Origin of the sequence: Rhodococcus sp. WY5, from assembly GCF_018588185.1 — a bacterium.
Classification (GTDB): Bacteria; Actinomycetota; Actinomycetes; order Mycobacteriales; family Mycobacteriaceae; genus Rhodococcus_F; species Rhodococcus_F qingshengii.
On record NZ_JAAMPR010000001.1, the window covers coordinates 3,723,035 to 3,838,377 of the forward strand.

110 protein-coding genes and 1 riboswitch (2 of these 111 running past the window's edge) are annotated in these 115,343 nt (G+C 63.6%); of the genes, 68 read left to right on the forward strand and 42 right to left on the reverse strand.

Going from position 1 to position 115,343, the window contains the following annotated elements:
* A protein-coding gene (gene sucB / locus G4D79_RS17425; protein WP_058039509.1) for a 2-oxoglutarate dehydrogenase, E2 component, dihydrolipoamide succinyltransferase crosses the window boundary here: on the reverse strand, window positions 1-1,317 show its 5' portion. Its footprint begins 432 nt before the window's first position; the window shows 1,317 of its 1,749 coding nt (coding positions 1-1,317); the start codon lies at window positions 1,315-1,317; its stop codon lies off the left edge, out of view.
* Between the two features lie 364 nt (window positions 1,318-1,681).
* Here sucB and G4D79_RS17430 point away from each other — a divergent pair, with 364 nt between their 5' ends.
* Entirely contained in the window at window positions 1,682-2,032 is a 351-nt protein-coding gene (locus tag G4D79_RS17430) for an oxidoreductase (RefSeq protein ID WP_065456602.1), read from the forward strand.
* 55 nt (window positions 2,033-2,087) lie between these two features.
* Here G4D79_RS17430 and G4D79_RS17435 read toward each other — a convergent pair whose 3' ends face one another.
* Window positions 2,088-3,605 (reverse strand): leucyl aminopeptidase, encoded by a 1,518-nt coding sequence (locus G4D79_RS17435; RefSeq protein WP_007730044.1) that lies wholly within the window; start codon window positions 3,603-3,605, stop codon window positions 2,088-2,090.
* 158 nt (window positions 3,606-3,763) lie between these two features.
* Here G4D79_RS17435 and gcvT point away from each other — a divergent pair, with 158 nt between their 5' ends.
* Complete coding sequence (gene gcvT, locus G4D79_RS17440) at window positions 3,764-4,864, forward strand: glycine cleavage system aminomethyltransferase GcvT (protein ID WP_042921858.1); 1,101 nt, start codon at window positions 3,764-3,766, stop codon at window positions 4,862-4,864.
* A 32-nt stretch (window positions 4,865-4,896) separates the two neighbouring features.
* Window positions 4,897-6,000 (forward strand): branched-chain amino acid aminotransferase, encoded by a 1,104-nt coding sequence (locus G4D79_RS17445; RefSeq protein ID WP_003941766.1) that lies wholly within the window; start codon window positions 4,897-4,899, stop codon window positions 5,998-6,000.
* Here the strand turns inward: G4D79_RS17445 and G4D79_RS17450 are convergent.
* The 6 genes from G4D79_RS17450 to G4D79_RS17475 all read right to left on the reverse strand — a co-directional run bounded on the left by G4D79_RS17450 (window position 5,994) and on the right by G4D79_RS17475 (window position 11,108).
* Window positions 5,994-6,815: a dienelactone hydrolase family protein gene (locus G4D79_RS17450; protein ID WP_082661511.1), complete on the reverse strand. Its 822-nt coding sequence runs from the start codon at window positions 6,813-6,815 to the stop codon at window positions 5,994-5,996. The genes G4D79_RS17445 and G4D79_RS17450 overlap by 7 nt on opposite strands.
* Before the next feature lie 123 nt (window positions 6,816-6,938).
* The gene (locus G4D79_RS17455) at window positions 6,939-7,913 is read right to left on the reverse strand and encodes a GlxA family transcriptional regulator (RefSeq protein WP_019748916.1); all 975 of its coding nucleotides are present in this window, start codon (window positions 7,911-7,913) and stop codon (window positions 6,939-6,941) included.
* Between the two features lie 9 nt (window positions 7,914-7,922).
* The gene (locus tag G4D79_RS17460; RefSeq protein ID WP_308252592.1) at window positions 7,923-8,690 is read right to left on the reverse strand and encodes an adenosylcobinamide-GDP ribazoletransferase; all 768 of its coding nucleotides are present in this window, start codon (window positions 8,688-8,690) and stop codon (window positions 7,923-7,925) included.
* 2 nt (window positions 8,691-8,692) lie between these two features.
* Window positions 8,693-9,838 (reverse strand): nicotinate-nucleotide--dimethylbenzimidazole phosphoribosyltransferase, encoded by a 1,146-nt coding sequence (cobT, locus tag G4D79_RS17465; RefSeq protein WP_054187294.1) that lies wholly within the window; start codon window positions 9,836-9,838, stop codon window positions 8,693-8,695.
* 23 nt (window positions 9,839-9,861) lie between these two features.
* The gene (gene cobU, locus G4D79_RS17470; protein WP_054828420.1) at window positions 9,862-10,449 is read right to left on the reverse strand and encodes a bifunctional adenosylcobinamide kinase/adenosylcobinamide-phosphate guanylyltransferase; all 588 of its coding nucleotides are present in this window, start codon (window positions 10,447-10,449) and stop codon (window positions 9,862-9,864) included.
* A 2-nt stretch (window positions 10,450-10,451) separates the two neighbouring features.
* Window positions 10,452-11,108 (reverse strand): DUF3043 domain-containing protein, encoded by a 657-nt coding sequence (locus tag G4D79_RS17475; protein WP_007730051.1) that lies wholly within the window; start codon window positions 11,106-11,108, stop codon window positions 10,452-10,454.
* Between the two features lie 134 nt (window positions 11,109-11,242).
* On the opposite strand from G4D79_RS17475, the gene G4D79_RS17480 reads away from it, so the two are divergent.
* The 3 genes from G4D79_RS17480 (at window position 11,243) to G4D79_RS17490 (ending at window position 13,985) form a co-directional block, all read left to right on the forward strand.
* Window positions 11,243-12,310 carry a glycerate kinase gene (locus G4D79_RS17480; RefSeq protein WP_214514279.1) on the forward strand — a complete coding sequence of 356 codons (1,068 nt, stop codon included), beginning with the start codon at window positions 11,243-11,245 and terminating at the stop codon, window positions 12,308-12,310.
* Between the two features lie 150 nt (window positions 12,311-12,460).
* On the forward strand, window positions 12,461-12,811 hold the full coding sequence (locus tag G4D79_RS17485) for an iron-sulfur cluster assembly accessory protein (RefSeq protein ID WP_007730053.1): 351 nt from the start codon (window positions 12,461-12,463) through the stop codon (window positions 12,809-12,811).
* Window positions 12,812-13,007: 196 nt separating this feature from the next.
* On the forward strand, window positions 13,008-13,985 hold the full coding sequence (locus tag G4D79_RS17490; RefSeq protein ID WP_003941700.1) for a carbohydrate kinase family protein: 978 nt from the start codon (window positions 13,008-13,010) through the stop codon (window positions 13,983-13,985).
* Between the two features lie 63 nt (window positions 13,986-14,048).
* Here G4D79_RS17490 and asnB read toward each other — a convergent pair whose 3' ends face one another.
* Window positions 14,049-15,974 carry an asparagine synthase (glutamine-hydrolyzing) gene (asnB, locus tag G4D79_RS17495; protein WP_003941790.1) on the reverse strand — a complete coding sequence of 642 codons (1,926 nt, stop codon included), beginning with the start codon at window positions 15,972-15,974 and terminating at the stop codon, window positions 14,049-14,051.
* A gap of 319 nt (window positions 15,975-16,293) precedes the next feature.
* Between asnB and G4D79_RS17500 the strand changes: the two genes are divergently transcribed.
* Window positions 16,294-17,358: a cytochrome c oxidase subunit II gene (locus G4D79_RS17500; RefSeq protein ID WP_030537048.1), complete on the forward strand. Its 1,065-nt coding sequence runs from the start codon at window positions 16,294-16,296 to the stop codon at window positions 17,356-17,358.
* Window positions 17,359-17,397: 39 nt separating this feature from the next.
* Window positions 17,398-17,814 (forward strand): cytochrome c oxidase subunit 4, encoded by a 417-nt coding sequence (locus tag G4D79_RS17505; protein WP_003941723.1) that lies wholly within the window; start codon window positions 17,398-17,400, stop codon window positions 17,812-17,814.
* Between the two features lie 109 nt (window positions 17,815-17,923).
* On the opposite strand, the gene G4D79_RS17510 is transcribed toward G4D79_RS17505, so the two are convergent.
* A complete protein-coding gene (locus G4D79_RS17510; RefSeq protein WP_030537047.1) occupies window positions 17,924-18,313 on the reverse strand; it encodes a DUF3224 domain-containing protein in 390 nt (129 codons plus the stop codon).
* A gap of 66 nt (window positions 18,314-18,379) precedes the next feature.
* On the opposite strand from G4D79_RS17510, the gene G4D79_RS17515 reads away from it, so the two are divergent.
* A complete protein-coding gene (locus tag G4D79_RS17515) occupies window positions 18,380-18,676 on the forward strand; it encodes an antibiotic biosynthesis monooxygenase (RefSeq protein WP_075833449.1) in 297 nt (98 codons plus the stop codon).
* A gap of 149 nt (window positions 18,677-18,825) precedes the next feature.
* On the opposite strand, the gene G4D79_RS17520 is transcribed toward G4D79_RS17515, so the two are convergent.
* From G4D79_RS17520 to G4D79_RS17535, 4 genes are all read right to left on the reverse strand, one after another.
* Complete coding sequence (locus G4D79_RS17520; protein WP_007730057.1) at window positions 18,826-20,430, reverse strand: cytochrome bc complex cytochrome b subunit; 1,605 nt, start codon at window positions 20,428-20,430, stop codon at window positions 18,826-18,828.
* Between the two features lie 59 nt (window positions 20,431-20,489).
* A complete protein-coding gene (locus G4D79_RS17525; RefSeq protein ID WP_007730058.1) occupies window positions 20,490-21,632 on the reverse strand; it encodes a ubiquinol-cytochrome c reductase iron-sulfur subunit in 1,143 nt (380 codons plus the stop codon).
* A complete protein-coding gene (locus G4D79_RS17530) occupies window positions 21,629-22,480 on the reverse strand; it encodes a cytochrome c (protein ID WP_003941682.1) in 852 nt (283 codons plus the stop codon). Before G4D79_RS17530 ends, G4D79_RS17525 begins: the two co-directional genes overlap by 4 nt.
* Before the next feature lie 64 nt (window positions 22,481-22,544).
* Window positions 22,545-23,156 (reverse strand): heme-copper oxidase subunit III, encoded by a 612-nt coding sequence (locus tag G4D79_RS17535; RefSeq protein ID WP_007730060.1) that lies wholly within the window; start codon window positions 23,154-23,156, stop codon window positions 22,545-22,547.
* 127 nt (window positions 23,157-23,283) lie between these two features.
* Here G4D79_RS17535 and G4D79_RS17540 point away from each other — a divergent pair, with 127 nt between their 5' ends.
* Entirely contained in the window at window positions 23,284-23,772 is a 489-nt protein-coding gene (locus tag G4D79_RS17540) for a hypothetical protein (protein ID WP_054826532.1), read from the forward strand.
* 126 nt (window positions 23,773-23,898) lie between these two features.
* On the forward strand, window positions 23,899-24,990 hold the full coding sequence (gene trpD, locus G4D79_RS17545) for an anthranilate phosphoribosyltransferase (protein ID WP_214514280.1): 1,092 nt from the start codon (window positions 23,899-23,901) through the stop codon (window positions 24,988-24,990).
* 8 nt (window positions 24,991-24,998) lie between these two features.
* Here the strand turns inward: trpD and G4D79_RS17550 are convergent, their stop codons facing one another.
* Entirely contained in the window at window positions 24,999-25,274 is a 276-nt protein-coding gene (locus G4D79_RS17550; protein WP_003941677.1) for an Lrp/AsnC family transcriptional regulator, read from the reverse strand.
* 78 nt (window positions 25,275-25,352) lie between these two features.
* Window positions 25,353-27,035: a DEDD exonuclease domain-containing protein gene (locus G4D79_RS17555; RefSeq protein ID WP_250887874.1), complete on the reverse strand. Its 1,683-nt coding sequence runs from the start codon at window positions 27,033-27,035 to the stop codon at window positions 25,353-25,355.
* 599 nt (window positions 27,036-27,634) lie between these two features.
* A riboswitch (cyclic di-AMP (ydaO/yuaA leader) is annotated at window positions 27,635-27,813 on the forward strand.
* A gap of 14 nt (window positions 27,814-27,827) precedes the next feature.
* On the opposite strand from G4D79_RS17555, the gene G4D79_RS17560 reads away from it, so the two are divergent.
* From G4D79_RS17560 to G4D79_RS17575, 4 genes are all read left to right on the forward strand, one after another.
* Window positions 27,828-28,385, forward strand: a complete 558-nt coding sequence (locus G4D79_RS17560) for a C40 family peptidase (RefSeq protein ID WP_003941754.1) — start codon at window positions 27,828-27,830, stop codon at window positions 28,383-28,385.
* A 324-nt stretch (window positions 28,386-28,709) separates the two neighbouring features.
* Window positions 28,710-29,762, forward strand: coding sequence for a C40 family peptidase (locus G4D79_RS17565; RefSeq protein ID WP_099697645.1), 1,053 nt, complete (start codon window positions 28,710-28,712; stop codon window positions 29,760-29,762).
* 74 nt (window positions 29,763-29,836) lie between these two features.
* Window positions 29,837-31,195 carry a peptidase MA family metallohydrolase gene (locus tag G4D79_RS17570; RefSeq protein ID WP_223304499.1) on the forward strand — a complete coding sequence of 453 codons (1,359 nt, stop codon included), beginning with the start codon at window positions 29,837-29,839 and terminating at the stop codon, window positions 31,193-31,195.
* A gap of 78 nt (window positions 31,196-31,273) precedes the next feature.
* The gene (locus G4D79_RS17575; RefSeq protein ID WP_003941734.1) at window positions 31,274-32,401 is read left to right on the forward strand and encodes a glycosyltransferase family 4 protein; all 1,128 of its coding nucleotides are present in this window, start codon (window positions 31,274-31,276) and stop codon (window positions 32,399-32,401) included.
* Between the two features lie 96 nt (window positions 32,402-32,497).
* Here G4D79_RS17575 and G4D79_RS17580 read toward each other — a convergent pair whose 3' ends face one another.
* Entirely contained in the window at window positions 32,498-34,309 is a 1,812-nt protein-coding gene (locus G4D79_RS17580) for a long-chain fatty acid--CoA ligase (RefSeq protein ID WP_047887999.1), read from the reverse strand.
* A 159-nt stretch (window positions 34,310-34,468) separates the two neighbouring features.
* Here G4D79_RS17580 and G4D79_RS17585 point away from each other — a divergent pair, with 159 nt between their 5' ends.
* The 8 genes from G4D79_RS17585 (at window position 34,469) to G4D79_RS17620 (ending at window position 41,099) form a co-directional block, all read left to right on the forward strand.
* A complete protein-coding gene (locus G4D79_RS17585) occupies window positions 34,469-34,855 on the forward strand; it encodes a hypothetical protein (protein WP_003941776.1) in 387 nt (128 codons plus the stop codon).
* A 63-nt stretch (window positions 34,856-34,918) separates the two neighbouring features.
* Window positions 34,919-35,356 carry an SRPBCC family protein gene (locus tag G4D79_RS17590; protein WP_003941701.1) on the forward strand — a complete coding sequence of 146 codons (438 nt, stop codon included), beginning with the start codon at window positions 34,919-34,921 and terminating at the stop codon, window positions 35,354-35,356.
* On the forward strand, window positions 35,357-36,607 hold the full coding sequence (locus tag G4D79_RS17595) for an ArsA family ATPase (RefSeq protein WP_099697646.1): 1,251 nt from the start codon (window positions 35,357-35,359) through the stop codon (window positions 36,605-36,607). It abuts the gene before it with no gap.
* On the forward strand, window positions 36,604-36,999 hold the full coding sequence (locus G4D79_RS17600; protein WP_042453569.1) for a hypothetical protein: 396 nt from the start codon (window positions 36,604-36,606) through the stop codon (window positions 36,997-36,999). The genes G4D79_RS17595 and G4D79_RS17600 overlap by 4 nt, the downstream gene beginning before the upstream one ends.
* A 124-nt stretch (window positions 37,000-37,123) precedes the next feature.
* Window positions 37,124-38,164, forward strand: a complete 1,041-nt coding sequence (locus tag G4D79_RS17605) for an ROK family protein (RefSeq protein ID WP_020969875.1) — start codon at window positions 37,124-37,126, stop codon at window positions 38,162-38,164.
* A 94-nt stretch (window positions 38,165-38,258) separates the two neighbouring features.
* A complete protein-coding gene (locus G4D79_RS17610; protein ID WP_003941692.1) occupies window positions 38,259-39,065 on the forward strand; it encodes a 1-acyl-sn-glycerol-3-phosphate acyltransferase in 807 nt (268 codons plus the stop codon).
* A 66-nt stretch (window positions 39,066-39,131) separates the two neighbouring features.
* Window positions 39,132-39,623: a polyadenylate-specific 3'-exoribonuclease AS gene (locus G4D79_RS17615; RefSeq protein WP_003941683.1), complete on the forward strand. Its 492-nt coding sequence runs from the start codon at window positions 39,132-39,134 to the stop codon at window positions 39,621-39,623.
* Between the two features lie 90 nt (window positions 39,624-39,713).
* Window positions 39,714-41,099 (forward strand): class II 3-deoxy-7-phosphoheptulonate synthase, encoded by a 1,386-nt coding sequence (locus G4D79_RS17620; protein ID WP_007730070.1) that lies wholly within the window; start codon window positions 39,714-39,716, stop codon window positions 41,097-41,099.
* Between the two features lie 83 nt (window positions 41,100-41,182).
* On the opposite strand, the gene G4D79_RS17625 is transcribed toward G4D79_RS17620, so the two are convergent.
* Together G4D79_RS17625 and pknB are read right to left on the reverse strand one after the other, a co-directional pair.
* Complete coding sequence (locus G4D79_RS17625; protein WP_003941706.1) at window positions 41,183-41,611, reverse strand: protein-tyrosine phosphatase family protein; 429 nt, start codon at window positions 41,609-41,611, stop codon at window positions 41,183-41,185.
* Window positions 41,612-41,638: 27 nt separating this feature from the next.
* Window positions 41,639-43,702 carry a Stk1 family PASTA domain-containing Ser/Thr kinase gene (pknB, locus tag G4D79_RS17630; protein ID WP_003941667.1) on the reverse strand — a complete coding sequence of 688 codons (2,064 nt, stop codon included), beginning with the start codon at window positions 43,700-43,702 and terminating at the stop codon, window positions 41,639-41,641.
* 319 nt (window positions 43,703-44,021) lie between these two features.
* Between pknB and G4D79_RS17635 the strand changes: the two genes are divergently transcribed.
* Complete coding sequence (locus G4D79_RS17635; RefSeq protein ID WP_020969869.1) at window positions 44,022-44,390, forward strand: Rv2175c family DNA-binding protein; 369 nt, start codon at window positions 44,022-44,024, stop codon at window positions 44,388-44,390.
* Window positions 44,391-44,410: 20 nt separating this feature from the next.
* On the opposite strand, the gene G4D79_RS17640 is transcribed toward G4D79_RS17635, so the two are convergent.
* The 4 genes from G4D79_RS17640 to G4D79_RS17655 form a co-directional block, all read right to left on the reverse strand.
* Window positions 44,411-45,355, reverse strand: coding sequence for a phytoene/squalene synthase family protein (locus G4D79_RS17640; protein WP_064075442.1), 945 nt, complete (start codon window positions 45,353-45,355; stop codon window positions 44,411-44,413).
* Between the two features lie 10 nt (window positions 45,356-45,365).
* A complete protein-coding gene (locus G4D79_RS17645) occupies window positions 45,366-46,943 on the reverse strand; it encodes an alpha-(1->6)-mannopyranosyltransferase A (RefSeq protein WP_099697647.1) in 1,578 nt (525 codons plus the stop codon).
* A 98-nt stretch (window positions 46,944-47,041) separates the two neighbouring features.
* Window positions 47,042-48,634 carry a phytoene desaturase family protein gene (gene crtI / locus G4D79_RS17650; protein WP_099697648.1) on the reverse strand — a complete coding sequence of 531 codons (1,593 nt, stop codon included), beginning with the start codon at window positions 48,632-48,634 and terminating at the stop codon, window positions 47,042-47,044.
* 2 nt (window positions 48,635-48,636) lie between these two features.
* Window positions 48,637-49,776, reverse strand: a complete 1,140-nt coding sequence (locus G4D79_RS17655; protein WP_099697649.1) for a polyprenyl synthetase family protein — start codon at window positions 49,774-49,776, stop codon at window positions 48,637-48,639.
* Between the two features lie 170 nt (window positions 49,777-49,946).
* Between G4D79_RS17655 and G4D79_RS17660 the strand changes: the two genes are divergently transcribed.
* Entirely contained in the window at window positions 49,947-50,936 is a 990-nt protein-coding gene (locus G4D79_RS17660) for a methylenetetrahydrofolate reductase (protein ID WP_003941803.1), read from the forward strand.
* Window positions 50,937-50,984: 48 nt separating this feature from the next.
* On the opposite strand, the gene G4D79_RS17665 is transcribed toward G4D79_RS17660, so the two are convergent.
* The 3 genes from G4D79_RS17665 to G4D79_RS17675 form a co-directional block, all read right to left on the reverse strand.
* Window positions 50,985-51,779: a hypothetical protein gene (locus G4D79_RS17665; protein WP_063892119.1), complete on the reverse strand. Its 795-nt coding sequence runs from the start codon at window positions 51,777-51,779 to the stop codon at window positions 50,985-50,987.
* Window positions 51,780-51,849: 70 nt separating this feature from the next.
* Entirely contained in the window at window positions 51,850-53,448 is a 1,599-nt protein-coding gene (locus G4D79_RS17670; RefSeq protein WP_042452826.1) for an NAD(P)/FAD-dependent oxidoreductase, read from the reverse strand.
* A complete protein-coding gene (locus tag G4D79_RS17675) occupies window positions 53,445-54,050 on the reverse strand; it encodes an N-acetyltransferase (RefSeq protein WP_003941672.1) in 606 nt (201 codons plus the stop codon). Before G4D79_RS17675 ends, G4D79_RS17670 begins: the two co-directional genes overlap by 4 nt.
* Window positions 54,051-54,197: 147 nt before the next feature.
* On the opposite strand from G4D79_RS17675, the gene G4D79_RS17680 reads away from it, so the two are divergent.
* Together G4D79_RS17680 and G4D79_RS17685 are read left to right on the forward strand one after the other, a co-directional pair.
* Window positions 54,198-54,749 (forward strand): SAV_6107 family HEPN domain-containing protein, encoded by a 552-nt coding sequence (locus G4D79_RS17680; RefSeq protein ID WP_232329871.1) that lies wholly within the window; start codon window positions 54,198-54,200, stop codon window positions 54,747-54,749.
* Between the two features lie 237 nt (window positions 54,750-54,986).
* Complete coding sequence (locus tag G4D79_RS17685; protein ID WP_003941660.1) at window positions 54,987-55,433, forward strand: DUF3040 domain-containing protein; 447 nt, start codon at window positions 54,987-54,989, stop codon at window positions 55,431-55,433.
* Here the strand turns inward: G4D79_RS17685 and G4D79_RS17690 are convergent.
* On the reverse strand, window positions 55,430-55,624 hold the full coding sequence (locus G4D79_RS17690) for a hypothetical protein (protein WP_003941749.1): 195 nt from the start codon (window positions 55,622-55,624) through the stop codon (window positions 55,430-55,432). The genes G4D79_RS17685 and G4D79_RS17690 overlap by 4 nt on opposite strands.
* 403 nt (window positions 55,625-56,027) lie before the next feature.
* Between G4D79_RS17690 and mraZ the strand changes: the two genes are divergently transcribed.
* The 23 genes from mraZ to G4D79_RS17805 all read left to right on the forward strand — a co-directional run bounded on the left by mraZ (window position 56,028) and on the right by G4D79_RS17805 (window position 82,525).
* Window positions 56,028-56,459, forward strand: a complete 432-nt coding sequence (mraZ, locus tag G4D79_RS17695; protein WP_003941779.1) for a division/cell wall cluster transcriptional repressor MraZ — start codon at window positions 56,028-56,030, stop codon at window positions 56,457-56,459.
* Window positions 56,460-56,649: 190 nt separating this feature from the next.
* The gene (gene rsmH, locus G4D79_RS17700) at window positions 56,650-57,663 is read left to right on the forward strand and encodes a 16S rRNA (cytosine(1402)-N(4))-methyltransferase RsmH (RefSeq protein WP_099697668.1); all 1,014 of its coding nucleotides are present in this window, start codon (window positions 56,650-56,652) and stop codon (window positions 57,661-57,663) included.
* Window positions 57,660-58,304 carry a hypothetical protein gene (locus tag G4D79_RS17705; protein ID WP_003941715.1) on the forward strand — a complete coding sequence of 215 codons (645 nt, stop codon included), beginning with the start codon at window positions 57,660-57,662 and terminating at the stop codon, window positions 58,302-58,304. Before rsmH ends, G4D79_RS17705 begins: the two co-directional genes overlap by 4 nt.
* Window positions 58,301-60,175 carry a penicillin-binding protein 2 gene (locus tag G4D79_RS17710; protein ID WP_003941764.1) on the forward strand — a complete coding sequence of 625 codons (1,875 nt, stop codon included), beginning with the start codon at window positions 58,301-58,303 and terminating at the stop codon, window positions 60,173-60,175. Before G4D79_RS17705 ends, G4D79_RS17710 begins: the two co-directional genes overlap by 4 nt.
* Window positions 60,176-60,358: 183 nt before the next feature.
* Window positions 60,359-61,993 (forward strand): UDP-N-acetylmuramoyl-L-alanyl-D-glutamate--2,6-diaminopimelate ligase, encoded by a 1,635-nt coding sequence (locus tag G4D79_RS17715; protein ID WP_099697669.1) that lies wholly within the window; start codon window positions 60,359-60,361, stop codon window positions 61,991-61,993.
* Window positions 61,990-63,543, forward strand: coding sequence for a UDP-N-acetylmuramoyl-tripeptide--D-alanyl-D-alanine ligase (gene murF / locus G4D79_RS17720; protein ID WP_099697650.1), 1,554 nt, complete (start codon window positions 61,990-61,992; stop codon window positions 63,541-63,543). Before G4D79_RS17715 ends, murF begins: the two co-directional genes overlap by 4 nt.
* On the forward strand, window positions 63,540-64,622 hold the full coding sequence (gene mraY / locus G4D79_RS17725; RefSeq protein WP_003941699.1) for a phospho-N-acetylmuramoyl-pentapeptide-transferase: 1,083 nt from the start codon (window positions 63,540-63,542) through the stop codon (window positions 64,620-64,622). The genes murF and mraY overlap by 4 nt, the downstream gene beginning before the upstream one ends.
* A gap of 5 nt (window positions 64,623-64,627) precedes the next feature.
* Entirely contained in the window at window positions 64,628-66,151 is a 1,524-nt protein-coding gene (gene murD / locus G4D79_RS17730; protein WP_099697651.1) for a UDP-N-acetylmuramoyl-L-alanine--D-glutamate ligase, read from the forward strand.
* Window positions 66,148-67,626: a putative lipid II flippase FtsW gene (ftsW, locus tag G4D79_RS17735; RefSeq protein ID WP_007730088.1), complete on the forward strand. Its 1,479-nt coding sequence runs from the start codon at window positions 66,148-66,150 to the stop codon at window positions 67,624-67,626. Before murD ends, ftsW begins: the two co-directional genes overlap by 4 nt.
* A complete protein-coding gene (gene murG / locus G4D79_RS17740; protein WP_003941767.1) occupies window positions 67,623-68,792 on the forward strand; it encodes an undecaprenyldiphospho-muramoylpentapeptide beta-N-acetylglucosaminyltransferase in 1,170 nt (389 codons plus the stop codon). Before ftsW ends, murG begins: the two co-directional genes overlap by 4 nt.
* The gene (gene murC, locus G4D79_RS17745) at window positions 68,789-70,297 is read left to right on the forward strand and encodes a UDP-N-acetylmuramate--L-alanine ligase (protein WP_030537033.1); all 1,509 of its coding nucleotides are present in this window, start codon (window positions 68,789-68,791) and stop codon (window positions 70,295-70,297) included. Before murG ends, murC begins: the two co-directional genes overlap by 4 nt.
* A gap of 164 nt (window positions 70,298-70,461) precedes the next feature.
* Window positions 70,462-71,100 carry a cell division protein FtsQ/DivIB gene (locus G4D79_RS17750; RefSeq protein ID WP_007733212.1) on the forward strand — a complete coding sequence of 213 codons (639 nt, stop codon included), beginning with the start codon at window positions 70,462-70,464 and terminating at the stop codon, window positions 71,098-71,100.
* Between the two features lie 239 nt (window positions 71,101-71,339).
* Entirely contained in the window at window positions 71,340-72,527 is a 1,188-nt protein-coding gene (gene ftsZ / locus G4D79_RS17755; RefSeq protein ID WP_099697652.1) for a cell division protein FtsZ, read from the forward strand.
* A gap of 108 nt (window positions 72,528-72,635) precedes the next feature.
* Complete coding sequence (pgeF, locus tag G4D79_RS17760) at window positions 72,636-73,403, forward strand: peptidoglycan editing factor PgeF (protein WP_007733207.1); 768 nt, start codon at window positions 72,636-72,638, stop codon at window positions 73,401-73,403.
* Between the two features lie 6 nt (window positions 73,404-73,409).
* Window positions 73,410-74,159, forward strand: a complete 750-nt coding sequence (locus G4D79_RS17765; RefSeq protein ID WP_007733204.1) for a YggS family pyridoxal phosphate-dependent enzyme — start codon at window positions 73,410-73,412, stop codon at window positions 74,157-74,159.
* An 85-nt stretch (window positions 74,160-74,244) separates the two neighbouring features.
* Window positions 74,245-74,895 (forward strand): cell division protein SepF, encoded by a 651-nt coding sequence (locus G4D79_RS17770; RefSeq protein WP_003941752.1) that lies wholly within the window; start codon window positions 74,245-74,247, stop codon window positions 74,893-74,895.
* A 189-nt stretch (window positions 74,896-75,084) separates the two neighbouring features.
* Window positions 75,085-75,363 carry a YggT family protein gene (locus G4D79_RS17775; RefSeq protein ID WP_003941780.1) on the forward strand — a complete coding sequence of 93 codons (279 nt, stop codon included), beginning with the start codon at window positions 75,085-75,087 and terminating at the stop codon, window positions 75,361-75,363.
* 141 nt (window positions 75,364-75,504) lie between these two features.
* Window positions 75,505-76,332: a DivIVA domain-containing protein gene (locus G4D79_RS17780; RefSeq protein ID WP_003941722.1), complete on the forward strand. Its 828-nt coding sequence runs from the start codon at window positions 75,505-75,507 to the stop codon at window positions 76,330-76,332.
* Between the two features lie 49 nt (window positions 76,333-76,381).
* A complete protein-coding gene (locus tag G4D79_RS17785; RefSeq protein WP_007733197.1) occupies window positions 76,382-76,696 on the forward strand; it encodes a hypothetical protein in 315 nt (104 codons plus the stop codon).
* A gap of 281 nt (window positions 76,697-76,977) precedes the next feature.
* On the forward strand, window positions 76,978-80,091 hold the full coding sequence (ileS, locus tag G4D79_RS17790; protein ID WP_099697670.1) for an isoleucine--tRNA ligase: 3,114 nt from the start codon (window positions 76,978-76,980) through the stop codon (window positions 80,089-80,091).
* Window positions 80,092-80,159: 68 nt separating this feature from the next.
* A complete protein-coding gene (locus tag G4D79_RS17795; RefSeq protein ID WP_003941748.1) occupies window positions 80,160-80,498 on the forward strand; it encodes a TfoX/Sxy family protein in 339 nt (112 codons plus the stop codon).
* A gap of 36 nt (window positions 80,499-80,534) precedes the next feature.
* Window positions 80,535-81,899, forward strand: coding sequence for a DNA polymerase IV (locus G4D79_RS17800; RefSeq protein WP_099697653.1), 1,365 nt, complete (start codon window positions 80,535-80,537; stop codon window positions 81,897-81,899).
* A gap of 131 nt (window positions 81,900-82,030) precedes the next feature.
* Window positions 82,031-82,525 (forward strand): hypothetical protein, encoded by a 495-nt coding sequence (locus G4D79_RS17805; protein WP_235867807.1) that lies wholly within the window; start codon window positions 82,031-82,033, stop codon window positions 82,523-82,525.
* An 83-nt stretch (window positions 82,526-82,608) separates the two neighbouring features.
* Here the strand turns inward: G4D79_RS17805 and G4D79_RS17810 are convergent, their stop codons facing one another.
* The 3 genes from G4D79_RS17810 to G4D79_RS17820 form a co-directional block, all read right to left on the reverse strand.
* Window positions 82,609-84,000, reverse strand: coding sequence for a glutamate decarboxylase (locus G4D79_RS17810; protein WP_003941675.1), 1,392 nt, complete (start codon window positions 83,998-84,000; stop codon window positions 82,609-82,611).
* 142 nt (window positions 84,001-84,142) lie between these two features.
* On the reverse strand, window positions 84,143-84,910 hold the full coding sequence (locus G4D79_RS17815) for a sensor domain-containing protein (protein WP_235808431.1): 768 nt from the start codon (window positions 84,908-84,910) through the stop codon (window positions 84,143-84,145).
* Window positions 84,907-85,833 carry a hypothetical protein gene (locus G4D79_RS17820; RefSeq protein ID WP_099697654.1) on the reverse strand — a complete coding sequence of 309 codons (927 nt, stop codon included), beginning with the start codon at window positions 85,831-85,833 and terminating at the stop codon, window positions 84,907-84,909. The genes G4D79_RS17815 and G4D79_RS17820 overlap by 4 nt, the downstream gene beginning before the upstream one ends.
* Window positions 85,834-85,901: 68 nt before the next feature.
* Between G4D79_RS17820 and lspA the strand changes: the two genes are divergently transcribed.
* The 5 genes from lspA to dnaE all read left to right on the forward strand — a co-directional run bounded on the left by lspA (window position 85,902) and on the right by dnaE (window position 92,777).
* Window positions 85,902-86,588, forward strand: a complete 687-nt coding sequence (gene lspA, locus G4D79_RS17825) for a signal peptidase II (RefSeq protein WP_050655314.1) — start codon at window positions 85,902-85,904, stop codon at window positions 86,586-86,588.
* Complete coding sequence (locus tag G4D79_RS17830) at window positions 86,585-87,511, forward strand: RluA family pseudouridine synthase (RefSeq protein WP_099697655.1); 927 nt, start codon at window positions 86,585-86,587, stop codon at window positions 87,509-87,511. The genes lspA and G4D79_RS17830 overlap by 4 nt, the downstream gene beginning before the upstream one ends.
* Complete coding sequence (locus G4D79_RS17835; RefSeq protein WP_007733159.1) at window positions 87,508-88,191, forward strand: hypothetical protein; 684 nt, start codon at window positions 87,508-87,510, stop codon at window positions 88,189-88,191. Before G4D79_RS17830 ends, G4D79_RS17835 begins: the two co-directional genes overlap by 4 nt.
* On the forward strand, window positions 88,188-89,141 hold the full coding sequence (rarD, locus tag G4D79_RS17840; RefSeq protein ID WP_007733157.1) for an EamA family transporter RarD: 954 nt from the start codon (window positions 88,188-88,190) through the stop codon (window positions 89,139-89,141). The genes G4D79_RS17835 and rarD overlap by 4 nt, the downstream gene beginning before the upstream one ends.
* 99 nt (window positions 89,142-89,240) lie before the next feature.
* Window positions 89,241-92,777 (forward strand): DNA polymerase III subunit alpha, encoded by a 3,537-nt coding sequence (gene dnaE, locus G4D79_RS17845; RefSeq protein WP_003941755.1) that lies wholly within the window; start codon window positions 89,241-89,243, stop codon window positions 92,775-92,777.
* A gap of 92 nt (window positions 92,778-92,869) precedes the next feature.
* On the opposite strand, the gene G4D79_RS17850 is transcribed toward dnaE, so the two are convergent.
* Window positions 92,870-93,103 (reverse strand): hypothetical protein, encoded by a 234-nt coding sequence (locus G4D79_RS17850; RefSeq protein ID WP_003941759.1) that lies wholly within the window; start codon window positions 93,101-93,103, stop codon window positions 92,870-92,872.
* Window positions 93,104-93,289: 186 nt separating this feature from the next.
* Between G4D79_RS17850 and G4D79_RS17855 the strand changes: the two genes are divergently transcribed.
* From G4D79_RS17855 to ilvA, 3 genes are all read left to right on the forward strand, one after another.
* Window positions 93,290-93,724 carry a nitroreductase family deazaflavin-dependent oxidoreductase gene (locus tag G4D79_RS17855; RefSeq protein ID WP_003941666.1) on the forward strand — a complete coding sequence of 145 codons (435 nt, stop codon included), beginning with the start codon at window positions 93,290-93,292 and terminating at the stop codon, window positions 93,722-93,724.
* Between the two features lie 97 nt (window positions 93,725-93,821).
* A complete protein-coding gene (locus tag G4D79_RS17860; protein WP_020969844.1) occupies window positions 93,822-95,597 on the forward strand; it encodes a pyruvate dehydrogenase in 1,776 nt (591 codons plus the stop codon).
* Window positions 95,598-95,675: 78 nt separating this feature from the next.
* Window positions 95,676-97,031: a threonine ammonia-lyase IlvA gene (gene ilvA, locus G4D79_RS17865; protein ID WP_007733150.1), complete on the forward strand. Its 1,356-nt coding sequence runs from the start codon at window positions 95,676-95,678 to the stop codon at window positions 97,029-97,031.
* A gap of 14 nt (window positions 97,032-97,045) precedes the next feature.
* Here the strand turns inward: ilvA and G4D79_RS17870 are convergent, their stop codons facing one another.
* A complete protein-coding gene (locus G4D79_RS17870; RefSeq protein WP_003941685.1) occupies window positions 97,046-97,567 on the reverse strand; it encodes a TetR/AcrR family transcriptional regulator in 522 nt (173 codons plus the stop codon).
* Window positions 97,568-97,695: 128 nt separating this feature from the next.
* Here G4D79_RS17870 and G4D79_RS17875 point away from each other — a divergent pair, with 128 nt between their 5' ends.
* A complete protein-coding gene (locus tag G4D79_RS17875) occupies window positions 97,696-99,240 on the forward strand; it encodes an MFS transporter (RefSeq protein ID WP_054781564.1) in 1,545 nt (514 codons plus the stop codon).
* A gap of 21 nt (window positions 99,241-99,261) precedes the next feature.
* Here G4D79_RS17875 and treZ read toward each other — a convergent pair whose 3' ends face one another.
* Window positions 99,262-100,983, reverse strand: coding sequence for a malto-oligosyltrehalose trehalohydrolase (gene treZ, locus G4D79_RS17880; protein WP_003941746.1), 1,722 nt, complete (start codon window positions 100,981-100,983; stop codon window positions 99,262-99,264).
* A gap of 69 nt (window positions 100,984-101,052) precedes the next feature.
* Entirely contained in the window at window positions 101,053-102,414 is a 1,362-nt protein-coding gene (locus G4D79_RS17885) for an NAD(P)-binding domain-containing protein (protein ID WP_099697656.1), read from the reverse strand.
* A 96-nt stretch (window positions 102,415-102,510) separates the two neighbouring features.
* Here G4D79_RS17885 and G4D79_RS17890 point away from each other — a divergent pair, with 96 nt between their 5' ends.
* The 4 genes from G4D79_RS17890 (at window position 102,511) to G4D79_RS17905 (ending at window position 105,356) form a co-directional block, all read left to right on the forward strand.
* A complete protein-coding gene (locus tag G4D79_RS17890; RefSeq protein WP_054187266.1) occupies window positions 102,511-103,395 on the forward strand; it encodes a metalloregulator ArsR/SmtB family transcription factor in 885 nt (294 codons plus the stop codon).
* A 64-nt stretch (window positions 103,396-103,459) separates the two neighbouring features.
* On the forward strand, window positions 103,460-103,846 hold the full coding sequence (locus tag G4D79_RS17895) for a helix-turn-helix transcriptional regulator (protein WP_099697657.1): 387 nt from the start codon (window positions 103,460-103,462) through the stop codon (window positions 103,844-103,846).
* The gene (arsB, locus tag G4D79_RS17900) at window positions 103,843-104,946 is read left to right on the forward strand and encodes an ACR3 family arsenite efflux transporter (RefSeq protein WP_003941673.1); all 1,104 of its coding nucleotides are present in this window, start codon (window positions 103,843-103,845) and stop codon (window positions 104,944-104,946) included. Before G4D79_RS17895 ends, arsB begins: the two co-directional genes overlap by 4 nt.
* On the forward strand, window positions 104,943-105,356 hold the full coding sequence (locus tag G4D79_RS17905; protein WP_003941758.1) for an arsenate reductase ArsC: 414 nt from the start codon (window positions 104,943-104,945) through the stop codon (window positions 105,354-105,356). The genes arsB and G4D79_RS17905 overlap by 4 nt, the downstream gene beginning before the upstream one ends.
* A 21-nt stretch (window positions 105,357-105,377) precedes the next feature.
* Here the strand turns inward: G4D79_RS17905 and G4D79_RS34995 are convergent, their stop codons facing one another.
* Genes G4D79_RS34995 through G4D79_RS17915 form a run of 3 tightly spaced genes read right to left on the reverse strand, consistent with a single transcriptional unit; the run spans window position 105,378 to window position 108,167 of the window.
* Window positions 105,378-105,509 (reverse strand): hypothetical protein, encoded by a 132-nt coding sequence (locus tag G4D79_RS34995; RefSeq protein WP_256082667.1) that lies wholly within the window; start codon window positions 105,507-105,509, stop codon window positions 105,378-105,380.
* Window positions 105,506-106,096: a TetR/AcrR family transcriptional regulator gene (locus G4D79_RS17910; protein WP_003941800.1), complete on the reverse strand. Its 591-nt coding sequence runs from the start codon at window positions 106,094-106,096 to the stop codon at window positions 105,506-105,508. Before G4D79_RS17910 ends, G4D79_RS34995 begins: the two co-directional genes overlap by 4 nt.
* Window positions 106,097-106,154: 58 nt before the next feature.
* Entirely contained in the window at window positions 106,155-108,167 is a 2,013-nt protein-coding gene (locus G4D79_RS17915; RefSeq protein WP_099697658.1) for an MFS transporter, read from the reverse strand.
* 179 nt (window positions 108,168-108,346) lie between these two features.
* Here G4D79_RS17915 and G4D79_RS17920 point away from each other — a divergent pair, with 179 nt between their 5' ends.
* The 3 genes from G4D79_RS17920 to G4D79_RS17930 are packed head-to-tail and all read left to right on the forward strand — an operon-like array spanning window position 108,347 to window position 109,636.
* Entirely contained in the window at window positions 108,347-108,541 is a 195-nt protein-coding gene (locus G4D79_RS17920; protein ID WP_003941743.1) for a DUF1918 domain-containing protein, read from the forward strand.
* Between the two features lie 57 nt (window positions 108,542-108,598).
* Entirely contained in the window at window positions 108,599-109,222 is a 624-nt protein-coding gene (locus G4D79_RS17925; RefSeq protein WP_030537114.1) for a TetR/AcrR family transcriptional regulator, read from the forward strand.
* Window positions 109,223-109,279: 57 nt separating this feature from the next.
* Window positions 109,280-109,636 carry a PLD nuclease N-terminal domain-containing protein gene (locus G4D79_RS17930; RefSeq protein ID WP_003941757.1) on the forward strand — a complete coding sequence of 119 codons (357 nt, stop codon included), beginning with the start codon at window positions 109,280-109,282 and terminating at the stop codon, window positions 109,634-109,636.
* Window position 109,637: 1 nt separating this feature from the next.
* Here the strand turns inward: G4D79_RS17930 and G4D79_RS17935 are convergent, their stop codons facing one another.
* A complete protein-coding gene (locus G4D79_RS17935; protein ID WP_042921818.1) occupies window positions 109,638-110,528 on the reverse strand; it encodes a LysR family transcriptional regulator in 891 nt (296 codons plus the stop codon).
* An 83-nt stretch (window positions 110,529-110,611) separates the two neighbouring features.
* Here G4D79_RS17935 and G4D79_RS17940 point away from each other — a divergent pair, with 83 nt between their 5' ends.
* The gene (locus G4D79_RS17940) at window positions 110,612-111,520 is read left to right on the forward strand and encodes a DMT family transporter (protein WP_099697659.1); all 909 of its coding nucleotides are present in this window, start codon (window positions 110,612-110,614) and stop codon (window positions 111,518-111,520) included.
* 34 nt (window positions 111,521-111,554) lie between these two features.
* Here the strand turns inward: G4D79_RS17940 and G4D79_RS17945 are convergent, their stop codons facing one another.
* Window positions 111,555-112,148: a TetR/AcrR family transcriptional regulator gene (locus G4D79_RS17945; RefSeq protein ID WP_099697660.1), complete on the reverse strand. Its 594-nt coding sequence runs from the start codon at window positions 112,146-112,148 to the stop codon at window positions 111,555-111,557.
* A gap of 55 nt (window positions 112,149-112,203) precedes the next feature.
* Here G4D79_RS17945 and G4D79_RS17950 point away from each other — a divergent pair, with 55 nt between their 5' ends.
* Window positions 112,204-112,623 carry a PaaI family thioesterase gene (locus G4D79_RS17950; RefSeq protein ID WP_230587613.1) on the forward strand — a complete coding sequence of 140 codons (420 nt, stop codon included), beginning with the start codon at window positions 112,204-112,206 and terminating at the stop codon, window positions 112,621-112,623.
* A gap of 18 nt (window positions 112,624-112,641) precedes the next feature.
* On the opposite strand, the gene G4D79_RS17955 is transcribed toward G4D79_RS17950, so the two are convergent.
* The 3 genes from G4D79_RS17955 to treY form a co-directional block, all read right to left on the reverse strand.
* Window positions 112,642-113,571, reverse strand: coding sequence for an NADP-dependent oxidoreductase (locus G4D79_RS17955; protein ID WP_050655323.1), 930 nt, complete (start codon window positions 113,569-113,571; stop codon window positions 112,642-112,644).
* A 66-nt stretch (window positions 113,572-113,637) separates the two neighbouring features.
* The gene (locus tag G4D79_RS17960; protein ID WP_007733124.1) at window positions 113,638-114,450 is read right to left on the reverse strand and encodes a mycofactocin-coupled SDR family oxidoreductase; all 813 of its coding nucleotides are present in this window, start codon (window positions 114,448-114,450) and stop codon (window positions 113,638-113,640) included.
* Window positions 114,451-114,544: 94 nt separating this feature from the next.
* Window positions 114,545-115,343: the end of a malto-oligosyltrehalose synthase gene (gene treY / locus G4D79_RS17965; RefSeq protein ID WP_099698155.1), read on the reverse strand. It continues 1,568 nt past the right edge of the window; 799 of the gene's 2,367 nt are visible here — the last part of the coding sequence; its start codon lies off the right edge, out of view — the gene reads right to left on this strand; its stop codon occupies window positions 114,545-114,547.

Below are 115,343 nucleotides of genomic sequence, written 5' to 3' on the forward strand. Positions count from 1 at the left end.
GTGCTCAGCGTCGTAGTAGGTGATCTGCTTGGCAGCCTCGTCGTAGCTGGCGTTGATGTTCGGGTGCGACTTCAGCGCCTCGACGACTGCCTTGGCGAAGAACGGAAGGAACGTCAGGTTGACGCCTTCGCGCTCGATGAAGCCGGCCTTGGCACGGGCCCGCAGGGCGACGATCTTGGTGACGTCCACCTCGAAGGTCTGCGTGAGCTGAGCGGTGTTCTGCAGCGACTCACGTGTCTTGGTGGCCGTGATCTGCCGAATACGGTTGGCCTTCTGCGTGGTTCCACGCAGGTGTGCCAGTTCGGGTCGGACGCCTGCGGCTGCGGTGGCGGCCGGTGCGGCCGCGGGTGCTGCAGCAGGAGCAGCGGCGGCGGGAGCCTTCTTGGCCTCCGCAGCGGCGAGCACATCCTGCTTGCGGATGCGGCCGCCGACGCCGGTGCCGGTGACGGTCGCGAGGTCGACGCCGTTGTCCGTTGCGAGCTTGCGCACGAGCGGGGTGACGTACGGGCTGCTGTCGCCGGAAGCTGCGGGTGCGGCCGCCGGTGCGGGAGCCGCAGCAGGCTTCGGAGCGGGTGCGGCCGGTGCGGCAGCAGGCTTGGGTGCTTCAGCCTTGGGTGCTTCGGCCTTCGGTGCTTCAGCCTTGGGGGCAGGGGGTGCGGCCGGTGCTGCGGGAGCGGCCTTGGGTGCCGGAGCCGCGGCGGGTGCGCCGGATCCGACGACGGCCAGCTGGCCACCGATCTCGACGGTGTCGTCTTCCTGCGCATTGATCTCGAGCAGGATTCCGGCGACGGGGGACGGGATCTCTGTGTCGACCTTGTCGGTCGAGACTTCGAGCAGCGCCTCGTCGACGGCAACCTCGTCGCCGACAGCCTTGAGCCAACGGGTGACGGTGCCTTCGGTGACGGACTCGCCGAGGGCGGGCATCGTCACGGCGGTACCTTCAGCGGAACCGCTCGAAGCGGCGGGTGCCTCGGCAGCGGGAGCTTCTTCAGCGGGAGCTTCGGCAGCCGGCGCTTCCTCGGCGGGAGCTTCCTCGGCGGCGGGGGCGGGTGCCTCTGCCGCGGGTGCTGCGGCTTCGCCGGCTTCACCGATCTGGGCGAGCTCGCCACCGATTTCCACGGTGTCGTCTTCCTGCGCGACGATCTTGGTCAGGACGCCGGCGACGGGAGACGGAATCTCGGTGTCGACCTTGTCCGTGGAGACTTCGAGCAAGGGTTCGTCGACTTCGACCGTGTCTCCTTCCTGCTTGAGCCACCGTGTGACAGTTCCCTCGGTGACGCTCTCACCTAGGGCTGGCATCTGGACGGAGAAGGCCATGTCTTTTGACTCCTCGACAGTTGTGTTCGGGTTGTTGAATTTTGTCGACTTGTGGTCGTAATGCATTGTGCTCGAGTGGCGCGCGACGTGCGGCTACTTGTAGCTATTTTGCCGATGTCGACGCGCGGGCGCGGCGTCACCGTCGTTCATCTTTCCATTGATACGCCGGGCGTGTCCGATGAGGGGGATGCCGTCCGTTTCGGGTGTGTCGGCTACTGGCGAGTAGGTATGCGTCGGGGGTCCGGCTGTAACGTCGTAAGCGGACCAAACGGTATGTCGTGCGCAGGCACAACGGACATCGCCTGGCAAACTTGACATATCGCCGGGGTGCATCCGCGGCGTCGGTACCGAGGAGGGTACGACCGTGGGACTGTTCGATCGTTTCAAGCGTCCGCCGAGTGCGGCTCAGGCCGCAGCGCAAAGTGATGCGGATCATCTGGCGAATTGGGCGCACTCGCACGAAGGCGTCGAGGCCTATGTGGAACCGCAGACGACGGTGACCGAGGTGACCGTCGTCCTGGTTGCGAAGGACGGGGAGTGGACTCGTCGTCGTGTCGGCGGCGAACGTGGTGCCCGCAAATTGGGACAGGACTTGAAGATCCCGGTCTACGACGTCCGCAAGACGGGATATCCGCAGCGTATGCGCGATCACGACGAACGTAGGCGAATCGAACGCAAGCGGGCCCGAGAGCAGGAATTGCGCGACGGCGCCTGAACTGCTGTGCGCCTTTATTAACCGCGGGGGGTTAATAAAGGCGCACAGCAAGGGGTCAGCCGTTGACCGCGATGTCCTCCAGGACCGAGATCATCGTGCGAACGGGAACGCCGGTACCGCCCTTGCCGGTGTAACCCCACGGCCCTGACGTGTTGTAGGCCGGCCCCGCGACGTCGATGTGCGCCCACTGGACACCCTCGGGAACGAATTCCTTGAGGTAGTGAGCTGCGACCAGCATGCCGCCCCAGCGGTGTGGGGTGACATTGGCCATGTCGGCGACCTTGGAGTCGAGATCTCCGCGCAATTCCTCCGGCAGCGGCATGGCCCAGCCGTTCTCGCCGACGCTCTGCGAGATGGAGGCGACGCGGTCACGGAACTCGTCGGTGCCCATGACTCCGGGGGTGCGGTTGCCGAGCGCGACCATCTGCGCACCGGTGAGGGTGGCGGTGTCGATCATGTAGTCGGGGTTGTCCTCACCCGCGCGAACCATCGCGTCGGCAAGAATCAAACGGCCCTCGGCGTCGGTGTTGACGACCTCGATGGTGATTCCGCCGTACTGGGTCAGCACGTCGCCGGGACGCTGGGCGGTCGCGGACGGCATGTTCTCGGCCATCGGTACGTATGCGACGACGTTGACGGGCAGGCCGAGCTTGGCGGCAAGCACGACGGTGGAGATGACGGCTGCGGCGCCGCCCATGTCCGAGGTCATGTTCTCCATACCGGCGGCGGGCTTGATGGAGATTCCGCCGGTGTCGAAGGTGATGCCCTTACCCACCAGTGCGACCTTGCGGGCACCACGCTTCTTCGACGCGTATTCGAGGCGGACGAGACGCGGCTGGCGTGACGAGCCCTTGCCGACGCCGATGATTCCGCCGTAGCCACCCTTCTCGAGTGCCTTCTCGTCGAGAACCTGGACGGTGAGCCCGGCCTCGACGCCCAGTGCCTTCGCGCGCGCGGCGAACTCGGCGGGGTAGAGGTGGCTCGGGGGAGTGTTGACGAACTCGCGTGCGGTGGCGACGGCCTCGGCGATGGCAGCCGACCGTGCCAGCGTCGCTTTGGTCTCCTTCGTGCGCGGCGACGGCACCAGAAGTTCGACGCGGGCCAGTGGCTGCGAATCGGGACCGGGAGCCGTCATGGACGACTTGAATTCGGTGAAGCTGTACGCGCCCAACGCAAATCCCTCGGCGGCTGCACCGAGGTCGAGGATCGAGAGCGTGGTTGCGACGGTGTCGATGCCGGACAACGAGCGAGCTGCGGCGCCGGCGGACTTACGGATCTGCTCGCTGCCGAGCTTGTCGGCGGAGCCGAGTCCGACGGCGAGAACGCTGGTGACCGACAGTTCGCTCGGTGCCGGGACACGAGTGAGCTGCTCGGGCTTGCCGGTGGCGCCGACGGCGATGAGGCTGTCGAGGATCTCGGCGAGTACGTCTTCGGCGACGATGCCTTCGCTGAGTGCGATTTCGGGGCCGTCCGGACCCGACGTCAGACCGACGACCAGTATCTCTGCGCGCTTGGCGACTGTGCCGGCGAGAACGAGGTCGGGTCCCAACGATCGGGCTGTGCGAGTGCTCAAGGTGTCTCCTGTGAGGTGAGTGTGCGATGCGTCCGGTTCTGGCGGATGCCTGAGTCGATGTTAGGCCCTTTGCAGTTTGCGGACGGGCGATCGTCACGGCCGGGTGAGCTCTCGCTGCGGACATGTTTCGATCGGCGAAGTCCGATAGGTTGTGGGCCATGACCGACGAACAACTGTTGCAGGGCCCGATCCACCCCGTCCACGTCGAACTCGGCGCGACGTTCGCGCCGTTCGGGGGGTGGCAGATGCCGGTTTCGTACGCCGGCGTCGTGGCCGAACACACCTCTGTGCGTGAGAATGTCGGACTCTTCGACGTCAGTCACCTCGGCAAGGCCGTCGTGCGTGGCGCGGGCGCCGCGGAATTCGTGAACTCCGCACTGACCAACGACCTGAACAAGATCGGGCCGGGTAAGGCTCAGTACACGTTGTGCTGCAACGAGTCCGGTGGTGTCATCGACGACCTCATTGCGTACTACGTCAGCGACGACGAGATCTTCCTCGTCCCGAACGCAGCCAATACCGCTGACGTCGTTGCGGCTCTGGTCGCTGTGGCACCGGACGGAATCACCGTCGAGGATCAGCATCGTGCCTACGGTGTGCTGGCTGTGCAGGGTCCGAAATCGGTGGCGGTTCTGACCGCTCTGGGACTTCCCACCGAGATCGAGTACATGGCGTACGAAGATGCGGAATGGAACGGCGTGCCTGTTCGTGTGTGCCGCAGCGGTTACACCGGTGAGGTCGGCTACGAACTCCTGCCGCGGTGGGACGACAGCGAGCCGTTGTTCCGCGCGCTTCTCGAGGCAGTGCGCGCCGAGGGTGGGCAGGCCGCCGGACTCGGCGCCCGTGACACTCTTCGTACCGAGATGGGGTATCCGCTGCACGGGCATGAGCTTTCGCTCGAGATTTCTCCGCTCGAAGCGCGCTGCGGATGGGCGATCGGTTGGAAGAAGCCGACATTCTGGGGCAAAGAGACCTTGACCGACGAGAAGGCTGCCGGCCCGGCTCGCAAACTCTGGGGGATCAAGGCTCTCGATCGCGGCGTGCTTCGTGCCGGCCTCGGTGTTCTGCGTGACGGCGAGGCAATCGGCGAGACCACCTCGGGGACGTTTTCGCCCTCGCTCAAAGTGGGAATTGCGTTGGCGCTCCTCGATTCCGGTGCCAATGTCTCGGCCGGCGACGAGATCGAAGTCGACGTCCGTGGTCGTGCTCTTCGGTGCGTCGTGGTGTCTCCTCCGTTCGTGGAGACCAACACCAAGTAGAGAGCTTTTTCACGTTCGATAGGATTGCGCCCATGACAGGTGCCGCCGATTTCGTTCGTGTTCAGAGCTCGTCCCCGAAGTCCGACGCCGAGCGCCGTGACATTTTGGCGGCGCCCGGCTTCGGGCGGCACTTCACCGACCACATGGTCTCGATCGACTACACCGCGGGCAAGGGCTGGCACGACGCCCAGGTGTTGCCGTACGGAAACATCGAGCTCGATCCGGCCGCAATGGTTTTGCACTACGGACAGGCCATCTTCGAGGGCCTCAAGGCATACCGTCAGCCGGGTGGCGAGATCAGCTCGTTCCGCGTCGAGGCCAACGCCGAGCGTTTCGCGGCATCTGCGCGCCGTCTGGCCATGCCGGAGCTCCCGTCGCAGATGTTCATCGATTCCATCACCGAACTGATCGACGTCGATCTCGACTGGGTTCCCGCAGCCGGTGGCGAGGACGCGCTCTACCTCCGTCCGTTCATGTTCTCCACCGAAGCCGGACTCGGTGTCCGTCCCGCCGACGAGTACCGCTACCTGCTGATCGCCTCGCCTGCCGGTGCGTACTTCCCGCGCGGCGTCAAGCCGGTCAGTGTGTGGCTGTCCACCGAATACGTTCGCGCGGCCCCCGGTGGTACCGGCGCGGCCAAGTTCGCCGGCAACTACGCCGCTTCACTCCTCGCCCAGGCGCAAGCCGCCGACGAGGGTTGCGACCAGGTGGTCTGGCTCGACGCCATCGAGCGCACGTACGTCGAGGAAATGGGTGGAATGAACCTGTTCTTCGTCTTCGGCTCGGGCCCCGACGCTCGCCTCGTGACGCCGTCGCTGTCCGGTTCGTTGTTGCCAGGCATCACGCGCAACTCGTTGCTCGCCCTTGCCGCCGATTCCGGTTTCGCCGTCGAGGAGCGCAAGATCAGCACCGACGAATGGCGCACCAAGTGCAAGAGTGGTGAAATCACCGAGGTCTTCGCTTGCGGCACAGCAGCAGTCATCACCCCCGTCGGACGCGTCAAGTCCGCCGAGGGCGAGTTCACCATCGCCGACGGCGAGCCGGGTGAGGTGACGATGGCACTGCGCGACACCCTCACGGGTATCCAGCGCGGAACCTTCGCCGACACCCACGGCTGGATGACGAAACTTCACTGATCGCTGGTTCGTTCCGCGAGCAATCGCTCCCGGAAGAACTGCAGAATCTCGTCTCGTGCGACGGTGGTGGGCGATCCCGCCTCGTCGACGAGATGAGCCGTCACCACGCTGTGTGGATTGGCAATGACGTGTTCGAAGAACGGCGACGTTGTCGCGTTGGCCGCTTCGTCGGGTAGTACCTTCCCGACGAAGCGCTCGCCCAAGGCCTTCGAATAGGCGGCGAATCGTTGTGCGCGGCAGAACGAGTCACCTCGAAAGCGGTATGCAAGCACCGTGAGGTCTTCGGCCTCGAGTCTCGAGCGCACGGCTTCGAGTTCTTCGGGCCCGTTGTCGGTTTCGTCCGGTCGATCGAGCGGTAACGACGGTTGGGCGAGAACCGGCGCGATGACCGAGGGTTCGAGCATCATCGACAACGCGAAGTTACCGGTGAAGCACATTCCGATCACGCCGACGCCAGGTCCGCCGCTCTCCTCATGGGCGGAAGCGGCGAGTGAACGCAGCCAACGGACCGCCGGACTCGGTTCGTCGGCAGCGAGGGTGCGGAATTCTGCACTGACGCAGGCTCTCTTGAACACCGTCAGCCCCTCGTTCACTGTGGGGACCGCTCCGTCGCGGCCGAACAGTGACGGAACGAAGACAGTGAAACCGGCGTCGCGCACCCAGCGGGCGAATCGCGCTACATGCGGGCTGATGCCCGGCATCTCCGGCATGACGATTACTGCGGGACCGGTGCCGGCCACGTACACGGACTTCGCCACTGCGTCGATGGTGATCGTTCGACGGTCGAAGTCTTCGAGCGGATCGTCTTCGGTCATGCTCCGGTTCGGCACGGTGAGCCCTCTCAGTAGTCGAAACAATTCCTCTGCACAGTCTTTCGGCGCGGGATCGACTACAGAAGAGGGCGGTTCGCCATGTTTTCGGGCGGGCTCGCCTCGCACCTATCCGGCGCCGCCGTTGCGGAATCGCTTTCGGTAGTCGGCCGGGCTGATGCCGACGCGGTCGGTGAACAGGCGACGGAAGGTTCCAGGATCCTGATAGCCGATGTGCCCCAGAATCTTTCCGAGAGGCCAGTCGGTCGATTCCAACAACCGTTTCGCTTTTCGGATCCGTGCACGCTGCAGATAACTGCGCGGCGATTCCCCGGTCTCGTCCTTGAACTTCCGAAGCATGGTTCGGGTGCTGAGGTGAAAAGCACTCGACAGCAGATCCAAGTCGTAAGGTTCCGCCATCCGTTCGACCAGCCACCTTCCGACGTCGTCGGCAAACTGTGTGTGTTTGGCGGGCAGCATCGAGTCCAGGATGTACGGAGCTTGACTGGTTCGGTTTTCGGGCGCCAGCGTAATTCTTGCGGTCGTACGCGCAATCTTGTCGCCGAGATGCTCGCGCACGAGTGCTGTTGCGAGGTCGAGCGCGGCGGTGAACGCAGCAGTGGTGGTGACGCCGTCGTCCTGGACGATCAACGAGTCGGTTCGAACCGTCGCACCGGGGTAACGACTCGCGAGGTCCGCACCGTACAGCCACGACGTCGTACATCGGCGTCCGTCGAGCAGTCCCGCCTCGCCCAGCAGATACGCGCCGACGCAGACCGACGACACCCGAACGCCGCGCGCCTCGCACGCACGGATGAACTCGATTTCTCTGTCCCACAGCGACAAACGCGTCGCAGGGTCTTCGGACGGCACGAGTTCGAACCCCGGCACAACCAGGTGATCGATGTCGTGATGCCCCTCCTGCACGCCGAGCGAAAATCCACCTGCCGCAACGACGGGCGTGCCGGACGCTGCGATGACCGATACCTCGAAGGGGTCGGCGGGCGCTCCATCAGCGACGCGATTGGCGATCAGGAGAAGGTCGGTGAAAACGAAGATCTCGGCCGCGAGGCAACCTTCGTACGCAAGGACACCTACTCGCACGACGTCGGATCACAGTCCGAGAGTGAGGCCGACGGCCGTAAGCGTCACAGTGAGTTCGAGTGCGAATCCGAGAACGTCTCCGTTGAGTCCGCCGAATCTACGGACGCAGTGACGCACGCACAGCACACTGATCACCAGCGCCGACGCGGTCACGAGAGGGCCGAGCCACCACCGGTCGGTGGCAAAGCCGGAAGCGGCGATCAGCGGAACCGACCACACGATTGCGGCCCACAACGGTTGTGAATCGGCGACGAGCGCACCGAATCCGCTCGGGCCAGACGCGAGAATACCTCGGCGGCAGGCAAAAACGACGGCCACACGACCCGCAGCGACAGATACGAGAACGGCGACCCACTGCGTGGGGGAGTCGGCAACAGCGAGGACGCCGAAGGAGACCGATTGCAGCCCAAGGAAGATGAACAGTGCCGCGACCCCGAACGGTCCGGCACCGCCGCTGTGCATGACCTCGCGGGCGCGCTCCGGTGGACCGTAACAACCCAGTCCGTCGACGGAGTCTGCCAGTCCGTCCACGTGCATCCCGCGTGTCCCGAGAGCGAGCGCACCTACCGTCAGCAAGCCTGCGAGATAGGGATTCAGGCCGATACTGGTTGTGCCCCAGAGCAGAAACGTCGCGGCAATGCCGAGAGCGATCCCGGTGAGCGGAGCTGCCGCGATGGCGCGACGGCCGGCAGTTCGATCGATGTCGGAGGGACCACGAACCGGAAGGACCGTCAGCCACGAGAAGGCCAGCGGCACTCCGGACAGCGGGCCCGCCACGCTCACTCCGCCGTATCGGTCTTGGTCAGGTCGATCGACTCCGGTTCGTCGGCAGGTGCGCTGCCCTGAGTGCTGACACCGGCTTCGGAGAATGTCGCCATCTTGCTCAGGATCGCCACTGCGCCCTGAAGAATCGGGAGAGCTGTGACTGCACCTGAACCTTCACCGAGACGCATGTCGAACTCGACGATCGGGTCGAGACCCATTCGGGTCAATGCGATGGTGTGGGCGGGTTCGGTGGAGCGGTGTCCGGCGACCCACCATTCACGTGCGCCGAAAGCCAGTTCGTCAGCAACCATGGCGGCTGCGGTGACCACAACGCCGTCGAGGATCACCGGCGTACGACGCGAAGCTGCCTGGGCCAGAAAGCCGGCCATCGCGGCGAGGTCGGCACCCGAAGACGTGCGCAGCAGCGCGACTGTGTCGCGAACGTGCGGACGGGCACGCCGGAGAGCGTCGCGAATCGCTGCGGTCTTGCGGATCCATCCGGCGTCGTCGATACCGGTACCTCGACCCACGACCGCGACGGGTTCACTGTCCGTGAGTGCGGCGATGAGTACGGTTGCGGGCGTCGTATTGCCGATGCCCATGTCGCCGGCGATGAGAAGATCTGCGCCCCCGTCGATTTCCTCGTCCGCGATCGCTCGGCCGGCGGCGATGGCCTGAAGGGTTTCCTCGTTCGACATGGCGTCTTCGCGGTCGATGGACCCGGAAGACCTGCGTACCTTGTGGTTCGAGACGGACGGATCGGTATCGCCGTCCACTGCGATGTCGACGACGCGTACCGTGGCGCCGGCAACCTCGGCGAGGACGTTGACTGCCGCGCCGCCCCCGAGGAAGTTGGCGACCATCTGTGCGGTCACTTCCGGCGGATAGGCGGAGACCCCGTTGCGGGCGATTCCGTGATCACCCGCGAACACGACGACGCGAGGCCGAGCGAAAGCGTGTGGGGGACAAACTCCTTGGCAGGCTGATGCCCAGCCGGCGAGAGCCTCCAGTCGGCCCAGCGAACCGGCCGGCTTGGTCAGATCACGCTGACGCGCATCGGCCTGCGCTCGCACCTCGCGGTCGGGCGGGGTGACGGGTTCGAAGTCGGCGCTACTGACTGGCGCGACGTCAGGGTTGGCATCTGGATTCGCCCCTGAAATGGCCCCTGGATTGGCCTCGGTACTCACATCGTGCCTTCCGGTTGTGCAGCAGTATCTTTCAAGATGAGCGGTAACCCTGCAACCACTAGTACGACACGATCGCACACCGCCGCGATACGAGCGTTGAGAGTGCCGATCTCGTCGCGGAACAATCGTCCGGACCGCGTCTCGGGGATGACGGCCAAACCCACTTCGGGGCTGACCAGCACCAGGTGTCCGCGATAGTTCTCGACACTGGCGACCAGGCTGTCCGCAGCGGGAGTGACGGTGCCGCGCGGAGCGTCCCAGGCGCCTTGCCGATCGAGTTCCGTGGTCAGCCACGTTCCCAGATCGTCGACCAACGTCGCTGTGTGTGAATCGCTTTCGAGCTGCGCCGCGAGATCGCCGGCATCTGCGGTTTCGACCGTCGACCAATGGGAAGGCCGCCTGTTGCGGTGTTGGTCGATCCGGCTCTCCCAGTCTGCGTCGGAGACATCGCGCCTTGCCGTCGCCAGATACCGGATCGGTGCCGAACTTTCGGGTAGGTGGCCTCCACAAACCAAATCCTCGGCGTGCGCGGACTTACCAGACCGTGCGCCGCCGAGGACTAAAGTTCTATACGTGTTCGTCACGCTCAGATTGCGTCGCCCGGCCCCACACGAGGCTTCGGTGCGCGCAGCTTACGGATCTGCGACGCGCGAACGAACGCGTACCAGCCGAGCTTGAATCCGCCGTCGGTGCTGTCGGGGAAGCGCTCGGCGACGCGGTTGTTGATCATGCGACCGAGCCAGATGCCTTCACCGACCATGAAGAGCATCATCACGAGCATTGCCAGCGTGACGATCTGCTGGAGCGCGGGCGTGACGAACATCGTCATGATGAGGATCAATGCGAGCGGCATGAACAGCCCGACGAGGTTGCGGCGAGCGTCGATGAAATCACGGACGTAGGCGCGAACCGGTCCCTTGTCGCGGGGGAGCAGGTACTTGTCCTCGCCGGCGAGCATGCGGGCGCGGCGGTCTGCCGACGATGCGCGACGCTCGGCGGCTTCGGCCTTGCGGTCCTCCTTGGAGCCGCGGGTCGCCTTGCGGCGGGCGCGGGCCTCCTTCGCGGTCAGCGGGGCAGGGGCAACGGGGCCACGCCTCTTCGCCTCGGCGTCACGACGCTTGGGTGTGGGGCGGCCCTTGCCCACCTGCTCGATGGGCGCCTCTTCGGAGGCCGAGGATGCCTCAGTGCCCTCGACGTCACGTTTGTCGGAGTTGTCTGAGTCACCGCGGCGTAGCAATTTCACACCTCCAGGCTATTGGATAAGTGCACGGTCTGGGAAACCGACCTCGGTCTTTCTGAAAAACCCGATCGCCCGAGGCACTGAAACGCGCGAGATCGTGAAACATCGGGGTCATTCGCGACTCTTAGACTTCGGCTATGCGGGTAATAGTTGCTCCGGATTCATTCGGCGAAACCCTGACTGCCGTCGCGGCGGCCGAATCCATTTCTGCCGGCTGGCGGCGCGGTCGACCCGGCGACGACGTCGTCACCGCGCCACAATCCGACGGTGGTCCGGGATTCGTCGACGTCTTGGCCACGGCCGGGGGCGACATCCGGACTGCACGGGTGTCCGGGCCTTTGGCCGCCGCCGTCGACGCCACGTGGCTGTTCGATTCGGACACGGCGTACATCGAGTCCGCCGAGGCCGTCGGGCTCGGCCTGCTCGGAGGTCCGCCGACGCGGGACACTGCACTCGCCGCGCACAGTCTCGGTGTGGGAGAGCTGATCGCTGTCGCGCTCGAGGCAGGCGTGAAGACGGTTGTCGTCGGACTCGGTGGGAGTTGCTGCACCGACGGGGGACGTGGACTGGTGGAGGCGCTGGGCGGCCTGGAGGTTGCAGCGGCGGCTACGGCAGGCACTCAGTTGGTCGCCGCCACCGACGTAGAACACGTACTTCTCGGCGAGCACGGTGCGGCAGCGGTGTTCGGCCCGCAAAAGGGCGCCGACGCCGAAGCCGTCGCTGTCCTCGAAGCGCGGAACGCGAGATGGGCCGAACAGTTGGAGTCCGCCACCGGAAAACGAGTGTCGGATTTTCCGGGTGCCGGCGCCGCGGGTGGTATCGGTGCCGCGCTCTTTGCGCTCGGTGCACAGCGGCGATCCGGGGCCGACGTCGTCGCGGATCGCACCGGACAGGCCGCGCTACTGGCTTCCGCTGACCTGGTGATCACAGGCGAAGGCAAGTTCGACCACCAATCTCTGCGCGGCAAACTCGTCACAACGCTCGCTTCGGCGGGGGCAGCGCACGGCGTTCCGACGCTCGTCTTTGCCGGCCAGGTGACGCTCGACGAGGCGGACTATGCGTCGACCTCGATAGTCGCGGCGAAGTCGGTGACGGATTTCGCCGGGTCGGTGGAACGTGCGATGGAGGAAGCGTCGGCGTGTCTCGAGGGACTCGCCGAACACACGGCGCGCGAGTGGAACTTCTGGCGCGGCGTCCGGAGCTGAGGATCCACAAGCGCCGACGCGCCGTTGCCGTGTCGGGAAGACCGGATAGGATGAAGACGAATCGCACCCGGTAAAGGACTGGCGGGAATAAGTCGGCAGCGGCGTACCGTTGAAGCGTTCACGGGTTGGTACGAACATTAGGGAGAGCCCATGACTGTGCAGAACGAGACCGCCACCCACGGCGTCAAGATGACCGAGGCCGCGTCCGCCAAGGCGAAGGCACTCTTCGATCAGGAGGGTCGCGACGACCTCGCGCTGCGTATTGCAGTGCAGCCCGGCGGCTGTGCCGGACTGAAGTACCAGCTGTTCTTCGACGACCGCACGCTCGACGGTGACCTCACTGTCGACTTCAACGGCGTCAACCTGGTTGTCGACCGGATGAGCGCGCCGTACGTCGAAGGTGCGTCCATCGACTTCCTCGACACCATCGAGCAGCAGGGCTTCTCGATCGACAACCCCAATGCAACAGGCTCCTGCGCCTGCGGTGACTCGTTCAACTGAGTCTGTCGATCACAACTCAATTCACGAACAACTGACGCGGAACCGACATTCGGTTTCGCGTCAGTTGTTTGTGGTGACTCGTACGTAGACCGTTCCGATCCGACAGCTCGGGCGCCGATGACGGCGCTACGGGCGGTAACGTGAACTTTTGCTCCTCTTTCATTCTTGTACTCACTTCGCTGAAAGGCCACGATCCGTGACTATTGCGGTAACCGGTTCCATCGCCACCGACCACTTGATGCGCTTCCCCGGCCGCTTCGCCGATCAGCTCCTCGCCGATCAGCTCGCCCACGTTTCGCTGAGTTTCCTGGTCGACGATCTCGTGATTCGCCGCGGTGGTGTCGGCGGCAACATCGCTTACGCCATGGGCGTGCTCGGTGGGTCCCCGCTACTCGTCGGCGCAGTCGGTGCCGACTTCGCCGAGTACCGCACGTGGCTCGAGGACAACGGCGTCGACTGCAGCGCGGTCCGTATCTCGGACAAGGCACATACGGCGCGTTTCGTGTGCACCACCGACGAGGACATGGCGCAGATCGCGTCGTTCTACCCCGGTGCGATGAGCGAGGCTCGCGAGATCGAACTCGCGGCAGTGGCCAAGACTGCAGGCGCAGTCGAGTTGGTGCTGATCGGCGCCAACGACCCCGAGGCCATGGTTCGCCATACCGACGAATGCCGTCTGCTCGGGATTCCGTTCGCAGCGGATCCGTCGCAGCAGCTTGCCCGCCTGTCCGGTGACGAGGCCAAGGCGCTCATTCACGGCGCGAAGTACTTGTTCACCAACGAGTACGAGTGGGGTCTGCTTCAGCAGAAGACTGGTCTGAGCGAGGAAGAGATCCGCGCGCAGGTCGGCATCCGTGTCACCACCCTCGGCTCCAAGGGTGTGGAAATTGTTGACGCCGAAGGTAATTGGGTGCGCGTCGACGTAGTGCCCGAGACCGGCAAGGTGGATCCGACGGGCGTTGGCGACGGCTTCCGCGCCGGGTTCCTGCTCGCACACGGCGCCGGTCTGAGCTTCGAGCGTGCTGCACAGTTGGGATCTTTGGTCGCTGTGTTGATTCTCGAGACCGTGGGAACGCAGGAGTGGGTGTTCAATCGCGACGAGGCACTCAAGCGCCTTACCGACGCATACGGCAGCGCGGCAGCGGACGAGATCGCGACGATCCTGCCGAAGTAGGGCTCCGCCCCGTGAGTGGTTGAGGAGTTCGGAGACTCCCTAACCGCTCACGGGGCCGAAGGCCTAGATATTGACCGGGTACACCGGCTCCTGGATCTGCGGCACGATGCGCTTCTCCACGAAGATTCCGTGCCAGACCATGAAGGTCAGGACGGTCCAGAGGCGTCGGCTGTGGTCGGACACGCCCTCGCGGTGATCGTTGAGCATCTTCACGACGGCCTGCTTGTCGAAGATGTGGTCGGTTCCCGACTCCTCGATCTGCAGATGTGCCCAGTCGAAGAGTTCGGTGCCGCGCAGCCAGTGGCGCAGGGGAACCGGGAATCCGAGCTTCGCGCGGTGCAGAACATGGTGCGGCACAATGCCTTCCAGGGCCTGGCGCAGTGCGTACTTGGTCGTGTCCTTCGTGATCTTCTGATCGAGCGGTACGCGTGACGCGACGTCGAAGACCTCGGGATCGAGGAACGGCACACGCAGTTCCAGCGAGTTGGCCATCGTCATCTTGTCTGCCTTGACGAGGATGTCGCCGCGCAGCCAGGTGAACAGGTCGAGATGCTGCATCCGCGCAACCGGATCCCAGTCCCGTGACTGCGCGTAGATCGGCGCAGTGACGTCCTGGTGAGTCCACTCGGGGCGGAAATCGCGCAGGACGGCGCGGAGCTGAGCGTCGTTGAAGCTACGAGCATTTCCGTAGTAGCGCTCCTCGAGCGTCAAGGAACCGCGGTTGAGCAGACTCTTGCCGCGAGTGCCGTCCGGGATGCGTTCGGACAACTTGCCGGCAGCCCGACGCAGTCCCTTGGGGAGGTACTCGAAAGGCTTGAGCGACAACGGCTCACGGTAGATCGTGTAGCCGCCGAACAGCTCGTCGGCACCCTCGCCGGACAGCACGACCTTGACGTGCTTGCGCGCTTCCTTCGCGATGAACCACAGCGGAATCAATGCCGGATCGGCTACCGGGTCGTCGAGGTACCAGACGATCTCGGGAATGGCAGCGGCGAACTCGGCGGGGGAGACCACCTTGACGACGTGCTTCGCGCCGATCGCTGCGGCAGATTCTGCAGCGACGTCGACCTCGGAATAGCCCTCACGTTCGAAACCGGTCGTGAAGGTGATCAGGTTGGGGTTGTGGCGCATCGCCAGCGCCGCGATCGCCGTGGAGTCGATACCACCGGACAAGAACGAACCGACGGTGACGTCGGCGCGCATGTGCTTGGCGACCGAATCCTCGAGTGCCTCGGCGATTTCCTGGTAGCGCGCCTTCTCGGTGCCAGGTGCAAAAGGCTTGGCCGGGAACTTCGGCGTGAAATACCGCGTGAACGTGGGCTCCTCGCCCGGACGCACCCGAGCGAAGCTGCCCGACTCCAGGCGTCGGATCTGCTTGTGCAGTGTTTCCGGCTCCGGTACGTACTGCAGAACGGTGTAGTGCTCGATGGCACGCGGATCCAGCTCGGTACCGATGCCGATCAGATCGGTGAGTTCGAGCAGGCTCTTCTTCTCGCTGCCGAACGCGGTGCCGCCGGCGCCGGTCGCGATGAACAGCGGCTTGATCCCGAATGGATCGCGCGCGATGAACAGCTCGCGTGTGTCGGTGTCCCAGATCGCGAACGCGAACATTCCGCGCAGGCGCCGGACCGCGTCCTCACCCCAGTAGTGGAATGCAGCGACGATGGCCTCGGAGTCGCCCTCGGTGAAGAACTTGGCGTCGTGGTCCTTGACCAGTTCGGCGCGGATCTCCAAGTAGTTGTAGATCTCGCCGTTGAACGTGAGCGCATAACGCTCCGGGTTCTCCGGTGGGCCCCAACGCAGCGGCTGGTGGGAATGAGCGATGTCAATGATCGCCAGGCGGTTGAACCCGAAGACGAGGTGATCGTCGTTCCACGTCCCGTGTTCGTCCGGCCCGCGGTGACGAAGGCAATGCATCGCCTGGTCGACCCGCGAGACGGCGTCCTCGCTGGTTCCGCCAGATGTCAGTAGCCCGAGCAGTCCACACACAGCGTCCGGTTCCTCGATTCAGAATTTTTGTACAGAAGGCTCCCGGACACGAGTGTCGGGGAGAGGTCAACGAACTCTTGACGAAAGTATGCCGCAGATCGACGTCCCTGCCGATCGCGGCGGAACGAATCGACGTGATGTGCGTCGCCGAAACGACCTGAGCCGTTCCTGAGCAGCACCTGAGAGAGCTGTGTGACGTCCGCCGCGACACGGGCGAGGACCCGAGGATGGATAGCGCCCGGCTTTGGTCTACGCTGCGTAGTAATTGGGCCTTCCCTCCGGGCATGCCCTAGTTGAATTTTGTGGCGATCAGGAAGGCGTGAACGTGGCGCAAGGTCGGATCCTTCGGCGAGCGGGGCTGGCAGTATCTCTGGGCATTGCTGCCTTGCTGCTGTCGGGTTGCTCCATCGACAACGAAGTGCTTCGTTTCGGGTGGCCTTCGGGCATCACCCCGGAGGCGACGCGCATGCGTGAGCTGTGGACGTGGTCGGTTGTAGCCGCCCTCGTCATGGGTGTGCTGGTGTGGGGGTTGGTCTTCTGGGCCGTCATCTTCCACCGTAAGAAGAAGGACTCGCCGGAATTCCCGCGTCAGACGGCATACAACGTGCCGCTCGAACTCGGTTACACGGCAGTTCCCTTCGTCATCATCGCGGTTCTCTTCTACTTCACCGTCATCGTTCAGAACCATGTTCTGGACAAGACGGACAACCCTGACGTCGTTGTAGACGTCACGGCCTTCCAGTGGAACTGGAAGTTCGGCTACCGCTCCATCGAGTTCGGTGACGGTTCCGCCAAGTACAACGGAATCGACGTCGAGGCCGAAGAGGCTGCCAAGACCGAGGGCTCGACCGTGAACGAACACGGGGAAGAAGTTCCCGGCCCGATCCACGGCAACAGCACCGAGGACCTGAGCTACCTGCACTACGACAAGATCGAGACCGTCGGCTCCAGCCAGGAGATCCCGATCCTCGTTCTGCCCACCGGCAAGCGGATCCAGTTCGAACTTGCTTCCTCGGACGTCATTCACGCTTTCTGGGTGCCTGAGTTCCTGTTCAAGCGCGACGTTCTCCCGAACCCCAAGGAGAACCACTCGGACAACATCTTCCAGATCAGTGAGATCGAGAAGGAAGGCGCGTTCGTCGGGCGTTGTGCAGAAATGTGTGGCACGTTCCACGCGATGATGAACTTCGAGGTTCGTGCGGTTTCGCCCGAGGACTTCGCCAAGTACATCGAACTGCGCAAGGGTGACGCGGAGGGCAAGGGTGGTCTGACGACCGCCGAGGCTCTGCAGGCAATCGGTCAGTCGCCGGTGGCTACGTCGACCACGCCGTTCAACACCGACCGCGAGTACCGTCAGGCAACCGTCGCCACTGCAGGCAACTGAGCCGGCCAGCCTCTTCACTGAACAAGGACAAGTGCTGATATGAAGATCGAAGCCAAGCTCTTCGAGATCCTGACGATGTTCTTCATTCTCGTCGCGATCATCTACGGAGTGTTCACCGCTCTGTCACGCACAGGTATCGAGTGGGCCGGACTGACGGCCATCGTCCTGTCTGCAGGTCTGACGCTCATCGTGGGTACCTACTTCCGCTTCGTCGCCCGTCGTCTGGACACCCGTCCCGAGGACTACGACGACGCTGAAATCTCGGATGGTGCAGGAGAACTGGGCTTCTTCAGCCCGGGTAGCTTCTGGCCGATCCTGCTTGCCGCTGCTGCTGCACTCGCGGCAGTGTCGCTGGCGTACTTCCAGCCGTGGCTCATCGCAGTCGCAGTTGTCTGTGTGCTCGCCGCAGCCGCAGGCCTGGTGTTCGAGTACTACACCGGACCCGAGAAGCACTAGTTTCACCCGCACTCGAACAGAGGCGCCGCACCCACCCGGGTACGGCGCCTCTGTTGTCGTTTATGTACGTTTCGGTGGTAGGAGGGTGCCTGTCAACAACCGCTCTCTGTCAATCGTGGAGCGAGTATTCGAGGTCGTAGCGGTGCAGACCGTCGACGACCTCCAGCTCGAGAGTGCCTGCGATGCCCTTCAACTCGCCGGTTCCGGACCCCGGCACGATCTCGTACAGAAGCTTCTGCGTTCCGTCGATCATCTGACCGAACTGCTGCAGGGCGAACGATCCCACAGCTTCGTCGACCTGCCCCGTGACAAACTCCAAAGCGACATAGCCCGCTGCACCGGCTGTCGGATCGCCCGCGGACAGCATCAGGCCGGACGACGTGCCTTCGACGCCGCCGATGAACGTCTTGTCGAACTCGAAGCGTCCGACGCGTCCGGAGAGCTCAGGATCGGCGGGGCGAAGATCGATCTCGAAGGTGCCGCGTGCATGGGATGTCATGGTCCGAGTATCTCACCGAGCGACAACGCCTCGAGGGGACTCCCGAGAACGTGCAACACTCCGTAGATGATTCTCGAACATGCCGTCCTGCAGGTCGATCCGTCGCAGTCAGCGCGTTTCGAGGCCGCATTCGACGTGGCCCGAACCATCATCTCCGAGGTTCCCGGATTCATCAGGCTGCGGCTCTCGCACTGCCTGGAATCACCGGAGCGATATCTCCTGCTGGTCGAGTGGGAAGACGTGGAGTCACACACCATCGGCTTCCGTCAGTCCACGGGATACGAGAAGTGGCGAGAACTTCTCCATCACTTCTACGAGCCGTTCCCGACGGTGGAGCACTATTCAACTCTGTTCGAGGACTAGTAAGGCGTAGTGCCCGCTGTTGTCGGCGCTCGGACAACGAACCGGGGGAGTGGTGCCCACTTGGAGGTTGTCCATACTGAATCGCTCAGAGAACGAGTGAGGCCCCGAACCGGAATCCGGTTCGGGGCCTCACTGGTCAACTGACGTTCTTAGTGGAGTTCTCCACTGGAACCATCGGACTTGCCGTTGGTTCGGTTCTGGTAGTCCAGAAGGATCTGAAGCTGCTCGTGCTCAGCTTCGTGATGAGCGGCTTCGAGAGCCTCGCTCTCCTCGACTGGGTCAGCGGTGATCAGGCTACCGCTACCGGGCTTGCCGGCGAGGCCGAGCTTGTTCATCTTCTTCGGGACAGCAGCACCCTGGTACTCGAGCGGGATCGGGTGTCCGTGCTCGTCGACGGGGCCGAGCGGCTGGTGGATCTCGATGTACTGGCCGTTCGGCATCCGCTTGATGATGCCGGTCTCGATGCCGTGTTCGAGGACTGCACGGTCACTGCGCTGCAGGCCGATGCAGAACCGGTACGTCACGAAGTACGCGATGGGCGGAAGGATGACCATGCCGATACGGCCGATCCACGTCATTGCGTTCAGCGAGATGTGCAGGTGGTACGCGATGATGTCGTTGATGCAGGAGATCGTGAGCACCAGGTAGAACGCGATGGACATCGCACCGATAGCGGTACGGACCGGCACGTCGCGCGGGCGCTGCAGGATGTTGTGGTGAGCGTCGTCTCCGGTGAGACGCTTCTCGATCCACGGGTACGCGATCAACAGTGCGAAGACGAGGCCCATGATCAGGGCGACGGCGAACACTGCAGGGATCGTGTACCGGTTGAACAGGTAGATCTCCCACGCCGGCCACAGTCGAGCAAGGCCGTCCGTCCACATCATGTAGATATCGGGCTGGGAACCTGCCGAGACCTGTGACGGGTTGTACGGACCGATGTTCCACACGGGGTTGATCTGGAACAGACCACCGAGCAGTGCGAGCACGCCGAAGGTCATGGCGAAGAACGCGCCACCCTTCATCGCGAAGACCGGGAGGATGCGCACGCCGACGACGTTCTGTTCCGTACGGCCGGGGCCGGGGAACTGCGTGTGCTTCTGGTACCAGACCAACGCGAGGTGGCCGGCGATCAGAGCCAGGATGATGCCCGGGAACAGCAGCACGTGAGCGACGTAGAGACGCGGGATGATGAGGTCGCCGGGGAAGTCGCCGTCGAAGATCAGCCAGTGCATCCAGGTACCGACGATCGGGATACTCATCGTGATACCACCGAAGGCGGCGCGGAGGCCGGTGCCCGAGAGCAGGTCGTCGGGGATGGTGTAACCGAAGAAGCCTTCGAACATCGCCAGGATGAGCAGCAGGCAGCCGATGACCCAGTTCGCTTCACGTGGGCGACGGAAGGCGCCGGTGAAGAAGATGCGAGCGAGGTGAACGATGATCGACGCCGCGAACATCAGTGCAGCCCAGTGGTGAATCTGGCGAACGAAGAGACCGCCGCGCACCTCGAAGGAGATGTTCAGGGTCGTCTCGTAGGCGCGAGACATCGTGACACCGCGAAGCGGCTGGTATGCGCCCTGGTAGACGACGTGTGCCATCGACGGATCGAAGAACAGCGTCAGGAACACACCGGAGATCAGCAGGATCACGAAGCTGTAGAGCGCGATCTCGCCGAGCATGAAGGACCAGTGCGTCGGGAAGACCTTGTTGATCTGCCGGCGCATGCCTGCGGCGAGGTGGTAGCGGGAGTCCATAGCCTCCGCTTGTCCAGCCGCTGCCGCGCTGATCTTGGACGGTTTGGTTGTTGTTGTGGTCACGGTCGACGCTCCCAAAATGCCGGGCCGAGTGCTTCGATGAAGTCACCGTCGGCGACCAGGAAGCCCTCTTCGTTCACTGTAATAGGCAACTGCGGAAGTGCGCGAGCAGCGGGACCGAAGATCGGCTTGCCGTAGGTCAGTGCGTCGAACTGCGACTGGTGGCAGGGGCACAGAATACGGTTGCTCTGCTGTTCGTAGAGCGAGGTGGGGCAACCCAGGTGGGTGCAGATCTTCGAGTAGGCGAAGTAATCGCCGTAGTTGAAGCTTTCCTGGCCCTTACGCTTGGTGACACGCGCGGTGTCTTCCGTGCGGAGGCGGATGAGCATCACCGAGTTACGAATGCCGCGCAGTGCTGCGAGCAGAGCGTGCTCGTCGCCACGGTCGGACTCGCGGAACGGGAAGACCGTTTCCATCGAACCGGCATCGAGATCTTCCGGGCGAACGAGGACGATGTCCTCGGGACGGCCGGTGTCACGACGCAGGTAGATGGTCTCGCCCGGGTAGTTCGGGGTCCAGCCGGACACCCACAGAGGTGAGTCGTCGCCCTTGGCCCACGGGTTCTTGATGAGTCCGCCGAGGGGCATGACCATCATGACGCCGAGTGCGCCGCCGCCGAACATCAAGCTGCGCTTGATGGCCTTGCGGCGGGGGAGGGTGGACGTCTCGAGGGTATCGCCGAGCTCGGCGACGATCGTGCGACGATCGACCTCGGTGGAACCACCGTCGTGGCGGTCCTGGATCGAGACCTCTTCGGGGATGAACTTCTTCGTGAACTGAACGGCACCGATGCCGACGCCGAGGATCGCCAGACCCATGGTCAAGCCGATCAGCGGGGTGTACAGGCTGTACTTGCCGTAGTTCTCGTCACCGGCGCCTGCGTACTCCCAGGGCCAGAACAGGTAGATCGCGATGAACGCGATCGCCGAAACGCCGGCGAGGCCGAACCAGAAGGCGACGTTGCGCTCGGCGCGCTTTTCCGCCCTGGTGCCCTTTACCGACCAACGATCACGGCGGTAGACGACATCGACGCCATCGAGATTGGTACCCAGCTTGACCAGGTCGTCGCGTGACATCGCGTCGAGCTCTTCATCTGTGTACTTCTTAGGCGTATCGCCGCCATGCTGGCCAGCGTCGCTCATGACCTTGCTCCGATCCACAATGCTGCACCGACGACAGCGATGATTCCGACGGCCCACATGGCGAGACCCTCAGAGGCCGGACCGAGGCCACCGAGCCCGTACCCACCGGGGTCCTTCGACTCGCCCGACGACTTGACGTAGGCGATGATGTCCTTCTTCTCCTCGATCGTCAGCTGACGATCCGAGAACTTCGGCATGTTCTGGGGACCGGTAACCATGGCAGCGTAGATCTGCTGCTCGCTGGCCGGATCCAGGACCGGGGCGTACTTGCCCGAGGACAGTGCGCCACCGCGGCCGGTGAAGTTGTGGCACGACGCGCAGTTGAGCCGGAAGAGCTCACTGCCGCGTCCGACGTCGCCACCGCGCAGCGAGGACTGGGCGATTTCGCCGTTCTCGTCGCGGATGAGCGTCGGGCCGCCGCCGTTGGCCTGGATGAAAGCGCCGAGGGCGTCGGTCTGCGCAGCATCGAACTTGGGGTCCTTGCGTGCAGCCTGGGCCTCGTTGCGAGCTGCCGGCATACGACCAGAGGAGACCTGGAAGTACACGGCTGCTTCGCCGACGCCGATGAGGCTGGGACCGCGGTCCTGCACGCCCTGCAAGTTCGCGCCGTGGCACGTGATGCATGACGTGTCGTACAGCTGCTTGCCTTCACGAATCAGGGCTGCTGAATCGTCACTGGCGGTCGCAACCTGCGGAGCTGGTGTCAACGCCGAAGCGAGGAAACCTGCGCTGATCAATCCCATCATCAATACGAGCGCGCCAGTGACGCGCCGGCGGATTTTCCGCTGGCGACGCGACTTCGCGGCATTCGCTGAGTTATCGGATGCGGGAGGGGGGGATGAACTCATCTGTATCCCTTTGGTATGTCGGGACGGAACTGGACGTCAGGGGCTGCCTGGGGCGTACAGCTGATTAACGGATGAAATAAATCGTGGCAAACAGCGCGATCCACACGATGTCGACAAAGTGCCAGTAGTACGAAACAACGATCGCGGCGGTGGCCTGGGCGGGCGTGAACTTGCTGACCCGGGTACGTGCGATCAAGAAGACGAAGGCGATGAGACCGCCGATGACGTGCAGACCGTGGAAGCCGGTGGTCATGTAGAACACCGAGCCGTACACGCTGCTCGAAATCGTGGTGCCCTCGTGCACGAGGTGGTAGTACTCGTAACCCTGGCCGGCGACGAAGAACGCCCCCATGACCAAGGTGATGGTGTACCAGCGACGAAGTCCGAAGACGTCGCCACGCTCAGCCGCGAAGACACCCATCTGGCAGGTGAACGAAGATGCGATAAGCACCAAGGTCACCGGCACGGCCAGATAAAGGTTCAATTCGGTTGGCTCCGGCGGCCAATTTCCGTTCGCCTGAGCTCGTGCCACGAAGTACATGGCAAAGAGCCCTGCGAAGAACATGAGCTCACTTGACAACCACACGATGGTGCCAACGCTGACCATATTCGGCCGGTTCAGCGAGTGCACGCGTTGGGTGATTGCCGATCCTGAAGTCCCTACTGCGCTCGTCACAGACAGAAGTATGACGCTTCGTCGTAAGAGACGACCACTCGGGTCCACCATCGGCGCGTCGCTCGGCTCGAGTTCGCGGGATCGGGCGGCGAACGCGCTGGTGGCGTGGTCGGAATATGCTGGCGCGATGGCAGCTACACACAAGAGTAGACCGTGGTTCCTGAGAATTTTCGGCACGAAGATTCCGACACCGCTCGATGCAGGGCGGTCGGATCTGGTCGTCGTTGCCGAAGGCTTCGACGACGCCGAGGCGAGCTCGACGGCTCTCGAACGTGCCGCCTCCACCGAGCCGGAGTTCAGGGCGGAGTCCGAAGTGGTTCTGCGGCATCATCTCGACCTCCCGGAGGGCTCGGTAGCCGATGCCGAGAGCATCGTCGCCCAGGACGGATATGTGCGAGGCTCGAGTCGGCCCGAGGACGTGACTCCGGTGGTCGAGAATTCGGTTCGCGTCGTCTTCGAGCGTGTCCAGGTGCTTGACGCCCTGCATTGCTCCCAGGAGCGGTCACGAATGGCCGGTCTGGCGCAGCGACTCGGTGGTTCGGTCGCCGGGTGGGACGCGCTCCAGCCCCCGATACTTGCGGAGGCGCCGCCCAAACGCGGTCGCAGAAAGTCCTGAGCGGCCCTATTCGGTTTCCTCCTTACCTCACTGACTAGGCTGCGAGGGTCATCGGCAGCACAAAATGGCAGCGCGAAACGACAGCTCGAAATCCAGCCCACTTGAACGACAGGGGACCAAGGCACTATGGCCGGCACCGACGCATCCAACGCCGTGAACGTCGATTCGAGTGCAGTGGTGCGGTCCTGGCCGTTGATTCTCGGTTTGCTCACGGACGGCAGTGACTTGTCGGAAGCCGACAGTCGCTGGGCGATGGGCGAGATCATGTCGGACAACGCCACCTCCGCTCAGATCGCTGCTTTCGGGGTCGGTCTGAAGATGAAGGGCGAAACCCCCGCGGAGTTGGAAGGGCTCGCCGCCGCGATGCTCGAACACTCCAGGCGCGTGCCGGTCGATTCCGACGTCGTCGACATCGTCGGCACGGGTGGTGACCGCTCCAACACGGTGAACATCTCGACGATGGCCTCGATCGTGGTTGCCGCGTCCGGTGTGCGAGTTGTCAAGCACGGCAACCGCGCTGCTTCGTCCAAGAGCGGTGGCGCCGACGTGCTCGAGGCGCTCGGCGTTCGCATCAACCTCGGGCCGGAGCAGGTTGCGAGGTGCGTCGAAGAGGTCGGCATCGGCTTTTGTTTCGCGCCGGTCTTCCATCCCGCACTGCGCTTTGCGGCGGTGCCTCGCAAGGAAATCGGCATTCCGACGGCATTCAACGTGCTCGGTCCACTGACCAATCCGGCTCGTCCGCGTGCCGGGCTGATCGGGTGCGCATTTCCGAAACTGATCTCGGTCGTCGCGGGAGTCCTTGCGCAGCGCGGCAATTCGGCGTTGGTGGTACGGGGAGACGACGGACTGGACGAACTGACCACATCGACGACGTCGACAGTTCACATCGTCGGGGGTGGAAGTGTGCGAACTGTCACGCTGGATCCGCGTGACCTCGGAATCGAACGCGTTCCTCTCGAAGAGTTGCGTGGAGGCGACGCCGAAATCAACGCCACCGTCGCCAGAACGCTGCTTTCCGGGCAGAAGGGGCCGGTCCGGGACGCGGTCCTGCTGAACGCGGGAGCAGCCATCGCGGCATTCAACGGTGTCGGCGACGATCTCGAGAGTGCGATCTCTGCCGGGATGACTGCAGCCGCTGCCGCGATCGACAGCGGCGCGGGCGCTGAACTGCTTCACAAGTGGGCGGCGCTCACCGCCGAGCTGGCCGACCAAGCCTGATCGAGGGGCTATTCACCCAGCGAGAAACCGGCCTCGACGTCTGCGCTGGAGAATGACTGGAACGCAATGTGTGTGGCGGTTCGGAGAACGCCGGGCACCTTGTTGATTCCTCCGGTGACCACGTCGGCGATCTGGGCGTGGTCACGCACTTTCACGATGGCGATCAAATCGACGTCACCTGCGCACGAGTAGACCTCGGTCACTCCGGACAGGTCGGCGACGGCCTGCGCGGTTTCCGGGATCCGAGCGGACTCGGCGTGAATCATGACGATGGCGTTGATCATTTCTCTCCTCGATTTCCCTGCGGGTTGTGATGACCCGGTGGTTTCGATCGAGCTTAGGGGTGCCGCCCCGCCGTTACGTCATCGATGTTCGGATTCGGTTCCGGCTCGGGCGAGTCGGCACCAGGCTTCCCACTTGCCGGCACCGCTCACAGGTTCGACGTATCCGGATGTCGCCGACACGATTCGGACACCGTCCGACGAGAGCCACCTTGCGATCAGTCCCAGTTCTTCGGGTGACGCGCCGCGGAACGGGGCGTCGTCCGGTAGGACGGTTTCGGCCGCCGCGGTGATGGCGTCGACGACGGGCATCGGGTGAGTCCCACGTCTGGCGAGCCCGGCGGACGCGAGACGCCCGGACCGGATCACCGACAGCTCCCAGCCGCCGTCTCCGGTGGGGCGGGCGAGAACGAGTTGTTCGATCGCCGCGACTGCAGCGAGTCGCTGAGTGCGCCGCACTGCGGTGGCGACTGCGACCGTTCGGTCACGCAGACGAGCAGCATTCTCGAACAACGCGTGTGCGGACAGCTCGTCGATCCGGGCCTGCATCTGTTGGAGGGGAGCGTCGTTGGTTCCTCGGAAGAATCCACGCACGGCCTCAGGGGCGGCCGCGTAGTCCTCTGCGTTGATTTCCGGGGTCCAGGAGGCTGGACACGCCCCCAGTTCGCGAGCGGGGCAGTCAGGGCCGTGAACGGCGCCGCGTCCGAGACGCTTGGTACACGTGCGCAGACGACTGAACTCTGCGACGGTGTCGGCGACGTCGACTGCGTCGCCGCGAGAGGTGAACGGGCCGATCGAATCGGCCGTGGGCGTGCGAACCACGGACAGTCTCGGAAACGCCTCGTCGGTGAGGGTGATCCACCAACCTCGCTTGGGAAACTTGGAGCGACGGTTGTACGGCGGCGCATGCGCGCTCAGCAGTCGTAGTTCACGCACCCCGGCCTCGAGAGCGTGCGCGCAGTCGACATGGTCCACGCGGGTGGCCAGCGCGACCATTTCCTTCATCCGGCCGCGGGTCTCCGAACCGGTGAAGTAGTTGCGGACGCGGCGTCGAAGGTCGGTAGCAGTTCCTATGTAGAGGGCTTCGTCGGAAGGACCGCGGAAAAGGTAGACACCGGGGCTTCGCGGCAGGTTTGCGGCGAAGGACCGTTTGGCCCGTTGATGCGAGGAAATGTTGGGCAGGTAGTCGACTAGTTCGCTGTAACTGTGGACACCCTGGTTTCCGACCCTGTCGATCAGTCCGTGGAGGACGTCGACGGTCGCACGCGCGTCGTCGAGAGCCCGGTGCGTCGGCTGGGTGGTCACTTGGAAGAGATGGGCGAGTGCGGAGAGCTTCACCGAAGGTGCCTCGTCGCGTGTGAGTACGCGCCGGGCGAGTTTGACGGTGCACAGGACACGGAACGCGGGCCACGGGCGCGCGCTGCGTGACGCCGCTGCTTTGAGGAAACCGATGTCGAACGGCGCGTTGTGTGCCACCAGCACCGCGCCCTCGGCGAACTCGAGAAATGCAGGCAGGACACGTTCGATGGGAGGTGCGCCGATCAGCATGGCCGTGGTGATTCCGGTCAGTTCGACTATGTAGGGCGGAATCGACCGGCCGGGGTCGACGAGTGTTGCCATTTCGCCCAGTACCTCGCCGCCGCGGATCTTGACGGCGCCGATCTCGGTGATGGAGTCCTGGTCGGCGCTGCCCCCTGTGGTCTCGAGGTCGACGACGACAAATGTTGTCTCGCTCAGCGGTGTGTCCAGTTCGTCGAAGCTCAGTTGCCGCCCGACGTCGAACTTCTCCCCGTCGGAGAACGGGGGCGGAGACGGAAATTCTCGGGCCGAGGCGGGACTCACACCGCAGACAGTAGAAGTACCCCCCGACACGAATTCGAGAGTGCAGACACGGAATCCGACCCGCACGGACTTCCATTGCGAAATCGGTGGATGAACGCCCGACAAAAGTAGGAGAGACGAGGATCACACTTGCGGTGGGAACTCGCGAATGTGGACGCGCGCCTACTTGTGAGTAGGGCGAGTCGAGGGGTCTTCGGTGCGTCTGTCGATGGCTGAAACCGCGTCCGTGACCGGAACAGGTTCTAGTTTCAAGTAATCATCGTTGAACTGCATGGAAGATCGGATTGTCGGGTTTGGTGAGCCTTGGCAGTGGGTAGCGGGCGCGTGTTTGACGGCCTGGAGTGGGTCGCCGAACCGACCTGTTGTTATCTCCCCGTGACCCGTCGGGCGTATCGCGGGCGCGGCACCACGATTTCCGGCGAATCGGGCGCGATTGTCACGAAGCGGTCGACATCGTCGCGATCATTTCGTAACCTTCCTGAGACCTAACGAAGTCTTGCCGGACCAAACAGGACCGGCATCGTCAGGAACCGCCTAATCGGGATCTCCGCGAGGAACCCGAACCGGGAACCCAAGTTTCCACTGGGGTGAATCCCGCCTGGGGTGCAGCACGCAGGATCGCTGCAGACCACGCGGGTAGGGCTGATCTTCCCAGCCCGAACCCGTCAGCTAACTCGGTCGGCGGATGAATGGAAGAAATGGAGCACCCCTTAAGTGGCGTCACAGAGTTTCAAGCGTTCAGCGCAGTTGGCAGTAGCCGGCGCGCTCGCAGTCGGAGCATTCGCTGCAACCGCTGCACCTGCCTCGGCAGACCCCATCACCATCCCCGGCGTCGGCACATTCGAGGTTCCGGGCGTTTCTATTCCTCAGTTGCCGGTCATTCCGGGCATCACCGACATCGCACCGGCTGCACCGGCCGCTCCCATCTCCAGTGTTGGTGAGCAGGCAGTTCGCGCCGCAGAGAGCAAGCTGGGCTCCCCGTACGTGTACGGCGCAGCCGGCCCGGACGCATTCGACTGCTCCGGTCTCGTTCAGTGGGCATACAAGCAGGCCGGTCTCAACCTGCCTCGCACGAGCTACGACCAGGCTGCAGCCGGCGTTGCCGTCGCACAGTCCGATCTTCAGGTCGGCGACGTGATCTCCTTCTACGGCGGATCGCATTCGGGCATCTACGCCGGTAACGGCAATGTCATCCACGCGTCGACCGCTGGTCAGCCCGTGAAGCTCGCTCCGGTGTCCTCGATGCCGTACGACGGCGCTCGCCGTTACTGATTTCTGAACACGCTCGACGGCTGTCTCCGGTAGGCAGTCGGAACGATCCGCCGCTGTGATGCGGCGGAGCTCGGGGGAGCTCCGGATCTTCGAATGTGGGCCTCGAATCTTCGATTCGGGGCCCACATTTTCGTTTCGCGACAATTCGCCCGGTACTTCACCCCGACACGCCTACCGGCGAGTAGACACAAACGTATGCCGTTCCGTAACCTTATCGAGACATTGCGCGGCCGAGACAGGTACTGTGGATAGTTGACAGCCAGCTAACAGATCGTCGACCGGTCCCGGTCGACGTCGCTTCACCGAGACGGAGAGTTGCATTCCGTGGTTTCATCGAAAAACAACAGTCGAGTACGGGCCGCATTGACAGTGGGAGTGCTGGCGTTCGGACTCGTTGCAGGGCCTTCGATGCAGGCCGGTGCCGACCCCGTCATCACCAACCCCACCGAGGCGCTCGACAAGCTCGGTGAACTCTCCCGGGTTTCCGAGCAGACCAACGAAGCGCTGCACAACGCGCAGATCGACCTCGACGCGAAGCTGGCAGTCGCGAATGATGCGGACGTGCGATCGGCAGCCGATCAGGGTCTTCTCGACGCGGCTTCGGTGCGCGTCGCCGAGTTCGCTCCGGCGGTAAACCGTATTGCCACAGCGAATTACCAGGGTGCGCGAACCAATCGCCTCTTTGCGTTGATGGTGAGCGACTCGCCGCAGCAGTTGCTCGACCAGATGTCTGCGCTCGACGTGATTTCCAACGACGCGGCAGTACAGGTCTCTCAGTTCAACCAAGCCACTGCCGATGCGCGTGCCGCCTCGGAAGCATCGAAGCGATCGGCCGAAGAAGCGCGAACCGCCGCCGATCAAGCCCGCGCACTCAGTGACGATTTGCAGCGTAAGCAGAGTGAACTGCAGACGCAGATCGCCGACGTGACCAAAGCCTTCCAGAATCTCACCGACGACGAACGTAACCAACTGAGCGGTACGCCTTTCCCGCCGGACGTCGATCTCAGCAAAATTCTGGCTAACTTGACCCCTGGCTCGGGTGCTGCTGCTCTGCAGGCAGGCCTCACGCGGATCGGTGACCCGTACGTCTGGGGCGCGACCGGCCCGAACGAGTTCGACTGCTCAGGTCTGGTGGTGTGGGCCTACAAGCAGATCGGAAAGACTCTGCCGCGATCGAGCCAAGCGCAGGCGCAGGGCGGTGTACCGGTGTCGAGGGACCAACTACAGCCCGGCGACGTCGTGACTTTCTACAGCGACAACTCGCATGTCGGCATCTACGCCGGCGACGGAAACATTCTGCATGCGTCGACGTTCGGCGTACCGGTGAAGGTCCAGTCGATGGCAGGCATGGAGTTCTCCACTGCGCGTCGTTACTGACGGCTTGCTGCGCCCGAGCGGCGTGTGGCCAGCCGCCGTGAAGCGTCGAGTCGAGTTCTCCTACACTCGGCACCGTGCCGACTGAACCGATGACGACGCCCGACGTCGGCGCAGATCGACCACGCCGTTGGGAGTATCCGGCCCTCGTGGCGCTCGGTGTAGCCGTGGTGCTCGTTCTGGGCCTGACGATCTTCCTGACGAACAGGTCCGATTCCGACGAGAATGCCGCCGCCGAACAGGACGCGGAACGCAGCGCTCAAGTCCAGAGCTTTCTCGATGCATGGGCCGCGGCTCAGATGTCCGACGATCCGTCGGGGTTGGCGAAGTTCGTCGACAGTGCCGCCGCACCCGGTGTGCTCGAGGCGGAAGTTCGACGAGCCACTGCTGCGGGAGCGCTTGAATTCTCCGACTGGGGATACGAGATTCCCAGCGGCGGCCTGACTCCGGCGCCGCGAACCGGTGCGCCGGGCGGAGACGTCGAAGTATGGAATGCGCAAGTTTTGTTGCGGTACGCCCTCGACGGCGTCGACGCATTGCCCACGCGCAAGGCAGTGTCCATGACGCTCGCGAAACGCGGCGATCAGTGGTCGGTTCTTGCGGACGGGTCGATCGTCGGACTGGACGGCGCCCGAACGGCGGGCGAATCCTGGAACGGCCCCTGGGACTTCGGCCCGCTTGCCGTCGCCGAGAATTCTGCGGGTAACGCGCTGGTGATCGGCCACCCGGGTCAGCAGGCGTTCGTCGACGCTTTGGCTGCCGATGTGGACTCAGCCATCGAGAACACGACGCAGTTGTGGGGGCCGTGGTGGTCCGAGCGCGCGGTGCTCATGGTGGCGGGGTCCGCTGAGGAATTCACCGCACTGGTCGGCTCCCATCACGACGGCGCTTCGATTGCTGCAGTGTCGGTCGCGGATGCGACGGCGGACGGGTCTTCCGACGTGAGTGGCCAGCGGGTGGTCTTCTCGCCTGCCGCGGCTTCGAGGTTGACCGACATCACCAGGCGAACGGTGTTGCGCCACGAACTGATGCACATAGCCGCCCGATCGAAAACCCGTGACGGGTCGCCGATGTGGGTATTGGAAGGGTTTGCCGAATACGCGGGAAACCGTGGATCCTCGCGGGCCTGGGGTGAGATCGCGCCGACTCTGGCGGCAGCGGTACGCTCCGGCGATACTCCGACCGAGTTTCCGGACGACACGCAGTTCAGCGGTGTACCGGTCGTGAGTTCACTGGCGTACGAATCGGCGTGGTCGATCAACGCGTATATCGCCGATCGATTCGGAGAAGCAAAGCTGACCGACCTCTTTCGCGCTCTCGCCTCCGGAAAGATGACGGCCGAAGACCTCGATTCGCGGATCCGAGCGGTCGTTGGCGTCGGAACCGAGGAACTGCGAGCCGGATGGGTCGACTGGACCAACAGCCATCTGGGCTGAGTAGTTCGCGGCTGGGTCGATTGCAGCGGTGAGGTGCCCTTCGCACGTTTGAAGCACCGAGTGCCCTACGGTGGACGGATGCGCCGGACCCTCTTGGTGACCAACGATTTTCCTCCTCGCCCCGGAGGTATCCAGTCCTATCTCCACACGTTCGCCGGGCATCTGCCGCCGGACAAGTTGGTGGTGTACGCACCGCGCTGGCGGGGCGACTCGCACAAGAAGTTCGATGCGGCACAGCCTTTCGAGGTCGTTCGGCACCCGACGACGCTGATGCTGCCGTCGCCTTTTGTCGCTCGTCGAGCCGCGAAGTTGGTCAAGAAGCACGACTGCGAGTCGGTCTGGTTCGGTGCGGCAGCGCCGTTGGCGTTGTTGGCGCCGGTTGTTCGACGTGCCGGAGCGAGCCGAGTGATCGCGAGTACTCACGGCCACGAGGTCGGATGGTCGATGATTCCCGGTGCGCGGCAGTCGTTGCGTGTGATCGGTGACCACACCGATGCGGTGACGTTCGTCAGCAAATACACCCGTGGGCGGTTCTCGGCGGCCTTCGGCCCGCAAGCGGCGCTCGAGCACCTTCCTTCCGGAGTGGACACGTCAGTGTTCCACCCGGACTCGGTCGCCCGCGCGGAACTGCGTAAGCGATACGGGCTGGGCGAGCGGCCCACGATCCTGTGCCTGTCGCGGCTCGTGCCACGCAAGGGGCAGGACATGCTCATCAAGGCGCTGCCGACCGTACGCAAGAGCATTGACGGGGCGGTACTGGTGATCGTCGGAGGTGGGCCGTACGAGGACCATCTCCGCCAATTGGCGCGTAAGACCGGGATGGACGATCACGTCGTCTTCACGGGCACGGTGCCCGCCGCAGAGTTGGCGGCGCACCACACGATCGCCGACGTGTTCGCCATGCCGTGCCGTACCCGAGGCGCCGGATTGGACGTCGAAGGACTGGGAATCGTCTACCTCGAGGCCTCGGCTACCGGTGTGCCGGTCATCGCCGGGCGCAGCGGTGGCGCTCCGGAAACGGTGCAGCAGAACAAGACCGGGCTCGTGGTCGACGGCACCTCTGTTCGCGACGTCGCCGAATCCGTGATCGAGGTGCTGTCCGATCGTGATCGCGCGGCCGCGATGGGAGCAGCCGGCCGGGCATGGGTTGCCGAAGACTGGAAGTGGGACACGCTCGCTTCGAAACTGCGTAATCTCCTCGGCTGAGCAAACGGGACTCGAACGCGAACGGCCCGCACCGAATTCGGTGCGGGCCGTTCATGTCGGCACGTTCGTGTCGGCAGAGGACTGATCGGCGAAAGACTACTTGGCGTAGATCTTTTCGATGTCGGCGGCAAAGCTCTCGTGCACGACGTTGCGCTTGAGCTTCATCGTGGGCGTGAGTTCGCCTGTGTCCTCGGAGAAGTCGACCGGAAGAATGCGGAACTTCTTGATCGCCTCGGCGTGTGAGACGAGCTTGTTGGCCTCGTCGATGGCGTCCTGGATTTCGCCGACCAGTTCGCCGTCCGAAACCAGGTCGGCCGCTGTGGTTCCTGCGGCCTTGTTGTTGCGCTCGTTCCAGGCGGGGAGAGCTTCGGCGTCGATGGTGATGAGGGCGCCGATGAAAGGCTTCTGGTCGCCGACCACGATGGCCTGGCTGATCAGCGGGTGCGCGCGAAGGGAATCCTCGAGCTGAGCGGGGGAGACGTTCTTGCCGCCTGCCGTGACGATGATTTCCTTCTTGCGGCCGGTGATGGTGATGTAGCCGTCCTTGTCGACGGTGCCGAGGTCGCCGGTGTGGAACCAGCCGTTCTCGATCGACTCGGCGGTGGCCTTCTCGTTGCGCCAGTAGCCGGTGAAGACCACCGGTCCCGAGAGGAGGATTTCGCCGTCTTCTGCGATACGAACGGAGTTGCCGGCCAACGGCTTTCCGACAGAGCCGACCTTCTGTGCGCCGATGGTGTTGACGGCGAAGGCCGCGGTGGTTTCGGTCAGTCCGTAGCCCTCGTAGATCGTGACGCCGATACCGCGGAAGAAGTGGCCGAGTCGAGCGCCCAGAGGTGCACCACCGGAAATGGCCAGCTGGCACTGCCCGCCGAGCGCTGCGCGCAGCTTCGAGTACACGAGCTTGTCGAAGAGAGCGTGCTTGGCCTTGAGAACGATGCCGGCGCCGCCCTTGTCCTGCGCCTCGCTCCACGCGACGGCGGTGTCTGCGGCCGCGTCGAAGATCTTTCCCTTGCCGTCGCCGTGCGCCTTGGCGCGTGCGCTGTTGTAGACCTTCTCGAACACGCGCGGCACCGAGAGGATGAAGTCGGGCTTGAACTCGCCGAACGTCGGAACGAGGTTCGGGATGTCACTCGTGTGCCCCAGCGCTGCACCGGCGTCGAACGACGCGATGCTGACTGCGCGAGCGAGAACGTGCGCGAGCGGCAAGAACATCAGCGTGCGGACGCCAGGAGTCTTGAGCAGCGTGCCGAGGTTGGAGTCGAGGATGCCCTTCGACTCGGCAATCAGGTTGGAGTGCGTCAGCTGGCAGCCCTTGGGTCGGCCCGTGGTGCCCGACGTGTAGATCAGGGTCGCGGGATCGGATGCCTTCAGTGCCGCGACGCGGGCGTGGACGTCCTCGTCGGAGATGTCGGCGCCCAGTGCGGTCAATTCCTCGACGACACCCTTACCGCCCGCCGCGGCATCGATCTGGTAGACCGTGCGCAGCGCGGGGGCGGCTGCAGCGACGTCCTTCACGGTCGCGGCGTGAGTGTCGTTCTCGACGATGAGGTCGATTGCTTCGGAGTCCTCGAGAATCCAGCGAACCTGCTCGGCTGCGGAGGTTTCGTAGATCGGAACCGTCACGCCACCGGCTGCCCAGATGGCGTAGTCGACGAGCGGCCATTCGAAACGCGTCGCCGACATGAGGCCGACGCGGTCGCCCTGCTTGACGCCGATCGCGATGAGGCCCTTGGCGACGGCAGTCACCTGAGCGGCGAAATCGCCTGCAGTGACATCGACCCATGCATTTCCGACTTTGCGCTTGTAGACAACCGCCGCCGGCTTCGTCTTCGCGAAGGCGAAGACCGAGTCGACCGCGGAGGCATCCTCGGGAATGGTGAACGTCTGGGGTGCGCTGAACTCAGGCACGAAATACCTCCGACACTGCGAAATACTGACGAGTAGGGTTTTCGTCTCCTACTGTAGTCGCATGTCCGACGCAGTTGTGGCCAGGCTTACAGTCTGTCCGGTATGTAGTGTTGCGACACCCCTCGACGCTTCGCGGACGCGATATGTGAAGCTACTTCGGTGAGCAGCATTCAGGTCGCAGACCAGACTTTCATCGCCGCCCCGCCCGAGCGGGTCGCCGAACTGTTGTCCTCGCGCGCGCAGTGGCGTCGCTGGTTCAGTGATCTCGAGCTCGAAGTCCGGGAAGATCGCGGTCCCGCAGGATTCCGTTGGGGAGTGTCAGGTCAGCTGGTCGGCACCATGGAGGTGTGGCTCGAACCGGTCATGGACGGGACGATCGCGCACTACTTCCTGCACTGTGAGCCGGTCGGCGTATCGCCGTCCGATCTGGCGACCCTCGACCTCGCCGGGATGAACCGCAAGCGTCGGGTCGATGGCAAGGTCATGTCGTTCCAGCTCAAACGCGAACTCGAAGCGGGACGTGCCGCCGGAGTAGCACCGGACTGATAATCGAAGCACTGCACGTTGTGCAGGTTCTGGAGTTTTGACGAAGGAAGGTAGCGCAGTCGTATGGCCGAGAAGACCAAGGGGTTGATCAGCATCGACGCTCCTGCCGACGCCGTGATGGACGTCATCGCCGATTTCGAGCGGTACCCCGAGTGGGTGGCCGCGGCGAAGTCCGTCGAGGTGACGGCGCCGGGACAGGGCGGCCGCGCGGACCGAGTACGTTTCGTCCTCGACGCGGGGATGGTGAAGGACACCTACGAACTGCAGTATTCGTGGGCACCGGACGGTATGGCGGTTAGTTGGGAGCTGATCTCGGGCGAGATTCAGAAGTCCCAATTCGGTTCGTACACACTCGAGCCCGGCCCGAACGGCACCACGTCGGTCACCTACGAGTTGACGGTCGACCTGACGATTCCGATGATCGGACTGTTCAAGCGCAAGGCCGAGAAGATCATCACCGACACAGCTCTGAAGGAACTGAAGAAGCGAGTCGAGGGCTGAGTGCCGGAGCAACGATCGCGCGTCCAACTGTTCGTCGGTAAAGGCGGAGTAGGCACGACGACGCTTGCCGCAGCGACTGCTGTGTCGGCTGCGACCGATGGGGCGAGAGTGCTGCTCGTGTCGATCGATCAGGCAGGTTCTCTTGCAGACGTCCTGGGCGTGCCGAATCCGCGAACGACCACATCTCTCACCGAGCGTCTCGACGTCCGGCAACTCGACACGTCAGCGCTCCTCGAGGACAAGTTCCGAGGATTGTCGGGGTTGCTCGACGCTGCAGGAACTTTCGGAGCGGGAGATCACGAACACGGTTCGTCGTTCGAGGGCTTGGAACCGGAAGAGTTGACGGGATCCCTGGGCATCCAAGACATCCTCGGGCTCGCCGAGATCGTCGACCTCTCGGACAGCGGCGACTACGACCTCGTGATCGTGGACTGTCCGGCCGCCGCCGAAGCGCTGCGGATACTCGGCTCGCCGTCGATGGTGTCGGAGTATCTCGAGCGATTGTGGCCGCGGCACAGGCGGATGGTCGCTGTGACAGGTACGGACATGCGGCTGCTCCTGCTCGTGTCCGTCGTCGAACGCGTGCTCGCGTCGGTGGATCGGATCGCGGTTCACCTCTCGGATCGGGAGAACACCGGCGTGCGTGTGGTGACGTCGGCCGACGGCGTGTCGGTCGCGGCGACTCGTCGGACGTTGTCCGGGCTGGCTCTGGCCGGGTTGCGAGTTGACGGGATTGTGGTCAACAACCTTGTCCCGCAGTTCAACTCGTCCGCCGGGAAGGGTGTCGACGATTCACCGGCGGCGCAGTGGCTCGCGTCGATCCGGGCGGCTCAGGCACTCGTCGTGGACGAACTGCGTGGATCAACCGATGGAATGTCCGTCACAACGGTCGAACGCGCTTGCGCCGAACCGGTAGGGTTGGCCGCTCTGGGCGAGATCGCGGCCACGTTCGAGGGTGGAACGGGCACGGATTCGGGCACCGTCGGTACCGCGGACAACATCGTGGTGTCGTTGGAGTCCGGGACCGGAGTCGATTCGGTGTACGTGATGCGGATGTACCTTCCGCTCGTGGATCCGTCGTCGTTGTCGTTGGGCCGGGTGGAGGACGATGTGCTGGTGGGAGCAGACGGCGTACGACGCAGAGTTCGTTTGGCGTCGGTGCTGCGTCGTTGTGTCGTGAACGGGGCGGAGTTGGACGGCAGTTACCTGATCATCCGGTTCAGCCCGGATCCCGCGGTGTGGCCGGTATGAGCGAAGAGCACGAGCGCCTCGTCGCGGAGTTTCGCGCGCTGGCGGAAACCGTTCTGACGCGCCTGGAACCGGTGCTGCAGAAGGCCGCAGCAGCGACGGCAGACGTTGCGAGTGACTCGGCGTCCACGGACACGCAGCCGGTGTTCACCGGCTGCAGCTGGTGCCCGGTGTGCGCCCTCGCCGCACTGGTTCGCGGTGAGCACCACGAACTGTTGGCATTCCTCGCGGGTCAAGCAGCAGCATTCCTTGCGTTGCTTCGTGAGATTCTCGACGAGTTTCTCGGGGGGCCGTCAGGTCCCGATCGTGGACCGGACGGCGGTCCGACGACGCCAGGTGCGGAGCGAACTCGCACGGCGGCATTTGTCCCGATCAACGTGACGGTCAAGGACTGACTCAGTACCCCGGGTAGAGCGAACGGCCCGAGATGAGCACAATCGACACAATGGTCACCGACGCACGAGGCACCGATTCAGGGTGCGCACTCCAGCGGACGCCGCTCGCGCGGGAATCGTCGCGATGAGCGCGCGCCGCTTGAAAGCGGTCTCCGACTCCACCATGGACGACATCTTGACGGTCGGCATCGACGTCGGCGGGACGAGTATCAGGGCCTCCGTCGTGGACGTCGACGGACAAGTGCTCGAGATGATTCAAGCCCCGACCCCGCAGTCGGCCAGGGCACTCGAAGACGGTCTCGATCGCGTCGTGCGCGAATTGGTCACCAGGCACGAGGTATCGGCCGTGGGGTTGGCGGTCGCCGGCTTCATCACCTCCGATCGAAGCTCGGTTCGGTTCGCTCCGCACTTGCCATGGGTGGACGCGCCGGTCGGAAGTGACTTGAGCAAGCGGCTCGGCTTGCCGGTCGTTCTCGAACACGACGCCAATGCAGCGGCGTTCGCGGAGCACCGATTCGGCGCGGCCGCAGGTGGCCGCAATGTCGTGATGGTGGCAATCGGGACCGGAATCGGTGGAGCGCTGCTGATCAACGGTGAGCTGTACCGGGGGAGTCACGGCGTCGCCCCCGAACTGGGCCACATCCAGGTCGTTCCGGGCGGGCGTCAGTGCGCGTGTGGCAAACGTGGGTGTTGGGAGCGCTATTGCAGCGGAACGGCGCTCGTCGACACGGCAATCGAACTGCTTGCCGCCGACCCGGCCGCGTCGACGGTCCTGGCGCGTGAGGTTGCGGTGGATCCTGGTTCGCTCACCGGTCGCCGGATCGCCAACGCCGCGCAGGACGGTGACCCACTCGCGCTGGCAACGATCGCCGAGTTCACCCGTTGGCTGGCCGTGGGTCTGGCCATGGTCGGTGACGTCTACGATCCCGATCTGGTCGTGATCGCCGGCGGCGTCGCGAGTTCTGCCCCACTGTTTCTCGACGACGCCCGCGAGCAGTACGCGACATTGTTGACCGGGGCGAAGCACCGCCCACTGGCCCGCATCCGTTCCGCTCAGCTGGGCGAAGCTGCGGGCATGGTCGGCGCCGCCGCATTGGCCCGATCGGTAGTGCCTCAGGATCTCGGTGGGGTCGACGGCGCTGGAACCACGTCTGCCGGACTGTGATCGGGTCGATCCTGCAGGGGCGTGTGTAGCGGGGGTTACCGGTCGGCAGTAAGGTCGTACTCAGCGAAATTCAGCTGTGAATGGGAGGGACGCCGTGTGGTATTGGCTCTTCAAGTATGTGTTGCTGGGGCCGATTCTCTGGCTGCTCGGGCGTCCGACGGTCAAGGGTCACGAGAACATTCCGACTGACGGGGCGGCCATTCTGGCCAGCAATCACCAGGCGGTTCTGGACTCGTTCTACCTTCCGCTTCGCGTCAACCGCCGCATCACGTTCCTTGCCAAGAGTGAGTACTTCACCGGTTCCGGTCTGAAGGGCGCTTTCCAGAAGTGGTTCTTCACCGCGGTCGGTCAGGTCCCCATCGACCGAACCGGTGCAGACGCGGCGCAGGATGCACTCAACGCCGGTCTCAAGGTCCTCGGTTCGGGCAGCCTGCTGGGTATCTACCCCGAGGGGACGCGCTCGCCTGACGGTCGCCTCTACAAGGGCAAGACCGGAATGGCGCGCCTCGCACTTGAATCGGGCGTCAAGGTGATCCCGGTAGCGATGGTCGGCACCGACAAGATGAATCCGATCGGCTCACGGATGTGGCGTCCCGCCAAGGTCACCGTGATCGTCGGCGAACCCATCGATTTCTCCCGCTTCGAAGGCATGGGTGGAAACCGCTTCGTCGAGCGCGCTGTGACCGACGAGGTGATGTACAAGCTGATGAAACTCTCCGGCCAGGAGTACGTGGACATCTACGCGGCGAGCCTCAAGAACCAGGCGCCCACGAAACCCGAAGCTGCCGTCGACGTTCCGGCGGAAGGCGGCGAGTCGGTTGTCGATCTCGTGGCCTCGGCCGAGTCGAAGGAATCCGCGAAGTCCGACAAGGATTCGCTCCCGGACGCACAAGCCAGCTAGAGATTTCCCACACCGGCCGCACGCGCATTGGCTCCAGAGCCTGCGCGTGCGGCATAGTTTTCGGACGTGCGCTACTTCTACGACTGTGAATTCATCGAAGACGGTCGAACCATCGATCTCGTGTCCATCGGCGTTGTCTGTGAGGACGGCCGAGAGTATTACGCTGTCTCGACGGAGTTCGATCCCGCCCGTGCCGGTAGTTGGGTGCGCAAGAACGTGCTGCCGAAGTTGCCGCAGCCTTCGTCGCCGCTGTGGAAATCACGCGAGAAGATCCGCGACGATCTTCTGAAATTCTTCGTTCCGCGGCCGATGGTGGTTCCGGAGCTCTGGGCGTGGGTCGCCGCCTACGACCACGTCGCGCTGTGCCAGTTGTGGGGCGATATGACCGAACTACCGCAGTCGATGCCGCGGTACACCCGCGAACTCCGACAGTTCTGGGAAGACAACGGCAGTCCTGCCCTCCCGTCGGCGCCCGCCGACGCACACGACGCACTTGCCGACGCCAGGCACAACCTCGTGAAGTTCGACGCCATTTCGGCTGCACGGTCACTTCGCTGACCCCGGTTTCGGTGCGCGGGAAGTGTTCCGATTGGGCTGCGATCGAGAGCCTGTGTGACGCGCCGACGAGCGAGCGAATATCCTGTAGAGGTGAACTGGACTGTCGACGTGCCGATCGACCGCTTGCCCGAACTCCCGCCGCTGCCTGCCGGACTGCGTAAGCAGCTCGACGAGGCGCTCGCGAAGCCCGCTGCTCAGCAGCCCTCGTGGCCCGCTGACCAGGCGGCCGCCATGCGGACTGTGCTCGAGAGCGTGCCTCCCATCACGGTGGCCAGCGAAGTCGAGGCGCTGCAAGAGCGTCTCGCGCAGGTCGCGCGTGGTGAGGCATTTCTGCTCCAGGGCGGTGACTGCGCCGAGACCTTCGCGGACAACACCGAGCCGCACATCAAGGGAAACATCCGCACGTTGCTGCAGATGGCCGTCGTGCTCACCTACGGTTCCTCGATGCCGGTCGTCAAGGTCGCTCGCATCGCCGGCCAGTACGCCAAACCGCGCTCGGCCGACATCGACTCGTTGGGTCTGAAGTCCTACCGCGGCGACATGATCAACTCGCTCGTCGCCGACGAGGCAGTCCGCGCCCACGATCCTTCGCGACTGGTGCGTGCATACGCCAACGCCAGCGCCGCGATGAACCTGGTTCGCGCACTCACCGGCGCCGGCATGGCCGACCTGCACAAGGTGCACGATTGGAACCGCGAATTCGTCGCAGCGTCTCCCGCGGGCGCACGCTACGAGCAACTGGCAGCCGAGATCGACCGCGGCCTGCAGTTCATGAACGCGTGTGGCGTCACCGATCCGAGCCTGCACCAGGCACAGATCTTTGCCAGCCACGAGGCCCTGGTTCTCGACTACGAGCGCGCGATGCTGCGTCTCGACAACGACAGCGATCACCCCAAGCTCTACGACCTGTCGGCTCACTTCCTCTGGATCGGTGACCGCACTCGTCAGCTCGACGGCGCGCACATCGCCTTCGCCGAGTTGGTGTCCAACCCGATCGGCCTCAAGATCGGCCCGAGCACGACGCCGGAAATGGCGGTGGAATACGTCGAGCGTCTCGACCCCACCAACAAGCCAGGTCGTCTGACTCTGATCTCGCGCATGGGCAACGGCAAGGTCCGCGACCTGCTGCCGGCGATCATCGAGAAGGTCCAAGCCACCGGTCACCAGGTCATCTGGCAGTGCGATCCGATGCACGGCAACACCCACGAAGCCTCCACCGGGTACAAGACGCGCCACTTCGACCGCATCGTCGACGAGGTCCAGGGATTCTTCGAGGTCCACAACGGTCTCGGCACGCATCCGGGTGGCATCCACGTCGAGCTGACCGGTGAGAACGTCACCGAGTGCCTCGGCGGCGCGCAGGACATCTCCGACCTCGATCTCGGCGGTCGCTACGAGACGGCGTGCGACCCCCGATTGAACACCCAACAGTCGTTGGAACTCGCGTTCCTCGTGGCCGAGATGCTGCGAGGCTGAAACCTTGCTTCGCCGAAGCTGATTCGCGCCGGCATAGATTTTCGGCAACCGCCCTCACCCGCTCGCGCAGGTGGGGGCGTTCGCTATTGCGTGAATCGTGTGACGAATCGGCGCTGCCAGGGCATTTCGACGGCGCGAGGTGAGTAACGTGCGCGAACGTACGCGGTGGCGTCCTTACTGGGCACTCCGTCCATGACGGCAAGAGCGGCCAACGCTGTTCCGGTGCGGCCGTATCCACCACCACAAGCGATCTCGACTCTTTCGGTTTCCGAGCGCACCCACACTTCGTGCAAGGCCCTGCGCAGCGCATCGGGATCGCTCGGCAACCAGAAATCTCGCCAGCGGACCCACTCCGACTCCCATTCGGTGTCGGGAGGTTCTTTGCCGGTCAGATAGACGCCGAAGGTGGGGAGAGGTCCGGAAGGAAGTGGATTGCGGAGTCCTCGACCCCGAATCGATCTCCCCGACGGCAAGTCGAGTATCCCAATGCTCTCGGGTTCCCACGTGGCCATGAATTCAGATTAGGCCGAAGCGGACTGTCAGGGAATTGCGACGACGCTGATGTCGGTGCCCTTGGCAACGAGGTCGTTCTTGACGCTCTGGCTGATGATGACCGAGCTGTCGTTCTGGGTGAGCTGACGCACGGTGATCTCGAGGCCGAGGCGGCCGAGTTCTTCGCGTGCTGAGGAGACGGAGCGGCCGATCAGCGAGGGAACCTTGACGGAATCGGAGATGAGGAGAACCACGGAGGTGCCGGCGTTGACGGAGGACCCGACTGCGGGATCGGTGCCGATCACGCTACCGCCCTCGACGGCGTCGTCGAACGTTGTTCTGGTGGTGCTGACTGAGATGCCTACCTTGTCGAGGGCGGCGCGCGCAGCGTTCTCGGACATGCCCTTCACATCGGGAATGTCTACGGGCGGTGACCCTTTGGACGTGATGACCTTGACCGAGGAGCCCACGGCAACTTCGGTTCCCGGTGCCGGGTCGAGCGCGGCCACGCCGCCGATCGGGATCTTGGAGCTGAATGTGTCCCCGCCGTCGACCGCGACGAGAGTGCGGTCGGCGAGTTGTGCGCCCAGGGCCGAGACGTCGCCGCCGGCCGGAATGGGCGGGACAGTCGGACGCCCGAGCGAAGTCAGTAACGCCACGGTCGAGCCTTTGGTAACCCTCGAGCCGGAGGCCGGGTCCGTCCCGATCACCGTGTCGATGGGTTGGGCGTCGGAGTACTGACCCTGGACGTCGGGGGAGAGCCCGGCGTCCTGCAGAGCGGTGACCGCAGTGTCCTTGGTCAGCCCGTCGATCGAGGGAACGGCTGTATAGCGGCCAGATCCCATCCACCATCCGCCGAAGCCCAACGCGAGCGCGAGGACCGCGATGACGAGCAGCCAGATCAGGGTGGCTCGTCGCGATTTACGACGTGCCTCGACAAAATGAGCATGCGGATCGTCGTGCCCCGGGTGGTCGTCGCCGAAATCGGAACCGTCGTCGAAATCCGAGTCACCGTCGACCGTCGCCGGACGAGCAGTTTGTGCGGTGACCGCGCGAGTGTGCTGGATACCGCCAGGGGGAGGAGAGCCCGTGCCGAGCGCCGTGGTGGCTGCCACAGCCGGGGCCACGCCGGACGCCAATACCGTCGTGGCAGCAGGGTTCGGGCGCGCAGCAGAGTTCGGGTGTACCTCCGTGGGAGGCGCGGGCGCCGGTTGTGGCCGGGCCGGGGCAACTTGCGCGCTCTGGTGCTGGGCGCTTCGACGCGGAGCGGGAACGCGGTATGACGGAAGTTCCAGTTGCTCGCTCACACTGCGAAGTGCAGCTGCCATCTCACCGGCGTCGGCGAAACGATGTGCGGGCTCGCGGTGAGTGGCTTCGGCAACCAGACGATCGAACTGCGCCGGTACACCGGGGATACGTGAACCTGGGCGCGGGACATCGTCGTGGATGCGTTGGTAGGCGATGGAGAGTGACGTATCGCCGGTGAACGGTGTTGTACCGGTGAGAAGTTCGAACATCAACACACCGGTCGAGTAGACGTCGCTTCGAGTGTCGGCAATTCCTGACGTCACCTGTTCCGGCGACAGATAGGCCGCGGTGCCGAGGATCACGCTGTTGGAGGTGGTGGTTGCTGCCGCAGCTGCACGCACCAATCCGAAGTCGGCGATCTTCACTTCGCCGGTGTCCGAGATCAAGATGTTCTCGGGTTTGACGTCACGGTGAACCAGTCCCGCTCGATGCGCCACCGCCAACGCGTCCAGGACAGGTGCCACGACTGCAGCGACTGCGTGTGGCGGCATCGGTCCGCGCTCACGAAGGAGTTCACGCAAGGTTCCACCGTCGACGAGTTCCATCACGAGGAACACGTGATTGCGATCGCTGCCTTGGTCGTAGACGGCCACAAGGGCCGGATGCTTGAGTCGGGCCACGGCCCGGGCCTCGAACTCGAAACGAGTCAGGAACGCTGGATCGCCGGCGAATTGCGGGTCCATCACCTTGATCGCGACAGGTCGATCCAACCGTGTATCGAGGCCTCGATACACGGTCGACATACCGCCGCGCGCGATCGGTGCGTCCACTCGATAGCGGCGCTCGAGCATTTCGCCGATCAACCCTCGACCTCCGTAATGACTGTTCCTCCGTGCTTGCGATCTGCGTGCTTGTGATCTGTCTGCTTGCGGTCTGGGTGGTAGCTGTCAGCAATGTGGGTGGTTGTATACCGCGTACCGGTTCCCGCAGTGAGGGCACCGATTCACATCCACCGCGAAATCCCGGTTACTGATACGCCGCATCCCGTCCATCGTAGCCAGCGATACCGACGCGGAAGTCTCGAGAACGTCACAGAGCGCTGTGACCTGAGCGGAGCGGCAGTTTCGAGCACTGCACCGGGCGGTACACAGCGGGCTCGCCGGACCGGATAAACTTCTCGCGGTGAGCGCGATTCCTTATTGTGATGATGTCCTGGATTCTTCGGTTTCCCTGTTCCAGCTGGTGGATGTGGCGAAGAACGTCGGGTTGCCGGTGAGCAAGGTTCACCAGTTGCTTCGCGATCACAAGATCATCGCAGTCAAGCGGCATGGCGTTCTCGGTGTCCCCGAAGTGTTCTTCGGCGAGGACGGCCAGATCGTCAAGTGGCTGCCCGGTCTGCTGGCGGTGCTGCACGACGGCGGTTACACCGACATCGAAATCCTCCGTTGGTTGTTCCTGGCCGACGATTCCCTGCCGGGGCGCCCGGTGGACGCACTGCATGGTGATCTCGCGCGTGAGGTCATCCGCCGCGCACAGGCCATGGCTTTCTGAGCTGCCGGCCTTCTGACAACTCACCGCATGCGGTTTTTCGCCGCGTAGGTTGCCGACCGGACCAGACCCGGCGCAGCGACTCGAAGTCGCGTGCGTCCTGGAACGGACACACGTCGATGCAGTATCCGGAAGTCGGCGCGCTCGACCTGATCGAGAATTGCTCCGTACAACACGAAAGCCGTGCGGATCGACGGCTGGACCCGTCGGTCGAGCATCGGGATGCCGGATTCGGCGGTCCGATACCGCCCCCGCGTCACGGCGATGAAGTGCGCCAGCGCGCGCTTGACCCGAACGTCCACCGTTTCGGTTCTTCGCCCATGTTCGAGCATCTCGATGTCGACCCCGAATGCGGCGAACTCGCCCGCCGGTAGATACAGACGTCCCCGGTCGAGGTCTTCACCGACGTCGCGGATGAAGTTGGTCAGCTGAAACGCCTCACCGAGATTCGACGCGGGCACTACCGCTTCCTGCTGCGGAACGCTCACTCCGAGAATCGGGAGCATCTGCAAACCGATGACGACGGCAGAGCCGTACATGTACTCGCTGAGTTCGTCCATCGTGTTGTAAACGGGTCGAAACTTCGCCGTGTCGGGGGCGTCCATCCGCATGGACTCGAAGAAGGCGTCGAAATATGCGCGCGGGATGTCGAACGTCTTCACAGCATCCGCGAAGGCCGGGAGTACGCGTGTCAGGTCGAGGGGAACCGTCGACGGGAAGCCACCTGTCGCAGTGGGGTTGTCGAGTGCGTTGACGGCTGCACGTTCGACGTCGGCGAGCACCGTGCCTCGTTCATGCGGACCCGAGGGTTCGTCCACGATGTCGTCGACGACGCGAGCAAATGCGTAGAGCGCGTGAACTGCGCGGCGTCGAGGTACGGGCAACAACCGGGTGGCCAGAAAGTACGTTCGGCCGTGTTCCCTCGTCACGCCCTCGCAGAATTCATAGGACGCAGGCAGTGCGTTCATGACACGCGGATCACGCAGATCCTGACGTCGAGGGCGCCGAGGCGGCTGACGTCATTTCGATCGGTTTCTCGTGTTTGCGTCCACGAAGTCGCAGTGGGTCTTCCGTCTGCAAGGACATCGCCGCGATCACGGCAGCGACGATGGCCAGAGCCACGTGCGGGAAGGTGTACAGGCCGATCGATCCGTCTGGCTGGAACACCAGCATCAGCCAGGTAGACAGCCCGGTCAGTACGGCGAGAGTCGTCGGCGACATTGCGAAACCGGCAGCTACTGCCAGCGGCCAGGAGTAGTACCAGGGGAGTGCTGCGGGGGACAGAACGACGATGGCGACCATCACGATCACGATGCCCATGACGGCGTCGCGCTCGGTCTTGCGGTAGCGCCACCACACGACGGCGATGATCGCGATCAACACAACCGCCGAGATGGTCCGGGAGACTTCGAGGATGTCGTTGAAATGGTCGCCGGCGAACCAGGAGGTTGCCATGGTTCCGATGTGCGCCACGATCGTGGGCAGCGAGAGCCAGTTGATGATCTTTGCCGAACCGGAGAGTGCCGTCGTCCAGCCGAGGCCGACTCCGGCGATCAGTGAGGTGGATCCGAGTACCGCCACGAACACCGCGAAACCTGCGCCGGCCGTTTTGACGAACGATCGGATCGGTGACGCCGGTTCTCGCCCGGCCGCTGCGGCGTCCTCCCGCTCGTGGATCATCCAGATCCAGACTATGAAGGGAAGTGCGACGCCTGCGGTTGCCTTGATCGCGACGGCGAGCGCGATCAGCCCGATGCCGAAGAGGTGCTTGCGTTCGAGAGCGAGCGCAATGCCTGCGGCCATGAGGCCGACCATGAGCATCTCGTTGTGAACGCCGCCGATCAAGTGGATCAGGACGAGGGGATTGAGTACTGCGAGCCACAGGGCGATCGAGGTGTTTCCGCCGAGCTTCGTCGCGAGATGGGGAACGGCCCACATCATCAGGGCGAGTCCGGGGAGCATCGTGATCCGCAACAGCATCGTGCCGGCGATGACGTTCTCACCGGTCAGCCGAACGATGGCGTCGGCAAGGAGAAGGTGAACCGGACCGTACGGGGTAGTTGTCGTCGTCCACACGTTGGAGACGTTGTCGAGCAGGATTCCCGGATTGACGACGGGGCCGACGGCATACGGGTCGAAGCCGTTGCGCAACAACGCGCCTTGGGCCAGGTAGGAGTAGGCGTCACGGCTGAACATGGGCACCGCGAACAGCAGCGGAAACGTCCAGACCGGGACGATGTAGCGCAATCCGCGCAACGAGACGTCACCGCGCAGAGTCGAGCGGCCCAGTCGAACCCAGGCGGCGATCATGCACAGGACACCGATCCAGACGATGGCCGCCGACAGAATCGATCCGTGGCCGAAACGGAGCCAGGACAGATGCATCGACTCGAGCAGCGGATCTTGGCGCCGGACGCTACCGGCACCGAATCCGCCGAAAGTGATCATGACTGCGCCGAAGAAACCGAGCAGTGCACTGTGACCTTCGGGAGTCCGAAGGAAATTGGCGGCCCTTAGGTGCCACGGTCTTTCAGTGGCTGCGGCAGAGGACGTCATCGGTGCAGGTTCCTCCCCCGAGGAGATCGGTGTCGATCGGCGCATGCAGCGCCCGAGTCGGTGAATCGTGGATGAATGGTCGGTTACGAGGGGCTAGTTTAGTTGCTCGCACGAGTGCCCACCGCGCTGGCTCGCTCGCGTGTACCGGTAATACGTTCGGCGGCGAGCCGTCCGGACAGCAGAACGGTCGGTACTCCCACCCCCGGAACGGTTCCCGATCCGGCGAGAACGACGTTGTCGAAGCCGCGGGCGAGGTTCTTGCGTCGGAACGGCCCCGTCTGGGTGAAGGTGTGTGACGCCGCGAACGGGCTACCCGCGGCCATGCCCTTCTCGAGCCAGGTCTGCGGGGTGTCGACGTGATCGATCTCGAACCCTTCGACCAGTCCCGTGTAGCCACGTTCTTGCAGCGTGAGGATGATTTCGCGCACGTAGGCCGGGCCGAGAACTTCCCAGTCGAGCCTTGCACTGTCCAGATTCGGGCACGGCGCGAGGACTGACAGCGGTTCACGGATTCGGCCGTCTCGCGAGAAGGCCAGGCTCGGATCGGTCTGTGCCGGTCGGGTGACGAGCAGTGACGGATCACTCATCAGTCGCCCGCGGCCGCGGCGTGCCGTGATCTCGGCGAAGGTACGCTTCCACGCCTCGCCGAAGTCGATCATGTGGTGTCGCTGCGCGGGCCATTCGTCGGCGACCGCGGAGGAAACAGTGCCGTGAATCACGACAGCGGACGGCGATGTACGCACCGGGCGCGGACGCAATCGCGTATGCGGGCGCAAGAGCGAGTCCGTGACGGCCATGTCGGGAGTGAGGACGGCGGCGTCACAGTCGAAGCGCTCGCCGTCGCGTGTGTGAACGGTGTGCACGCGCCGTCCGCTCACCTCGAGGCGTTCGACAGTGCGGCCGAGATGCAGAATTCCGCCGGCCTCGGTGAAGGCGTCGGCCATCGACTCGGCGATCGTGCGCATTCCGCCCTCGGGGAAGTAGACGCCGAGTGAGGTGTCCATGTGAGCGATCGCCCCGTACACCGCGAGGGCCCGAGACGGAGCAACGCCCGCATACAGCGCTTGGAAGGTGAAGATCCGCCGGAGGCGAGGGTCGCGGATCTTGCGATCCACCTGCCCGCCCAGTTTCCCGAATCCTCCCAGTGCGACGAGCCGGCTCAGATCTTTGACTGCGTCACGCGAATTGACCAGTCCGAGGGGAGAATCGAAGTCGGCGTCCATGAAGCGGTCGAATTCCGCGTCGAAGATCCGGTTCAGCCATCGCCGCAACGCACGGTATCGCTGCGCTTCTTCCGGCCCGCAGACACGGGAGACCTCGGCAGCCATGTCTTCTGGATCGGCGTGGACATCGAGAGCGGTGCCGTCTGCGAATCGCGCGTGGTACGTCGGATCGAGCTTGTGCACAACGAATTTGGGGTTTGTCGAGGCTGGGTCGGCACCGACGGCGGCAAGCGCGTCTTCGACGAGTTCGGGCATCGTGAGCACCGTTGCGCCGTTGTCGATGCTGTAGTCATTGCCCTGGTAGACACCGACTCGCCCACCGACCGAGCTGTTGCTCTCGAGAATCGTGACGTCGCGGCCGGCGCCACGCAGATACAACCCCGCAGACAGTCCGGCAAGTCCCGCGCCGACGATCACGACTCGATCGGTCGGCGAGCTGACGGTTCGAGTGCGGTGCACGTGTGCCACGGTCAGTAGCTTCGCTTCGTGGCCGCGATCGCCATGTCGGTCAGGCGAGCCTTGGACTCTGCCGTTGCCGTGCTCGAGTCGAGGGCGTTCGCAGCTGCCTCGACGAGGGTGTCGATCTGCGTTTCGACGTCGGTGACGGCGCCCAGATCGGTGATCACCTGGCGCAGAGTGTCGACCTCGGTGTCGGTCAGCTGCGTGCCGATTCCGTTGCGGAGCAGTTCTGCTGCAGCCGGATCTGCGGCGTCGGCGCGGGCAAGCGCCATCGCGAACAGGACAGTTCGCTTACCGGCGATGAGATCGTCGCCCGACGGTTTGCCCGTGACGGACGGATCTCCGAAGACACCGAGCAGGTCGTCGCGAAGTTGGAAGGCAATCCCGATGTCGGTGCCGAACGTCCGGTAGGCATCGATCAACTCGGTGTCTGCACCGAACAGTGCGGCGCCGAGGTGCAGCGGGCGTTCGATCGTGTACGCGGCGGTTTTGTAACGGTTGACCCGCATGGCTGCCTCGACGGTCTCGTCTCCGCGGGCTTCATTGCTGATGTCGAGGAATTGGCCACCGAGCACCTCGGTGCGCATTGCCGACCAGACCGGGCTCACTCGTGCGGCCGCCTCGGGGCTGATCCCGGATTCTCGGATCATGTCGTCCGCCCAGGCCAAGGCCAGGTCGCCGAGGAGAATGGCGACGGCCTCGCCGAAGTGCGCGGAGTCGCCGCTCCACTCCTCGCCTCGGTGCTGGTCCTCGAATTCGACGTGAACGGTCGGGAAGCCGCGCCTGGTCGTGGATGCGTCGATGATGTCGTCGTGGACGAGCGCGCAGGCCTGCACCAGTTCGAGGGCGGCGCACGCACGAATCACCGCGTCTGCGTCCTTCCCGTTCGGGTCGCCTCCGGCGCCGAGCCATCCCGTCCAGGCGAACGACGGTCGGACGCGCTTTCCTCCGCGCAGGACGAAGGCCTCGAGGGTGCTGACGGCCTCCTCGTATCCACCGCCGATGTTCGAGACGAGTTCGCGGCGTGAATCGAAGAAGTCGCGGAGCGCTGCTTCGAACAGACCTGGCAGTTCGAGTGAGGTCGGATGCGGTGCGGTGTTGGTCGAACTCTGTCCAACGCGCGCGGTTCCTGCGGACAGGGTGGCCTCCAAGATCGGTGTGTTCTCGCGCCGGAGGGTTACACGGAAGCGAGCTTGGAGCCCAGCTTAGTGGGGGTTGGAATCAACGGCGGGTCGGGCCGTGAACTGCGCGATCCTGACATTCGGGATACGCAGTACTGGGCGATGAGCTTGTTTGCAGCTGGAAAACATATGCTTGACCGGTGACATTCGATCCAGTCAGGGGCCGCTCCAGCGAGGGATGGGCCACCCGAACACCGTCGATCGTCGATCGGATCGCTTCCTCGACAGGTAGCCGTATTCCGTTCTCGGTCGAGTTTTCGCCGCCGCGTGACGCGGACGCCGAAGCGCGCCTGTGGCGTGCGGTGCGTACCTTCGAGCGGCTCGGACCGGCATTCGTCTCGATGACCTACGGCGCAGGTGGCTCGACGCGCGATCGTACGGTGCGTGTCACCGGCGAACTTGCCGAAGAGACGACCCTGCTGCCGGTTGCTCACCTGACTGCTGTCTCGCACAGCACCGAAGAACTTCGCGCCATGGTCGGTGCCTACGCCGATCGTGGGATCAGCAACATCCTCGTATTGCGCGGCGATCCGCCCGGCGATCCGCTCGGCGAGTGGAAGAAGCATCCCGAAGGCGTCGAGTACGCCGAGGAACTCGTGCGGATGGTCCGTGACCTGGGCGACTTCCACGTCGGCGTCGCGTCGTTCCCCGAGGGGCACTACCGCGCTCCGGACTTGGCATACGACACGAAGTACCTGGTGTCGAAGTTGCGTGCCGGCGCCGAGTACTCGATCACGCAGATGTTCTTCGACGTGGAGGACTACCTGCGTCTTCGTGACCGGGTGAGTGCGTACGACGCAGAACAGGGCGCCAAGCCGATCATCCCGGAGATCATGCCGGTGACGTCGCTGCGCTCGGTGCGGCGCATGCTCGAGCTCTCGGGCTCGTCGTTGCCCCCCGCTCTCGAGCGTCGATTCGACGCCGCGGCCGGAAGCGGTCCGGACGAGAACCGTGCAGCGGTCCGCGAACTCGGCATCGATCTGGCCACCGAGATGGGTGAGCGGTTGATCGCCGAAGGCGCTCCGTGCCTGCACTTCATCACTTTGAACTTTGCGCGCGCCACCAGTGAGGTCCTCGAGCGACTCGGTCTCACCCCCGACACCTCTGTCGGGACAGCACAAGCCGTCTGATCCCGGTTGCCCCGCTCGACACCAATCGAGTGGGGCAATCGCCAGGCGCTACTTCGTGGTGTTTTTAGGATTCCTGTTGTCAGCTTGCTTGCTGGCAGGTGATTTCGTGACAGGCGTCTTCATGACCGGTGCTTTCGCGGCGGGCGCGCGCTTGATCGGTGCTCGATTGCGCGCCATCCAGGCCATCGCACCGACGACAATCGCGACACCGAGCGCCAGCCCGGCCATGATTCCTGCCCACCCGGCGAAGCTTCGGGTGCTTGGGTCCGCGTAGTTGACCTCGGCGCGCATCGTGGACACCTCGCCGGCGGGCAAGGTCCACGACACCCGGGAATCGCCGTCTCGTGTTCCGTTGGTCGTGCCGACCCGTGCCGGGAAGGCGATGCTGACCTGGACGTCGGCGCCCTGAGTTGGAACCGTCTTCAGGTCTGCCTTGCCGTCGAGCGTGACGGTGTCCCCGGATCGCTTGAGGGTGATCTGGAACGACCCGGACCCCTCGGCGTACATGGAGCCCAGTTGGGCGACGTCACCGAAGGACAAGTCGCTGAAGAACGCCTGGCTGCCGACGTACCCGTCCTTCTTGTACTCCTGAACCCGTATCTTGTCCTCCAGCGACGAAGGTGGGGTCAGCTGCGGACCCTTGTCCGCCTCGTTCGCCGGAATAGCGGCAGCTACCACCTGTCCGGTCACACGATCGTTCGCGGACACTCCCATCGACACCTGCACGCGGATGCACCCGGCAAGCAAGGGAACAAGCATGAGGGCGAGCGCGGCAACCGTCAGGAAACGTTTCCGACTGGTCGGCTTGGCGGCGGGATCGGTGGACTGTTGCACAGTGGTCATCGTGCCAGCCGTGGCGTAGCCAGTCATCGAGGCGGGGGCGTGTCGGCGGGTGAAGTTCGGCGGGTGACCTTCACGACCTGCTCGAACGACGCATCCAACGACGAGTCGCGCCCCGGCGGCTGTCCGACAGTGCGATTCGAGCCGCACTGCGACCACTGGCTCCGGACACACCGCCACCGGGATGAGTCGATGCTCCGGTCAGATACAACCCGTCTGCTCCCGGAACGCGATGGCCGGACAGTTCCGGAAGCGGTCGCCACAACATCATCTGATCGAGTGACATCTCGACGTGCATGACATTTCCGCCGATCATCCCCAATTCCGACTCGATGTCCCGGGGGGTCTGAATGAACCGGTCGAGGACGGAATCGGCGAACCCGGGTGCGAAAGCCTCCATCTCGCCGACGATCCGGTCGGCCTCCGCCTCGGCGACCGATGCCCAATCGCGATGTCCGCTGAGGCGATACGGTTGCCACTGCGACCACAGTGTCACCTGATGCCGACCGGCCGGGGCGATCGTGGGATCGATTCCGCTGAAACTCATTCCGAGAACCGCAGGGCGAGGAGGAAGTTCCCCCGCCAGTGCTGCGCCGTGTGCAGTGCGCAAGTGTGCGCGATCGGAGACGAGTAATTGCAATCCCGAGGTACTTTCCCGTGTCGTGGCGTCGCCGCGGTACGACGGAAGCGCGGATGTCGCCAGTCGAAGTACCGCGCCGATGCCGGGGCCGACCCTGATTTTCCGCCGCCAGTGATCGAGCGTGGTTCGGTCGAAGCCCCCTCGGCCCAGGAGGTCGAGCGTGGTCAGGATGTGGCACCCGGCGATTACCTTGCGAGCGTGAACTTCTCGACCGCTCTCGGTTGTGGCGGTCCAGTGACTCGAGTTTCGACGGATCGACGTCACGCCGTCACCGAGCGCGACCGTGGCGCCGTCGACAGCCATCCGGGAGGCCAACGCAGCACTCAGTGCGCCGCTTCCACCGACTGCTCGCCCTGGCGGCAAGACGTGCATGAGGGCCGCGAAGCCGACCATCGGAGCGGTTCCCGGTTCCGACATCGCAGGCCCGGACTGGGCGCCGAACCACGCAAGCGCTGCTTTGAGTGCCTCACTGTCGAAATACTCGTCGAGCAGTGCGTCGCCAGGCGCGAGGAACTGCCGAGACAGTTCGCTGTTGCCGCGTGCGGTGGCGAGACCTCCGAACGCACCGATCAGGTTCGATCCGGTGGGCGGTGCGGAAAACGCTTTCATGACATGTCGACTGCGCTCCGACCAGACCGCGACGAATCGCCGGTAGGAGTCGGCGTCCTTTGTCCCGCATGCTCGTTCGATGGACCAGCAGGTTGCGTCGAGGTCGCGGTGAAACACGATGCCCGGCCCGTCGGTGCCCGGGGCGGGCGGCGCGAACGCCCACGGGTCACAGTCGATGTAGCGCAGTCCGTGCGCGCCGAGTCCGAGTTCCTCGATGATGCCGCTGTGTCGGATCATGAGGTGTGCCGACGACCCCCGGTCCACCTTGTATCCGGGAAATCGCTCGACGGTCGAGACGGCGCCGCCGAGAACCGTGTCCTTCTCCAGAACCTCGACCGACCAACCCTCGCGTGCGAGGTAGGCGGCCGATACGAGCGCGTTGTGTCCGGAGCCGACGACGACGGCGTCGAGAAGCGCGCTCACAGCGGCAGTCCACGGCCGAGGACTGCGAACGGCCGGTTGTCGCCGGCAAAACGAAATCTGCGGAGCACGTCACGAAAGCCGAGGCGACGGTACAGCCGCCAGGCTCGGTTGTCCTCGTCGTACACCTCGGGTGTCGACAACAGAACACTGCGTTCGGGTCGATCGACGAGGAGGTGACGCAAGAGCGATTCGCCCAACCGGTGACCTTGTCCGTTCGGATGCACGTGGAGTTCGGTGAGTTCGAAGTAGTCGCTCAGAATCGCGTCGATCTCGCTCTGGGGACGACCCGAGCGCCGAAGCCCGTGCAGTACCTGTTGATGCCACCACTGGTCCGGGCTCCCGCGATACCCGTAAGCGATCCCCACCAGCGGCAGATTTTCGTGTGACGGTTGCTGAGGAACCGCCAATGCGCCGACGGCCTTCCAGCCAGGCCGGTTCGCGTGCTCCTGCCACATCGGTGCGCGATGGAACTCGGTTCCTCGCGGATAGTCCATCGCGGTGACGTACACGGCCAGTGCCTCGTGGAGTCGACTCGCGAATTCTGCGCGATCGAGGTCGACCGTATGTGGTGTCCAGGCGATCTGCGGGTCGACCGGTCTCACCTCTTCTCTTGACGGCGTGTCGGTGGGTGCAGTTATATTGAATAGGTCGAACAGATGTTCGATGTGGGTGATCCGGAGATGCCCGAAGGGAAGCGGGCATCTCCGGCCCACCTGGTCTTGGATCCTCACGGTGCAGGAGGTGCCCCGATGTCCGAGCGTGTGAAGCCTGAACGTGTGAAGTGCCAACGAACTCTTCCTGCCGAGTTGTCGAGTCCGTCGGATGCCGCAATTTCTCGATTGCCGATGTCGGCGAGGCGGTCCTTCGGCGCGAGGGACGCCAGCGACCGCACTGCTCGAGTGGGAAAGTCCGGTGTGGCGTGGGGGCTGCTCCGGAAGGCGGATGCGCTTCTCGAGGAAGCGATTGGGGCGGGCGATCCTGCCGACCGGTTCCGGTGTGCCTACCTGGCGGCCCTACGTGGTGCCGGGGCAGTGTTGGCCGCAGCTCCTGCCGGTGCCGGCTCGAGGCGCAAGCGAAGCGGAAACGCGTGGGTTCTGATGGACGCCGCAGCGCCCGCGTTCGGAGCGTGGTCGAAGTTCTTCGCAGGGTGGTCCTCTACGCGTGCGGCCGTGGAAACCGGCGTGTCGATCGTGATCACGGACTCCGATTCCGACGCATTCTTCGCCGAGGTCGGCCGTTTTCTCACGGCGGTCGAAGATTTCATCGGTCAGGACGCGTCCGAGCATTTGCGAGCGTCGTGAACAAATGGTCCGTGTCGGCAGTTGTTTCCGGGGAATTTCCTGGTCCGCACAGGCAAATGGAGCCGAATCGGGGCCCTTCGGCACGAATACGTACGCTTGTGGCGGAACTCGTACCCGGAGTTGGTGGTCCGAGACCTAAACTGCTCGTATTATGAAAACAGGTAATCGTCCAACTTGATTACCCGCCGCCTCACACCGTGGGGTGGTTGCCAAACTTCCAGTGCCGGGGGAGGTACCGTGCCACTCTCCGAGCACGAGCAGCGCATGCTCGATCAGATCGAGAGCGCTCTCTATGCCGAAGACCCCAAGTTCGCCTCCAATGTGAGGGGCGGCCGTATGCGGGCGCCGTCGAGTAGACGGCGGTTCCAAGCAGCGGCTCTATTCGTGCTGGGTCTGGTCCTGCTGATCGCGGGGGTTGCACTCCCGCTCAAGCCGGGCGGTTTTCCGATCATCAGCCTGTTCGGTTTCTTGTTCATGTTCGGCGCAGGGGTGTTGTTCCTCTGGGGTGGTGGACGTAAGTCTGCGCCGGCCGCCGACTCCGCTTCCGAAGGTGGCAATCATCCCTCCGGTCCGCCGGGTAGGGGTAGTGCCGGCGGATCCGGGCGGGGACGCGGCCGGAAGTCCGGCGGCGGATTCTCGTCGCGGATGGAAGATCGATTCAAACGCAGGTTCGAGCAGGACTAGCTCTCCCGCCCTTCTTCGGGCGTACTTCGAGAGTGATGCAGTTCGGACGTGACGCCCTCTTCAGGGCACGGACGACCACACGTGTGGCGGTCGGCAACCAAGGTTGCCGACCGCCACACGCCGTTGCTGTGGGTGTTGTACGTGTGCGCCGGCAATCCATCGAGTGAATCAGTGACGTGCGAGCGAATCACTCGCCACTCCTGCTGCCTCAGGGCATGCCCGCGGGCTTCCTCCACTTCGCTCCACTCGGCCCTCCACTTTCCTCCACCCTGGTCGAACTGCAACGCACGACCAGACCTCGTCCCGCTCACGTCTATTCGAAAACCGCGCTTGTACTGCGATTTTGTGTGGGGGAGCAACAGATCGTGGCGTAAAGGGTCGATCTGACGGCGGTGTGGGCCGGGACACGGTTACAAATTTCCCCCACGTCTCCCCACCTGCGCTGACCTGCTATTTATCAGCAAATGATGCTGAATAGGGACCATCTGCTCCTTGTTTGTGGGGGAAAGTGGGGTACTGTGGGTTCGGGCGGAGAGCTGAAGCACGATCCGCTCGATAGTGAGGGTTTCAGCGCAAGCTCGCAGGAGGTGTCGAGTGTTCCTCGGTACCTTCACGCCGAAGCTCGACGACAAAGGTCGGCTCACGTTGCCGGCAAAGTTCCGAGACGAACTGGCAGGAGGATTGATGATCACCAAGAGTCAGGATCACAGCCTCGCCATCTACCCCCGGGACGAGTTCGTCAAGCTTGCTCGAAAGGCAGCGGCAGCTCCACGCAATGATCCGGCAGCTCGGGCGTATGTCCGTGCCCTGGCCGCCGGCACAGATGAACAGCACGCCGATGCCCAGGGGCGAATCACCCTCTCGGCTGATCATCGGCGTTACGCAAACCTGTCCAAGGAATGCGTAGTGACCGGCTCCGTCGATTACCTCGAGATCTGGGATCTAGCAGCCTGGGAGAGGTATCTCGGAGACAACGAAGAGGACTATTCGCAGGCAACAGGCGAATCTCTCAGCGAGATCGTCTAGGCGAAGAGCCCCCGGCGAATGCCGCGAGGCCTCTGCCCGGAAAGACCCTGACGCACTTCCCCAGCGCCAGGTTCTCCTTCGGGCAGGGACCTCGAAGCATTCGCCTTCTCGAACAGTCATCGCCTTCTCGGAAAGTCAGCACCTTTTCGAAAAGTCATCGGAAATCATGAAAGTAGGAGCCGGAGCAATCATGGTGGATCACGAGGTGAACGAACCCTCGGATGCCGATGGCTTCGCGCACGTCCCTGTACTTCTGCACCGCGCCGACGATCTTCTCGGCCCTGCCATCACCGCCGTCGGTGACGGTGGAGCGGGCGCATACATGATCGATGCGACGTTGGGGCTCGGTGGCCACTCCGAATTCTTCCTGGGCAAGTACCCGGGCCTTCACCTCATCGGTCTCGATCGCGACACCAACGCACTCCGGATCGCTTCCGAGCGTCTGGCGCCATTCGCGGACCGAACGACGTTCGTGCACACCACGTATGACGGGATCGAGGACGCGCTCGAACAGGCAGGTCTGCCGTCGACGGAGTCGGTTCACGCGATCCTTTTCGATCTGGGTGTGTCGTCGATGCAGTTGGACGAAGCCGACCGAGGTTTTGCGTACTCGATCGACGCTCCTCTCGACATGCGGATGGATCAGACGGTCGGGCTGACCGCGGCAGAGGTCCTGAACACCTACAGTCACGGCGACCTTGCTCGCATTCTGAGCACGTACGGCGAAGAACGGTTCGCGGGAAAGATTGCGTCCGAGATCCTTCGGCAGCGTGAGCGTGAACCCTTCACCACCAGTGCAGCTCTGGTCGAATTGCTGTACCGAACAATCCCGGCAGCCACGCGGCGTACGGGGGGACACCCGGCCAAGCGCACCTTCCAAGCGCTGCGGATCGAAGTCAATGCCGAGTTGGATTCGCTTCGTGCAGCCGTTCCTGCCGGGCTCGACGCACTGGCAGTCGGTGGGCGAGTGGTGGTCATGTCCTACCAGTCGCTCGAGGATCGAGTTGTGAAGGCGGAGTTGGTTCCCCGCTCGAAGTCCACCAGTCCTGAAGGACTACCGGTCGAGTTGCCGGGTATGGGACCGGAGTTCCGCATTCTCACCCGTGGCGCAGAACGTGCGTCAGAGCAGGAAATCGAAGAGAACCCACGATCAGCTCCGGTGCGTTTGCGTGCCGCAGAACGCATTTCCAGGAGGCGGGCATGAGTCGTCAGGGCAAATCCGGTGCAGCGCAACGTGCATACGACAAGCGCACCGCACGGGCGGCAGGCCGGACCGGAACTGTCGCTGCTGCCGGCCCGTCTATCTCTCCTCGGGCGATGCTCAAGGGGAGAGTGCCGTTCGTCGCCTCCGTCATCGGACTTCTGTCCATCGGTCTCGCGGTGACTCTGCTGCTGACCACTCGCGCTGCCGAGGATTCGTACCAACTCAGTGATGCACGTGCATACAACCAGTCTTTGGTCGAGCAGAAAGCAGCGCTCGAACGTGACTTCCAGTCGCGTAACTCGGCTCCGGAGTTGGCAAATCAGGCAAGCGCTCTCGGCATGGTCCCCGCCAAGGACCCTGCACGACTGGTAGTTCATCCGGACGGTTCGGTCGAGGTCGTCGGAACGCCGACTCCCGCGACTGCCGGAGCTATGCCGCCGCTCGATGCGCCCACATCGGTGCCCGCACCGACTGCGACACCCCCGCGCACCACAACGCCGGTTGCTCCCGGAGCCACGCCGAGCGTTCCGAATAACACGCGAAACCTCGCGCAGAGTGAACAATTGGTTCCTGTGATCCCCACGACGACAGCACCCGCCACCACGACGGCGGTGCCTGCTCCGCCTGAGGAACGTCGGTGAGTCAGAACTCCCGTAACAACCCCGGTCGGCGTCCGCGCCGCTCGGCCACCGCCTCATTTCCGTTTCGTCAGCGAGTCGGTCGTATCACCATGTGTGGTGCGCTCGCCGTTGCGGCATTGCAGCTCTTGTGGATTCAGGGAATCGACGCGCCGAGTCTGGCTGCGGAATCTGCCAATCAACGAACCACGACCCAGGTCGATCCGGCTGTACGTGGCTCGATAACCGATCGCAACGGAAACCCCCTCGCCTTCACCATGGAAGCCAAGGCGCTGACTTTCCAGCCGGTGCGGGTACGCAAGGAACTCGAGGAAGCGCGCGCCAAGAGCATCGAGCAGGGCGCCGAGGGTGACAAGCAGGCGCCGGAAGTGAGCGATCGCCTCGCCGAGATCGCCGCCGGAATCCACGCCAAGCTCGGCGATACCGTTCCGGAAAAAGATCTGCTTCAGAAGATGAACAGCAACGAGACTTTCACGTACCTCGCGCGCAGCGTGGATCCGGCGGTTGCTGCCGAGATCTCGGACAAGTTCCGGGAGGTCGGCCTCGAGCGTCAGGACATCCGCGAGTACCCCGGTGGCTCTCTGGCCGCGAATCTCGTCGGCGCGACCGGCTGGGACGGGCACGGTTTGCTCGGTCTCGAAGATTCGATGGACTCCACGCTCGCCGGAACCGATGGATCCGAAACGTACGACCGCGGTTCCGACGGCGCTGTGATCCCCGGCAGCTGGCGTGACAAGCAACCGGCAGTCAACGGTTCGGGTGTCGAGCTGACCATCGATTCGGACCTCCAGTTCTACGTTCAGCAGCAGGTCCAGATCGCCAAGGACAAGTCGGGCGCAAAGAACGCTTCGGTTGTGGTCATGGACTCCAAGACGGGACAGGTGTTGGCCATGTCCAACGACAGCACCTTCAACCCCGCAATCGGCATCGACAAGAACGCGCCGACAGCCGAAATGGGCAATCCGTCGGTCAGTACGCCGTTCGAGCCCGGATCGGTGAACAAGATCGTCACCGCAGCAGCGGCCATCGAGGACGGTAAGACAACTCCGGACGAAGTTCTGCAGGTCCCGGGCAGCATCACGATGTCCGGTGCCACAGTCAAGGACGCGTGGGATCACGGTGTGGCCCCGTACACCTCTACCGGTGTATTCGGAAAGTCCTCGAACGTCGGCACCTTGATGCTCGCTCAGCGAGTGGGCGAGGATCGCTACGCAGACATGCTGAACAGGTTCGGCCTCGGACAACGCACCGACGTCGGACTTCCCGGCGAGAGCGCGGGCAGCGTTCCGAGTCGCGACCAGTGGTCCGGCGGAACCTTCGCGAACCTGCCGATCGGGCAGGGTCTCTCGATGACAACCCTGCAGATGACCGGGATGTACCAGGCCATTGCCAACGACGGCGTGCGAATTCCTCCGCGGATCGTGAAGTCGACTGTCGATTCTTCCGGCACGCGGACCGAGACGCCGCAGCCCGAGGGCGTCGAGGTGGTCAGCGCCCAGACAGCGGCGACCGTTCGGGACATGTTCCGGTCGGTCACTCAGGAAGACACCGGCAACCAACGAGGAACCGGTGTTGCCGCGGGTGTGGAGGGATACCAGGTCAGTGGAAAGACCGGGACCGCGCAGCAGGTGGATCCCGCGTGCAAGTGCTACTCCAACTCCAACTACTGGATCACCTTCGCGGGAATCGCGCCTGCGGACAATCCTCGATTCGTGATCGGAATCATGCTCGACGCACCGGTTCGCGGCGTGGACGGCGGCGGCGGTCAGTCGGCGGCACCGTTGTTCCACAACATCGCGTCGTGGATGCTCCAGCGTGACAGTGTCCCGATGTCGCCGGACCCCGGTCGCAAGTTGGTGTTGCAGGCGGACTGATTGCGGTGTGTCGGTTTCGACACGGTCTTCGGGTGAATCCCGGACACGGTAATCTCAAACGTCGCAGTAACCTCATTCATCGCAGTGCGCCGAACTTTGCTTGCGTTGCGACCGCCATAGACAACGACCGCCATAGACAACGACCGCGATAGAACAACGACAATTGCCAGGAGTCGAGTGACAGTGCCGAATCGTTTGCAATCGTCGAACTCGGACGGCGCTCCCGGGACGCGTCCGACACAACCGGTTGCTACCGCGATCACGGCGCTCTCCGAACTGTCCGGGGCTCGCCTCGAATGGGTGGGGCAACCGGGATCACAGTCCTCGGAGGTCGTCGTCAAGGGCGTCGACCTGCGTGCGCAGGGAATCGTGACCGATGACCTCTTCGCCGCTCTGCCCGGTGCACGGACCCATGGCGCTCAGTTCGCCGTCGACGCTCTGGGGCGCGGTGCGACCGCGATCTTGACCGACGAGGCCGGCCTCGAACTGATCGAGGCCGCGGACAAGGCGCCTGACCGGTCCGTCCCAGTTCTCGTTCATCCGAACCCGCGGGATGTGCTCGGTGAGATCTCAGCGGAAATCTACGGCCGGCCCTCGGAGAAGATGCAAGTCGTCGGTATTACCGGCACATCGGGCAAGACCACGACGTCGTACTTGCTCGAAGCTGCGATTGCCGGAGCCGGCCGCAAGCCGGGCCTGGTCGGGACCATCGAGACTCGAATCGACGGCCGCCGGGTGCCCAGCGCTCTGACCACGCCGGAGGCTCCGCAACTGCATGCTCTGTTCGCCGTGATGGCCGAGCAGGGGATCGACACCGTCGTCATGGAGGTTTCCAGTCACGCGCTTGCCCTCGGGCGCGTCGACGGCATCCGCTTCGACATCGGAGCCTTCACGAACCTTTCTCAGGATCACCTGGATTTCCACCGGGACTTCGAGGAGTACTTCCAGGCCAAGGCACGGTTGTTCGATCCCGAGTCGACTGTGCGAGCCGAGCACGCGGTCGTCTGCGTCGACGACGTGTGGGGTCGACGGATGGCCGAGTTGGCCGCGACCGACGAGAGCGACGCGGTGACCACGGTCTCGACCTCGACGGCCGAGGCCGAGTGGACGGTCGGCGCAGTCGAGGTTGCCGAGGACGGCTCGCAGACCTTCGAGTTGGTCGGGCCGGACGGACAATCGTGGCCAGTCTCACTTCGTCTCCCCGGGCGATACAACGTGGCCAACGCTGCACTGGCGTTGACCGTCAGCTTTGCTGCGGGACTCGACCCGGACGCGGCTGTTCGAGCGCTCGGGACCGTGGACGTCCCGGGGCGAGTTCAGCGGATCGACCGGGGGCAGAGCTTTCTCGCCGTGGTCGACTACGCCCACAAACCGGCAGCGCTCGAAGCCGTGATCGCCACGCTGCGCAACCAGGTTCCCGGCCGAGTGGCCGTGGTGGTCGGCGCAGGCGGGGATCGCGACGCCGGCAAACGGGCACTCATGGGTGAAGCGGGTGCGCGAGGCGCAGACCTGCTGATCGTCACCGACGACAACCCACGCACCGAGGATCCGGCGAAGATTCGCGCTTCGGTGATGCAAGGCGCCACGAACGTGCCCGAATCCGAACGCGGCGAGGTTCGCGAAGTGGGGGACCGGGCCGCCGCGATCGAGCAAGCAGTCCGGTGGGCACAGCCAGGAGATGTCGTCCTGGTGGCAGGCAAAGGCCACGAAGTAGGTCAAGAAATCGACGGGGTCAAACACCCGTTCGACGACCGCGAGGTGTTGGGCGAAATGATCGGCCGATTCGCGATCAACACAGCACATGGAGGCAAGCAATGATCCCGATGACGCTCTCTCGGATCGCCGAGATCGTCGGAGGAACCCTGCACGACGTCGACGATTCGTCGACGCAGGTGACTGGAACCGTCGAATTCGATTCGCGCAAAGTAGCTCCAGGTGGGCTCTTCCTCGCCCTACCCGGAGCGCGTGTCGACGGTCATGATCACGCGGAAGCGGCGGTGGCAGCGGGCGCTGTGGCGGTGCTCGCGGCGCGGCCGGTCGGAGTTCCGGCAATCGTCGTTCCATCGGTGCCGAACGACGGTCCCAGTGCAGTGATGCTGCTCGAACACGACACCGACGGGTCCGGAGCCGCGGTCCTGCATGCCCTCGGCCTTCTGGCCCGAGCCGTCGTCGACGAACTGGCAACTAACGGCGCACCGACCGATGGTGGACTGACGCTGGTCGGTGTCACCGGTTCTGCCGGCAAGACCTCGACCAAGGATCTGATAGCAGCGCTGCTGCGCGAGTGCGGCGAGGTGGTTGCGCCCCCCGGGTCGTTCAACAACGAATTGGGTCTGCCGTGGACAGTGCTCCGCGCCGACGAGAAGACCCGCTTCCTTGTTCTCGAGATGTCGGCCCGTGGGGTCGGTCATGTCGGCGAACTGACGAAGATCGCGCCGCCGAAGATCGGCGTAGTTCTCAATGTGGGCACTGCCCATCTCGGTGAGTTCGGTTCGCGTGAAGCGATCGCGGTCGCCAAAGGTGAACTGGTGGAAGCACTCCCGTCGGCAGCCGACGGTGGAGTTGCGGTCCTCAACGCCGACGACCGCATGGTCGCCGCAATGGCGAGTCGAACCAAGGCCCGGATCGTATTCGTCGGTCAGTCGGAAGACTGCGACGTTCGGGCGACCGACGTTGTTGTCGACGACCAGGCCCGGGCTTCCTTCACGCTGAACTGTTCACAGGGTTCTGCACGTATTCGCCTGGCCGTTCACGGCGAACACCACGTGAGCAACGCCCTGGCCGCGGCGGCCGTCGCACTCGAGAACGGCCTCGCGGTTGCAGACATCGCACGTGTCCTCGAGGGCACGAAGGCAGCGTCCGCGAGGCGGATGGAAGTCACCGAGCGCGCCGACGGCGTCACCGTCGTCAACGACAGTTACAACGCCAATCCCGATTCCATGCGCGCCGCCCTCAAAGCGTTGGTGTCCATGGCGCGATCGGATCGGCACTTCGGTCGCCGTAGCTGGGCTGTGCTCGGAGAGATGGGTGAGCTCGGACCGGAATCAGTTGTCGAGCACGACGCGATCGGTCGCCTGGCCGTCAGACTCGATGTCAGCAAGTTGATCGTCGTCGGAACGGGCCGCACCTCGCGTGCGATGCATCAAGGTGCGGTGATGGAGGGGTCGTGGGGTGACGAATCCGTCGTCGTGCCCGACGCAGCTGCGGCAATCGCCATTCTCGAAGCGGAACTCGAACCGGGCGATCTCGTCCTGGTGAAGGCGTCCAAGTCGGTTGAACTGTGGACGGTCGCCGAAGCGATACTGGCTGCAACGCCCAACACCGACAGCGAGAACACCGACGGCGAGAACGGCGGGGATTCGCAGTGATCCAGATTCTTCTCGCCGCAGGCATCGCGCTGGCGGTCTCCATCATGCTCACGCCGATCCTGATCAAGGCGTTCTCGAAACAAGGTTTCGGGCAGGAGATCCGAACCGAAGGTCCAGCCAGTCACCAGGCCAAGCGCGGCACTCCCACGATGGGCGGCGTCGCGATCCTGACCGGAATCTGGGCCGGCTATCTCGGCTCACACCTCATCGGTCTCGGCATGGACAACGCGGAGGGGCCATCGGCGTCCGGCCTACTCGTTCTCGGTCTGACCACCGCGCTCGGTGGAGTCGGTTTCCTCGACGACTTCATCAAGATCCGCAAGCAGCGCAATCTGGGACTGAACAAGACAGCGAAGCTGGTCGGACAGTTCGTCGCTGCCATTGCCTTCGGAATCCTGGCCCTTCAGTTCCGCGGTGACGACGGGCTGACTCCGGGCAGTGTTCATCTGTCGTACGTGCGCGACATCGCCACCGTCTCACTCGGGTCCGTGGTCTTCATCGCCTTCTGCTACCTACTGGTCAGCGCCTGGTCCAATGCCGTCAACCTGACCGACGGCCTCGACGGATTGGCAGCCGGGGCGATGAGTTTCGTTCTCGGCGCCTACGTCATCATCACGTTCTGGCAGTTCCGCTACTCGTGCGAGACGAATCCCGGTAAGGGTTGCTACGACGTCCGAGACCCGCTCGATCTCGCGGTGCTCTGCGCGGCCGGCGCCGGCGCGTGCATCGGTTTCCTCTGGTGGAATGCCGCACCCGCCAAGATCTTCATGGGCGACACCGGTTCTCTTGCCCTCGGCGGCATGCTCGCCGGATTGTCGATCACCACCAGCACGGAACTGTTGATGGTGGTCATCGGTGCACTGTTCGTCGCGGAGGCCGCGTCGGTGGTGATCCAGGTAGCGGTGTTCCGGTCCAGCCGACGGCGGGTCTTCCGAATGGCGCCGTTCCATCACCACTTCGAACTCGCCGGGTGGGCTGAAACCACGGTCATCATCAGATTCTGGTTGCTGGCGGCTATTGCGTCGGCTATCGGATTGGCACTCTTCTACAGCGAATACCTCGCAGCGCTCGGAGGCTGAAAACCATGACCAGCTCAGCGGATTCCGAGAACGACCTGTCCTGGCTCCGCGGTACGCGAGTGCTGGTCGCCGGTGGGCGGGTGTCCGGTCAAGCGACCATCGAACCTCTCGTCGCCCTCGGTGCTGTCGTGACGGTTGCCGATTCGACCTTGGACTTCGCGGAGCGCTGCGCGGAGCTCGGCGCGGACATGGTGACCACCACCTCGATCGAGGATGCTCCGGATTCGATCACCGAGTACGGGCTCGTCGTCACCAGTCCGGGCTTTCGGCCGGATGCACCGATCCTTGCAGCCGCCGCCGGTCACGGGATTCCCATCTGGGGAGACGTCGAGTTCTCCTGGCGCGTCGACCACAGCGGGCACTTCGGCCCACCCCGTAAATGGCTCGTCGTGACGGGGACGAACGGAAAGACCACGACGACGTCGATGCTGGCCTCGATTCTCGACGGCGCTGGAGTTGTCGGCCGAGCCTGCGGAAACATCGGGCTGCCGATACTCGACGCACTCGCCGAGACGTCGCCGCGCGTGGAGTACCTCGCTGTCGAACTGTCGTCCTTCCAATTGCACTGGGCGCCTTCGGTGCGTCCGGATGCCGGCGTGGTCCTCAACGTCGCCGAGGATCACCTCGACTGGCACGGCGGAATGAGCGCGTACGCCGAGGCCAAGTCGCGGGCGCTGAGCGGAAGGGTCGCGGTGGTCGGCCTCGATGACGCGATCGCTTCCGAACTGGGAACTCGCGCAACTGCAGACATTGTCACCGGGTTCAGATTGGGTGAACCGGGCGAAGGGGAACTGGGTGTCGAAGCGGGACACCTCGTGGACAACGCATTCGGCGATCACGTCCGCTTGGCCGAAGCAGCGTCGATAGATCCCGCCGGCCCGGCAGGCGTCATGGACGCGCTGGCCGCCGCCGCCTTGGCGCGGGCACTCGGATTCGAGGCAGACGTCGTCGAACGCGGTCTGGCCGCACACAAGGTCGGCCCACACCGAGGGGCGCTGGTCGGCCGTGTCGGGTCCGTTGTGTACATCGACGACTCCAAGGCCACCAATCCGCACGCAGCCAGGCCGTCGTTACTCGCGCACGATCGCGTCGTCTGGGTTGCAGGCGGTCTGCTCAAGGGGGCCAGCGTCGACCAATTGGTGAGCGAAGTCGGCCCTCGACTCTCCGGCGCTGTCCTTCTCGGGCGTGACGCTGGTGTGATCGAGGACGCGCTCGCGCGACACGCACCCGATGTTCCCGTGGTGCACGTGATGTCGGGGGACGATGCAGTGGTGAGCGAAAACAGCAGCAACTCGACTCTCACCATCCGGCTGCCGTCGGGTGCCGACGCGGATGCCGTCATGGCCGCAGTGGTAATCGAAGCTGCCGAGTTGGCGTCCCCCGGTGATGCAGTTGTACTCGCCCCGGCCGCCGCGTCCTTGGACATGTTCGCCAGCTACGGACATCGTGGTGACAGCTTCGCCGCCGCCGTAGCCGCATTACCCGATCCGTTCACGGATTCGCCTGGCCAAGCCGGGAACTTGCTATGACCAAGGGTCCCAAGACCCGAATCGGTGCCTGGTTGGCGCGGCCGTTGGCGTCGTTCCACCTGGTGGTGACGATTGCCACGATGTTGACTGTCTTGGGGCTCGTGATGGTTCTGTCGGCGTCGAGCGTCGAGCAGTACGTGTCCGGTGGCTCGGCGTATTCGTTGTTCACCCAGCAGTTGATCTTCGCGATTCTCGGAGCTGTGCTCTTCTACGTCGCGCTGCGGATCCCGGCGAGAGTGCTCCGGCAGTATTCGTTTCCGCTGTTCGTCGTCGTGCTGATCATGCTGGTACTCGTCCTGATTCCGGGAATCGGCACAGAAGCGCAGGGCGCGCGTCGCTGGTTCAACGTCGGCGGGTTCTCGGTGCAGCCCTCGGAAATCATGAAGGTCGCGTTGGCGATCTGGGGCGCCCATCTGTTGGCTTCGCGGCGGCCGGACGACCGATCCGTGAAGTCGATCCTGATTCCGCTCGTGCCCGCAGCAATGCTGGTCTTCGCGCTGGTCGTCGCGCAACCGAACCTCAGTACGACCATCGCATTGGGAATCATCGTCGGGGCCCTGCTGTGGTTCGGTGGGCTGCCACTGAAGCTCTTCGGCTCGATCGCGGTGACGGGCGTCGTCGTGGCGGGCGTGCTGGCGATGACGGCCGGTTATCGTTCCGATCGAGTTCAAGCCTTCTTCAACAAGAGCGACGACCTGCAGGGCAACAACTATCAGGCCAAGCAGGCTTTGTATTCGCTCGCCGACGGGGGCCTTTTCGGACGCGGACTCGGTCAGAGCGTCGCCAAGTGGAACTACCTACCCAACGCGCACAACGACTTCATCTTCGCGATCATCGGCGAAGAGTTGGGATTTGTCGGCTGCGCAGTGGTGATCGGTTTGTTCGCTGTATTCGTCTACACGGGATTGCGGATCGCAGCCCGCAGCATCGATCCGTTCTGGCGGCTCCTGTCAGCCACTGCAACTACCTGGATCGTCGGCCAGGCAATGATCAACATCGGTTACGTCATCGGACTGCTGCCGGTGACCGGACTCCAGTTGCCCTTGGTCTCCGCCGGCGGTTCGTCCTTGGCGATCACATTGTTCATGTTCGGTGTCATCGCCAATGCAGCGCGCCACGAGCCCGAAGCAGTTGCCGCTCTGAACTCCGGGCAGGACGGCAAGATCTCGAAGTTGCTCAGACTGCCGAAGCCCGTGCTGTACCACCCGCCGTCAGGGGGCCGGCCGATCCGTCGACCGAAGCCCGCACGGCAGATCGAACCGGCACGCGGACGCGACGGCCGGCGCGCGATCGAGACGGGCGATCGACGCAAGCGGGCAGATCAAGGTGCTCGCCCTTCCTCGGATTCCAACCGAGGTGCGGCCGCTGGGTCACGGAAGCGCACCGCGGGAGGGCAGAATGGTCAGCGTCGGCAGGCGCCGACACGTAGGGCACAAGATCCACGAGAAGTTCGAGAGCGAGGAATTCGTAGGTGAGCGGCAACAAATCGGCTCTGTCGGTAGTGGTGGCAGGGGGAGGCACGGCTGGTCACATCGAACCCGCACTTGCTGTCGCGGACGCGGTCAAGGCCGCTGCGCCCGACACCAGAATCACTGCGCTCGGGACGGCGCGTGGTCTCGAAACCACCTTGGTGCCGGCTCGCGGGTACACGCTCGAGCTCATTCCGCCGGTTCCGCTTCCTCGCAAGCCCACGATGGATCTCGTCAAACTGCCGACACGCATCCTCGCCTCGGTGCGCAAGACCCGCGAGGTACTCGATTCCGTCGACGCCGACGTGATCGTCGGTTTCGGTGGTTACGTCGCGCTTCCGGCGTATCTTGCCGCACGTGGTGGTGTTCTTCGGCGCCGGCGCAAGATTCCGATCGTCATCCACGAGGCGAACGCCAGTGCCGGTATCGCGAACAAGATCGGTGCTCGCCTGGCGACGCGGGTGCTTGCCGCTGTTCCGGGTTCCGGAGTGAAGAACCGCGGCGATCAGGACGCCGAGATCGTTGGCATCCCGGTTCGCGCGTCGATCGCCAATTTCGATCGAGCGGGACTCCGCTCGCAAGCTCGCGAGTACTTCGGACTGCCTCAGGACGGTCCCGTTCTGCTCGTCTTCGGCGGATCGCAAGGCGCGAAGTCGCTCAACGACGCGGTGTCCGGAGCAGCGGAAGAACTGGCGAAGGCCGGGATCTCGGTCCTTCACGCACACGGACCCAAGAACTCCCTCGAGGTCACGCAGTACTCGGAGACGGCACCGTATGTGGCTGTTCCTTATCTTTCGCGGATGGATCTCGCGTATGCCGCAGCCGACGCGACGATCTGTCGTTCGGGCGCGATGACGGTCGCCGAGGTCTCGGCGGTCGGACTACCGGCCGTCTACGTTCCGTTGCCGCACGGCAATGGTGAGCAGGAACTCAACGCGAAACCCGTTGTCGCAGCGGGCGGTGCGATCATCGTCTCCGACAACGAGCTCACGCCGACGTTCGTCGCCGGTACCGTCGTCCCGATGCTGAGCGACAGCGCGCGCCTCGACAAGATGAGCAGTGGTGCTGCCAACGTCGGGCACCGCACCGCGGCAACCGAGATCGCACGGATCGTGCTCGACATCGCGGCAAAGGAAAACGCCGTCCAGGAAAACGCAAGGGGAAACCGATGACCGCGCTGCCCGCCCACCTCGAGCGAGTACACATGGTCGGAATCGGCGGTGCCGGTATGTCCGGCATCGCGCGAATTCTGCTTTCCCGCGGGGGCCTTGTCTCGGGTTCGGACGCAAAGGAGAGCCGAGGAGTCCTGGCGCTTCGTGCACGCGGGGCGCAGGTCCGGATCGGCCACGACGCCGATGCTCTCGACCTGCTGCCGGGTGGTCCGACCGTCGTCGTCACGACGCACGCGGCTATCCCGAAGGACAACCCGGAACTCGTCGAGGCCGCTCGCCGCGGAATCCCGGTGATTCTTCGGCCGGCTGTCCTTGCATCACTGATGCAGGGCAATCGCACGTTCCTGGTTTCGGGTACACACGGCAAGACGTCGACGACCTCGATGCTCGTGGTCGCCCTGCAGCACTGTGGTTTCGACCCTTCGTTTGCCGTTGGCGGCGAACTCAACGAAGCGGGAACGAATGCCCATCACGGCAGCGGTGACGTCTTTGTCGCCGAGGCGGACGAGAGCGACGGGTCGCTGCTCCAGTACGACCCCAACGTGATCGTCGTGACCAACATCGAGGCCGATCACCTCGACTATTTCGGCAGCGTCGAAGCGTATGTGAAGGTGTTCGACGATTTTGTCGACAAGTTGCGTCCGGGTGGGCTCTTGATTGCTTGCCTCGACGACCCGGGATCGGCGGATCTCGCGAAGCGAATCGTGGCCTCGGGCCGTTCGGACATCCGGGTACTCGGTTACGGATCGGCAGACGCGCAGGAGGTGGAGGCGGGCACCGCCTTCGAGCCTGTCGACGGTGTCGAGGTCGGAGTCCGACTACTGGGCTTCCATGCGCACGACGTCGGGGGAGTCCTGCAGTTCCACCTGGCGGGCGAGAGCGCCGCGCGAACCGTGCGGATGGCAGTGCCGGGTCGTCACATGGCGCTCAACGCACTTGCGGCTCTACTGGCTGCCCGTGACGCCGGCGCCGAGACGGAGGAGATCGTCGAGGGGCTCGCCGGATTCGGTGGCGTACACCGCCGGTTCCAGTTCACCGGCCGCGAGCGTGGTGTCCGGGTGTTCGACGACTACGCCCACCATCCGACCGAAGTTCGTGCCGTTCTCGGCGCGGCGGCGGATCTGGTTCGACCGGAGGACGATTCGTCGTCGACCAATTCGGCAGCCGGACGCGTGATCGTGGTCTTCCAACCTCATCTCTATTCACGCACCGCCGCGTTTGCCGAGGAGTTCGCGCAGGCGCTGGACTTGGCCGACGAGGTTGTCGTTCTCGATGTCTACGGCGCTCGCGAAGAGCCGATGCCGGGCGTCAGTGGTGCGCTGGTCGCTCAGTCGGTCACGAAACCTGTTCACTATCAACCGGATCTGTCACAGGCGCCGAAGCAGGTGGCGGCGTTGGCTCATCCCGGCGACATCGTCATCACGATGGGTGCCGGTGACGTGACCATGCTCGGCAAACAGATCCTCGATGCTTTGCGTTCGGCGCCGCATCCCGCGCCGCGATGACACCCGACGCACGAAGTCGGCGCGGGCGTCGAGATCCTCGAGCCAGACAAGCCACCAGTACGCGTCAGCGCAGTACTCGCACCGAATCGCGATACTCGACGCGGTCGACGGAGCCGGCTCCCGAACCCACACCGACTCGTAAGTGGTTCAAGCGACCGCTGATCGTGGCACCGCTGGCAATCGTGCTGGTGGTGGGAATTGCGTTGACGGCTTGGTTGTCTCCGGTGCTCTCGGTCCGGGGCACCGAAGTTCTCGGTGCGACGACCGTCAGTGAGGAACAGATCCTTTCGCTCCTGGCCGTACCGACCGGTCAGCCGTTGATGCGGGTAGACACCGGCGCCGCCGCCGCACGTGTGGCGACGATTCCGAAGGTGGCCTCGGCTCGTGTGCAGCGGATGTATCCGTCGACTATCCGCGTCACCGTCACCGAACGGGTACCGGTCGTCTTCGTCGACTCACCTGAGGGTGCACACCTGCTGGACGAGAAGGGCGTCGACTTCGAGATGGGCGTCCCGCCGCCCGGGGTTCCGCGTCTGGTGACACCGACGCCCGGGTGGAACGACGAGCCGACGCTTGCCGCGCTCGAGGTGTTGTCGGTGTTGCCGCCGGATCTGAGATTTCAGGTGGGAGAGGTTGCCGCTCGGTCGATTTCGAGTGTCACGCTGACTCTGCTCGACGGTCGCGTCGTAAACTGGGGCGGTGTCGAGCACTCGGATCGTAAGGCTGCTGTGACGCTTCCGCTGTTGACCCAACCGGGGCAGACGTACGACGTGTCCAGTCCTGATCTGCCGACGGTGCGATAGCGCCCGGTGCAGCCGTGCGTCAGTGCGCAGCAAATACTTCGGTGTGTCTCGGCGCGCCTAATGGCGGAACGCGACGACGGTGCATAGCGTTTCGTTTCAGATCGAATACTTGACATAACTCTAACCCTGTGGTTGAGGTTTAGGGTTGTTCTCGAAGAGCATGAAGCTACAAAAACAGCAGTAACAAAGACAGCAGCACTGACAAGCAGCGTGAAACACGACACGGAAGGCGAGAGCCGATGACGCCCCCGCACAACTACCTCGCCGTAATCAAGGTCGTCGGCATCGGCGGCGGCGGCGTGAACGCAGTCAACCGCATGATCGAACAGGGACTCAAGGGAGTCGAGTTCATCGCGGTCAACACGGACGCGCAAGCCCTTCTGATGAGTGACGCCGACGTCAAGCTCGACGTCGGTCGTGAATTGACCCGTGGCCTCGGCGCCGGTGCCGACCCGGAAGTGGGTCGCAAGGCAGCCGAAGATCACAAGGACGAGATCGAAGAGGTCATCAAGGGCGCCGACATGGTGTTCGTGACCGCAGGCGAGGGCGGTGGCACCGGAACCGGTGGTGCCCCTGTCGTGGCAAGCATCGCCCGGAAGCTGGGCGCACTCACCGTCGGTGTCGTGACGCGACCGTTCTCTTTCGAGGGCAAGCGTCGTGGGGGACAGGCGGATACCGGAATCCAGGCGCTCCGCGAGTCCTGCGACACACTGATCGTCATTCCCAACGATCGCCTGCTCCAGTTGGGTGACGCGGCCGTCAGCCTGATGGACGCGTTCCGCAGCGCGGACGAGGTTCTCCTCAACGGCGTCCAGGGCATCACCGACCTCATCACCACTCCGGGTCTGATCAACGTCGACTTCGCGGACGTCAAGGGTGTCATGTCCGGTGCCGGTAGTGCGTTGATGGGAATCGGTTCCTCGCGGGGTGAGGGACGCGCGATCAAGGCGGCGGAATCCGCGATCAATTCCCCGCTCCTCGAAGCTTCGATGGAAGGCGCCCGCGGCGTGCTCCTGTCGATCGCCGGCGGTAGCGATCTGGGTCTGTTCGAGATCAACGAGGCGGCTTCGCTGGTGCAGGAAGCTGCCCACATCGACGCCAACATCATCTTCGGAACGGTCATCGACGATTCACTCGGTGACGAGGTTCGTGTGACGGTCATCGCTGCGGGATTCGACGGAGGAGCTCCGGCTCGTCGTCCCGTGGAGTCGACCGCGCAGGGACGTGGAGCTATCGGCGCCGGGCGCGCGGGTGAGGTCGGCCGGTCGCCGGTGGCCGCCGAACCTGCTGGCGAGCAGCCGATTTCCGCAGCGCGCGAGACCACCGGTTCGGGCAGCTTGCCTCCGATCGGTGTCCCCCGCCATGCGCCGGTCCAGGAAGACGAGGGCGACGACGACGTCGACGTGCCGGTCTTCATGCGTCGCTGACGTAGGGCTACAAACAGTTTCGAGAACAGGGTGCCCGGAATTTCTGGGTACCCTGTTCTTGACTGGATGTCCGGTCACGTCTGAGCCGGACGACAACTTTCGACGTTTGTGAGCACACTTATCTTGAGTACCGAGAAGTCGACCACCCGCACCCGCATTCGCCGCGTCGTGACCAGCCGAGCCGGTGGTGTTTCCGCGTCACCGTACGAGTCGTTCAATCTGGGCGATCACGTCGGAGACGATCCGGCAGCCGTCGATGCGAATCGCCGACGTCTGGCACGCGAAATAGGCGTCGAGCCTGACCATCTCGTGTGGATGGAACAAATCCATTCGCGCAACGTCACTGTCGTGACGGAACCGACCGACGAAGTGATTCCGGTGACGGATGCTCTGGTCACCACTGTTCCCGGCCTGGCGCTCGCCACCCTCAGTGCAGATTGTGTTCCCGTTCTGCTCTCCGACGAGGAGGCCGGTGTGATCGCGGCCGTTCATGCCGGACGGATCGGTGCCCGCATCGGTATCGTCCCGCGCGTCCTCGCGGAGATGGTGCGTCAGGGCGCGGACGTTTCGCGTATCGGCGCCTTCCTCGGTCCGGCTGCGAGCGGACGCCAGTACGAGGTTCCCGCTGCGATGCGAGCGGACGTGGAAAAGCACTTGCCGGGCAGTGCAACTCGCACTGAGAAGGGCACGCCGGGGCTCGATCTGCGTGCGGGACTGCGTAAGCAGTTGCTCGCCGCGGGTGTGTCCGGTGTCGCCGAGGACCCGCGGTGCACGATCGAGGATCGCGCGTTGTTCAGTCATCGCCGAGAATCTCTGACCGGGCGTCAAGCTGCAGTGATCTGGATGGAAGCGCCCGCAGCGCAGGAAACCGTCTAGGCAGAAATGCGCGAGACGGAAATGCGGCTGACAGAAATATCGACGGCACTCGACTCGGTGAGGGCGCGATTGGCGGCCGCCTGCCTTGCCGCCGGTCGCGAGGTTTCCGACGTAGCACTGCTGCCGGTGACCAAATTCTTTCCGGCGTCCGACGCTCGAATCCTGTACGAACTGGGTTGCCGTGAATTCGGTGAGTCTCGTGAGCAGGAAGCAGTGGAGAAGGTCGCGGACTTCGACGGCGCTGCACAGACGGGCGCGATCGATGATCCGGTTCGCTGGCACATGATCGGACAGTTGCAGCGCAACAAAGCTCGGTCGGTAGCGAAGTGGGCCTATGCAATTCACTCGGTGGACAGTGCGCGACTGGTCGATGCACTCGATCGGGCTGCGCTGAGTGCTTTGTCGGACGGTGAGCGCACGGAGCCGCTCCGGGCGCTCATCCAGGTAAGTCTCGACGGAGACCCCGCGCGTGGCGGAGTTCCGACGGGCGAGCTAACGCCTCTCGCCGAGCGGATCGAATCAGCCGAAGGTCTCGAATTCGCGGGACTGATGGCCGTCCCGCCGCTTGGATCAGATCCGGACGAGCAGTTCGAAATCCTCCGCAGGGCACATCTTTTGATCCTCGAATCGCATCCCCGGGCAACCGAACTCTCGGCCGGTATGACCGGCGATCTGGAGGCTGCAGTGCGCCACGGATCAACCTGCGTGCGTGTCGGAACCGCACTGCTCGGCTCACGACCAGTAATCTCGAGGTGATCGCTCAGGTGATCGCCCAACCCGTCCACACCGCTGCGACCGGTCGCAGTCGGATTGATTCCGCCGCGCCAAGGAAGGTCGATCAATGAGCAACCTGCATAAGTTCAAGGCTTACTTCGGCATGGTTCCCCTCGATGACTACGAGGACGAATACGTGGAGGAGCCCGATCAGGCTCGCCGCGCACCCCGTCGTAGTCACGACGGCTATGCCGAGCGCGACGACCGCGAGTTCGTCGAACCTGCCTTCTCGAAGGCGAGCTACGCGCCCAGTCGTCGTGACGAAGAGGACGCGGAGTTCGATCGCTACGATTCCCGGCCCCGCGTCGACACCGTTCCCAGCCGCAGCAGCCGCCCGGCGATGGCGCCGCGCCCGGCAAGCCGTGGCAACCTCGCGGTCGACGCGCGCGCAGAGCGACCCGAAGCGCGACGTGCGCCGGTTGTCGACGACGGCGGCCCGCTCGCCAAGATCACGACACTGCGTCCGCAGAGCTACGCAGAGGCCCGCACGATCGGTGAGCGGTTCCGGGACGGCACTCCCGTCATCATGGATCTGGTCGACATGAGCAACGCCGACGCGAAGCGTCTGGTCGATTTCGCGGCCGGCCTGGCGTTCGCATTGCGTGGTTCTTTCGACAAGGTAGCCACCAAAGTGTTTCTTCTCTCACCGGCCGACATCGACGTTTCCGCCGAGGAGCGCCGTCGGATCGCCGAGACGGGTTTCTACAGCCAGAAATGATGGTCTCGACCGCAGTCCGGCCCCTGAGCAGGGGTGACGTGAGCACATTCGAACGGCGGCCCGCCTCGGCGGACGCCGCATTCGGACCCATCGCCGGCCGTTACAAGACGGACTCGATGCGGACCGGTTCCGGAATTGCTGCGGTGTGTCTGTTTTGGACACACCGCAGAAGTCAGGCAGAGTGAGGGTGTGGACGCGCTTCTCTCTGTGATCTATCTGGTGCTGGTTGTCTTCTGGCTGTTGCTGATCGGCAGAGTGATCGTCGAGTTCGTTCGTTCGTTTGCCAGAGATTGGCGACCGACCGGATTGGTCGCAGTCATTCTCGAAACCATTTTTACGATCACCGATCCTCCGGTGAAACTGCTCCGCAGGTTGATCCCCCCGATCAACCTCGGTGGAGTTCGCTTGGATCTATCCATCATGGTCTTGCTTTTCATCGTCATCATCCTGATGTCGGTTGTTCGCTGAGCGCAGTCCGAGTGAGTGGTATGCCAGAATGGATGCCATAACTCATCCAGTGGTTCGCCACTACGTAGTTCGCCACTACGTAGACTGTGTTGCAACTGAATGCTTGCTAGACCGCCAAATGACGCGTGAAGGGATCCTTCCATGCCGCAACTGACTCCAGCTGACGTGCACAACGTTGCGTTCAGCAAGCCGCCTATCGGCAAGCGTGGCTACAACGAGGACGAGGTCGACGCATTCCTCGACCTCGTCGAGCAGGCGCTGTCGCAGCTCATCGAAGAGAATGCGGACCTGCGCCAGCGCGTAGGTGAGCTGGATCAGGAGCTCGCGGCTGCCAAGAAGTCGCCGGCACCTGCTCAGCAGGCAGCACCCGTCGCAGCGCAGCCCAAGCCGGAGCCCGCTCGGGTCGTCGAACCGCCCAAGCCTGCACCTGTTGCAGCGCCGGTTCCCGCCGCCGCTGCCGTTGCAGCGCCGCAGAGTGGCGACACCCACATGCAGGCCGCAAAGGTCCTCGGACTGGCTCAGGAGATGGCGGATCGCCTCACCAACGATGCCAAGACCGAGTCCGAGCAGCTGCTCGGCAGTGCCCGCACCAACTCCGAGCAGCTCATGAGCGAGGCTCGCAGCAAGGCTGACGGCATGATCGCGGATGCGCGCAACAAGTCGGAGGCGATGCTCACCGACGCTCAGACTCGCTCCGAGACCCAGCTTCGCCAGGCTCAGGAGAAGGCAGACGCTCTCAAGGCGGACGCCGAGAAGAAGCACACCGAAATCATGGCGACCATCAACCAGCAGCGTTCGGTCCTCGAGGGCCGTATCGAGCAGCTCAAGACGTTCGAACGCGAGTACCGGGTGCGCCTGAAGTCCTACCTGGAATCGCAGCTCGAAGAGCTCGAACAGCGCGGCTCGGCCGTACCGGTCGACGGTGGACAGGATTCCTACAGCCCGTCCTTCGCCAAGGGAAACAGCTGACCGAGAGCGCCCCGTCGGCTCAGCTATCGGACCGGACAAAGGTTGATACGTGCTGGTCGTGACGTTGGTTCTCGCGGGAGTTGGTTTCGCTCTCCTGATCGTCGCCCTGACCACAGGGTCGCTGATCTGGGCGTGGGCATGTATCGCGATTTGTGTAGCAGGTGCCGTCCTCCTGCTGGTCAGTGCGCTGACCAGCAGGAAGGCGGTTCCTTCGTTGGATGACCCGGCATCGGGCAGCGGAATGTCGTCGCCTTACGGTCGAGTCGAGAGTTCCTCGAATTCGTCGATCGACGATGCAGCCACCGCCAACGATGACAATCAGAGAAATCATGGCGAGTCGCCGGGTGGCCCCGACAAGTCCTAGGGCGAGTTCCGACAAGGTCCAGGACGAGTATTAGACTGTCCAACACGAATACCAGGCTGTGATCCGGCAATCACCGGGGAGCTTTCGGAAGAACGGTTCTTGTCGCTTCAGGCGCCCAGAACTCAGTAGAACCGAACGGGTGAGCCCGTCACAGCTCGATCGAGTGGCACCTCGGGATCCAAGCGCGGATCTACGGGGTGCAAACGGGGTGGTACCGCGGTGTCGGCGCACAAGCGCCACGTCGTCCCCGTGCCGAGTCCGACTGGCACGAGGAGATCGCCATGGCGAGTAACGGGTATCCCAAAGTCGACTACGGTGTCCCCGCCGACACCGGAGTCAAGTTCCCCGAACTGGAACAGAAAGTCCTGAAACAGTGGGACGACGACGACACCTTCCGTGCGTCGGTTTCCAATCGGGACGGCAGCGAAGAGTTCGTTTTCTACGACGGACCGCCCTTCGCAAACGGCTTGCCGCATTACGGTCACCTGCTGACGGGGTACGTCAAGGACCTGGTGCCGCGCTTCCAGACCATGCGTGGACGCAAGGTCGAGCGACGCTTCGGCTGGGACTGCCACGGACTGCCCGCAGAACTCGAAGCGGAGAAGCAACTCGGCATCAAGGACAAGGCCGAGATCGAAGTCATGGGTCTGGCCAAGTTCAACGAGTACTGCAAGGCCTCGGTGCTCAAGTACACCGACGAGTGGCGCGACTACGTCACCCGCCAGGCACGTTGGGTCGACTTCGACAACGACTACAAGACCCTGGACGTCGACTTCATGGAGTCCGTCATGTGGGCCTTCAAGGAGCTGCACGACAAGGGCCTGATCTATCAGGGCTTCCGCGTGCTGCCCTACAGCTGGTACGAGCAGACTCCGCTGTCCAATCAGGAGACTCGTCTCGACGACGCGTACAAGATGCGTCAGGATCCTGCAGTCACGGTCGACATGCCGCTGGTCGCTCCGGGTTCACCATTGGACGGCGCAAACGCGATCATCTGGACCACGACTCCGTGGACACTGCCGTCCAACTTGGCCACTGCGGTTCATCCCGAGGTCGACTACGTCCAGGTGCTCGGCGAGGACGGAAAGCGGTACGTGCTCGCGGAAGCACGGGTAGCTCATTACGCACGTGAGCTGGGGGAGGACCCCGAGGTCGTTTCCCGCCACAAGGGCGCCGAGTTGGTCGGACTGTCGTACACACCGCCGTTCGACTTCTTCCTCGGACATCCAAACGCGCACGTCGTGCTTTCGGCCGACTACGTGACAACCGATTCCGGAACCGGAATCGTCCACCTCGCACCGGCTTTCGGTGAGGAGGATATGGATGTCGCCACGGCCAACGGTATCGAGGTCGTGCAGCCGCTCGATGCGGGTGGAAAGTTCACCTCGATGGTTCCGCCGTACGAGGGCTTGATGGTCTTCGACGCCAACCCGGTCATCATCAAGGACCTCAAGGCCGCTGGAAAGCTGCTGCGGCACGAGACGATCGAGCACTCGTACCCGCACAGTTGGCGCAGTGGGCAGCCGCTCATCTACATGGCGGTTCCCTCGTGGTTCGTTGCGGTCACCAAGTTCCGCGATCGCATGGTCGAGCTGAACAAGGACATCACGTGGGTGCCCGAGCACATCCGTGACGGCCAGTTCGGCAAGTGGCTCGAAGGTGCACGCGACTGGAACATCAGCCGAAACCGCTACTGGGGCAGCCCGATCCCGGTGTGGGTGTCGGACGATCCGCAGTACCCGCGTACGGACGTCTACGGATCGCTAGATCAGTTGGAGGCAGACTTCGGTGTGCGTCCGACCGATCTGCATCGCCCGATGATCGACGACCTGGTCCGCCCGAACCCCGACGACCCGACCGGGAAGTCGATGATGCGCCGCGTTCCCGAGGTGCTCGACTGCTGGTTCGAATCCGGTTCGATGCCGTACGCGCAGGTGCACTACCCATTCGAGAACCGTGAATGGTTCGAGGGCCATTTCCCGGGCGATTTCATCGTCGAGTACAACGGGCAGACTCGCGGATGGTTCTACACGCTGCACGTGCTGGCCACCGCACTCTTCGATCGTCCGGCGTTCAAAACCGTTGCTGCGCACGGCATCGTGCTCGGCGACGACGGACTCAAGATGAGCAAGTCCAAGGGCAACTACCCGGACGTGAAGGAGGTGTTCAACCGCGACGGCAGCGATGCGATGCGATGGTTCCTGATGTCTTCGCCGATCTTGCGCGGCGGAAACCTCATCGTGACCGAGCAGGGCATCCGCGAAGGTGTGCGTCAGGCATTGCTCCCGCTGTGGAACGCCTGGAGCTTCCTGCAGTTGTACGCCCCGGAATCCGGTGTGTGGCGTACCGATTCGGAGAACATCCTCGATCAGTACATCCTGGCCAAGCTCGCTACCACCCGCGACGTGATCACCGAGGCCCTCGAGGTCAACGACATCGCCGGCGCGTGCGACGAGCTTCGGTTGTTCTGTGACGCACTCACCAACTGGTATGTGCGACGGTCGCGTTCGCGGTTCTGGGACGAGGATCGCGACGCGATCGACACCCTGCACACCGTGCTCGAGGTCGTGACGCGTCTCGCTGCGCCGCTGTTGCCGCTGGTGTCCGAGGTGATCTGGCGCGGGCTGACCGGGGAGCGCTCGGTTCACCTGGCTGATTGGCCCGAGGCGTCGGAGCTCCCCGCGAACCCCGAGCTGGTAGCGGCGATGGACGACGTCCGGACCGTGTGCTCCACGGTGCTGAGCCTGCGCAAGGCGCAGAATCTGCGTGTTCGTCTTCCGCTGCCCGAGGTCACGGTTGCGGCGCCGGATGCCGAGCGTCTGCGTCCGTTCCTCGGACTGATCGCCGACGAGGTCAACGTCAAGAAGGTCGATCTGACCGATGACGTCGACGTGCACGGGCGCTTCGAGATCGCGGTCAATGCGCGTGCTGCAGGACCGCGTCTGGGCAAGTCCGTTCAGACTGTCATCAAGGCGGTCAAGGCGGGCGACTGGACCGAGAACGCGGACGGCGTCGTGGTTGCGGCGGGCATCGAACTGCTGCCCGAGGAGTACACGCAGAAACTGGTTGCGGCCGAGCCGGATTCGACGGCTGCACTGCCGGACGGTGCGGGACTGGTCGTACTCGATTCCGCTGTGACGGAGGAACTCGAAGCCGAGGGATGGGCCAAGGACCGTATCCGTCAGTTGCAGGATGCGCGCCGCGCCGCCGGTTTGGACGTCTCGGACCGGATCAACGTCGTTCTCGAGGTTCCGCAGGACTGCAAGGAGTGGGCAGAGCGTCATCGCGAATTGATCGCCGGTGAGGTTCTGGCCACCTCCTTCTCGGTGGGTGAAGCGGGAGACGACGCCGTCGATCTCGGTGAGGGTATCCGCGCCGCAATCACGAAGGTCTAGTACCGACGCGACTACTCCGGCTCTCCGATGAATATCTGTATGTCGGGGTGCCGGAGTAGTTTGCTCTCATGAGTACGAGCAAGGAAACCGTGGCGCGCATTCTCGAGCAGTTGGAACCGCTCGACGTGCGGGCAAGGGCGATGTTCGGCGAGTACGGATTGTATTGCGACGAGAAGATCGTGGGCTTGATCTGCGGAGACGTTCTGTTCGTCAAACCCACCGAGGTCAGTACGGAGTTCGGATCAGAGGCCGATCTGGCTCCGCCGTACCCGGGAGCGAAGGATTATTACCGGGTGACGGAGGAACGGTTGCAGGACCTCGATCACCTGCACGCCTTCATTCAACGGACTGCCGACGTATTGCCCCTGCCGAAGAAGAAGTCGCCGAAGAAGAAGGCGCGGACGTAAATTCTGCACCTACTTTTGAGAGAACCGTAACGCCCGATGAATCAAGGTGATCCCACACGAAGTCGTAGGTGGGTGCTGCATCTCGACATGGATGCGTTTTTCGCTTCCGCCGAGCAGTTGACGCGTCCCACTCTGCGAGGTCGCCCGGTGCTGGTCGGCGGCTTGGGCGGGCGCGGGGTGGTGGCCGGGGCAAGTTACGAAGCGAGAGTTTTCGGTGCGCGTTCGGCAATGCCGATGCATCAAGCACGCCGGATGGTCGGTGGTGGAGCGGTGGTATTGCCGCCACGGATGTCCCTGTACTCGGTTCTCAGTAAACGCACGTTCGACGCGTTGCGCCTTCGTATGCCGATCCTCGAGCAACTGTCGGTGGACGAGGCTTTCGGGGAACCGGTGGAGTTGGCCGGTGTCGGAGCTGACGAGGTCCGCGCGTTTTGCGAGGACCTGCGGGCGTTGATCAAAGCCGAGACCGGGTTGGTCGCTTCGATCGGGGCCGGCGCAGGTAAGCAGGTCGCCAAGATCGCGTCGGGACTGGCAAAGCCCGACGGCGTCGCAGTGATTCCTCCCGGGATGCAGCACGAGTTGCTCGATCCACTGCCGGTGCGAAAGCTCTGGGGGATCGGTCCCGTCGCCGAGGAAAAGCTCAAGCGTCTCGGCATCGAAACCATCGGTGGGTTTGCCCGCACTCCCATAGCGGAGGTGGCGTCGATACTCGGAACCACTGTCGGTCCGGGGTTGCATCGGCTTGCGCAGGGGATCGACGATCGGCCGGTCGCCGAGCGTGCCGAATCCAAGCAGATCAGCGCGGAATCCACTTTCGCCGCAGACATCGTCACGATGGCGCAACTGCGCGCCGCCGTCGAAAGTAGTGGTCGTGCAGCATTTTCCAGGCTGGAGAAGGACGGAAGAGCTGCTCGCACCGTCGTACTGAAGCTCAAGAAGTCCGATATGGGTATCTTGACTCGATCCGTGACGCTGCCGTTTGCCACCATCGACCGCCAAATCCTCATCGCGACTGCGCAGAAACAGGTCATCGATCCACAGGAATTGGGGCCGATTCGCCTGGTCGGTGTGGGATTCGCCGGTTTGTCCACCGTTCGGCAAGGATCACTTTTTCCCGAGTTGGATCAGGATGTTCCCGGCTATCCGGTCGAGACTCTCACGGGCGCCCTCGATGAGGCCGAACTCGACGTTCCGGTGGCAGCACGTGTCCCTCAGCGCTACTGGCACCCCGGTTTGGACGTGAAGCATCCAGAATACGGACACGGTTGGGTGCAGGGCGCCGGGCACGGTGTGGTCACCGTTCGCTTCGAAACCCGTTCCAGCGGAACGGGAATCGCCAAAACCTTCGCCGAATCCGATGAGGTGCTCGAGGTAGCAGATGCGGTCGACAGCCTTCTCTGAGGATGTCCTTAGACTTTTTCCGCTTACCGTTGGGTAATGTTGTCGACGATCCTCGAGCAAGCACGATGTTCGACTGACGCTCGAATGTGAACACCCGAATGGATAGGACTGAGAAGTTGAAGCTTCAGAAGATGACCGTTGCAGCCGTGGCGATCGCAGCAGCCCTGACGATGACCGCTTGTGGCTCGGATGACAAGACCGACTCGCCCACCACGACGTCGAAGACCACGACGACCACGACGGCCTCGGACTCGACAGATGCGCCGGTCGCGTTGCCGACCGCCCCTGAGCTCAACGCCAAGGTCGCCCAGGCACTCGACGAAACCGTTCCGGCCGCAGACAAGGTCAGCCTCGTCCAGGGCGCCGAGGCTGATCCCGAGCTGATCAACCAGGTCGCCGCTGCCGCCAAGGCTGCCGGCGCGCAGGTCGAGATCCTCGACCCGGTCACCGACACGGGCAGCGAGACGGCAGCAGCTTCGCTGAACATCGTCGTCAACGGCCAGCCGCTGCAGCAGGGCCTGCAGGCTTCGTTCGTCTACGAAGACGGCGTCTGGAAGCTCTCGAAGACCACCGCTTGCCAGATCGTCGGCGTTGCAGGTCTGACCTCGCCGGCTTGCGCTGCTTGATCTCTCGGTAACACCTGAAACACCAGAGCGGCCGCCGACTCCCGAAGGGGAGTGGGCGGCCGCTCTTCACGTGGTAAGCGACGTCAGTGATGGAATCCCTCGGTGACGCGCGGCCGCGGCATCGGGCTGTCCAGTTCGTCGAGGAACGCGGTTTCCTCTTCGATGATGCGCAGCAGATTGGCCGCCAGGTCCATGCTCAGTCCGTTACGAACCACGATGCGCTGCACTGTCAGATCCGCGAGATCGTCCGGCATGGGGTAGGCCGGCACCAACCAGCCCTTGCCTCGCAACCGGTCCGAGAGGTCGTACAGCGTCCAGTTGGACGTGTGCCCCTCGGCGAGGCGCCACGCGAAGACCGGGATGTCGGAACCGTCGTTCCACAGTTCGAACGCGTCGAGTTTCCCGATCCCTTCGGCGAGAAATTTCGCCACGTCCTGGGAGGACTGCTGGATCGCGCGATAGCCGTCGTGGCCGAGACGCAGGAACAAGTAGAACTGCAGGATCACCTGAGCGCCGGGGCGCGAGAAGTTCAGTGCGAAGGTCGGCATACTGCCGCCGAGGTAGCTCACCTTGAAGACGAGGTCGTCGGGAAGTAGATCCTGCGATCGCCAGACCACCCATCCGAGGCCGGGATAGACGAGCCCGTACTTGTGCGCCGAGGTGTTGATGGAGTGGACGCGCGGTAGTCGGAAATCCCATTCGAGTTCGGGCTGAAGGAACGGTGCGATCATCGCACCGGAAGCGCCGTCGACGTGGATGGGGACGTCGAGTCCCGTCTTCGCCTGGATCTCATCGAGTGCCTTCGAGATTTCCAGGACCGGCTCGTACATCCCGGTGTACGTGACGCCCATGATCGCGACGACGCCGATGGTGTTCTCGTCGACGTACTTGTCCAGATCGTGACCGTCGAGGGTGCGGTGTTCCTCGCTGATCGGCACGTAACGCGCTTCGACGTCCCAGTAGTTGCAGAACTTCTCCCAGCACACCTGGACCGCGGAACTCATGATGAGATTTGGCTTTTCGGTGGACTTGCCCGCGGCTTTTCGTGCGTGCTGCCAGCGTCGTTTCATCGCCAGGCCGCCGAGCATGCAGGCTTCGGACGAACCGATCGTCGAGGTGCCGATTGCGTCCTTGGGGGAGGGCGAGTGCCAGAGGTCGGCAAGGATGCGCCAGCAATAGGTTTCGATCGCGGCGGTCTGCGGATACTCGTCCTTGTCGATCATGTTCTTGTCGAACGACTCGGCATACAGTTTGGTGGCGTGATCGTCCATCCACGTGCTGACGAACGTCGCGAGATTGAGCCGCGCATTGCCGTCGAGCATCGTTTCGTCGTGGACGATCTGATACGCGGTCTCGGGAAGCATGCCGTCGGGTTCGAGTGTGTACTTCGATGCAACCGAATCCTCGCCAGGCCTCGAGAAGATCGGATTGACGGCTACGTAATCGGTGTGATCTGACCTTCTGGGTTCCGGCATGAACTCTGGCTCCTCACATCAGTGTGTCGCGTTGGTCTGTTTCGTACCTACTCTCACCGTTCAGTGTGGACGGGCAGTTGTCAAAGGGTCTGTGGTCCCGAATCATTCGCGAAAGGCCGAGACAGGACGAATCCGCTCGTAGTCAGGGCGTTTGTGCGCGCAGGCGATCTGCGGCGGCCGATGCCATCGAGTGGAGAACATCGGGGGCGATCGGACTCGGCGCCGTCGCGGACAGCTGAGTCAACGTCGTCCCGACTGCGGCCACGATCGCGTCGGCAACCAAGGTGAAACCGCCACTCTCCGTGATGATTCGGAAAGCGAAAGACGCGTCGCCGATGTTCGGGTCCGACGCTCCGCCGACGCGATAGGTGATTGTCGTTCCGTCGGCATCGGTTCCCGAATACTCCGCACACCCGGCCAGCGTGGTCTGAAGTTTCTCGAAAGCTGCTGCTGCCGCGGTGCCGTCGGCGTACGAAGCAGAGTCCTGATCGATGCTCGTGAAATCGGGGCCGGTGAACATGTCGGAGAGGTCGGCGACCGATCCGGGAGCCTGGGTGGCTATCGGCGCCAGAACCTGGGCGCAGACGGCGGGGTCGGTGCTCGACTTGTCCGCCTCCGAATTTTCCGGCGCCGGTGCGAGGCCGAGGTCGTCGACCGGGTCGGGAACTACGTCGAAGTCGGCAGGTAGCTCGGACAGGGTGAGCGCGGCTCGTTGCAGGCCGTCACGGTCGAGAGGCGCCCCGCTCAGCGGTGCGGCCGGAGCAGCCGTGAACGGCGCCAAGCCGACCTGTGGGGCGGAAACCTGCGTAGTCGTGTCGGCACCAGGCGAGTCGTCCGAGCCGCAACCGGTCACGACGAACAGTGCCGCCGTTGCGGTCAGACCAAGTGCGAGAAGCGACCGGCGTGTCACGATTCCCACCGAATGCTGTTGGAGATGGTCTGCCGGATCACCGAGGAGCTGTCCGGGTCGCCGTATGCCTGGTCGCCGCCGACGGTCATCTGTCCGTCGATCGGCAAGGGGAGTGAGAGGTCGACGGTGAGGTTTCCGGAGCCGGCCATGACGTATTGATCGATGTTCAGCGTTCCGGCGTCACCAGCCAGGTTCCAGACCGGGCTCTGCGGGGTCTGCGATACGTCCACCGCGAGAGAAAGCCGATTGCCCTCGCGCGCGGTGAGCGTGACGGTGGTTGTCTGATCGAGCAGGATTTCGCTGCTGACTTGCTGCCGAACCACCCAACGTGCGCCGACACCGACCGGAGCGTCGGGGAGTGCAACGGTCCGGTAGACCGCTTGGCCCAGCGCTTGTTCGATTGCAGCGCGGGCAGCATTGGCCGAGTTGGCGGAGGGCTTCAACCGTAGGGCGGTGATGGCGCCCGAATTCGTGACCGACAATCCGGCCGCAGACCCGTCGGCCCCGCTCAGCGCAGCCTGCAGCGTTGCATCGGGCGAGGTCATCGACGACAGCGTGAGGTCAACGACTGCGGTGGGATCGTCAGCGGTCACGTTTGCCGAGAGCGGGATCGTGATCTCCGGCGAAGAGAAATCCTGCGCCGGTTGTTGATCGATCTGCTGACTCACGACGGCCTGGGTGACGAGCGTCGCCGTCTGCGTGGTGCCGACAGGCAAGTTCGTACGCAAAACCTCGCGCGGCTCGCTTCCCGCCTCGAGAACTTCGACCGTCGCGGCGGTCACCGGAACAGTCACCTCACTCGGCGAGGAGGTCGGGGTGTTCGGAGGTTGATCCGAGTCGCCGCAAGCGGTGAGAACGGTGGTGAGAGCGAGGGCAGCGAGGGCGAACGGAACGCGTCGGCCGGTCGTGGACAGCAGTGGCACGCGCTCCAGGCTAGCCGCAGTTGCAGAGTGCGTGACCCGGTGCGGTGAACATGAGGGATGATGGTTGCGTGAGTACAGACCACCCAGACCGAGATGTCAACGCGGAGGATCAGCCGATTACCGAAATCTCGAAGGCCGACGAGCCCGAAACCGTGAAACCGGAAGCCGTGAAATCGGAAGACGGTGACCTGGCGGTTGTGCCGGTCGAAAAGCCCCGCCGGCTGACCATGCTCATTGCCATCGCCGCTGTCATCCTGCTCTCGGACATTCTCACGAAGGTGTGGGCAGTCGCCGCGGTCAAACCGGGGCAGCCGATCGAAATCATCGGTGACGTGGTCACATTCACGATGGTGCGCAATCCGGGGGCAGCGTTCTCGATGGCGACGTCGATGACGTGGATCCTCACTCTCGTCGCAATCGGTGTGGTCATCGGTGTGATCAAGATCGGTCGCACGCTCCGATCACCGTGGTGGGCGCTCGGTCTCGGCCTCGTTCTCGGCGGCGCGCTGGGTAACCTCGTCGACCGATTCTTCCGCTCTCCCGGAATCATGCGCGGACATGTGGTGGATTTCGTCTCCGTCGGCTGGTGGCCGGTGTTCAACATCGCGGATTCCGCGATCGTCTGTGGCGCGATTCTGCTCGTCGTCCTGACACTGTTCGGCTTCGAACCCAACGGTGAACGCCTGCGTGATCACAAGGCGGACGACAAGAAGCTCACCGAATCGAAGGCTGCAGCCGAGGGAGAAACCAAGTGAGGGAATCCCGTTCGATGCCAGTGCCCGACGGTCTCGATGCCATGCGCGTCGATGCCGGCCTCGCGCGCCTTCTCGGACTCTCGCGCACCGTGGTCGCGACACTCGCGGAAGAAGGCTCGGTACTCGTCGACGGTGTGGGCGTCGGCAAGTCCGATCGTCTGACCGCAGGGTCGTGGCTCGAGGTAGTCCTGCCCGAACCGCCGCGGCCCCTGACCATCGAAGCGACACCGGTCGAGGGAATGGAGATCCTCTACGCCGACGACGACGTCGTGGCAGTCGACAAGCCCGTCGGAGTTGCCGCGCACGCCAGCGTCGGGTGGACGGGACCGACCGTCATCGGCGGACTTGCCGCGGCCGGTTTCCGCATCTCGACGTCCGGTGCCCACGAGCGTCAGGGCATCGTCCACCGTCTGGACGTCGGAACGTCGGGTGTCATGGTGGTTGCCACATCCGAGCGCGCGTACACGTTGCTCAAGCGCGCTTTCAAGCAGCGGACCATCGACAAGCGCTACCACGCTCTCGTGCAGGGACATCCCGACCCGAGCAGCGGAACGATCGACGCGCCCATCGGACGCCATCACGGGAACGACTGGCGATTCACGGTCACGGCCGACGGCAAGCCCAGCGTCACGCACTACGACACCATCGAGGCGTTCCAGGCAGCGAGTCTGCTGGACGTGCACCTCGAAACCGGTCGCACACACCAGATCCGTGTCCACTTTTCGGCGTTGCGCCATCCGTGCTGCGGTGACCTGACTTACGGCGCGGACCCTCGACTTGCCGAAAGGCTCGGCCTCGAGCGCCAGTGGTTGCACGCCGTGTCTCTTGGATTCGCACATCCGGCGGACGGTCGCTGGGTCGAGATCAAGAGCAAGTACCCGAAGGATCTCGAACACGCACTCGAAGTTCTCCGGTCCTCATGACACCGCGCGGGCTTACCCCCGCGCCGGCCGTCGTCGCGGTGGTGGTCGGTGTGGCGGCGGTGGTGGGCGTGGGGTTCGCGAATCCCGTGCCGACCCCGCCGATCCGGACGGACACCCTGGGTCCGGACAGTGGGGAAGCTGTCCCGGACTACCTCGACCGAGCGCGAGATTCCGTCGCGTCGGTCGATGGGCCGGTATGGGCGTTGGTCTCGTTCACGAAGGCACTCACCGTCGACGAGGTCATCACGTCGACCAGCAGTGTTCAGGTGCCGGGCGCTGAGGTCTCGGGCGTTCGCGTGTCCAGGGTCATGTTCCGAGTTCCGATCGAGCGCGTCCAGACGCCGCTCATGTCGGTGCCCGTTCCCGACAACGACGAAGCAGTACGCAGATCGCCCGGTGTTGCAGCCACGCGACTGGTCTCGCTCGGCGGCGACACCGATCGTCAGCAACAGGTGGCGCTCGCGTCGGCGAAGCAATTGTCCGCCGGGTGCGCCTGCGCGGTGGGCGTGCTGGTGCGAGCGACTCCCGAAGGACTCGAAGCGATCGAACATGACTCGAACGTCCGTGCAGTGGAAGCGTTGCCGTCCGACGCCTCGCCGTGGTTGGCAGCCGTCCGTCCCTTGCTGCCGGAGTACGTGGACGTCGTTGCTCCCGGCCCCGACGATGGTCCGGTCCCGTGAACTCCGGTTCTGTGAACAAGGACGAACGCGCTGAGTCCCGTTCGTCCTCGGGGATCTTCTACGGTGTGGCGGCTTTCCTGTTGTGGGGAACGTTCCCGGCATTCTTCGGGCTACTCGACTTCGCCGATCCGGTCGAGATCCTGGCGCACCGGGTGGTGTGGACCCTTCTGTTGATGCTGATCGTGTTGGCCTTTGCCGGCCGCCTCGGATCGCTTCGCGGAATCAGCGCACGCACCTGGCTGCTGGTGACCGCGGCGTCAGCGGCGATCGCCGTGAACTGGGGGACGTACATCTATGCCGTGGTGTCAGGCCGCGTCGTGGAGGCGGCTCTCGGGTACTTCATCAACCCGCTGGTCACCGTTCTGCTCGGCGTCGTGATCTTCCGCGAACGATTGCGTCCCGCCCAGATCGCCGCGCTCGTTCTCGCTGCCACGGCAGTTGTGGTGATCACGGTCGACTTCGGGAAACCTCCGATCGTCGCTTTGCTGCTCGCCGGCTCGTTTGCCACCTATGGGTTGGTCAAGAAGGTGGTTCCGCTCGATCCTCGAACCAGTTTGACTGCCGAGGGAGTCGTTGCCGCACCGTTCGCGGTCGGCTACCTCGTGTTTCTCGGCCTGACCGGGGCCGGTGCATTCATCAGCAGCGGTACCGGGCACAGCCTGTTGCTGCTTGCCGCCGGCCCGGTCACCGCGCTGCCGCTGCTCCTGTTCGGCGTCGCCGCTCAGAGAGTTCCGTTGGCGACGATGGGCATGCTGCAGTACCTCACCCCGGCGCTCCAGATGGCGTGGGGTGTGGCCGTCATGCACGAGGACATGCCGGCGTCACGGTGGATCGGCTTCGTTCTGATCTGGGCTGCACTGGTGATCTTCACGACAGACACCTTCGTCGCCGGTCGACGTTCGCGGCGTTCGGTGAGGTCGAGCGCCGAACCCGAGGTTCCGGTCACGTGACCGGAGGCGGCGCACGGCGACTCCGCTACGTCGGTCGCCGGTCGTGTCGGCAGCGCGGCATACACTCGATCTCGCTCCCAGACCTTCAGAGAGGCGCACGTGGCTGACTCGTTCGTACATCTTCACAATCACACCGAGTACTCGATGCTCGACGGTGCGGCCAAGGTCGGCGCCATGTTCGAGGAGGCCGCTCGTCTCGAAATGACCGCAGTCGGCATGACCGACCACGGAAACATGTACGGCGCCAGCCAGTTCTACAACGAGGCAAAGAGCGCCGGCATCAAGCCGATCATCGGCATCGAGGCCTACATCGCACCCGAGTCTCGCTTCAACACCAAGCGAGTTCTGTGGGGCGATCGCAGCCAGAAGTCCGACGACGTCTCCGGTAGCGGTGCGTACACCCACATGACGATGGTGGCCGAGAACGCGACCGGACTCCGCAACCTCTTCAAGCTGTCGTCGCTCGCGTCCATCGAGGGCCAGCTCGGTAAATGGCCACGGATGGACGAGGAGCTCATCGCCGCGCACGCCGAGGGCATCATCGCGACCACGGGTTGCCCGTCCGGTGAGATCCAGACCCGCCTTCGTCTCGGTCACGATCGCGAGGCTCTCGAAGCTGCCGCGAAGTGGCAGGAGATCTGGGGCCCGGACAACTTCTTCCTCGAACTGATGGATCACGGTCTCTCGATCGAGCGCCGTGTGCGAGAGGGTCTGCTCGACATCGGCAAGCAACTCGGTATTCCGCCACTTGCCACCAACGACTGCCATTACGTCACCAAGGACGCCGCCGAGAATCACGAGGCGCTGCTCTGCATTCAGACCGGCAAGACGCTCTCCGACCCCACTCGCTTCAAGTTCGACGGCGACGGCTACTACCTCAAGTCCGCTGCCGAGATGCGCGCCATCTGGGACAACGAGGTACCGGGGGCATGCGACAACACCGTTGCCATCGGCGAGCGTGTGCAGTCGTACGAGGACGTGTGGGCGTTCCACGACCGCATGCCGATCTTCCCGGTCCCGGAGGGACACACGCAGCAGACCTTCCTGCGCGCCGAGGTGATGCGCGGACTCGATCGCCGCTTCCCGAGCGGACCGCCGCAGGAGTACCTCGCCCGCGCCGACTACGAGATCGGCGTCATCAACGAAATGGGCTTCCCGGCCTACTTCCTCGTGGTCGGCGACCTGATCAACCACGCCAAGGACGTCGGGATCCGTGTCGGGCCCGGCCGTGGATCGGCTGCCGGTTCGTTGGTGGCCTACGCGATGGGTATCACCAACATCGACCCCATCCCGTACGGGTTGCTGTTCGAGCGATTCCTCAACCCCGAGCGTGTGTCCATGCCCGATATCGATATCGACTTCGATGATCGCCGTCGCGGCGAGATGGTTCGCTACGCGACGGACAAGTGGGGCAACGACAAGGTCGCCCAGGTCATCACCTTCGGCACCATCAAGACCAAGGCTGCCATCAAGGACTCGGCTCGCGTCCAGTTCGGCAAGCCGGGCTTTGCCATCGCCGATCAGATCACCAAGGCGCTCCCGCCGCCCATCATGGCCAAGGACATCTCGGTTTCCGGTATCACCGACCCGAAGCACGAGCGGTACAAGGAGGCAGTCGAGGTTCGAGCGCTCATCGACTCCAGCCCGGACGTCGCGAAGATCTACAAGACCGCGGTGGGTCTGGAAGGGCTGATCCGCAACGCCGGTGTGCACGCTTGCGCGGTCATCATGTCGTCCGAACCGCTCACCGACGCAATCCCGGTCTGGAAGCGCGCCCAGGACGGCGCCATCATCACCGGGTGGGACTACCCCTCGTGTGAAGCCATCGGTCTGCTCAAGATGGACTTCCTCGGTCTGCGAAACCTCACGGTTATCGGCGACACGCTCGAGAACATCAAAGCCAACCGCGGCATCGACCTCGACCTCGACACGTTGCCGATGGACGATGCGGCAACATACGAACTGCTCGCCCGCGGCGACACTCTCGGTGTGTTCCAGCTCGACGGCGGCGGTATGCGCGAGTTGCTGAAACTGATGCAGCCCACCGGATTCGGCGACATCGTCGCCGCCTTGGCGCTGTATCGACCGGGACCGATGGGTGTGGACGCCCACATCTCGTACGCCAAGCGCAAGAACGCCTTGGAAGACGTCAAGCCGATTCACCCCGAACTGGAGGAGCCGCTCGCGGAGATCCTCTCGGAGACATACGGCCTGATCATCTACCAGGAGCAGATCATGCAACTGGCGCAGAAGGTGGCCGGCTACACCCTGGGTCAGGCCGACTTGCTGCGTCGCGCCATGGGCAAGAAGAAGCTGTCCGAGCTGGAAAAGGCCTACGCCGGCTTCCGGCAGGGCATGTTGGACAACAACTTCAGCGAAGCGGCCATCAAGGCGCTGTGGGACACGGTCCTTCCCTTCGCCGGGTACGCGTTCAACAAGTCGCACTCCGCCGGATACGGACTCGTGTCGTACTGGACTGCGTACCTCAAGGCGAACTACCCGGCCGAGTACATGGCAGGTCTGCTCACCTCCGTCGGTGACGACAAGGACAAGTCCGCGATCTACCTCGCAGACTGCCGCAAGTTGGGCATCACCGTTCTCCCACCGGACGTCAATGAATCGCGAGTCGACTTCGCGACCGTCGGCGACGACATCCGTTTCGGTATGGGGTCGGTGCGTAACGTCGGCGCCAACGTCGTCGCCTCGATCATCAAGGCGCGCACCGAGAAGTCGAAGTTCACCGATTTCTCCGACTATCTCGGCAAGATCGACGCGATGGCTTGCAACAAGAAGGTCACCGAATCGCTCATCAAGGCCGGTGCTTTCGACTCGTTGGGTCATCCGCGCAAGGGCCTGATGTTGGTCCATGCCGACGCCATCGATTCCGTGATGAGCACCAAGAAGGCAGAGGCGATCGGACAGTTCGACCTCTTCGGCGGTGCCGAGGCGGACGAGTCGATCACCTCGGTGTTCGACGTCAAGATTCCTGACGAAGAGTGGGATTCCAAGCATCGCCTGGCGCTCGAACGAGAGATGCTGGGGCTGTACGTTTCCGGTCACCCGCTCAACGGCGTCGAGCACATTCTTCGCCAGCAGTCCGACACGTCCATCGCTGCAATACTCGAAGGCGGCGTTCAGGACGGTGCCCAGGTAACTCTCGGCGGCATCATCGCCTCGGTGGACCGCCGGGTCAACAAGAACGGTCTGACCTGGTGCATCGTGCAGCTCGAAGATCTCGTGGGTGGAATCGAGGTGCTGTTCTTCCCGCAGGCGTACGCCGTGTACGGAATGGACATCGCCGAGGATGCCATCGTGTTGGTCAAGGCTCGCGTTTCGATCCGAGACGATCGGATGTCACTGATCGGCAACGACCTTGCGGTACCTGATATTTCGGCGATCGGGGTTGCGCGTCCGCTGTCGGTCTCGCTGCCGCTTCGGCAATGCACCAAGGACAAGCTCAGTGCTCTCAAGCAGGTGTTGACCAGGCATCCGGGGACGTCCGATGTCCATGTCCGACTGATCGGCGGAACCGAAATCAGCTTGTGGAAGGTCGACGACGTCCTTCGGGTCGAACCGTCCTCGGCACTGATGGGCGACCTGAAGGCATTGCTCGGACCGAGTTGCCTGACGGTCTGACCGCCGAGCGGACCTGAACCGAACGAAGGGACCTTGCTGCTGATGCAGCAAGGTCCCTTCGTGGTTCGCGGGAGTTCGGGGGAGTGCGGTGATCAGGTGGTGCGTGAGTAGTGCACGCGCCGTACCCACCACGTGACTACAGCGGCCGTTGCGGCAGTCAGTACGGCCACCTGCATCGACTGCGTGACGGCACCGGCGACGACGAACAGCACGAACCCGACCACGAGAGCTTCGATCTTGTACAGCGGCCACCGAGTTCCGGCCAGATCGACGCAATAGTCGGGGGAGGGGCGTGATTCGCGAGTGGAGATATCTGCGGTGGTCATCTCGTCCCCTTCTGATACGGCTGTTCGAAGCTGTGGTTTCAGAGTAGCCAGAGATGAGAGTTCGGGCAACCGAACTTTATTGATCGGCAGCTCACTTAATCGATCAACCAGGGGAGTGTGCGGGCGACAGGCCTGGTCGGCGTGGTTCGGTGGCCAAGGTGCTCGAGTGGGTGTTCACTGGTACACATGCCAATCACAGGTGAGTACGAACCCAGTCCAGCGTCGTGGGCCGCCGATCAGGTCGCACGCATAGAGAACTCCGGTGGCACCGAGGGAAACGACATGAACGGCATGCCCGTCGTCGTTCTCACGACCATCGGGGCAAAGTCCGGCAAGGTCAGGAAGACGCCGCTGATGCGGGTCGAGCACGACGGTTCGTATGCCGTTGTGGCTTCGCTCGGTGGCGCCCCGAAGAATCCGGTCTGGTACTACAACGTCAAAGCCGACCCGCACGTCACGCTGCGTGACGCGACGCAGGTCTTCGACCTGGTTGCTCGGGAAGTCACCGGCGACGAGAAGGCGGTCTGGTGGGAGCGCGCTGTCGCTGCGTACCCCGACTACGCCGATTATCAGACGAAGACCGATCGTGAGATTCCGGTGTTCGTGCTCGAACCCAAGTAACCCCGCATTCCACAAGAAGCGCTGCATCAATCACAAGTAAATCGTCACTCCCGGGGGTCGGCGATCCCGACTCCCGTGAGTGTGTCATGGAGGTCTGATGAGTCCGAAAACCGTTGCAGATCAATTGGTTCAGCAGCTCGTTGACGCGGGTGTCAGTCGGATCTACGGCATTGTCGGTGACAGTCTCAATCCCATCGTCGATGCGGTTCGTCGCACCGGTGGTTCCGAGAAGGGCGGAATCGATTGGATACACGTCCGGCATGAGGAAGCAGCCGCCTTTGCGGCCGCAGCGGATGCCCAGATCACCGGAAAACTCGCAGTGTGTGCCGGATCCTGCGGTCCCGGAAACCTTCACCTGATCAACGGCCTGTACGACGCTCATCGTTCGGGCGCGCCGGTCCTCGCGATCGCCTCGCACATCCCCAGCGCCCAGATCGGTATGGGCTACTTTCAGGAAACGCATCCCGAGCGAATCTTCATCGAATGTTCGAGTTACACCGAACTCGTCAGCACGGCAGTCCAATCACCTCGCGTGGTGCAGTCGGCGATTCAGCATTCGGTGGCTCGAAACGGCGTCTCGGTGATCGTGCTTCCCGGGGACATCGCCGATTGTCCGGCAGAAGGCACCCCGCCGACGCTCGTCGAAACCCGAAGGCCGACAGTCGTTCCGGATGCCGGTGACGTCAAGGCGTTGGCAGATGTGATCAACGGCTCGCGTAAGGTTGCGATCTTCGCCGGCGCGGGCGTGCGAGATGCGCGCGCGGAGGTTCTGGCGTTGGCCGAAACCGTCGGCGCTCCCATCGGGCATTCACTGCGTGGCAAGGAATGGATCCAGTACGACAATCCATACGACGTCGGGATGACCGGATTGCTCGGTTACGGTGCGGCGCACGACGGTATCCACGGCGCCGATCTCCTGCTCCTGATCGGTACGGACTTTCCCTACGATCAGTTCTTGCCCGACGACGTTCGTACCGCTCAGATCGACATCGCGGCCGAGCGGTTGGGGCGTCGAACCAGCCTGGACCTGGCTGTGCACGGCGACGTCGCGAGCACCTTGAGCGCACTGATTCCGCAGCTCGATCGAAAGACCGACCGCGGGTTCCTGGAGGACACGCTCGCCAAGCACAACACTTTGATGACCAAAGTGGTTGGTGCATACACGGATCCGGTCAAGCAGCGGACGCCGATTCACCCCGAGTATGCGGCATCGATCTTGGACGATCTGGCGGCCGACGACGCAATCTTCACCGCCGACACCGGGATGTGCAACGTGTGGACGGCGCGCTATCTCAATCCGAACGGATCGAGACGCTTCATCTCCTCGGCGCTGCACGGATCGATGTCCAATGCGCTCCCACATGCGATGGGTGCTGCATGGTCGAGTCCGGGGCGTCAGGTCATCTCGGTGTCGGGCGACGGTGGATTGTCGATGCTGCTCGGTGAGTTGGTCACCGTCGCGATGTACAAGTTGCCGGTCAAGATCGTGGTGTTCAACAACTCGACGCTCGGAATGGTCAAGCTCGAGATGTTGGTCGACGGCCTTCCGGATTTCGGGGTCGACGTGCCCGCGGTCGACTACGCGGCGGTTGCTGCTGCGCTCGGTATCTTCTCGCGCCGAATCGAGAATCCCGCGGACATCGAAGCGGGCCTACGCGCCGCGCTCGATCATGACGGTCCGGCCTTGGTGGATCTGGTGACCGATCCGTTGGCATTGTCGTTGCCGCCCACCATCACCGGTGGTCAGATGAAGGGCTTCGCTTTGGCGATGTCGAAGATGGTGATGAACGGCGGCGTCGGCGAGGCAGTACAGATGGCCAAGTCGAATCTGCGGAACGTGCCACGTCCCTCACAGTTGGATCCGCGCGGCTGACCTACCGCCACCCTGCCTCGCAGACCATGCGGGGCGGGGTGGTGGGAAGGTTGATCTCCGACGTGCGAAAATGGCGGGGTGTCTAACTCGCCCGATGTCGTAGTAACGAAGTCCACCGTCCCCGCGCTCGACGCGCAGGAGATCGACGCGGCCATCGAGCGAATTCAGCACGTCATTGCGGCGACGCCCCTGCAGTACAGCGATCGTCTTTCGGCGTTGACCGGGGCACACGTGTATCTCAAGCGTGAGGACCTCCAGGGCGTTCGTTCGTACAAGATTCGTGGCGCGTACAACCTGATCGCTCAGCTCAACGAGGCCGAACGCGGTGCCGGCGTAGTGACTGCCAGTGCCGGTAACCATGCGCAGGGTGTTGCTTTCGCGTGCCGAACGATGCAGATCAAGGGTCGGATCTACGTTCCGGCCAATACCCCCAAGCAGAAGCGTGATCGCATCCGCGCGCACGGTGGAGCGTTTGTCGAACTGTTCATGATCGGTGAGACCTATGACGCCGCCGCTGCTGCGGCCGCGGAGGACGTAGCCGAAACCGGCGCAACCATGGTTCCGCCGTTCGACGACGTGCGCACCGCTGCGGGGCAAGGAACCATTGCAGCGGAGATTCTCACGCAATTGGACGCCCCTCTCGACACGATCGTCGTGCCGGTCGGCGGCGGCGGTTGCATTGCGGGCATCGCCACCTACCTGCACGAACGGTCGCCGAAGACGTCGATCGTCGGGATCGAGCCGTCCGGTGCGGCGTCAATGACGGCCGCTCTTGTTGCCGGGGGCCCGGTGACTCTTCCCGACGTCGATCCATTTGTCGACGGAGCAGCGGTCAAGAGGATCGGCGATGTTCCCTACGAGGTCGTCTCACGTCTGGGTGCCGCCGTGGTGTCGCACGCGTCGTTGCCGCTCGTGGCTCGTCAACTTCAGACACGGTCCGGTTCGGGATCCTTTGTCGTCAATCAGATCGACGAGGGCGCTATCTGCACGGCGATGCTCGAGCTGTATCAGAGCGAGGGCATCATCGCCGAACCTGCGGGTGCGCTTTCCGTTGCGGCACTTCAGAATTTGACGTTCGAGCCGGGTTCGACCGTCGTGTGCCTGATCTCCGGTGGCAACAACGACGTCTCCCGTTACGGCGAAATTCTCGAGCGTTCGCTCGTTCACCTCGGGCTCAAGCACTACTTCCTGGTGGACTTTCCGCAGGAACCGGGAGCGTTGCGTCGCTTCCTTTCGGACGTGCTGGGGCCGGACGACGACATCGCGCTGTTCGAGTACGTCAAGCGAAACAATCGCGAGACGGGTGCCGCGTTGGTGGGTATCGAACTCGGTTCCGCCGACGGGTTGGCGGCGTTACTCGAGCGGATGGAGCGCGCGCCGATGCAGTCCGAGAGGCTCGAGCCGGGAAGCCCGGCGTACCGCTATCTGACGTAAGGGACGCCCCCCGGTCAGGGCCGCAGTCGCTCGACTACCTGTCGATGCAGTTCGGGATCCGGCTGGGGGAGTCCGAGCATGGCCGCCAGATACAGGCCGTCGCCGACGAGTCGGATGATCTCGGCCTGCACAGGGTCGGCGATCTCGGTCTGAAGGCCCTTGTCCCAGCTCCGCATCACATGTGTGACGGCTTTCTGGATTTCGTCGTGTTGTCCATCGACTGTTCTCAGTGCCGCGATGATCGACCGGAAGAGTGAGAGTTCTTCGCTTTCGTTCGCATCGGGGATCTGCAGATAGAACTCGGTGACCGTCGTACCGCCGGCTACGGCGTCGTCGAGTTGCTGATCCGAGCGTTCCCCGAGTCTGCGGACCATCGCCGCGAGGAGGGCTTCCTTGCTGGGGAAGTGATAGAGAAGTCCGCCCTTGGAAACCCCGGCTTCGGCGGCAACGCCTTCGAGCGTGACTTGGGCAACGCCGCTGACCAGCAGCAGCTTCTCCAGTGCGTCGAGAATTCGATCGCGAGTGTCGGCAGCCATGTGATGTGACCCTACCCGGAAATAACTTTACCGCTTGGACGGTTCACTGTTACCGTAGACCTACTGTACCGGCTGGACGGTTCAGTGAAATCTTTTCGAAAGAACTCAGAGAAAGTCGCAGGGGAGCAATGTCAGTGTCGGCAGATCAGACGTCTGCAATCAATCCCGACGAGGTTCGGGCGACAAAGCGTGACTGGGCGGGCTTGATAGTCCTTGCCTTTGCTGTGTTGCTCATCGCAGTCGACGGCACGGTGCTCGATCTTGCGCTTCCGTTCATCAGCGCCGACCTCGAGCCGAGCAGCACGCAGTTGCTGTGGATCATCGACGTCTATTCGTTCGTGCTCGCCGGTCTGCTCATCACCATGGGTACGCTCGGTGACCGGATCGGTAGGCGAAAACTGCTCCTGATCGGCGCAGTCGGCTTCGGTCTCGCCTCGATCATCGCCGCTCTCGCTGTCAGTCCCGAGATGCTCATTGCCGCCCGCGTGCTGCAGGGTATTTCCGGCGCAACGCTGATGCCTGCCACCCTCGGTCTGATCCGCACGATCTTCGTCAACCCGCGTCAGCGCACCGAGGCAATCGGTGTCTGGGGCGCGATGGCCGGTGGCGGTACAGCGGCAGGCCCTTTGGTCGGTGGTTGGTTGCTCGAGCACTTCTGGTGGGGTTCGGTCTTCTTGATCAACATTCCGGTCATGATCGCGCTGGTTGTACTCGGCCCGATCCTGATCCCGGAGTCGAAAGACCCCAATCCGGGTCGATTCGACCTCATCAGCGCTGGTCTGTCGATGGCGACCATGTTGCCGCTGGTGTACGCGGTCAAGGAATCCGTGGTGCACGGCGTCAGCATCACGTTGCTGGTGATCGGCCTTGTTGGTCTCGCGGCGGGTTACGTGTTCGTGCGTCGTCAGCGGATGCTGAAGGATCCGATGTTGGATCTGAAGCTGTTTGCCAACGCGTCGTTCTCCACCGCCGTCATCACCAACCTGCTCTCGATCTTCGCGCTGGCAGGTGTCCTGTTCTTCGGCTCGCAGTACCTGCAGTTGGTGCTCGGTAACTCGGCGCTCGACGCCGGCCTGCTGATGCTCCCGGGTATGTTGCTCAGCGCATTCACCGCGGTTGCGGCGGCCTGGTTGATTCGCCGGTGGTCGGTGTCTCACGTGCTCAGCGCGGGCCTCGCGGTTGCCGGTATCGGTGCTGCGATGCTGCTCGCGCTCGGCGTCGACAGCGGCCCGTTGATGTTCGTGATCGGCTTCGGTCTGGCCGGTGCTGGTGTCGGTGTCGCGTTGACGTTGACATCGGATCTCGTGGTCAGCTCGGTGGAACCCGAACGCGCCGGCGCTGCGTCCGCTGTGTCGGAGACCGCGTACGAACTCGGCATCGCGCTCGGCGTGGCGATCCTGGGCAGCGTGGTGATGGCGATCTTCCGCAAGGGAATCGACACCTCGATGCTCGAAGCAGATCAGGCGCACGCTGCACAGGGCACACTCGGCGGTGCCCTGCAGGAAGCAACGTACCTACCTGGTGAACTCGGTTCGGTGCTTGCCGATTCCGCGAAGTCGGCGTTTGTCGACGGTATGCACGTTGCTGCCGGTGCAACAGCTTTGGTTCTGTTCGTCAGTGCCGCATTGGTGTTGAGGATGCTGCGGAGTACACCAGAGAACGCGAAGCGTTAATACCGGAATCTCGAGAGTTAGTCAGCTTTCGAGTACGACGAACGAGTGCCCCGGCACCACTGTTGCGGACGCGGTCTCGTCCTGTGTCGGCGGATCCCACCAGAGGATGGGGGTTCCGCCGGCCGGGACCGAGGCCGCGTCCGTTCCCAGATTGCACACGATCTGTAATGCGCCGCGGCGCAGGGTGATCCACTGGTCGTCCTCGTCGTAGTCGACGTGCAGGTGCCCCAGCCAAGGGTCGGTGATCTCGATTCGCTTCCTGCGCAGGGCAAGTAGATCGCGATAGCAGGCCAGGACGCGAGCGCGTGTCTCGTCGTCTCGCTCGTCCCAGTCCAGTTTCGATCGCAGAAATGTCTGTGGGTCTTGCGGATCCGGAATGTCGTCACTGTTCCAGCCGTGCGCCGCGAACTCCGCTTTGCGGCCTTTGGCAGTGGCCTCGCCGAGTTCCGGTTCCGGATGCGAGGTGAAGAACTGGAACGGCGTGGTCGCTCCCCATTCCTCGCCCATGAACAGCATCGGCGTGTACGGCGATAGCAGGACCAGCGCCGCCTTGATCGCCAATTGTCCTGGCGTCAGATAGGCGCTCGGGCGGTCCCCGATCGCGCGGTTGCCGATCTGATCGTGGGTGCACGTGTATGCGAGCAGGGCGCTGGCGGGCTGATGCGTGATGTCGATCGGCCGGCCGTGAACCCGTCCACGGAACGAGGAATACGTTCCGGCGTGGAAGAAACCGCGCCGCAATGTATTTGCAAGGGATTCCAAGGATCCGAAGTCGGCGTAATAACCCTGGCGTTCGCCGGACACGGCCGTGTGAATGGTGTGGTGGATGTCGTCGTCCCACTGCGCGTCCAAGCCGAACCCGCCGGCCGCTCGTGGCGTGATCAGAGTGGCGTCGTTGAGATCGCTTTCGGCGATCAACGTGAGCGGTCGACCGAGATGAGCCGACAGTGTTTCCGTTCGGACGGCGAGTTCCTCGAGGATGTGCGTTCCGGTGTGATCGACCAACGCGTGGACGGCGTCGAGGCGTAGACCGTCGATGTGGAAATCGCGCATCCATCGCAGGGCATTCCCGATGATGTACTCGCGAACCTCGCCCGACTGCGGACCGCCGATGTTGATCGTTCGGCCCCAGGTGTTCGCTCCATCGGCAATGTAGGGGCCGAACTTTTCGAGGTAGTTGCCCGACGGGCCCAGGTGGTTGTAGACCACGTCAAGAATCACGCCGAGTCCGCGTTCGTGGGCCGCATTCACCAAGCGTTGCAATCCGTCCGGGCCACCGTAGATCTCGTGGACCGTGTACCAGAGCACACCGTCGTAGCCCCAGTTGTGAGTTCCGTTGAAGCCGTTGACCGGCATGATTTCCACGAAGCCGACGCCGAGGTCTACCAGGTGATCGAGACGTTCGATCGCGGCGTCGAATGTTCCTTCGGGGGTGAACGTTCCGATGTGCAGTTCGTAGACCGATGATCCTGGGAGTTGTCGTCCGGTCCACTGAGAGTCGGTCCAGGACGCCTCGTCGAGTTGGTGCAGTTGAGAGCGGAGATGCACGCCTTCGGGCTGGCGTGGTGAACGCGGATCCGGGAGTGTTTCACCGTCGACGACAAAGCCGTAGCGAGCGCGGTTGTCGCAGTCGACCTCGGCGCGCCACCACCCGTCGTCGGTCCGGTCCATCTCGTGCGTGATGCCGTCGACTTCGACCCGGACCGATTCCGGTGTTGGCGCCCAGACCTCGAATGTATGCACACGATCAGCATGCCTTGTTCGGCCGGATGTGGCAGCCCGGCGGGCTGGTTCCGTCGTCAAGGACTGTTTCTATCCGCAGGTGTTGCCGGACGGTGCAGACAGCGTGATCAGTTTCGGAGCGGGGGTGCTGCAGCATCCGCCCTCGGCTTTCCCTGTGTCGGTTTCTGCTGTGTCAGGTTCGTCGAAAATGCCTGCGCCGCCGCAGACTCCGGTCTCCGGAAGGATCAACTCGACACGGGCCGCTGCTTCGTGATCGCCGGCGAGCTCGGCTGCGATGCTGCGAACCTGCTCGTAGCCGGTCATCGCCAGGAAGGTGGGTGCTCGGCCGTAGCTTTTCATTCCTGCCAAGTACACCCCCGGCTCCGGATGGCGAAGCTCCTTCGCGCCATGCGGGTAAACGGTGCCGCACGAGTGGACGTTCGGGTCGATCAGCGGAGCAAGCTCGACCGGTGCTTGTAAGACCGGGTCGAGGCCGAGTCGAATTTCCGAGAGCCAGGACAGATCGGGGCGGAAGCCGGTCAGCGTTATGACGTTGTCCACGTTCTCGATGCGATCACCCGCATCGGAGGCGAGTATGAGTTGTCCCGAAGGGGTAGTTGTCACCTCTGCGGTGCGGAAGCCGGTGACGACTCTCAACAGGCCATCCTCGACGGACTTCTTTGCACGCAAGCCCAGGGCGCCGCGCGCGGGCAGTTCGTCAGCGTCGCCGCCTCCGAATGCAGAGCCGATGTTTCCTCGGCGGACCGCCCAGGTGATGCGGGTGCTCGGAGCCTGCTCTGCCAACCCTGACAGCGCAACGATCGCCGTCAGCGCGGAGTGGCCACTACCTGCGATGACGGTGTGCGTTCCGGCGAACTGTGCCCGCACTGCCGGATCGTCGAGATCAGGAACCCGGTACCGGATCGCAGTACCCACAGCGCCTTCGCCGAGTGCAGGAAGACCTTCACCACCGAGCGGGTTCGGGGTGCCCCAGGTGCCGGACGCATCCACAATGGCCTGGGCGAACATCCGATCCTCGGTTCCGTCACGGCGCCGCAGGTGAATCGAGAGGGGTTCGCTGTCGCGTCCGGCGTCGACGACCAGGTCACGTCCGCGTCGAGCTACGCCGATCACCTCGGTGTCGAACTGGACCAGGTCGGCGAGGGCCGAGGCGAGTGGTTCGAGGTAGAGCTCGCGCCATTGCCGGCCGGTCGGATAGGTCTGCCCGTCGGGTGAGCTCCATCCATTCTGGTCGAGGAGTCGCCGCGCGGCGGGGGAGACGAGTTCGGACCACCGGGAGAACAGTCGAACGTGATTCCACTCGGAGATCGCAGCACCGGCTGTGGTTCCGCGCTCGAATACAAGGGGTGTGAGTCCGCGCTCGCGCAGTTCTGCTGCGGCTGCCAGGCCGATCGGGCCGGCCCCGATCACGACAACGGGTAGGGGGTTCATTTTCGCGCCTTTCATCGACGATTATCGATCTACGGGGAACTGTATCGACGATCATCAATGTAGGCAACCATCGACAGCTGTCGATATAGTGGAGAGATGACTTCGCTGCAGACTCCGACGGTGCGAGTCGGAGATTCGGACTCGGATCAGATCCGTTCTTCCGTCCTCGCGCAGGGCGATGCCGATACCTACGCGCAGTGGTTCGCCTGCCTTGCCGAGCCGATGCGCGTCCGATTGCTTCACCGGGTAGCGAGCGCGGTCGGTGGTATTACCGTCGGAGCGCTCGCCGAGGCGTTGGGGATCGGGCAGCCGACGGTGTCGCATCACCTGCGCAAGCTTGCCGATGTGGGTTTTGTGACCATGCGTAAGGAAGGGACGAGCACGGTCGTCGCGATGAGTCCGACGTGTTGCGTTGCCTTGCCGCAGGCGGCGGATGTGGTGATGGGAGTCCTTGCTCCGCGTCCGTGCTGCCCGAGTGATCTGCCCGACGATGTCTCTGTCCGGGCCATGATCGACGACGACTGGGATGCGGTTCGCCGTATTTACGGCGAGGGTATCGACACCCGAAATGCCACCTTTGCCGCTGAGGTCCCCTCGCGTGAGCATCTCCACGAACGGTGGCTGCCGCAGCATCGATGGGTGGCGACTATCGGGGGTGTTGTTGTCGGATGGGCTGCGTTGAGTCCGGTTTCCGAGCGTGACTGCTACCGCGGGGTTGCCGAGAACTCCGTGTACGTTGCGGACGGCATGCGTGGTCGTGGCGTCGGAAAGGCGTTGTTGCGCAAGCAAGTCATGGCCGCCGACGCCGACGGACTCTGGACTCTGCAGACGTCGATGTTCCCGGAGAACCGTGCCTCCATCTCGCTCCATCATTCGGCCGGGTTTCGAACGGTCGGCCTTCGCGAGAAGATCGCTGAACTCGACGGCGTGTGGCGCGACACTGTTCTGCTCGAGCGTCGAACGGCGATCGCCGAGGGATGAGTCCGGGATCCGGCTGACCGGATGCCCGATTGCGCGTTGATTCGATATCTGTCAATATCGAAGAATGTCGAATCAAGAGCTGCCGGACTCCGAGGCTTGCTGCACCCCGCTCGTTCGTGAACCGTTGACCGAGGATTGGGCCGGCGACTTGTCTCGGATGTTCAAGGCCCTCGGCGATCCGGTTCGTCTCCGCTTGCTCAGCTTGGTGGCGAGTCACGAGGGTGGTGAAGCCTGCGTCTGCGACATCTCCGACTCGTTCGACTTGTCTCAGCCGACTATCTCGCATCACCTGAAGGTGTTGCGCCAGGCCGGGCTGCTCGATTGTGAACGACGCGGGACCTGGGTGTACTACTGGGTTATTCCGGCTGCGCTGCAACAGCTTTCCGCCGTTCTGCTGGTAGAAGGTGCGAGCGTGAGTGCCGCGGACACTTGCGCTGAGGTCACCGCATGAGCAACACCGCTGCCACCACCGAACACCCCGAAGTCGTCGGAAAACTCTCCACCCTCGACCGCTATCTGGCGGTCTGGATCGGCGTGGCCATGGTCGTCGGCCTGCTGGTTGGACGCTGGATCCCCGGTGTGAACACTGCCCTGGACAAGGTGCAGATCGACGGCATCTCGCTACCGATCGCCCTCGGTCTGCTGATCATGATGTACCCGGTCCTGGCGAAGGTCCGCTACGACCGCCTCGACACAGTCACCGGGGACAAGAAACTCCTCGCCGGCTCCCTGTTCCTGAACTGGGTTCTCGGCCCGGCGCTGATGTTCGCCCTCGCCTGGCTGTTTCTGCCTGACCTGCCGGAATACCGAACCGGTTTGATCATCGTCGGTCTCGCTCGCTGCATCGCGATGGTGATCATCTGGAACGACCTGGCCTGCGGAGACCGCGAAGCCGCCGCGGTGCTGGTCGCCATCAATTCGGTGTTCCAGGTGATCATGTTCGCCGTGCTCGGTTGGTTCTACCTCTCGGTCCTGCCCGGGTGGCTCGGCCTCGAACAGACCACCATCGACACCTCGCCCTGGCAGATTGCGAAATCGGTCCTGATCTTCCTCGGTATCCCGCTGCTGGCAGGTTTTCTGTCCCGCTTCTTCGGCGAACGCGCCAAAGGCCGCGACTGGTACGACAACAAGTTCATCCCCAAGATCAGCCCCTGGGCGCTCTACGGTCTGCTGTTCACCATCGTCGTGCTCTTCTCGATGCAGGGCGAACAGATCACCTCCCAGCCTTGGGATGTCGTCCGGATCGCGCTGCCCCTGCTCGCGTACTTCGCGCTCATGTGGGGCGGAGGCTACATCCTCGGCGCCGCAATCGGATTGGGCTATGAACGCACCACGACCCTGGCGTTCACCGCCGCGGGCAACAACTTCGAACTCGCGATCGCGGTAGCCATCGCCACCTACGGCGCCACCTCGGGGCAAGCTCTTGCCGGTGTCGTCGGCCCGCTGATCGAGGTACCGGTGCTCGTCGGGCTGGTCTATGTCTCCCTTGCTCTACGCAAACGCTTTGCAGTCGAAGAGGTTTCATCCAGTCGAGAAAGAGCGAGGTCATGAGCAAACCATCGGTGTTGTTCGTCTGCGTCCACAATGCCGGTCGATCTCAGATGGCCGCGGGATTCCTGAGCCATCTCGCAGGCGACGCCATCGAGGTCCGTTCCGCCGGATCCGCACCCGCCGAGACCGTCAATTCGGCAGCGGTCGAGGCGATGGCAGAACGCGGTATCGACATCTCAGCGCAGTCTCCGAAGATCCTCACTGTCGACGCCGTCCAGGATTCGGATGTCGTCATCACCATGGGCTGCGGCGACACGTGCCCGATCTTCCCCGGCAAGAGTTACCGAGACTGGGTTCTCGACGACCCGGCCGGACAGGGCCTTGAAGCAGTTCGCCCGATCCGTGACGAAATCGAGCGGCGCGTTCAAGCCTTGATCGCTGAACTCACCACTGCCGCGAAGTCTTCCTGACCGATCGGGGACTCGACAGGATCATTCGTCGGTGGGCTCGATGTGTTCGGCACCGAGGACGGAGAGTCGGTATTCCTGTGCGTCCTGCTCGGTTTCGAAATCTTTCTCTTCGAGGAGGTTCCGGTCGGCGTCGAGGTATCGGTAAGTAGTCATTCCTCCACCGTGTCACTGATGAACGATTCGTGCTCGGATACCGGTTCGATTTCGTCGACGGCTATTTGAATCAGCCTTCCGTAGCGCCGGATCAGATCCTCCGACGACAGTGAATCCTCACCGAGGAGTTCGAGCGTCCGCATGCCGGTGGCCAGTCCGAGCAGCAGTGAGACGACGATCTGGCTGCGTACCAAACCGGGCTCCGTGTCGCCGATGCGGCGCGCGATCCCGTGAACGTATCGTTGCTTGATCTCGGCCCGAGCGGCGGCCGGATCTGGCGCCTCGTGAACGTGTACTGCGAGCATTGCCCACGGATCGGTTTCGTCGGATTCTCTACGAGCGACAAGTTTCTCGACCAGTTGACAGCCGATGTCTCCGGTGGCGTCGGCATTCGGATCCTCGTCCATCGGAGGTGCGGACGGGATCGCAGCCGAGTACAGCCGAGCTTTGCTGCCGTAGATCTTCATGACCAGGGCAGGGGAGTAGCCGGCCGCGACCGCGATGTCCTTGATGGTCGTCGATGCGTAACCTCGTTCCGCGAACAAGGCTTTCGCTGCTGTGAGGATGCTGGCTTCGCCGCTGCTCATGTCGCTCGCCTCCGCCTCGATACCCGATCGCCATGCGTTCGGTTGCTCGTACTGGCGTTCATACTGTCGTCAACGGCTCGGCATCGACGGGTACGTCGAAATCGACGACGGTGGACTGCGCGATGACCGCTATCTGACGAGCCAATGTGCCGTGTCCGCTCTCGGTCAGCGCGGTCAGGATGTACCGGCCGGATGTGGGAAGTGCGATTCCGTAGTGCCCGGTTCCGTCGGTGACCGTGGATGCGACGAATTCGCCGGTCGGTTTCGTGAGCGTGACGACGGTTCCCGAGGTTGTTCGGCCGCCGACTCCGACCTTGCCGGAGATGGTGAGGCGGTCACCGAGTTCGACGGTGTGCGTCGATTGCGCGCTGTCGAAGCTGATTACCTGTGATCTCGGGGACCAACCGTCGGCGCTCGTGACCACCAGGTACCGGCCGGGCCGGGGTAGGGCGAGGGAGAAGTTGCCCTCGTTGTCGGCGCGACTCCAGTCGATCGGTCGCCCCTCCATGTCCATCACGGTGACAACGGCCTGCCGGATCGGTCGGCTGTCGGCCCGGACCACATGACCGGCAACCACAATTTCCGTTTCGGACACGGCGGCGTCGGGAAGCTCGAACCCTTCCGGGGTCACCGGGCGAAGTGCCGCTTCCGGTTTTGCGCCGCGGCGAGGAATGAACGCAGCGGCAGCGGCAGCAGCCACGGCGGCGAGGGCGGCCAGCCAGAAGATGTTCTTGAAGGCGTCGATCGACGGAAGGCCCTCGCCCGGCCCGGACGGGATGACCATCGAAGTGAGCATGGCGGCAACCACCGCGCTGGACGTGGAAGTACCGACTGAGCGGAGCAGCGAATTGAGGCCGTTTGCCGACGCGGTTTCGGTAATCGGAACCGATCGCATGATCAGCATCGGCATCGCGGAGTAGGCGATTGCGGTTCCGATGCTGACCACCGCCGCGCTGATGATGATCAGTGCTATCGAACCGGTCAGGAACACTCGCGCGATGTAGGCGAGCGCGAGCACCGTGCCGCCGACGATCAGGGTGATCTTGGCTCCGAATCGCTTCGTGATGTTCGCGGAGACGGGCGCGAAGAAGACCATCGCGAGGCCTGCCGGAATCATGCACAGTCCGGCCGCCATCACGCCCAGTTCGAAGCCGTAGCCGGAGATCTTCGGCATCTGAAGTTGTTGGGTGGTGGAGAGGTTGTTCGCGTACATCGAGAAGCCGACGAGGATCGAGGCGACGTTGGTCAGCAGAACAGGCCGCTTGGCCGACGTTCGTAGATCGACCATCGGCTGGGTGACGCGAAGTTCGTAAGGGAACCACAATGCGAGAGTCACGATTCCGATGACGAACATCAGCAATGTCAGTTCGCTCGTCCATCCCCAACGGGCGCCCTTGGAGATGGCGAGGAGGATCGCCGTGAGTGCTGTCGAGAGCATGACCGCGCCCAGGAAGTCGAATTTGCCGCGGGTACGAACACTTGATTCCGGGACGACGACGGCTACCGCGATGATCAGCAGGACGCCCACGATCGCCGAGAGCCAGAAGATGGCGGGCCAGCCCAGATGCTCGAAGATCAACCCGGACAGCGGGAGCCCGAGTGCGCTGCCGATTCCGAGAGTGGCACTCATCAACGCTGTTGCCGACGCCACCTTCTCCTTGGGCAGTTCGTCGCGCATGATGCTGATTCCGACGGGGATCATCGAGATCGCGAAGCCCTGGAGACCACGTCCGATCAGCAGGGCGACAAAGTTGCCGCCGATCGCCGCGACCAGTGATCCGACCACGATCATCGTCATCGAGATCAGCATCATGCGTCGTTTTCCGAACATGTCTGCCAGGCGGGAGACGATCGGAGTGGCGACGGCACTCGTGAGGAGCGTGACGGTGACGAGCCAGGAGGCGTCGTCAGCGCTGACGCCAAGGATCTTCGGGAAATCGGGCAACAACGGAATGACCATCGTTTGTTGCAGCGCGACCACGGTGCCGGAAAGACAGAGAATTGCGGTAATGAGCCGACTTGAACGGCGAGTGGTCGGAGACGAGTGCAATGCCAAGAGACGGTCCTTCACGCGGCGATGGTGAACGGGAATTCACCCATGAGTGAACCACTGTTCACCCGTCACTGTCACCTTCGGTGAATATGCGATTTCTCACGACGGCAACTCGCCCCAGGGTTTCCGAGTCGGCATGGCGGGAACAACGTCAGTGGTTGGTCTGCGCCTGCGCGAGCGGGCAGCGAGGAGGAGTGATGCATGCCGAAGTGGGTGACCGTCTCCACGTCCAGGGGCGCGTTGTGGGGCAGGCGGAGGTAACTGCCGAGGTTCTCGAGGTGCACGGCGAGGACGGCGGTCCTCCCTATCTGGTCAGGTACGACAACGGCCACGAGGCGTTGGTGTTTCCCGGTAGCGACGGCTGGATAGACCACCCCGGAAAAGGCTCCTGAGCTGCACGATTCTTTCCATGCATGGTCGTTGCATCGAATGCGGCTAAAGTGTGCGCAATGGAGGGCAGACGCCAGTACCACTCCCGCGTGCGTGAAGCTTCCGCGCAGCGAACGCGTGAACTCATTCGTGACGCGGCGACGGCCTTGTTTGTTCGAGACGGGTATGTCAGTGCCACCGTCAAGCAGATTGCCGCCTCGGCCGGCGTCGCCGATCGGACGGTGTTCACAGCCTTCCCTGGCGGGAAACTCGAGATCTTCGAAGCGGCCCTCGCTGCGGCGCTCGATGCCGAAGAGGTTCCACTCGGCGCGCCGAACCTGGCCTCGGACCCCGATGACGTTCGCCGGATCGTCTCCCAGATCGTGGCTCAGGGCATCGGACTGCTCGAACGTGCCGGCGCTCTGATGATGGTCGCGGTCGAATCCTCGGGTGCGGATGCCGACATGCGTCGACTATCCGAGGAGTCGTCGGATCAGTCGGCCGTCAATGCGATGTCGATAGCCGAGGGTCTCTCCGAGCATGGCTTGTTGAGGCCTGAGATTTCGCTCGAGAAAGCTGCGGGCATACTTGCCGCTTTCGTCTCGCCTCAGCTTCATCAGCAATTGCGTCGGGTCAGTGGATGGGACGTCGATGCGTACCGAGGATGGCTCGAGTTCAACATTCGCCAGAATCTAATGTACTAATTGGTCTGTTTTCGTTAGCATGGCGAGGGTTTTTTATTCTCGGGAGGAATCGCCAGCGTGCCCTATGCCTTGTTCGGCCTCATCACGATGTTGCTGTGGATTTTCTGCATCGTCGACGCCATCACGAGAGATGACGCCTACATCCAGTACCTACCCAAGGTCGTCTGGATTCTGATCATCATCTTCCTTCCTACTTTGGGATCGGTTCTGTGGCTGGTGGTCGGGCGCGGACAGAACGCGCCCCGCGGTTACGTCGGCCCAACCGGATACGGCGAATACGAGCGCCCGGGACGTGCCGTTGCGCAGGATCCGGCGGCGGACGAAGCCTTCTTGCGTCAGTGCCGCGAGCGGGCGGAAGAGCAGCGTCGAATTGCCAAGCAGCAGCGCCGCGACGGCGACGCTGATCGGATGTGAGTTATCGGTAGGCCGTGAGTCGGTCCAACACGAGCCGAAGTGGCGGCCACGACGATCGGCCGCGACGCGTCACCGCATAGGCAGTGAGGATGACGGGCGGATCGACGAGTGGTTCGACGCGCACGCCTTCGCGAGTCTTGCGTTCGAGCGGCATCAGCCCCACGCCGTAACCACTGAGGATCAAGAGTTCGACCAAGTCGAGACTGTCGATCTGGTGAGTGATCCGAGGGGTGAACCCGGCCAGCGACGCGAGGGTTCGCACAGCGCGCTCGTCTGCCGTGTTGCGTGAGTTCACTATCCATGACGTGTCGGCGAAGGCGCGGAGATCGATTCCGGATTCTGTGGACTTGTCGGGAGCTTTGGCGTCGTCGGGAACACACAGTCCCCATGGCGTCGACCAGAGCGGAATTGCTTCGAGTAGTGGGCTCGGCGACGCGGGGGCGAGGTTGTAGTCGTACGTCAGTGCGAGGTCTAGATCGTCGCGTTCGAGGAGTGCAAAAGCCTCGACGGGTTCGTATTCGTAGATCATCACGTCCACCTGCGGGTGACTGCGTTGCAGGCTTCGAGCGACGGGGAGCATCGCGGTTCTGATCGCAGTTGCGAATCCGCCGACTCGCAGGGTCCCCACCGGTTCCGCGTCCGGATCGAGGTCCAGGCGAGCTGCATCGACGGCTGCCAGGATGGTGACGGCATGATCGGCCAGTCGTTGACCGGCCGGCGTCAGCCGCACCCGGCGACCGTCGGGCTCGATCAGTGCGGTACCGGTCTCCGCGGTCAAGGCCGCGAGTTGTTGGGACACTGTCGACGTCGTGAGGTTGTGCGCTTCGGCGACCGCACGCATCGAACCCAAGCGGGAGAGTTCGAGGAGGAGATGGAGTCGACGGGTTTCCATCCTTCGATCATTCACTAATCGTGAACATAATGTAGGTCAAAATCGCGTGGACGCGAACGGTTGGCCTCCCGTTCAATTCAGCTATGGATACGAAAGCGCGGGCCGGAGTGGGCCTGGCTGTTCTGGCGATGTTGTGCGTGCAGCTCGGGCTCGCCGTGTCGGTGGGTCTGATCGATCAGCTCGGCGCAGACGGAGCGGCGTGGATACGACTCGCCTGGGCAGGCATCATTCTTCTGATCATCGTCAGGCCCCGCCCCTCGGTGTTCACTCGCAAGGCGTTTCTGGCTTGCGTGGTTCTGGGTGTGGTCACCGCAGGTATGACGCTCCTTTTCATGGCAGCGGTGGAGCGACTTCCGCTGGGAACAGCAAGCGCATTGGAATTCTTGGGTCCGCTGACGGTTGCATTGCTCCGGGGGCGTGGCCGCGTTCTGTGGCCGGTTCTGGCAGGCGTGGGCGTCGTGCTTCTCACCGAACCATGGGCCGGGACAGTCGATCTGGTCGGTGTGGCGTACGCACTCGGTGCGGCGCTCTGCTGGGCGATGTACATTTTGCTCACCCAGCGCGTCGGCGACGAGGTTGCCGGTATCAACGGGCTGGCGGTGTCGATGGCGGTAGCCGGGTTGGCCGCGACAATTGCCGTAGGCCACTCGGCTATCGGGCGGCTGACTCCGCATCTGATTCTCGTGGGCCTCGGACTCGCGATCTTGCTGCCCGTCGTGCCGTTCGTTCTGGAGATGGTCTCGTTGCGAAGGCTGTCCACGGCGGCGTTCGGCACGCTGATGAGTCTCGAGCCTGCTTTCGCGCAGCTTATCGGTCTGGTTGTGCTGCAACAGGTTCCGAGTGTTCTGGCCGTGGCAGGTATCGCGTGCGTCGTCGTCGCAGGGATCGGCGCGGCCCGCGGTGGTGCTCGGGATGGTGCTCGGGATGGCGCCCGGAAGCCGACTGAGCCACCCTCCGATTCCGAGCGAACGTACCTTTCGGCGCCTTCATGAGACCGAGAGTGCCGTTCGCTCAGGTCGCGTTCGCTCAGTGCGAGTGCGCCGCGGCGATTGCTCCGTCGAACACGTCGGCGACCTCGCCGAGGGAGTCGAGAATCGGCTGACCGGATCGTTCGACGCGAGCCCGCACCAGCGAGCCCTCGAGCGCGGACACTGCAAGGACGGCAAGCCGTTCCGCTCGCGCACGTCCGACCCCGGACGTGATCAGTGTGTCGCGCAGTAGCGAAGTCCACTGTCGATACACCGCCTGTCCGGCGGCTGTCACGCTCTCCGAATCGGGGGCAAGTTCCAACAACACCGTCGTGATCGGCGAGCCTTCGTGGAAATCCGAATCGCTCACCCATCCGGCGAGCAACCGCGCGTACTCGCGCAGCAGTGACCCGGCGTCCGATTGGCTGTCGGCGAGTTCGGTCAGGGTGTCGGTGACCAACTGCCCGCCGACGCGGACGACCTCTTCGCCGATCTGCTCTTTGCCGCCGGGAAAGTAGTGGTAGAGCGAACCTTTCGGCGCCCCGCTCGACTTGAGGATCTCGTTGAGGCCCGTTGCCGCATACCCCTGGCGGCGAAACAGATCGGCCGCAGCTCGTACGAGTGCTTCGCGGTGTTTCGGGGGAGTCGCCACGAGTTGGAGCTTAAACACCCCAGCGATCCACCACAATCTATGTAGACTGGTCTACATGGGAAATTCTGAAATGCTCGAACAGTTGCGCGCGGTCAACGCCTCGGCGGCCTTCAACCGGTGGGCCGGATTCGAAGTCACGGAGGCCGAACCGGGTCGCGTTTGTCTGCGGCTCGAATGGCGTGAGGATCTGGGCCAGTACTCGGGACACCTGCACGCTGCGCTCGTGGCGGGACTCGTCGACACCGCGTGCGGATTTGCTGCTTTCACCCAGGTAGGTGTCGTGGCGGCGTCCAACTGCGCGGTCAATTTCGTGAGTCCGGGCGTCGGAACCGCATTTGTCGCTACGGCGCGCTCGGTCAAGGCCGGGCGCAAGCAGGTGTTCGTCACTGCCGAGGTACATGCCGAACGCGAAGGCGAATCGGTGCTCGTCGCGTTCGGCACCACCCTGTTGGTTCCACTCGCCCCTAAGGCCTAGGCAAGACAGAGCTGAAGGTCACGGAACGAGGATGAACTTTCCCGCGGGGTGCGAACTCTGCAACTCGGTGTGAGCGAGCGCGACGTCCGTTAGTGGGAAAGTCTTGGCGATCTTCACGGTGAGATGTCCGGAACCGGCTTGTTCGACCAGTTCGGATCGAGCCTTCAAACGCGCTTCCGCACTTGCCGGATTGCCTCCGCCGACGGACGCGAAGCCGTCGGTCTGGGCGCGTCCGAACGCGACGATGGTGACGATGCGACTCTTGTCGGTGACCAAAGCCAGAGATGCATCGACGGCTTCGTCCGTTCCGGCGGTGTCGAACGCCGCATCGACGCCGTTCGGCGCGAGTTCACGGACACGCGCTTCGAGGCCGTGGCCGTAGAGCACAGGCGTCGCGCCGAGCGAGCGCACGTAATCCTGATTCGAGGCTCCCGCAGTGCCGATCACCGTAGCTCCGCGACCAACTGCCAGCTGAACAGCGATCGCGCCGACGCCGCCGGACGCGCCGTGGATGAGAACGGTGTCGCCGGAACCGACCCGAATGGTGTCGAGGGCGTCGACTGCAGTTCCGCCGACCAGAAGGAGGCCGGCTGCCTGTTCCCAGCTGATGCCTGCGGGCTTCGCGGTGACAGAGGAGACCGGCACGACTACTTGTTCGGAGTAGAGGCCGTTGCCGGGGCTGACGATCACTTCGTCGCCGACGTTCACATTTGTGACGCCGTCGCCGACAGCCGAGACGACGCCCGCTGCCTCGCCGCCGAGGCGGATGGGAAGTTTCTCGGGGTCGGTGCCGAAAGCGCCGCTGTAGAGCTTGAAGTCGAAGGGATTGACGCCGATCGCCTTCACGTCGACCAGGACTTCACCTGATTTCGGTGCCGGTAAATCGACGTCCACCAGCTTCAGGACCTCGGGCGTGCCGTACGTCTGCGCTACAACAGTTTTGGTCATGTCTCGCGCAACCGTCCTCGGGGAAGCGATATTCCCCGAGGACGGGAAAAACTCGAGAAGATTCGATCAGCGGATCAGGGTGCCCAGATCGAGCGGCATCGCGATGCCGGTGATGTGATGGGCCTCGTCGGAACCGAGGAACGCGACGGCGGCGGCGATGTCCTCCGGCTGGCTGACAGGGTCGGGCAAGGTCTGCATGAAGATCGGACCGAGTGTGTGGGCGTTGGCGTCGATGAGCGGCCGCATGTCCGTCATCTGCATTCCGGTTTCCACGCCGTGTGGGTGGATGGTGTTGACCCGAATGTTGTACTGCCCCAACTCCGAGGCCATCGTCTTGGCCAGACCGGTGATGCCGTGTTTGCTCGCGACGTAATGGCCGAGGAAGGGGAGGCCGCGCAGGCCGGCGACGGAGCTGGTGAAGATGATCGAGCCACCGGTGCCTTGCTTGATCAGGTGCGGGATCGCTGCCTTGGCGGTGTGGAAGACGCCGGTCAGGTTGACGTCGAGCGTTTCCTGCCACTGCTCGGGCGTGATTTCCCAGGACATGTTGGCAGAACAGATTCCGGCGTTCGCGACGACGACGTCAAGTCGCCCCAATTCGTCGATGCCGGCCGCGAGCGCCGCGGACAGCGCAGAGAAGTCGCGAACGTCGGTCTTGGTAGCGACAATTCGACGGTCCAGGGCCTTGACCAGTTCGACTGTCTCGGCCAGGTCGTCGTCGGTGGCGCCGGCATACGAGGTGGATTCGAATTGAACACACGCGTCGACGGCGATGATGTCTGCGCCCTCTTCTGCCAGCCGGACAGCTTCGGCGCGCCCCTGACCACGGGCGGCTCCGGTGATGAAGGCAACTTTTCCGGTGAATCGACTGGCGGCCATGCTCAAACCTCCGACTAGTGGTGATGATCTGCTCTTCGGAAGTTAGCGCGACGAAGTTCTTTTCGGGGGTGAATGCCCAGTCAGCGGAAACCGCTCAGCGCACCCTGGTCAACAGGGCACATGGCCCGGCAGCGAAGATGTCCCGCGCATCCGAAGACAAGACGGGTTGTCCGCTCAGTGCGTCGACCCATTCGCCATCTGGCAGGTCCACTCGCGTATCTCGCCAACCGTGCGACGAAAGTCTGAGCGAATGTCGCGTCGCCAGAGCAACGACCATAGGCGGATCACCTGCCGGGCCGCGCGAGAAGCCGACCAGATGACCGGATCCGGAACCTGAAGCGAAGACCGGCCGGTACTCACCGTGATCGAACCACGAGGGGTTCTCCCGCCGCAGTGTCAGTGCCGTGCGAACGAGGTGCAACTTTGCGGTTCCTGTTGCGTCGATCGGCGCGGCGCCGGAATCGAGCAGTGATCGCCTCGTTCCGTAGTCGACAAGCCGCCGGTTGTCCGGATCGACCAACGAGTCCTCCCACAGCTCAGTGCCCTGGTAGACGTCGGGAACGCCGGGCCCGAGAAGTTGGAGCAGCTTTTGGCCCAGAGAGTCCGACCAGCCGTGACGCGCGATCCGGCCGACGAATTCGCTGACCGAATCACCGACCGGGCCGTCGATCACCTCGTCGATCCAGCGGTGCACTGCCGACTCGAAGTCGACGTCCGGATCGTTCCAGGAAGTTCTGGCGCCGGACTCGCGGACGGCTTTCTCCGCATAGGCGTGCAAACGCTCGCGCAGCTCTGGAACCGAGGCTGCCGAGCGGCCGTCAGCCGGCCACACACCGATGATGTTCTGCCACAAGAACAATCCGGTAAGCGGATCAGGGCTGGGGCACACGTCT

Excerpts from the sequence above, each read along its gene's own strand:
- G4D79_RS17510 (WP_030537047.1), bottom strand. The coding sequence starts at position 18,313 with ATGACATCCCATGCACGCGGCACCTTCGAGATCGATCTTCGCCCCGCC.
- G4D79_RS17770 (WP_003941752.1), top strand. The coding sequence starts at position 74,245 with ATGAGCAACCTGCATAAGTTCAAGGCTTACTTCGGCATGGTTCCCCTC.
- G4D79_RS17910 (WP_003941800.1), bottom strand. The coding sequence starts at position 106,096 with ATGAGCAGCGGCGAAGCCAGCATCCTCACAGCAGCGAAAGCCTTGTTC.
- murF (WP_099697650.1), top strand. The coding sequence starts at position 61,990 with ATGATCCCGATGACGCTCTCTCGGATCGCCGAGATCGTCGGAGGAACC.
- G4D79_RS17920 (WP_003941743.1), top strand. The coding sequence starts at position 108,347 with ATGCATGCCGAAGTGGGTGACCGTCTCCACGTCCAGGGGCGCGTTGTG.
- G4D79_RS17950 (WP_230587613.1), top strand. The coding sequence starts at position 112,204 with ATGGGAAATTCTGAAATGCTCGAACAGTTGCGCGCGGTCAACGCCTCG.
- G4D79_RS17480 (WP_214514279.1), top strand. The coding sequence starts at position 11,243 with ATGCGGGTAATAGTTGCTCCGGATTCATTCGGCGAAACCCTGACTGCC.
- murD (WP_099697651.1), top strand. The coding sequence starts at position 64,628 with ATGACCAGCTCAGCGGATTCCGAGAACGACCTGTCCTGGCTCCGCGGT.
- G4D79_RS17795 (WP_003941748.1), top strand. The coding sequence starts at position 80,160 with ATGAGTACGAGCAAGGAAACCGTGGCGCGCATTCTCGAGCAGTTGGAA.
- G4D79_RS17485 (WP_007730053.1), top strand. The coding sequence starts at position 12,461 with ATGACTGTGCAGAACGAGACCGCCACCCACGGCGTCAAGATGACCGAG.
- G4D79_RS17530 (WP_003941682.1), bottom strand. The coding sequence starts at position 22,480 with ATGAGTTCATCCCCCCCTCCCGCATCCGATAACTCAGCGAATGCCGCG.
- G4D79_RS17450 (WP_082661511.1), bottom strand. The coding sequence starts at position 6,815 with ATGACCGAAGACGATCCGCTCGAAGACTTCGACCGTCGAACGATCACC.
- G4D79_RS17640 (WP_064075442.1), bottom strand. The coding sequence starts at position 45,355 with ATGAACGCACTGCCTGCGTCCTATGAATTCTGCGAGGGCGTGACGAGG.
- arsB (WP_003941673.1), top strand. The coding sequence starts at position 103,843 with ATGAGCAACACCGCTGCCACCACCGAACACCCCGAAGTCGTCGGAAAA.
- ileS (WP_099697670.1), top strand. The coding sequence starts at position 76,978 with ATGGCGAGTAACGGGTATCCCAAAGTCGACTACGGTGTCCCCGCCGAC.
- G4D79_RS17575 (WP_003941734.1), top strand. The coding sequence starts at position 31,274 with ATGCGCCGGACCCTCTTGGTGACCAACGATTTTCCTCCTCGCCCCGGA.
- G4D79_RS17445 (WP_003941766.1), top strand. The coding sequence starts at position 4,897 with ATGACAGGTGCCGCCGATTTCGTTCGTGTTCAGAGCTCGTCCCCGAAG.
- G4D79_RS17600 (WP_042453569.1), top strand. The coding sequence starts at position 36,604 with ATGAGCGAAGAGCACGAGCGCCTCGTCGCGGAGTTTCGCGCGCTGGCG.
- G4D79_RS17680 (WP_232329871.1), top strand. The coding sequence starts at position 54,198 with ATGTCCGAGCGTGTGAAGCCTGAACGTGTGAAGTGCCAACGAACTCTT.
- G4D79_RS17800 (WP_099697653.1), top strand. The coding sequence starts at position 80,535 with ATGAATCAAGGTGATCCCACACGAAGTCGTAGGTGGGTGCTGCATCTC.
- trpD (WP_214514280.1), top strand. The coding sequence starts at position 23,899 with ATGGCCGGCACCGACGCATCCAACGCCGTGAACGTCGATTCGAGTGCA.
- G4D79_RS17550 (WP_003941677.1), bottom strand. The coding sequence starts at position 25,274 with ATGATCAACGCCATCGTCATGATTCACGCCGAGTCCGCTCGGATCCCG.
- G4D79_RS17505 (WP_003941723.1), top strand. The coding sequence starts at position 17,398 with ATGAAGATCGAAGCCAAGCTCTTCGAGATCCTGACGATGTTCTTCATT.
- G4D79_RS34995 (WP_256082667.1), bottom strand. The coding sequence starts at position 105,509 with ATGACTACTTACCGATACCTCGACGCCGACCGGAACCTCCTCGAAGAG.
- G4D79_RS17940 (WP_099697659.1), top strand. The coding sequence starts at position 110,612 with ATGGATACGAAAGCGCGGGCCGGAGTGGGCCTGGCTGTTCTGGCGATG.
- G4D79_RS17955 (WP_050655323.1), bottom strand. The coding sequence starts at position 113,571 with ATGACCAAAACTGTTGTAGCGCAGACGTACGGCACGCCCGAGGTCCTG.
- G4D79_RS17935 (WP_042921818.1), bottom strand. The coding sequence starts at position 110,528 with ATGGAAACCCGTCGACTCCATCTCCTCCTCGAACTCTCCCGCTTGGGT.
- G4D79_RS17590 (WP_003941701.1), top strand. The coding sequence starts at position 34,919 with ATGGCCGAGAAGACCAAGGGGTTGATCAGCATCGACGCTCCTGCCGAC.
- G4D79_RS17810 (WP_003941675.1), bottom strand. The coding sequence starts at position 84,000 with ATGCCGGAACCCAGAAGGTCAGATCACACCGATTACGTAGCCGTCAAT.
- G4D79_RS17885 (WP_099697656.1), bottom strand. The coding sequence starts at position 102,414 with ATGAACCCCCTACCCGTTGTCGTGATCGGGGCCGGCCCGATCGGCCTG.
- G4D79_RS17905 (WP_003941758.1), top strand. The coding sequence starts at position 104,943 with ATGAGCAAACCATCGGTGTTGTTCGTCTGCGTCCACAATGCCGGTCGA.
- G4D79_RS17925 (WP_030537114.1), top strand. The coding sequence starts at position 108,599 with ATGGAGGGCAGACGCCAGTACCACTCCCGCGTGCGTGAAGCTTCCGCG.
- G4D79_RS17780 (WP_003941722.1), top strand. The coding sequence starts at position 75,505 with ATGCCGCAACTGACTCCAGCTGACGTGCACAACGTTGCGTTCAGCAAG.
- G4D79_RS17875 (WP_054781564.1), top strand. The coding sequence starts at position 97,696 with ATGTCAGTGTCGGCAGATCAGACGTCTGCAATCAATCCCGACGAGGTT.
- G4D79_RS17805 (WP_235867807.1), top strand. The coding sequence starts at position 82,031 with ATGACCGTTGCAGCCGTGGCGATCGCAGCAGCCCTGACGATGACCGCT.
- G4D79_RS17515 (WP_075833449.1), top strand. The coding sequence starts at position 18,380 with ATGATTCTCGAACATGCCGTCCTGCAGGTCGATCCGTCGCAGTCAGCG.
- G4D79_RS17960 (WP_007733124.1), bottom strand. The coding sequence starts at position 114,450 with ATGGCCGCCAGTCGATTCACCGGAAAAGTTGCCTTCATCACCGGAGCC.
- G4D79_RS17765 (WP_007733204.1), top strand. The coding sequence starts at position 73,410 with ATGCGCGAGACGGAAATGCGGCTGACAGAAATATCGACGGCACTCGAC.
- G4D79_RS17860 (WP_020969844.1), top strand. The coding sequence starts at position 93,822 with ATGAGTCCGAAAACCGTTGCAGATCAATTGGTTCAGCAGCTCGTTGAC.
- G4D79_RS17540 (WP_054826532.1), top strand. The coding sequence starts at position 23,284 with ATGGCAGCTACACACAAGAGTAGACCGTGGTTCCTGAGAATTTTCGGC.
- G4D79_RS17705 (WP_003941715.1), top strand. The coding sequence starts at position 57,660 with ATGAGTCGTCAGGGCAAATCCGGTGCAGCGCAACGTGCATACGACAAG.
- gcvT (WP_042921858.1), top strand. The coding sequence starts at position 3,764 with ATGACCGACGAACAACTGTTGCAGGGCCCGATCCACCCCGTCCACGTC.
- ftsW (WP_007730088.1), top strand. The coding sequence starts at position 66,148 with ATGACCAAGGGTCCCAAGACCCGAATCGGTGCCTGGTTGGCGCGGCCG.
- G4D79_RS17835 (WP_007733159.1), top strand. The coding sequence starts at position 87,508 with ATGACACCGCGCGGGCTTACCCCCGCGCCGGCCGTCGTCGCGGTGGTG.
- G4D79_RS17665 (WP_063892119.1), bottom strand. The coding sequence starts at position 51,779 with ATGACCACTGTGCAACAGTCCACCGATCCCGCCGCCAAGCCGACCAGT.
- G4D79_RS17850 (WP_003941759.1), bottom strand. The coding sequence starts at position 93,103 with ATGACCACCGCAGATATCTCCACTCGCGAATCACGCCCCTCCCCCGAC.
- G4D79_RS17605 (WP_020969875.1), top strand. The coding sequence starts at position 37,124 with ATGAGCGCGCGCCGCTTGAAAGCGGTCTCCGACTCCACCATGGACGAC.
- G4D79_RS17645 (WP_099697647.1), bottom strand. The coding sequence starts at position 46,943 with ATGACGTCCTCTGCCGCAGCCACTGAAAGACCGTGGCACCTAAGGGCC.
- G4D79_RS17890 (WP_054187266.1), top strand. The coding sequence starts at position 102,511 with ATGACTTCGCTGCAGACTCCGACGGTGCGAGTCGGAGATTCGGACTCG.
- G4D79_RS17525 (WP_007730058.1), bottom strand. The coding sequence starts at position 21,632 with ATGAGCGACGCTGGCCAGCATGGCGGCGATACGCCTAAGAAGTACACA.
- G4D79_RS17895 (WP_099697657.1), top strand. The coding sequence starts at position 103,460 with ATGTCGAATCAAGAGCTGCCGGACTCCGAGGCTTGCTGCACCCCGCTC.
- G4D79_RS17625 (WP_003941706.1), bottom strand. The coding sequence starts at position 41,611 with ATGGCCACGTGGGAACCCGAGAGCATTGGGATACTCGACTTGCCGTCG.
- rsmH (WP_099697668.1), top strand. The coding sequence starts at position 56,650 with ATGGTGGATCACGAGGTGAACGAACCCTCGGATGCCGATGGCTTCGCG.
- murC (WP_030537033.1), top strand. The coding sequence starts at position 68,789 with ATGACCGCGCTGCCCGCCCACCTCGAGCGAGTACACATGGTCGGAATC.
- G4D79_RS17855 (WP_003941666.1), top strand. The coding sequence starts at position 93,290 with ATGCCAATCACAGGTGAGTACGAACCCAGTCCAGCGTCGTGGGCCGCC.
- G4D79_RS17870 (WP_003941685.1), bottom strand. The coding sequence starts at position 97,567 with ATGGCTGCCGACACTCGCGATCGAATTCTCGACGCACTGGAGAAGCTG.
- ftsZ (WP_099697652.1), top strand. The coding sequence starts at position 71,340 with ATGACGCCCCCGCACAACTACCTCGCCGTAATCAAGGTCGTCGGCATC.
- G4D79_RS17520 (WP_007730057.1), bottom strand. The coding sequence starts at position 20,430 with ATGGACTCCCGCTACCACCTCGCCGCAGGCATGCGCCGGCAGATCAAC.